We start from the raw sequence: 114314 nt of genomic DNA, 5'->3' as shown, positions 1-114314 counted from the left end.
GCCCGTTGAGCTTGAGAACGCGGTGGACGTTGGCGACCGGTGAGCTGGCAAGGCGTCCGTTGACCGACACCTGGTGGGAGCCGATGACCTCGGCGATGTCGGAGTAGCTCGTCCAGCGCCCGGCGGGAATCGAGGCGAGGATCTGCGTCACCAACGACCATCGCGGGCTCGGCGGCGGCGTGGGGGTGGAGTCATCCGGACCCGGCCAGATGCGAATCGCTCGCTCCGCGAGCGACCGGCCGCGTGCCCGGATCTCGTTACTGCTCCACCGGGAAGCTGCGGCGATCTCTCGGTTCATGCTGAGCCCGCTGTCGATGAGGATCTTCTGCTTGGCGCTGAACCCGTCGTTGGCCAGCTTGTTGTTGTAGGCGGTGAGGGTGAGGTTTCCCAGCGTGTGCACCAGGGTGCTGTGCAGCTCCTCCGGGGTCTGCCCGTCCTCGACGTCCGGTGTGAGCATCTCCCGCCATTCCTCGGTCGGGGACTGGGGGAGGACGTGTTCGATGGTCAGCTTGGATCGCGAGAAGTCCACCGGTTCGCCGTGCCGGTAGTCCTCTTCGAGACAACGCAGCACGTAGGTCCGCTGCGGCCCGCGTCCAGCCCAGTAGAAGTTGTTGGACAGCGCCGCCTCCCTGATGTGCTGGTCGGTCGGGAATCGCTTGCGCGGCCCGGACAACAGCTTGGTGATCTCCGCGGCGGATGGAACAGCACTGCCCAGATCCTTCACCAGCGACATCAGCGTGCGGTTCGTGCCGGTGCTGCTGATTCCCGCGATCATCCGGCGGACCAGGTAGCTCTCCACCACTCGCAGGGCACGTGCGGCATCGTGGGAGGTGAGCCGGTCTTCCTCGTGGGCGATCAGCACGTGCAGTGAGATCGGGTGTACCACGTGGGCACCCCACTGCTCCAGGCGTTGCAGAGCGCGCCGCAACGTCGGGTCGGGCTCTGCCTGCGGCTCCAAGATCTTGCGGAACAAGCGGGCCTTGCGGTGCAGCTCAGTGACCCACTGCTGGATCTCCTCTTCGCTGCTCAGCTTGTTGAGCTGATGCTGTTGCGCCTGGTAGACGGCTTCCTGAGTGGCGCGATCATCGCCGCGCAGCACCAGGTCCAGCCAGACCAGCGTCTCCAGCTGCTTGTTGTCGAGCAACTTCTGCAGCGGCAGCCACTGCTGCTCATAGACGTGATCAGCCCTGTTCGGCAGCCGCATGAACAGGTAATTCCGCAACAGGTCGGCTTGTGTGAGCGGCTGGCCGGTGTGGTTGAGCGATTCAAAGATGCGGTGCACGTTGTCGTCGGGGTGCGCAGCGATCTCGACGATGCTCAGCTGGCCCGCGATGGCCTGCTCGATGCGGGCGATGTCGTGGTCGTCCTCTGGATCGTCGACCGCGGCCAGCTCTTTGCGGAAGAAGTGGTAGGCATCGCCGATGCGATCTTCGCCGCCGGCGTCCGGAGCCTGCTCCAGCAACGCGACCCAGGACGCCCGGTCTGCTTGCGTGGGCAGCACGGTGTAGCGCTCGAAGCCGGACGCGTACTTGTTGAACAGATACAGGTCGTCGATCTTAGCGGCGAGGGTCTGATCCTCGTCGCGCACGTGATCCCGTATGGCGCACAACAGGATGCTCAGCGTCGTCAGCCGTTGCTGACCGTCCACGACGAGCCAGCTCTGGACCCCGGCAGGCGTGTTGGTCTGACTGGGAGCCAGCACGACCGAGCCGAGGAAGTGCGAGGCGCCGCCTCCAGTGTCGATGACGGTGAGTATGTCGCTCCAGAGCTGTTGCAGATCGCTGCGTTCCCAGCTGTACGGGCGCTGGTAGAGAGGAACAACGTACTGCCGCTCGCCTTGGAGGAGGTTTCGCAGGGTCGTTTCGTTGGCTTTCACCGGACTTCTCGCTCCGCTCTCTCATCGGGAGCCGCCCGACTTGGCTTGCGCGCAACACGATGGAGTCGACTCCGCGATCACGACGGCGTCGAGCGCTGCACAACCGCGGCCCCCAGCCTGCAGGTGTGGATCATAAGCCGTTGGTGACCATGCAGATACGGAGGGCTACCGATCGGCTCCTCCTCGTCTGAATCGGGTGATGGGAGCCGTGGTCGGTGGTCGCTAGCCGGGGGGAGATCAAGCTGTGGGTGAGAATGTCGAGAGGATTCCGACGGCTGCTCGGCGGTCTTGTTGGCCCTCCTTCTTTAGAACGACATCCAGATCAGGATGTCGACCGAGCTGTCTGACCCGATCCGCAGATTTTGACGAGGAACGCTCTAGCCTCGCTCCTGGTGCAACGGCGTGAACAGCTGTTCTCGCCAGGGTTTTGGTCCAGTCGCGGTGGGTCCTAGCTGTCAGATGTTGCGGAACTCGGCGGGGTCCAGCCGTGGGTGAGGAGGTCGAAGAGGGTCTCGACGGCGGCTCGGCGGTCTTCGCGGTCGCGGGCGAGAGCGGGGATTTCGAGCGCGAATCTGGCGAGGGCCGCGCAGGTGAGGTCGTCGTGGTCGACGCCGAGTTCGTCGGCGATCGCGGTGCTGAGGGTGTCGGTGTGCCGGGTCCACATGTGTTCGGCGTAGGCGCGCAGCGCCGGTGTGGAGTTCACCAGGTTCGTGAACTCGGTTCGCTGCGGGTGCGCCTCCACCGGCAGCCAGGTGGCGAGGACGTGCTGCCGGAGCGCTTCGGGGATGCTCTGGCCGGCCGGGCGCTGCCGCACCGCGGCGATCAGTGCCGAATCCCGTTCCTGCTCCTGGTCGAACACCAGCGCTTCCTTGCCGCTGAAGTGCTTGAACACCGTGGTGGGCGAGACGTCGGCCGCGTCGGCGATGTCGCGGATGCTCACCTGGTCGTAGCCGTGCGCCAGGAAGAGGCGCAGCGCTGCGTCGGCGATCGCTTGCCGGGTGGCCGCTTTCTTGCGCTCGCGGCGGCCGACTGGGGGCACGGTCATGGGTTGAGCGTAGCTGATAGTGGTATAGATAGCTAAGTTGACTCGTTTCACTTTTCTACCTAGTCTGCGTTCCATCACCCGAGCTGCACCGCAGCGGCCCGTCCGAGGCCGGCACCGGCCTGCTCACCCCGGATTCCCGCCATCGATGGAGGCACGGCCATGAACTCCCCGCGAACCACCCGCGCCAGGATCAGCGTCATCGGAGCCGGGCCCGGCGGGCTCACCTGCGCGCGCATCCTCCAGCAGCACGGCATGCCGGTCGCGGTCTACGACCGCGATCCAGGTCCCGAGGCGCGCAACCAGGGCGGATCCCTGGACTTGCACGCCGACAACGGGCAGATCGCGTTGAAAGCGGCCGGGCTGCTCGACGAGTTCTTCGAGCTGGCCCGCCCGGAAGGTCAGGAGATGCGTCAGCTGGATCCGGCCGGCCGGATCACCGCCCACCACGTCCCGGGGCCCGACGAGCTGTTCAAGCCGGAGATCGACCGAGGGCAGCTGCGCGACCTGCTGCTGGGCTCGCTGCAACCGGGAACCGTGCGCTGGGGCCGCGCTCTCGACGCGGTCGGCGGGCCCGCTGGCGGGCCGCGGCAGTTGCGCTTCGCCGACGGCACGACGGTCGAGGCGGACTTGGTCATCGGTGCCGACGGCGCCTTCTCCCGGGTGCGCCCGGCCGTGTCCGCCGCCGTTCCCGAGCACACCGGGATCAGCTTCCTGGAGGCGTGGTTCTCCGACGTCGAGAACCGGCATCCCGAGATCGCCGAGCTGGTCGGCCGAGGCGGCGCTCACGCCGCCGACGGCGAGCGCGGCCTGTTCGCCCAGCGCAACAGCGGCGACCACGTGCGCGTCTACCTCATCCGACGCGTCCCGGCCGACTGGATCAGTCGCAGCGGTCTGACCGTCGAGGACACCGGCGGCCTCCGGGCCCTGCTGCTGGACGAGTACGGCCACTGGTCGCCCCGGTTGCGCCGGATGATCACCGAGAACGACGGGCCCTACGTCGACCGCCCGATCTTCGCCCTCCCCGTTCCGCACACCTGGGAGCACGACCCGGCGGTGACCCTGCTCGGCGACGCCGCCCACCTCATGCCCCCGCTCGGCGTCGGCGTCAACCTCGCCATGCTCGACGCCGCCGAGCTCGCCCTCGCGCTGGCGGGCGCTGCGACCGTCGATGACGCGATCCGCGACTACGAGCGGGTCATGCTCCCGCGCGCCGTCGAGACGGCCGAGGCGCTCGAAGGCGGTGCCGCGGACCTGCTGTCCGTCGACGTCCCCGGCTTCGGGCACCACGACGCCCAGCAGTGAGCTCTTTCGGCGCATACGACACACCGGCGCTTCGCCTGTTCGAAGGAATTCGGGCGGAGGGGCGCACGTGCGGTTCCGGCATCGCCGCATGCCCGGGGCGTGCGGCGGTCGCGGCCGGGGCCGGCGGGGACGCTGCGTAACCGGACGATCATTGCGCGTGGTGATTGCTGGTCATACCTTCGATGAGCGGGTCGATCGGCTCGTGCCGGTTTCATCGGGCGAAGGGGTGCAGCGCAACCATGTCCAACATCGTTCGTGCGGCGCTGGTCCAGGCGAAGTGGACCGGGGACACCGCGTCGATGGTCGATCAGCACGAGGCGCACACCCGTGCCGCCGCCGCGCGGGGCGCGCAGATCATCGGGTTCCAGGAGGTCTTCAACGCGCCCTACTTCTGCCAGGTGCAGGAGGCCGAGCACCACCGGTGGGCCGAGCCGGTGCCGGACGGGCCGACCGTGCAGCGGATGTGCGCGCTGGCGCGGGAGACCGGCATGGTCCTGGTCGTCCCGGTCTACGAGTCCGACGGGCCCGGCTTCTACTACAACACCGCCGCGGTGATCGACGCCGACGGCAGCTATCTCGGCAAGTACCGCAAGCACCACCTGCCGCACCTGCCCGGGTTCTGGGAGAAGTACTACTTCCGGCCCGGCAACCTCGGCTGGCCGGTGTTCGACACCGCGGTCGGCCGGATCGGCGTCTACATCTGCTACGACCGGCACTTCCCGGAGGGCTGGCGGGCGCTCGGGCTGGCCGGCGCGCAGCTGGTCTACAACCCGTCGGCGACCAGCCGCGGGCTGTCGTCCTACCTGTGGCAGCTGGAGCAGCCCGCCGCGGCGGTGGCCAACGAGTACTTCATCGCGGCGATCAACCGGGTCGGCGTCGAGGAGTACGGCGACAACGACTTCTACGGCACCAGCTACTTCGTCGACCCCTACGGGCAGTTCGTCGGCGACCCGGCCAGCGGCACCGACGAGGAGCTGGTGGTCCGCGACCTGGACTTCGACCTGATCGACGAGGTCCGCCAGAAGTGGGCGTTCTACCGCGACCGGCGCCCCGACGCCTACCAGCCGCTGACCGAGCCGTGAGGAGCGATGATGACGCACGCTGAGCTGGTCAAGCGGCACCGCGCCGTGCTGCCCGAGTGGCTGGCGCTGTACTACGAGGAGCCGATCGACGTCGAGCGCGGCGAGGGGCGGCACGTCTGGGACGCCGAGGGGAACCGGTACCTGGACTTCTTCGGCGGCATCCTCACCACGATGACCGCGCACGCGCTGCCGGAGGTGACCGCAGCGGTCCGCGAGCAGGCGGGCAAGGTGCTGCACACCTCGACGCTCTACCTCAACCGCCCGATGGTCGAGCTGGCCGAACGCGTCGCGGAGCTCTCCGGCATCGACGACCCGCGGGTGTTCTTCACGACCAGCGGCACCGAGGCCAACGACACCGCGCTGCTGCTGGCCACCGGTTTCCGCGGCTCCAACCAGGTGCTTGCGCTGCGCAACAGCTACCACGGCCGGTCCTTCTCGGCGATGGCCGTGACCGGCAACCGCAGCTGGTCGCCGACGAGCCTGTCGCCGGTCCAGACCGCCTACGTGCACGGCAGCCGGCGGCGCGGCACACCGCTGGCCGACCTGTCCGACGAGGCGTTCACCGAGGCCTGCGTCGCCGATCTGGAGGACGTGCTCGGCCAGCTCAACGGCACCGTGGCGTGCCTGATCGCCGAGCCGATCCAGGGCGTCGGCGGTTTCGCGGCGCCGCCCGACGGGATGCTCGCGCGGTTCAAGGAGGTTCTCGACCGGCACGGCATCCTGTGGATCAGCGACGAGGTGCAGACCGGGTGGGGCCGCACCGGCGAGCACTTCTGGGGCTGGCAGGCGCACGACGCGGCCGGTGCGCCGGACGTCGTCACCTTCGCCAAGGGCATCGGCAACGGCCTGTCGATCGGCGGCGTGATCGCCCGCGCCGAGGTGATGAACAGCGTCCGCGCCAACTCGATCTCGACCTTCGGCGGCAGCCCGATCACCGCCGCCGGCGCGCTGGCCAACCTCGACCACCTGATCGCCAACGACCTGCAGGGCAACGCCGCGCGGACCGGAGCTGTCCTGCGCGAGCAGCTCGACGGTGCGGTGGGGCGGATTCCCGCGGTGGCCGACGTGCGCGGCAAGGGCCTGATGATCGGCGTCGAGCTCGTCCGCGACGACGGGACACCGGCTCCGGAACTGGCCACCGAGGTGCTGGAGCAGACGCGGCGCGACGGGCTGCTGATCGGCAAGGGCGGGCTCGAAGGCAACGTGCTGCGCATCGCACCGCCGCTGAGCCTCACCGAGCCGGAGGCGCGCGAAGGAGCTCGAATCCTGCTGGCAGCGCTGGAGAAAGCGGGGCAGCGATGAGCCGGAAGATCATCCGCGGTGGCCTGGTGATCACCGCGACCGAGGAGCTCCGCGCGGACGTGCTCGTCGAGGGCGAGCGGATCGCCGCGATCGCCGCGCCGGAGATCGCCGAGCAGTGGGTGCCCGCGGCCGACACCGTCATCGACGCCGGAGGTCACTACGTGATCCCGGGCGGCGTGGACGGGCACACCCACATGCAGATGCCCTTCGGCGGCACCTTCGCCTCGGACACCTTCGAGACCGGGACCAGGGCGGCGGCGTGGGGCGGCACGACGACGATCGTGGACTTCGCGATCCAGCCGGTGGGCGGCTCGCTGCGCGAGGGGCTGGACGCCTGGCACGCCAAGGCCGACGGGCGCTGCGCGATCGACTACGGCTTCCACATGATCCTCTCCGACGTCGGCGATGACGTGCTCAAGGAGATGGACGCGCTGGTGGCCGAGGGGATCACCAGCTTCAAGATGTTCATGGCCTACCCCGGTGTGTTCTACAGCGACGACGGGCAGATCCTGCGCGCCATGCAGCAGGCCGCCGACAACGGTGCGCTGGCGATGATGCACGCCGAGAACGGCATCGCGATCGACGTGCTGGTTCGGCAGGCGCTGGCCGCGGGCCGCACCGATCCCGCCCACCACGGGCAGGTGCGGCACCCGCTGCTGGAAGCCGAGGCGACGCACCGGGCGATCCAGCTGTCCCGGGTGGCCGGTGCCCCGCTCTACGTCGTGCACGTCTCGGCCGCCGAAGCGGTCGCCGAGCTCACCCGGGCCCGGGACGCGGGGCTCAACGTCTTCGGGGAGACCTGCCCGCAGTACCTGTTCCTCAGCCTCGACGACCTGGCCCGGCCGGAGTTCGAGGGCGCGAAGTACGTCTGCTCGACACCGCTGCGCCCCGCCGAGCACCAGGCCGACCTGTGGCGGGCGCTGCGCACCAACGACCTGTCGGTGGTCTCCACCGATCACTGCCCGTTCTGCTTCAAGGACCAGAAGGAGCTGGGCCGCGGCGACTTCTCCAAGATCCCCAACGGGATCCCGGGCGTGGAGAACCGGGTGGACCTGCTGCACCAGGCAGTGGTGGAAGGCCGCATCAGCCGCCGCCGGTGGGTCGAACTCGCCTGCACCACGCCAGCGCGGATGTTCGGCCTGCACCCGCGCAAGGGCACCATCGCACCGGGCGCCGACGCCGACGTCGTGATCTACGACCCGGACCGCGAGCAGGTCCTCTCGGCGCAGACCCACCACATGAACGTCGACTACAACGCCTACGAGGGCAGACCGGTCACCGGCGCGGTGCGCACCGTGCTCTCCCGAGGCCGCGTCATCGTCGACGACGGCCAGTACCTGGGCGAGGCCGGACACGGCCGCTTCCTCCGCCGCGACACCTGCCAGTACCTGATCTGAGCCGACCTCGTCGCGAAAGGAGTCCACGATGGACTTCGGGCTAGTGCTGCAGACCGACCCGCCCGCCTGGTCGGTGGTGGAGCGGATGCGCCGCGCCGAGGAGCTCGGCTTCAGCCACGGCTGGACCTTCGACTCCTGCGTGCTCTGGCAGGAACCGTTCGTCATCCACAGCCAGATCCTCGCCGCCACCGAGCGGCTGCGGGTCGGCACCATGGTGACCAACCCGATCACCCGGGACTGGACCGTCACCGCTTCGGCCTTCGCCACCCTCAACGACATGTTCGGGCCGCGCACGGTGTGCGGCATCGGGCGCGGTGACTCCGCGGTGCGGGTGACCGGCGGGCACCCGACCACGCTGGCCGCCCTGGAGCGCGCCATGCACGTGATCAAGGAGCTCGCCGAGGGGCGCGAGGTGCGGCTGGACGGCACGCCGGTGCGACTGCCGTGGGTGCGCGACGGGCACCTGCCGGTGTGGATGGGCGCCTACGGCCCCAAGGCGCTGGACCTGGTGGGCCGCCAGGCGGACGGGTTCATCCTGCAGCTGGCCGACCCGTACCTGACCGGCTGGATGGTCGACCACGTCCGGCAGGCCGCCCGGGACGCGGGGCGCGACCCGGCGGCGATCACGGTGTGCGTGGCGGCCCCGGCCTACGTCGGCGACGACCTCGCGCACGCCCGCGAGCAGTGCCGCTGGTTCGGCGGCATGGTCGGCAACCACGTGGCGGACCTGGTCGCCCGCTACGGCGACGCCGCGGCGGCGGTGCCCACCGCGCTGACCGACTACATCAGGGGCCGCGAGGGCTACGACTACTCCCACCACGGCCGGGCGGGCAACCGCAGCACCGATTTCGTGCCCGACGAGATCGTGGACCGGTTCTGCCTGCTCGGCCCGCCCGAGCAGCACATCGCCAAGCTGCGGGAACTCCGCGACGCGGGAGCCGACCAGTTCGCGATCTACGCCATGCACGACGCGATCGACGCCACCGTGGACACCTACGGCGAGCAGATCATCCCCGCCATGAGCTGAGACCGGCCTGAACCACGCACCACACCCCGGCACCGGACAGACCACGGGGGCCCGAGCCGCGACCTCTCGTGCTGACGCACGGGAACGACTGCGAACCGTCCGGTACCGCTGCTGTCGGCCACCGGTGATCGACTCCCGGTGACAACGCCGTTGCGGCGCCGGTCACACCGGGCGAGGTTTGTAGAGTTCCGCGCGACATCACTGGCCCGCGCGGCGGGTGGAGCAGGAAGGCACGCCATGCGGCAGGGACTCGGCGCCAAGCTCGGCATCGGCTGGCGGCTGCACGGAGACGGCAGCACGCCACGCCCCGGTGAGGCGGTGGCCCCGGACGAGCGGTTGTCCTGGGGGCGCACCGTCGGGCTCGGTGCCCAGCACGTGGTCGCGATGTTCGGCGCGACGTTCGTGTTCCCGGTGCTGATGGGCCTGGACCCGAACCTGGCCATCATGGTCTCCGGGGTGGCCACGATCCTGTTCCTGCTGATCGTGCAGGGCAAGATCCCCAGCTACCTGGGCAGCAGCGCCTCCTTCGTGGGCGTGGTGGCGGTGATCCGCGCCGGCGGCGGGGACAGCTCGGCGGTCACCGGCGCGCTGCTGGTGTGCGCCCTGGTGCTCTCGGTCGTCGGCCTGGTGATCCACTTCGTCGGCGCGCAGGTGGTGCACCGGCTGCTGCCGCCCGCCGTCTCCGGCGCCGTGGTGATGCTGATCGGCTTCAACCTCGCCCCGGTGGTCGCCTCCACCTACTGGCCGCAGGACCAGTGGATCGCGCTGATCACCATGCTGGTGGTGCTCGGGTGCAGCGCGCTGCTGCGCGGGTTCTGGTCGCGCATCGCGGTGTTCATCGGGCTGGTCGTCGGCTACGCCCTGTCCTGGCTGTTCGACCTGGGCTTCGGGCCGATCACCGCGCCCGACGCCAGCGGTGAGGTCGGCACGCACCCGCGCCTGGACCTCAGCGCCGTGGCCGACGCGCCCTGGTTCGGGCTGCCGACGCTGCACGCGCCGAGCTTCGACTTCGCGGCCGTCATCGTCGTGCTGCCCGTGGTGATCGCGCTGATCGCGGAGAACGCCGGGCACGTCAAGGCCGTCGAGGAGATGACCGGGGCGAAGCTGGACGGCAGCATGGGCCGGGCGATCTTCGCCGACGGCTTCGCCAGCACCCTGTCCACCGCCGTCGGCGGCCCGCCGACCACCACCTACGCGGAGAACATCGGTGTCATGGCGGCCACCCGCGTCTACTCCACCGCGGCCTACTGGGTGGCGGCGGTGGTGGCGATCCTGTTCGGGCTGTGCCCCAAGTTCGGCGCGGTGATCGCGGCGACCCCGGGTGGCGTGCTCGGCGGCATCACGGTCGTGCTCTACGGCATGATCGGGCTGCTGGGCGCGAAGATCTGGGTGGAGAACAAGGTGGACTTCGGCAACCCGGTCAACCTGCTGCCGCTGGCCGCCGGTCTGGTGATGGGCATCGGGGGAGTGTCGCTGGAGATCACCCCGCAGTTCAGCCTCAACGGCATCGCGCTGGGCACCCTGGTGACGCTGCTCGGCTACCACCTGCTGCGCCTGCTGGTGCCGGGCCAGCGCGATCACTCCGCGGTGTAGGGCCGCCCTATCGAGAGATCTTCACCGGACACCGGCCGTCCCGGCAGCGCGGTGCCGGGACGGGCTTGGAGCCCGTCGAGCACCAGGGTCAGGTAGCGCGCCGGGGCGTCGTGGCGGACGGCGGCGGGGGCGCTGCGCGAGCCGTGCAGCACCATCGACAGGAGCAGGGCGATGTCGCCGCTGCCGATGTCCGGGCGCAGCGCGCCGGTTTCCTGCGCCGCGCGCACCATCGAGTCGATGATGGTCAGCATCTCGCTGCGGATCCGGGCCAGCGCGGGGTCGGTCGCCAGCAGCTCCCTGGCGCGCTCCGAGTGCATCGTCAGCCGCAGCACGACGTGTATGTCCGTGGCGGTGAACAGGAATTCCGTCAGCGCACGCCACGGGTCTGCCTCCCGCTCGGCGATCGCGCGGGCTTCGTCGAGCACCCGGCTGAAGACGTCCTGGCCGACCGCCCGGATCAGCGAGTCGCGGTCCGGGAAGCGCCGGTAGAGCGTGCCGGTGCCGACGCCGGCCGCCCGGGCGATCTCCTCCATCGGCACCTCGGTGCCGTGCTCGGCGAACGTGGTGCGCGCGGCGCTGATGATGCGGTCGCGGTTGCGGCGTGCGTCGGCCCGCAGAGGCGGGGTGTTGTCGCTGCTCATGGTCCTCGCTCGTGCTTCCTGCCCAACGGGTGGGCGGATTGTCGCATGGTCAACCGAAGAAACTATCTGGACGATTTCCTTCCGCTTGGCTATAACTGGAGGAGAACCTTCCATTTGTTCGCTCGGTGATCAGGGGGTCACGATGGCCGAACCGGCTGCCAGCCCGACAACCGCTTTCCCGAAGCCCCGCACCTGCCCGCACTCCGTCGACCCGGAGTACGCCCGGCTGCGGGCGGAAGAACCCATCACGAAGGTCTCGATGCTGGGCGGCAACACCGCCTGGCTGGTCACGAGGCACGACCTGGTGCGCCAGGTGCTCGGCGACACGCGGCTGAGCTCCGACCGCCGCAACCCGGGATTCCCGCGCTTCACGGCCGACCAGGGCAACATCTTCCAGGACCTGCCGCCGTCGATGATCGGCATGGATCCGCCGCAGCACACCGAGGCCCGCCGCGCGGTGCTGGGCGAGTTCACGGTTCGGCGCATCGAGGCGCTGCGGCCGCGGATCCAGCAGATCGTGGACGACCGCATCGACGAGATGCTCGCCGGTCCGCGTCCTGCCGAGCTGGTGGCGGCGCTGTCGTTGCCGGTGCCGTCGCTGGTGATCTGCGAACTGCTCGGCGTGCCCTACGCCGACCACGACTTCTTCCAGCAGCGCAGTTCCCGGCTGGTGCACCGATCCACGCCGTTCGACGAGCGCCTCCGGGCGGCCCGGGAGCTGCGGTCCTACCTGGACGAGCTGGTGGCGGCCAAGGAGCGCGATCTGCCCGACGACCTGCTCGGCAGGCAGGCCCGCAAGCAGCGGGATGCGGGCGAGATCGACCACCTCGCCCTGGTCAGCGCGGCGTTCCTGCTGCTGATCGCCGGGCACGAGACGACCGCGAACATGATCTCGCTGAGCGTCCTCGCCCTGCTGGAGAACCCCGGGGCGCGGGCCGAGATCGTCGCGGATCCGGGCAAGACGCTGCCCGCCGTCGAAGAGCTGCTGCGCTACTTCAGCATCGTCGAAGGTGCGACCTCGCGGGTCGCGGTGGAGGACGTGGAGATCGGCGGCGTGCTGGTCCGGGCGGGGGAGGGCGTGATGGCACTGGCCTCGGCCGCCAACCGGGACCCGGCCGCCTTCGAACGGCCCGACGAGCTCGACATCGGCCGCAAGGCCCGCCACCACGTGGCGTTCGGGTTCGGCCCGCACCAGTGCCTCGGGCAGAACCTGGCGCGGATGGAGCTGCAGATCGTCTTCGACACGCTCTTCCGGCGGGTGCCGGAGCTGCGACTGGCCGTCCCGGCGGCGGAGGTGCCGGTGAAGTCCGAGGCGAACGTCTTCGGCCTCTACGAGCTGCCGGTGACCTGGTGAGGGGAGCGGACGTGCGGATCGAAGCGGATCTGGACCGCTGCGTCGGAGCCGGGCAGTGCGTGCTGACCGCGCCGGCGCGGTTCGACCAGAACGACGAGGACGGCAGGGTTCTGGTGCTCCAGGCCGAAGTGGACGAAGCCGGTGCGGCGGAGGTGCGCGAGGCGGTGACGGTGTGCCCGTCGCAGGCTCTCGCCCTGGTGGAGCAGTGAAGGGGCACGGGCGGTGATCGATTTAGAGTCTGTCGGCGGAGCCGTCCGCGCTTGTGCAAGCGGCGAAGCCGCTTTGAGTACGCACGCAGCTTGCACCGCCGCGGGTTCTGAGTGTTTTCCTGGCGAGGACGGCCCCTCCGCCGTGTATTGGTCATACATCAGGAGGGGCACCCGCAGTCCAGGGAAGCACTCAGGTTCCGCTACCCGCACCGCCACGCAGGCCAGCCACCGACAGGCTCCGAGGTCTTGCTATCCCGGCGTTCATCCGGTGTGGTGGAGGCAATCGCCACGAACGGAGGTGCGAAGTGGACACGCAGTCGTCGTGGGCGCAGGGCGTGGACATTCGTCAGCCCAGTTCCGCCCGTGTCTACGACGTGCACCTGGGCGGCTCGCACAACTTCCAGGTGGACCGGGAACTCGCCGAGCAGGCCGCGGCGATGATGCCGACGCTGCCCGCGGTGCTGCGGGCCAACCGCTCCTTCCTGCGCCGGGCGGTGCAGCACCTCGCCGAGCTCGGCGTGCGCCAGTTCCTCGACCTGGGCTCGGGAATCCCGACCGTCGGCAACGTGCACGAGATCGCGCAGCGGCTCGACCCGCGCTGCCGGGTCGTCTACGTGGACCGGGACCTGGTCGCGGTGGAGCACAGCCGGGCGATCCTGCGCGGCAACGGCGGCGCGGTGGCGATCCGCGCCGACTTCCGGGACGTCGAGGAGGTGCTCGCCGACGAGCAGGTCCGCTCGGTGCTGGACTTCGACCAGCCGGTCGCGGTGCTGTTCTTCGCCGTCCTGCACTTCGTGCCCGACTCCGACGACCCGGCGGGCATCGTGGCGCGCTACGCCGAGGCCTTGAGCTCCGGCAGCTACGTGGCGATCTCGCACGCGGGCAGCGACGGCGCGGATTCCCGCGCGCAGGCCTCCTCGCTGTACAACGACCGCATCGGCGGGTTCTTCCTGCGCTCGCACGCAGCGGTGTCGGCGATGTTCGGCGACCTGGAACTGGTCGAACCCGGCGTGGTGGACCTGCTCGAGTGGCGGCCCGATCCGGGGGAGAAGCGGGCGGGTGAACTGCTCGTCACCGGCCCCGGCGGAGTCGGCCGCAAGCCCTGACCCGTACGACAGAAGCGGCGCCACCTCCCCCTCTCCTGGAGATGGCGCCGCTTCGGCGTGGTTGAGTCGCCACTGCGCAGCCTGCTGGTCCGGGCCCGCGCTTCACAGGGGATTTGGTCCCTGGACAGGGTGGCTTAAGGAACTCTTGATCTCCGCTCGCACCGCGCTGGCCGCGGCCCGCCCCGCGCGGTTGGCGCCGATGGTGCTCGCCGACGGCCCGTACCCGACCAGGTGCAGCCGCGGTTCGGCGACCGCGCGGGTGCCGTCGAGCTGGATGCCGCCGCCCGGCGCGCGCAGGTTCAGCGGCGCGAGGTGCGCGATGGCCGGCCGGAACCCGGTGGCCCACAGGATCACGTCCGCGCGCTGCGCGGTGCCGTCGGCCCAGGCGACGCCGTCGGCGGTGATCCGCTGGAACATCGGCAGCCGGTCGAGCACACCGCGCTCCCGCGCCGCGATCACCGCGGGGCTGTTGGGCAGCCCGGTCGCGCTGACCACGCTCCCGGGCGGCAGGCCGGCCCGCACCCGGCGCTCGACCTCGGCGACGGCGGCCCGACCGTCCTCCGGGGTGAACGTCGCGTCGGTGAAGTGCGGCGGGCGCCGCGTCACCCACGTCGTCCCGGCGACCTCGGAGATCTCCAGCAGGTGCTCCACCGCGGAGATGCCGCCGCCGACCACGACGACGTGCTGCCCGCGGAACTCCTCCGGGCCGCGGTAGCCGGCGGTGTGCAGCTGGCGGCCGGTGAACTCCTGCTGACCGGGGTAGTGCGGCCAGAACGGGTTCTCCCAGGTGCCGGTCGCGTTGATCACCGCGCGCGCCGCCCAGGTTCCCGCCGAGCTCTCCACCAGCAGCCGCTCGCCGCCATCGCGCACCGCCGCGACCTTGACCGGCCGCAGCACGGGCAGCGCGAGCTCGCGCTCGTAGCGCCCGAAGTACTCCGCGACGACCTCGGCGGCCGGGCGCGCGCCGTCGGTCTCCGAGAGCTCGCTGCCCGGCAGGGAGTGGATGCCGTGCACGCCACCGAGGCGCAGCGACGGCCAGCGGTCGCGCCACGCGCCACCCGGCCCCGTCCCGCGATCCAACACGACGTGGTCGACCCCGGTCCGCTGCAGGTGGTAGGAGGCCGTCAGCCCGGCCTGCCCGGCTCCGATCACCACTGCGTCGATGAGCTGCACATCCAGCAGAACAGCCCGCAGGCCGGAATCTTCCCGCCTCCGGGAGTGGTCTGCGCCACCGCCTCGGCAATGCGAAACGCGGCTGCCCGATAGGCCGAGAGGGGGAGACGGAAGACACCCCGGGGTCCCTTTATTCCGGTGGAATGCAACCCCTACGATTGTTGGTGCAAGCACGGTTCCCCAAACCTTCTTCCGTTCGTCCTGCCCGCTGTTGCGGTCGGGCGCTCTTGCGCGCGCGTGCGGAAGTCGGGGAGGTTCGCAGAAGGGAGGCAAGAAGTGGCAACGGTGTGGGTGGCCCTGGTGGCTGAGGCGGTTGTTCTGCTGGCGGTGGCGGGAGCGATGGTCAAGTGGGTGAACAAGTCGCAGCCGGGCACCCCTGACCAGGCGATCGAGCCGGTCGGCCCGGTGGCCGAGCGCATCGCCTGAGCGGACGCGCGCGCGGGCTCGGCGGTCGGTTCCGCTCGGGCCCGTAACCCTTCTCCGCCCGCGGTCGGCGATTGCCCGCGCATCGTCGGCGGGCCGGTTTTCGTTACACAATTCCCGCGGATTTATCGCGCTATTCGACACGGCCCGATTCCGCGTTTCCCGGAGCGAGATCAATTCGTCCGGTAATGGTCCGGTCGCGGTCCGTTATCGCGGGCGGGATTCCATTGCCCGCACCGCTGCGCCCAACGCGGCCGGAAAGGTCCCGCGGTGATCGGCATGTGATGCCGCACATGGTCGTCGGCTTCACCCGGATGCCCGATAGGGTGGGCGAGCCAGGCCGCACCACCAACCGGGAAGGGCTTCCGTGACTCCAGCCGAACAGGTCCGAGGTCGGCAGCGGGGCGCTGCCGCACTGCCCGGCACCGGATCGACGTTGGCCAACTACCGCGCCTTCATCGAGCGCGCGGTGCGCAAGCCCAACCTGGTCGGCGCGGTCGCCCCCAGCTCGCCGAGCCTGGCCCGCGAGATGGCGTCGGTGGTGCCGTCCTCGGGCACGCCGGTGGTGGTGGAGCTCGGGCCGGGCACCGGAGCGCTCAGCGGCGCGATCGCCGACCGGCTGCCATCGGGCGGCCGCCAGGTGGCCATCGAGCTGGACGGCGGCATGGTCGAGTACCTGCGCACCGAGCTGCCGTGGCTGGAGGTCGTCCAGGGCGACGCGGCCCGGCTCGGCGAACTGCTCGCCGAGATCGGTGTCGACAAGGTGGACGCGGTGGTCAGCGGCCTGCCGTGGTCGATCTTCCCGGGTCAGCTGCAGCGCGACATCCTGCACCAGGTCGGTTCGGTGCTCGCGCCGGGCGGCGCCTTCACGACCTTCGCCTACGTGCACGCGCTGGGCATGTCCGGCGCCCGCCAGTTCCGCCGCCGCCTGGACCTGAGCTTCGACGAGGTCCTGACCTCCCGCACGGTGTGGCGCAACGTGCCCCCGGCCCGCATCTACGTCTGCCGCCGCCCGCGCCAGGACTGAGCTCAGCGGGCGAGGGCGGCCGAGGCCAGCTCGTGCCAGCTCGCCTGCGAGCCCACCCGCACGGCTTCGCCGAACCGCGCGTCGCCGAGGCTGCGCCGCGCGGCCTGCTCGATCCGGTCGGCATCCGGCAAGGAGAGGTCCGGCAGTCCGCGCACCGCTGAGCTGGCCGCGAGCAGCTGAGCCGCCTGTTCGTGCTGTTGGCTGCGCAGCGCCAGATCCGCGATCCCGACGAGCACCTGGGCGATCAAGGGCGCGTAGCCCGCTTCGGACGCCGCGTGCAACGCCGAGCCGCGGTGGCGGTGGGCCTCGTCGAGGTCCGCCGCGAGGTAGCCGAGCAGGTCGTGCACCTCCGCGCGGACGTTGGCCCGTTCCGCCCCATCGCCCAGCAACGCCGTCGCGACGTCGAGCTGCCTGCGCGCTTGCTCGTCGTCACCGCGCAAGCGCGCGAGCCCCGCCTCCGCCAACGCCAGCTCGGCCAGCACCGGAGGCCAGGCGGCTCGATCGGCGGCCCGGTGCGCATCGGCCATGGCGGCCGCGCTGGCATCCGCATCGCCCGACAGCCAGTGCAGCCGGGCCTGCTGCGACCGCATCCGCACCACGTCGTCGTCGGCCCCGAACTCGGTGACCACGCCGATCGCCTGCTCGTAGAACTCGCACGCGCTGGTGAACTCGCCGCGCACCGCGGTCCGGCTCGCCAGCTCGCTCAGCGCGAACGAGAGCCCCCACCGCTCGCCGACCGCGCGGAACTCGGTGAGCGCTTCCTCCAGGTGGACGTCGGCCTCCCAGCCGGGGTGGCCGAGCACGATCCGCGTCTTGCCGAGGTGCAGCCGGGCGAGGGCGCGGACCCACGGATCGTCGTCGACGAGCAGCGGCTCGAACGCGAGCATCGCCTCCTCCGGCGCCTGCAGCATGCGTTCCAGCGGGGCCACGAACCGCAGCGCGGGGTGGCCGCTGCGAACGCCCCGGCCCACCTCGTGGGCCTTGATGATCCACGACGCCGCCTGCTGCTGATCGCTCAGCGCCCCGGTGGACACGAAGTTGACGATGAACGCGTACACCACGGCCCTGATCTCGGCGGGCACGTCGCCGGGCACGGCGGCAGCGGCCAGGATCAGCTCGCTGCCTTCGGCCTTGTGCCCGCCGAGCCACCAGTACCAGCCCGCCGCGGCGGCGAGCCGCATCGCGCCCTCCGCATCGTCGGCCGCGAGCGCTCCGCGCATCGCGGCGGCGATGTTGGCGTGCTCGACGCCCAGCGCGGCGAGCCATTCGAGCTGCTCGGCGCGGCGGAGGTGCGGATCCGCGACTTCGGCGAGCTCGGTGAAGCACGTCAGATGCGCACGGCGCACGGAATCCGATTCCCCGGCCTCCGAGAGCCGCAGCGCGGCGTACTCCTGGATCGTGCCGAGCATCCGGTAGCGGTCGCCTTCGGCGAGCACCAGCGACTTCTCGGTCAGCGCGGTCAGCAGCTCGAGCACGTGATCCGGCTCGACCGCTCCGCCCGCGCAGACCTGCTCGGCCGCCTCCAGGCTCGCACCGCCGGAGAACGCCGAGAGCCTGCGCAGCACGATCCGTTCGGCGTCGGTGAGCAGTTCCCAGCTCCAGTCGATCACCGCGCGCAGCGTCCGGTGCCTCGGCAGCGCGGTGCGGCTGCCACCGGTCAGCAGGCGGAACCGGTCGTCGAGCCGGTCGGCGAGCTGGTCGAGCGACATGGTGCGCAACCTGGCCGCGGCGAGCTCGATCGCCAGCGGCATGCCGTCCAGCGCCCGGCAGATGCGCGCCATGGTCGCCAGCGCGTCGGCATCACCGGCGAGATCCTTGCGCACCGCGGCGGCCCGGTCCCGCAGCAGCCGGACGGCCGGGGAGGATTCGATCCGGCCGGGGTCGGCGTCGGCATCGGGCAGGGTCAGCGGCGCGACCGGCCACAACGCCTCACCGGTGATGCCGAGCGGTTCCCGGCTCGTCGCGAGGATCCGCAGCCGCGGGCACTCCCCGAGCACCCGGTGGGCGAAGTTCGCCGCCGAGTCGATCACGTGCTCGCAGTTGTCCAGCACGAGCAGCATCTCCCGCTCGCGCACCGCGGCGATGAGCCGGTCCGCCGGTTGCGCGTCCGGCGCCTCGCCGAGCAGCGCATCCCGCTGCCCGAGCACCGCGAGCGCCGAGTTCGCCACGTCGCCGTCGTCGCCCGCCAGCTCGACCAGCCAGGCCCCGTCCGGCAGGCCGCCGAGCAGCGTGCGAGCGGTTTCGGTGGCCAGCCGGGTCTTTCCGGAGCCGCCCGGTCCGATCAGCGTGGTCAGCCGGTGCCCGGTGACGAGCTCGCCCACCGCGGCGACATCCGCGTCCTTGCCGACGTAGCTGGTCAGCTCGGCGCGCAGGTTGGTCTTGCGGCCCGCCTCCCGCTCGCCCCGCAGCAGTGCGACGTGCAACGCCGACAGCTCCGGTGACGGGTCGGCGCCCAGCGCGTCGGCCAGGGCGTTGCGCGTGTTCTCGTAGACGAGCAGCGCTTCGGTGTCGCGGCCGGTCGCGACGAGAGCGCGCATCAACGCTGCGGCCAGCCGCTCCCGCAGCGGGTGCGCGGCCACCAGACCGGTCAGCTCCGCGACCAGATCAGCACCGCGCCCGAGGTCGATCTCCGCGTCGAACCGGTCTTCCAGGGCAGCCAGGCGCAGCGTCTCCAGCCGGGTGATCTCGGCGTCGAACGCCCCGCTGTCCGGCAGTTCGACGTCCTGCATGGCCGTCCCGCGCCACAGCGCCAGAGCCTCGCCCAGCAGTTGCGGATCACCGGCGTCGCGGGCCCGGCCGAGGAGCCGTTCGAAGCGCACGGCATCGACGGCGTCGGGTTCCACCGCCAGCCGGTAGCCGCTGGGGTGCCCTTCGACCGCCTCGGCGGGCAGCGACTTCCGGAGCCGGGAGATCAGGCGCTGCAAGGCGTTCGCGGCACCGGTGGGCGGCTGCTCGCCCCAGATCCAGTCGACGAGCGCCGTTTTCGGGACCACCTGCCCCGGCGCGAGCGCGAGCGCGACCAGCAGCCCGCGCAGCCGGGCGCCCGGCACGTCGATCGGGAAGTCGTCATCCGTGCGAACCTCGAACGGCCCGAGCATCCCGATCTTCACCCGGCTGATTTTGCCACGCCCGACCGGCGGGAGTCCGGCGGTCGGGCACACCCGCCGGAGGCGGTGTCAGCGCCGTGTCAGCCGCACGTCAGGCCGACCGGGGACGGTGGTCGCAGTTGCCGCCACGAGAGGAAGCACGATGACCGACACGGTTCCCGTCCCGCACGGCCTTTCCCCGGAGCGCGATGCGGGCCCCTTCGACCCGTCCAGCCAGGTCTCCCGGCTGCGCCAGGCCCGGCCGGTCAGCCCGCTGATCTTCCCGGACGGCCACGAGGGCTGGCTGATCACCGGCTACGACGAGGTCCGCCAGGCGATGGCCGACACCCGGCTCAGCTCCCGCCTGGACCTCGGCGTCGTCCACGCGCTCGACACGCCGCCGGACATGCCGGCCGCCACCGAACCGGCGCCGCAGATCCCGGGCATGTTCGTCGCGATGGACCCGCCGGACCACACCCGGCTGCGGCGCAGACTCACCGGTGCCTTCACCGTCAAGCGGATGAAGTCGCTCGAAGCGCACATCGCCGAGATCGTCGAGCGGCAGCTGGACCACCTGGCGGGCCTGCCCCAGCCCGCGGACCTCGTCGCGGAGTTCGCGCTGCCGGTGCCGTCGCTGGTGATCTGCGAGATGCTCGGCGTGCCCTACGCCGACCGGGACGTCTTCCAGTCCCACTACGCCCAGTTCATGGTCAAGGAGCAGCCGGTCGAGCAGAAGATGGGCGCCTACGTCGCGCTGAACACCTACCTCGCCGAACTGGTGACGAGCAAGCGCGCCGAGCCGGGGGAGGACATCCTGTCCGACCTGGCCCGCCACGAGGACCTCGCGGTGGAGGAGCTGACCGGGGTGGCGTTCCTGCTGCTGCTCGCCGGTCACGAGACCACCGCGAACATGCTGGGACTGGGCACCTTCGCGCTGCTGGAGAACCCCGCGCAGCTCGCCGAACTGCGCGCCGACCCGGAACTGCTGCCCGGTGCGGTCGAGGAACTCCTGCGCTACCTGTCCGTCGGCGACGTCTTCTACCGCTACGCCGCCGAGGACGTCGAGATCGGCGGCGTGACGATCAACGAGGGATCGACCGTCGTGCTGTCCCTGCTGGCCGCCAACCACGACCCGCGGCGCTTCGCCGAAGCCGACTCCCTGGACGTGCACCGCAACGCCCGCGGCCACCTGGCCTTCGGCCACGGCATCCACCAGTGCCTGGGCCAGCAGCTGGCCCGCATCGAGATGCGAGCAGCCTTCGGCGGCCTGCTCCGCCGCTTCCCGGACCTCGCCCTGGCCATCCCGGCAGCCGAGGTGAAGCTCCGCACCGACATGAACATCTACGGCGTCCACGAACTCCCGGTCACCTGGTAGCGAGCGGATCGCCAAGGCTGCCGGCCTGCGGTTGGGGGGTGGGTCCGTGAGTGGTTTGGGGTGCTATGACGCCCCAAACCGCTCACGGACCCACCCACCCGACCGCAGCGCCCAACGATTGGCGCGGGAGCGATCTGTACGCACCTTCGGGTGCTTTCGGACGTCAGGACGTTCGCGGGTGTATCTGGGCGGCCGGTTCTCGCCTCTACATTGCGTGCCCCTTGTTATCCGAGAGTCAGACCTGGCGGAGTGGGAGCTGCTCAACCGCAGCCAGCACGCCGTCTTCACCCGCAGGCAGCTGCGGAAGTTCGGGATCAGTCATGACGCGGTGCGCGCCAACGTCAGGGCGAACCGCTGGCAGCGGGTCCATCGTGGAGTGATCGCGTTGTTCAGCGGTCCGCTCCCGCGGCCGGCCCGGATCAGCGCCGCGCTGTTGTACGCCGATCCGCCTGCGGTGCTCAGCCACCAGACCGCCGCGCAGGAGTGGGGCTGGCTGCCGAAGGACGACGGGCCGATTCACGTCACGGTTCCCTACGGGACTTCCGCCATGGCGCAGGAAGGCGTGGTGATCCACCGCAGCCGTGCCTTCCAGCACATCGTCGTAGCGCACGATCCACCGCGGACATCGCGCGCGGACACGGTGATCGACATGGCTGTCGCCGAAGCGGACGAGAAAGCGGCCGAGCGGACGCTGCTGACCGTGGCCGCCGCGAACCGGGTGGCGGTCGACGACATCGGTGCCCGGCTGGTGGCGAGACCGGCCTACCGCTACCGGACTGCGCTCGACCGTGCGGTCCGGCTGCTCGGTGAGGGTCTCACGTCGATGCTGGAGGCTCGGTACTTCCTGGATGTCGAGCAGGCGCACGGCATTCCTCGGGCGCAGCGCCAGGTTCCCCGTTCGGCGTTCGGCCGGAAGCTCCTGGAGGACTGCAGCTATGAGGGCATCGGGGTTCGGCTGATCGTCCGGCTCGACGGCCGCGCCTACCACAGCGACGCCGAGACGGCGTTCCGCGACCGCAGGCGGGACAACGCCGCTGAGCTCAGCGGCATGGCGCGGTTGGTGTACGGCTGGCGGGACGTCGAGCGCAATCCGTGCTCGGTGGCCCGCGAAGTCGTTGCGGTGCTGCGCAGGGAGGGGTGGCGCGGGCCGACGAGGAGATGCCGGAGATGCGTGGGGCCGTGAGTGGTTTGGGGTGCTATGACGCCCCAAACCGCTCACGGACCCCCCTCCCAACCGCACCCTTCCCGCCCCGCCCGACCACGAGCAGAACGGGCCCGGTGCGCTTGTGGCGCACCGGGCCCGTTCAGTTGCTGCCCGCCGGGTCGGCTGGGATCAGGAGCGGATCATCTTGCGCAGGACGTACTGCAGGATGCCGCCGTTGCGGTAGTAGTCCGCCTCACCGGGGGTGTCGATGCGGACCTTCGCGTCGAACTCGACCTTGGAACCGTCGGTCTTGGTCGCGGTGACCTTGACCGTGGCCGGGGTCTCGCCCTCGTTGAGCTTGGTGATGCCCTCGAAGTCGAAGGTCTCGGTGCCGTCCAGGCCCAGCGACTTGGCCGACTCGCCCTCCGGGAACTGCAGCGGGATGACGCCCATGCCGATCAGGTTCGAGCGGTGGATGCGCTCGAAGGACTCGGTGATGACGGCGCGGACGCCGAGCAGCCGGGTGCCCTTGGCCGCCCAGTCGCGCGAGGAACCGGAGCCGTACTCCTTGCCGCCGAGCACCACCAGCGGGGTGTCCTGCGCGGCGTAGTTCTGCGCGGCGTCGTAGATGAACGCCTGCGGGGCGCCTTCCTGGGTGAAGTCCCGAGTGTAGCCGCCCTGCACGTCGTCCAGCAGCAGGTTGCGCAGCCGGATGTTGGCGAAGGTGCCCCGGATCATCACCTCGTGGTTGCCGCGGCGGGAACCGTAGGAGTTGAAGTCCTTGCGGTCGATGCCGTGCTCGGTGAGGTACTGGCCCGCGGGCGAGTCCGGCTTGATCGCACCGGCCGGCGAGATGTGGTCGGTGGTGACCGAGTCGCCGAGCAGCGCGAGCACGCGGGCACCGGAGATGTCGGTGACCGGCGCGGGCTCCATGGCCATGCCCTCGAAGTACGGGGGCTTGCGCACGTAGGTGGACTGCGCGTCCCAGTCGAAGGTCTGGCCCTCCGGGGTGGGCAGCGACCGCCAGCGCTCGTCACCCTTGAAGACGTCCTCGTAGGACTTGGTGAACATCTCGTTGGTGATCGCCGAGTCGATGGTGTCCTGGACCTCCTGCGGCGACGGCCAGATGTCGCGCAGGTAGACCGGCTTGCCCTCGGTGTCGGTGCCCAGCGGGTCGTTCTCGAAGTCGAAGTCCATCGAGCCCGCGAGCGCGTAGGCGATGACCAGCGGCGGCGAGGCCAGGTAGTTCATCTTGACGTCGGGGTTGATCCGGCCCTCGAAGTTCCGGTTGCCCGACAGCACCGAGACGACCGACAGGTCGTTGTCCTGCACCGCGGCGGAGATCTCCTCCGGCAGCGGGCCGGAGTTGCCGATGCAGGTGGTGCAGCCGTAGCCGACCAGGTGGAAGCCCAGCTTCTCCAGGTACGGCCAGAGCCCGGCCTTCTCGTAGTAGTCGGTGACGACCTGCGAGCCGGGGGCCATCGAGGTCTTCACCCACGGCTTGCGGGTCAGGCCCTTGTCCACCGCGTTGCGGGCCAGCAGGGCCGCGCCCAGCATCACCGACGGGTTGGAGGTGTTGGTGCAGGAGGTGATCGAGGCGATCACCACGGCGCCGTGGTCGAGCTCGAACTCGCCGAGCTCCTCGGAGGACACCGTGACCGGCTTGGAGATCCGGCCGCCCGAGCCGTTGGCCGCCGAGACGACCTGCGGCGCGGACTCGTGGTGGGTCACCGCCGGGGCGTCGCTGGCCGGGAAGGACTCCTTGCCCGCCTCGTCGATGGCGCTGTCGTCGGCGGTCTCGACCTTGGCGTAGTCGGTCAGCGTCTTGCGGAACGACTGCTTGGCCTCGGAGACCACGATCCGGTCCTGCGGGCGCTTCGGGCCTGCGATGGACGGGACCACGGTGGACAGGTCGAGTTCGAGGTACTCGGAGTACTCGGGCTCGTGGCTCGGGTCGTGCCAGAGGCCCTGCTCCTTGGCGTAGGACTCGACCAGCGCGACCTGCTCGGCCGGGCGACCGGTGAGCTTGAGGTAGCGGACGGTCTCCTCGTCGATCGGGAAGATCGCCGCGGTGGAGCCGAACTCCGGGCTCATGTTGCCGATGGTGGCGCGGTTGGCCAGCGGCACCGAGGCCACGCCGGAGCCGTAGAACTCGACGAACTTGCCGACGACGCCGTGCTTGCGCAGCATCTCGGTGATCGTCAGCACCACGTCGGTGGCGGTGGCGCCCGCCGGGATCTCGCCGGTCAGCTTGAAGCCGACCACGCGCGGGATCAGCATCGACACCGGCTGGCCGAGCATCGCGGCCTCGGCCTCGATGCCGCCGACGCCCCAGCCCAGCACGCCCAGGCCGTTGACCATGGTGGTGTGCGAGTCGGTGCCGACGCAGCTGTCCGGGTAGGCCTGGCCGTTGCGGGACATCACGGTGCGGGCCAGGTGCTCGATGTTGACCTGGTGCACGATGCCGGTGCCCGGCGGGACGACCTTGAACTCGTCGAAGGCGCCCTGGCCCCAGCGCAGGAACTGGTAGCGCTCCTTGTTGCGGCCGTACTCGAATTCGACGTTGCGCTCGAAGGCGTCCGGCTTGCCGAACACGTCGATGATCACCGAGTGGTCGATGACCAGTTCTGCCGGGGCCAGCGGGTTGACCTTGGAGGTGTCGCCGCCCAGGTCGGCGACGGCCTCGCGCATGGTGGCGAGGTCGACCACGCACGGCACACCGGTGAAGTCCTGCATGATCACCCGGGCCGGGGTGAACTGGATCTCGGTGGACGGCTCGGCCTTGGCGTCCCAGCTGGCCAGCGCGCGCACGTGGTCGGCGGTGATGTTCGCGCCGTCCTCGGTTCGCAGCAGGTTTTCCAGGAGGATCTTGAGGCTGTAGGGCAGCCGCTGGGCCCCGTCGACGGCGCTGAGCCGGAACACCTCGTAAGAGGCGTCACCGACGTTCAGCGTGCCGCGGGCGCCGAAGCTGTCCTTGCTCGCAGGTGCAGTCACGTTCAACTCCATCTCGCGACGGGCGCAAGTTCGGGAACGATTGCGAGTCTCGCGCACGTCGGCCGAGCATGCGCGAGGACCCGCTCTCTTCGATGTAAACAGTACGCTTGTCCTGTAAGGGCCCTCAACTAAGGGTTGGCAAACTCTCGATCACATGTACCACTCCGTGCAAAACCGCCGTTTTTCCGGGGGTTCCCAAGCATTGGGACGGCGGTACCGGAATCGGGTTCCAGGTGGTCGGGGGCGCGTGCTTCGATGGGCGCGTGCGCAACCTGTCCAGCAGTGCCAAGTCCGCCGGGGTGGCGATCGCGATCGCCTCCGCGTTCTGCTTCGGCGGATCGGGGCCGTTCGCCAAACCGCTGATCACCGCCGGGTTCAGCCCGCTGCAGGTGGCGTGGCTGCGATTGGCCGGTGGCGCGCTGCTGATGCTGCCCTTCGCCCTCCGGCACGCCGCGGCCGTGCGGCGGGTGCCCAAGCTGCTCATCGGCTACGGGCTGTTCGCCATCGCCGGGGTGCAGGTCTTCTACTTCGCCTCGATCGCCAGCGTGCCGGTCGGGGTGGCGCTGCTGATCGAGTTCCTCGGGCCGGTGCTGGTGCTGGGCTGGATCCGGTTCGTGCGGCGGAGCCCGGTGAGCCGGTCGGCGGCGATCGGGGTGGCGATCGCGATGGTCGGCCTGGCCTGCGTGGTGGAGCTGTGGGCCGGGCTGAGCTTCGACCCGGTCGGCCTGCTGCTGGCGCTGGGCGCCGCGGGCTGCCAGGCCGCCTACTTCCTGCTGTCCGACAGCGGGCCCGAGGTCGACCCGTTCGCCCTCGCCGGGTTCGGGCTGCTGCTCGGCGCGGTGGTGGTGACCCTGATCGCGCAGCCGTGGGACATGGACTGGGCGCTGCTGCTCGGCGACGTCCAGCTGGCCGGTCAGCAGTTCCCGGCGCTGGTGGCGGTGGCCTGGATCGTCGTGTTCAGCACGGTGCTGGCGTACTTGACCGGCATCGTCGCGGTTCGCCGGTTGTCGCCGCAGGTGGCGGGCGCGGTCGCGTTCCTGGAGCCGGTGGTGGCCACCGTGCTCGCCTGGGCGCTGCTGTCGGAGGCGCTGGGCCCGGTCCAGCTGCTCGGTGGCGCGCTGATCCTCGCCGGTGCCTACGTCGCCCAGCGCTCGGCTCCGGCGAAGACGCAGGCCTCGGAGCTGGCCGGGGTGTAGGTCAGGTCGCGACCGGCGTGATGTGGCTGTGCACGCAGCGCCAGCGGCCGTCCCGCCAGGCGAAGACGTCCGTCGTCCACTCGTCGGCGTCGAAGCGCTGACCCCGGTAGTGCGCGGTGTTGGTCACCCGCGCCACGTAGATCGCCACGTCGCCGCAGATCGTGATCCGCGGCTCGCCGACGCGCTGCATCGCCGAGTGGGTCAGCTCGCCGGAGGCGATGAGCGAGAGGAACCGCTCCTTCGCCGAGATCCCCGATTCGGAGACGATCGTCCACTCGTCGGCCATGTGCTCGGCGATCCGGGCGAGGTCGTTGGTGGCGATCGCCCTCGCCCACTGGTCGGCGACCGAGACGAGCTGGGCTGCGGTTCCGGCCGGTTCGCTCATCCCCGGATGGTAGGCCGGGATCAGGCCGCGCGGAGGGTCTTGCGGACGAGGTGGATCACCAGGGTCTCCACCAGGGCGACGGCAGCGGCGGTCAGGATCGAGGTCAGGAACTGCATCGGGCTCTCCGGGTGCTCTGCGACGGTACGGCCCGACTGTGCGCCGACCGGGTTAGCCGGGGTGCAGCCGGAGGTGTCGGATCGGTGAACCGACTGGAAACAGTGCAGGTCAGGTGCTGTTTCGCGGCCACTTCTGCCACATCAGCACCGCCAGTGCCGCGGCGATCGACGTGCCTGCCGCGATGGCCCACTGGTGCGGGAGCAGCGGGCTGCTGCCGAAGAACCGGCTGATGCCGGGCAGCTGCACGACGGCGACGAGCAGCACCAGCGAACCCGCTCCCGCGGCGAGGACCAGCGGCGTGCGACCCCGCACCGCCAGGGTCTGCGCCAGCTGCGCGGAGACCAGCGCGACCAGGCCGGTGGTGCGCGCTTGCGCGGCCGTGGACATCGGCCGGGCGAGCAGCCACGCGAGCCCGGCCGCACCGGCCGTGGCCGCGGCGCGGGCGTAGACGTCGTGCGCCAACGCCGAGCCGAGCGAGGCCTCGGGGCCTTCGGCCAGCAGCTTCTCCGGGGTGGCGTGCGGCGGCGGGCGGACCGCGATCGCGATGGCGGGCAGGACGTCGGTGAGCAGGTTGACCACCAGCAGCTGGCGGGCGTTGAGCCCGGCCGCGGGGCTGAGCAGCCCGGTGCCCAGCGCGTAGCCGATCTCGCCGAGGTTGCCGCCCAGCAGGATCGCCAGCGCGTCGCGCACCGACGTCCACATCCCGCGGCCCTCCACGATGCCGTCGGTCAGCGTCTCGATGCGGTCCTCGGCGACGACCAGGTCGGCGGCCTCGCGCGCGGCCGGGGTGGCCCGGGATCCGAACGCGATGCCCACCTGCGCCAGGTTGATCGCCGGGACGTCGTTGGCGCCGTCGCCGGTCATCGCCACCACCCGGCCGCCGGCCCGCAACCGGCTCACGATGCGGGCCTTCTGCGCCGGGCTGACCCTGGCGAACACCGCGATCCCCGGCAGCTCGCCGGTCAGCTGCTCGTCGTCGAGCCGGTCCAGCTCGGCGCCGGTGAGCACCCGCTTGCCGCCGAGCACGCCGAGTTCGGCGGCGATGGCCTCGGCGGTGCTGGGGTGATCGCCGGTGATCATGATCACGTCCACGCCCGCGCTGCTCAGCTGCGCGACCGCTTCGGCGGCGGCCGGGTGCACCGGGTCGGCCAGCCCCAGCAGGCCGATGAACTCCAGGTCGTCCACATCGGACTCGGTGAGCCCGGTGGCGGCGGTGGCGGCCCGCTCGGCGACCGCGAGCAGCCGGTAGCCGGCCGTGGCCAGCCGCTCGATCTCGCGCTCGACCGCTGCCCGGGCTGCGGCGTCGAACGCCTCGCTGTGCCGCCAGCGGGTGCACCGGTCGAGCACGACTTCCGGGGCGCCCTTGACCGAGAGCAGGCCGTCGACGCGCACCGCGTGGAAGCCTCGCGACGGCTCGAAAGGCAGCTCCGCCAGCACGGTCTCCTCCGCCGTGACACCTGCGGCGCGGGCGCCGTCGAGCACGGCCCGGTCGGTCAGGTGGGGGAGCGGGTGCTCGTCGCTCTGCCGGGGCGTGGCCCGCACGCCCGCGGCCACGACCTCCCGGTGCCGCTCGTCGAGGTGCGAGGTGGGCTGAGCGGTGCGGCCGTCGGAGACCTGGCCGAGCGCGATCCGGCCCTGGGTGAGGGTGCCGGTCTTGTCGAAGCACAGCGCATCGACCCGGCCCAGCGCCTCGATCGTGGCGGGGCTGCGCACGAGCACACCGCGCCCGGCCAGGCGGCGGGCGGCGGCGAGCTCGGCGAGCGTGGCGACGAACGGAACGCCTTCGGGGACGGCGGCCACGGCCAGCCCCACGGAACGCGCGACGGTGCGGCCCAGCGGCACGCCGCGCAGCAGATCTGCGGCGAACAGCACGCCGCCCGCGCCGATGGAGACCGGCAGGAGCTTCTTGGTGAGCTCGCCCAGCCGTGCTTCGACGCCGTTGCCGGTCTCCGGCGCGCTGGTCCGCGCGGTGCGCCCGAGCTCGGTGCTCGTGCCGACCGCCACGACCACGGCGGTGCCGGTCCCGCTCGCGACGGCGGTGCCCCGGTAGACCATGCAGGTGCGGTCGGCGACCTCGGCCGCGGTGGTGGCCGCGACGTCCTTGGCGACCAGCTGGGACTCGCCGGTCATGCTGGACTCGTCGATCTCCAGGCCGTCGGCGGACAGCAGCCGGCAGTCGGCGGGCACCCCGTCGCCGGCGCGCAGCTCGACGACGTCGCCGGGCACCAGCTGATCGGCCGGGACCAGCTCGACGGTGCCTTCGCGCCTGCGCCGCGCGGGCACCTGCCCGGCGTCGAGCAGCCGGGTCAGCTCCCGGTCGGTGGCCACCCGCTGGACGCCGTCGACCAGCGCGCTGGCCAGCAGCACGCCGACGATCAGCGCCGCGTCGACCACCGAGCCCAATCCGGCGGAGACGACCGCACCGGCACCGAGCACCGGCGTGATCGGGGTGATCAGGCCCGCCGCGGTCGACCGGGCGATGCCGGGCCGGGCCCGGCCGCGATCGCGGTGCTGGCGCCGGGAAGCCGCGATGGACTCGGTCAGCCCCCGCTCCGAACTGGCCAGTGTGGACAGTGCTGCGTCCGGCGGCATGGCGTGCCAAGGCGTGCGCTCCTGCGGGACCGGGGGAGCGCGGTCGGCCGCGCGCACCCCGGCCCAGGTGCCGGTGAACAGCGCGGTCAGAGTCGCCGCCTGCATCGGCATCGACGCGCGCGCCGGAGCCCCGAGAGCTGGGCCGAACGTGGCGAAGAGCGTTCCCAGGCAGGAACCGCCGACCGAGAGCAGCACCGCGTTGCGGCTGGCGGTGCGCGCGTTCTCCGCCGCGGACAGCAGCACGTGGACGACATCGGCCCGCGGGCACAGGACATCGGCACCCCACGGCGTCCGGTCCGGTGTGGACAGTCCGATGCCGACGTCCGCGGCGGCCAGCGCGGCGTCCGCGCGGGCGGAGACCACGGCGACCACCGCGCCCTCGGCCTGCAGGCGCCGCACCGAGCGAGCCAGCCGGTTCCCGCCCGGCACCACCCGGTCCAGCGGGAGCCTGCGGTCCAGCCCGTCGCCGGCCACCACCGCCGCACCGTTCGCGCGGGCCGCCTCGACCAGCGCTTCGGCCAGCGGATCGAGCTCGTCGACGACGTCGACCCGCGCGACGACGTCGCCGCGGTGCCGCAACACCCCGCCCGGCCCGGTCGACCAGTCGCCGAGGACCTTCTCCGCCGCCGGGTCCCGCGGATCGACGAGCCGGCTGGCCAGGACGAACAGCTCCGCGGCGTCGGCCTGCGGATCCACCGGCACCACGGAGTCCACCGCGCGGCGGCCGGTCAGCAGCACCGGGGCGTCGAACACGACGGTGTCGACGCGGTCGAGCCTGCGCAGCGCATCGGGTTCCAGGACGAGCCCGCCGCGCGCCGAGACCGCGGTGGTGAGCTGCGCGGCGAAGGCTTCGCGCCCGGCTTTGGCCGGTCGCGGCGTTCCGGCCACCAGCATGGCCAGCGCGCGCTGCGGGTTGCGCGAGGCGGCGAGCACGGTGCCGCAAGCGGCCAGCGCCGCCGTGCCGGAGACACCGGCGACCCGCTCGACCGGGCCGTCCGGAACCGGTTGCGGTCGCGGCTCGACGGCCACCGGATCGCAGCGGTGCACCGAACTCCGCTCCCACTCGGCCCAGGCCTGCTGCCGGGCGAGCATCTCGCGCGAGGCGCAGAACCGGCCGCACAGGTGCGTGAACACGCCGAGCGGACTCCGCGACAACCCGTGCGAGACCGCGCCACCGAGCACGAGCAGGCTGTCCGCCGGTGCGCGGCCGAGCTTGCGCTCCAGCTCGCGGCGCATCCACGGCACGGAATCGACCAGCGACACCACGGCGGGCAGCAGCGGCGGCACCACCCGCACCGGCAGCAGCGCGGCCGCGGTGGCGTAGCCGAGCCCGGCCAGGCTGATGACCAGCGCCGCCGCATCGCGGAGCACCGGTTCGGCGTTGGCCGGGTGGGCGCTGCTGCGCGGGGGCATCGCCGCGTCGTCCAGGCCGTGCTCGCCCTCGGCGTCGGAGATCACCCGGGACAGCGCCGCGATGTCCACGCCCGGATCGTGCTCGACGACCACGCGCCCGAGCACGCCGTTGATCTCGGCGCGGTGCACGCCGTCGACGGCCGCGACCCGGGCTTCGACTGCGCGCGCGGTGGCCTCGGAGCCGGGTTCGTGCAGGCCGCGGACCTCCAGGTGGCTGCGGCGGCGACCGGCCCACACCCGGCGACCGGCGGGAGCGGCCGCTCTGGTGCGGGCCGCGTGCAGCACGGGTGCGGCGACCTCGGCTGCTTTGGCGAGCAACCGGCCCAGTGGCATCTGGTGCTCAGTCCTCGCCGGCCTCCTTGTGCACGCTGCGCTGGACGAGCGCGTTGCCGATGCCGATCGCCGCCGCGACCGGCCATTCGATGACGCTGAACGCCGCCGCCGCGGTCAGCCCGCCGTAGAACAGCAGCTGGTCGCGGGAGGGCAGCTGGTGGCGCACGGTGTCGACGGCGGAAGCGACGTTCTCGCCACCGGGCAGCGGGATCCGGGCGGTGTGCAGCTCCGCCGTCACGTAGGGCACCGGGATCCCCGGAGCTTGGTGGCGGCTCTTGCTCGCGGGTTGCCGACGGGTGCGGTGCGCGGTGCTGGAACTCGTCGTGCTGGACATCTGGACAACCCCCTCGACCGGACGTGATGTCGTAGCAGTCGGAGTACCCCACCGGCCGGGTTTTCAGGCAGCGGGCACCGCGCGCCGGGCCTGCCGGTAGCGGCGCGCGACGAGCTCCACCACGGCCGGGTGATCGCCGATCGGTTCGGCGACACCGGCCACCGGCAGCTCCGCCAGCCGCCGGTGGAACAGCCCCGGGGCCAGCAGGTACGGCGCGATGAAGTCACCGGGACCGCAGACCTCGGCGGTGGCCGGGGCGGCGGTGGTGACGAAGCTCGGGGTCAACCACTGCCCGCAGCGGCGGCCCAGCAGCCGCGCCGCCGCGCGCACGTCGTCCAGCGCCCTCGCGTCGGAGGACCCGGCGGCGGAGAACGCGATCCGCCTGCCGGGCCGCCACCCGGCCGCGACCAACCGCTCCCGCATCACCTCGGCGAGTTCCGGGGACGGCCCCAGCGCCGTGCCGACGGCCACGTCCGCTCGCCCGCTGGCGGCGATCTGCTCCGGCAGATCGGTGCGCACGTGGTAGCCGGCGGCCAGGAACGCGGGCAGCGCGACCACCGGGCCGGTGATGCCGTCGAGCGCCTCGACCACGGTCGGTCCGATGACGTCGACGTACCCGACGTGCACCGGTACGTCCAGGTGCTCGGCCGCTGCGGCGGCCAGGCGCTCGATCACCCGGGGCCCGCCCGGATCGCGGGTGCCGTGCGCGACCAGCAGCAGCGGAGGGTTCACGGTCGGTCCCCCATCGGTTCCAGCGGGAGCCGGTACCCCCGCTTGATCACGGTCTGCACCAGCTCGGAAGATCCCAGCGCCGCCCGCAGGCGGGCCACTGCTTGCTCCACGGCGTGCTCGTCGGCCGAGCCCCCGTCACCGCGCAGCGCCTCGGCGAGCTCCCGCCGCGACACCACCCGCCCCGGCCGCTCGGCCAGCAAGCCCAGCAGCGCCCGACCCTGCGGGGACAGCGGTCTGACCACCCCGTCCACCACCGCGGCGTGCCCCCGCACCTGCAGCTCCCGGCCGCCCACGGGCAGCGTCGGTGCCCGGTCCGGCAGCGCATCGCACAGCGAACGCACCAGCGCGCCGAGGCGGAACCGCTGGGGGATCACCGCGGGCACGTCGTGGTCGGCCAGCGGCGCGTGCGCCACCGGACCGACGCAGGCGACCAGCACCGGACCGCGCAAGGCCGCGAGCAGGTCGTCCCGGCAGCGGCGCTCGGCGGCCAGCGAGAGCAGGCCGGCCGCGGCGGGCGCGCTGGTGAAGGTCACCGCGTCGACCTCCAGCGCGCACACCGATCGCAGCAGGTTCTCCACGGCGCCGATGTCGGCGGGCGCGGTCCAGCGGTAGACCGGGATCTCGACGACCTCAGCCCCGGCGCAGCGCAGCGCGTCCACGAAGTCCGGCAGCGGCTGCCCGTGCAGCTGCACCGCGATCCGGACCCCGGCCAGGTCCTGCTCGAGCAGGTGCGCCAGCAGTTCGGCGGAGGACTCCGAGACCGGCGACCACGGATCGGGCAGCCCGGCGGCGTGCACCGCCCCGCGCGCTTTCGGACCGCGTGCCAGCAGCTGCGCCGGGCGCAGCGCCGAGAGCAGCTCCGCGCCGATGCCCCACCCGTCGGCCGCCTCGATCCAGCCGCGGAAGCCGATGCCGGTGGTGGCCACCACCACGTCGGGCGGCGCGTCCAGGCAGCTCCGGCTGACCCGCCGCAGCTCGGTGTCGTCGGCCAGCGGGAGGAACCGCAGCGCCGGGCCGTGCAGGACCCGCGCGCCGCGGCTGGCCAGCAGCGACCCGAGCTCGTCGGCCCGTCGCGCCGCGGTCACCGCGACGGTGTAGCCAGCGAGTTCGTCGGTCAAGGAAGCGCGACCTCCACCACGTCGGCCCGGCGCCGGACCGGGTAGACCGGCAGCCGCGCCGCCGGGTCGTCCAGGCACTGCCCGGTGCGCAGCGAGAACACCTGCTTGAGCATCGGCGAGGCGACCGTGGGCTCACCGCCGCGATCACCGACGATGCCGCGGCTGATCACCCCGGCCCCGCAGAACGGGTCGACGTTGCCGACCGCGAACAGCTCGTCGTCGCGCGTGCGGAACACCGCCACCGACCGGTCGTGGACCAGCGCGGGCACCCCGCACTCGGGCGGCAGCAGGTCGAGTTCGCAGATCCGTTGCCAGTTCATCCGGACACCTCCTGGGTTGCGACGGCGGGCATCGGCAGCGCCACCGGACCGGGCCGGATCTGACCGCGCTCCCGCACGAAGCGGATGGTCGGGTCCGGCGCCTCCGGGGCGTTGACGAAGGAGACGAAGCGGGCCAGCTTGGCCGGATCGGCCAGCACCCCGGCCCACTCGTCGGAGTAGTTGTCGACGTGCTGGTGCATGGCCGCCTCCAGCTCCGCGGCGATGCCCAGCGAGTCCTCGACGACGACCTCGCGCAGGTGCTCCAGCCCGCCCTCCAGCGACTCCAGCCAGGCCGAGGTGCGCTGCAGCCGGTCGGCGGTGCGCACGTAGAACATCAGGAACCGGTCGACGAGCCGGATCAGCTGGTCGTCGTCGAGGTCGGCGGCCAGCAGTTCGGCGTGCCGCGGGGTGAAGCCGCCGTTGCCGCCGACGTAGAGGTTCCAGCCCTTGTCGGTGGCGATCACGCCGAAGTCCTTGCCGCGCGCCTCGGCGCACTCGCGGGCGCACCCGGACACCCCGGCCTTGATCTTGTGCGGCGCCCGCAGGCCCCGGTAGCGCAGCTCCAGCCGGATGGCCATGCTCACCGAGTCCTGCACGCCGTAGCGGCACCAGTCGTTGCCGACGCAGGACTTCACGGTGCGCAGCGCCTTGCCGTAGGCGTGCCCGGATTCGAACCCGGCGTCGACCAGCCGCCGCCAGATCAGCGGCAGCTGCTCCACCCGCGCGCCGAACAGGTCGATGCGCTGCCCGCCGGTGATCTTGGTGTACAGCCCGAACTCGCGGGCCACCTCGCCCAGCACGATCAGCTTGTCCGGGGTGATCTCCCCGCCGGGCACCCGGGGCACCACCGAGTAGGTGCCGTTGCGCTGCAGGTTGGCCAGGAACCGGTCGTTGGTGTCCTGCAGCCCGGCCTGCTCGCCGTCGAGGATGTGCCCGTGGCCGAGGCTGGCCAGGATGGAGGCGACGGCGGGCTTGCAGATGTCGCACCCGCGCCCGCTGCCGTGCCTGCCGATCAGCTCGGAGAACGAGCCGATCCCGGTGGCCCGGACGATCTCGAACAGCTCGCTGCGCGACTGCGGGAAGTGCTCGCACAGCGCCTTGGAGGTGACCACCCCGCACTCGCCGAGCAGGTTCTTCAGCATCGGCACGCACGAACCGCAGCTGGTGCCCGCCTTCGTGCAGGCCTTGATCCCCGGCACGTCGGTGAGCCCCTGCTCGGCGATGGCCGAGGTGATGTCCTGCTTGGTCACGTTGTTGCAGGAGCACACCGTGGCGTCGGCGGGCAGCGCGCCCGCGTCCACACCGGACCCGGCGGGCAGCAGCAACTGCTCGGGCGGCGCGGGCAGCTCGCGGTCCACCAGCGGTCGCAGCACCGTGTACGCGCTGGCATCGCCGACGAGAACTCCGCCGAGCAGCACCCGCGCGTCGTCGCTGAGCACCAGCTTGGCGTAGGTGCCCGCCGCGTTGTTGGCGTAGACGACCTCCAGCGCGCCCTCGGTCCGGCCGTGCGCGTCGCCGAAGCTGGCGACGTCGACGCCGAGCAGCTTGAGCTTGGTGGACAGGTCCGCGCCGGGGAAGGCACCGCCGCCCCGCTCGAGCAGCTGCTCGGCGACCCCTTCGGCCATGCCGTAGCCGGGTGCGACCAGCCCGTAGCAGCGGCCCTGCACCGCGGCGCACTCGCCGATGGCCCAGATGTTGTCGTCGCTGGTGCGGCAGAACTCGTCGACCAGGATCCCACCGCGCTCGGCGCGGTCCAGCCCGGCGACCTCGGCCAGCTCGTCGCGCGGCCGGACTCCGGCGGAGAACACCACGAGCCCGGTGTCGATCACCGTGCCGTCGGCCAGCGAGACACCGCGGACCCGGCCGTCGCCGTCGACGGACTTGGTCGCGGCCCCGCAGTGCACCGCCAGCCCGAGGTCGCCGACCAGGCGGCCGAGGACCTGGCCACCGCCCTCGTCGACCTGCAGCGGCATCAACCGCGGCGCCATCTCCACGACGTGCGGGCGCATCCCCAGCAGCCGCAGCGCGTTGGCCGCCTCCAGCCCGAGCAGGCCACCGCCGATCACCACGCCGTTCTCGCCCTCCACCGCGGCGGCGCGGATGGCGTCGAGGTCTTCGATGGTGCGGTAGACGAAGCAGCCGTCGAGGTCGTGACCGGGCACCGGCGGCACGAACGGCCGCGAGCCGGTGGCCAGCACCAGCGCGTCGTAACCCAGCACCGATCCGTCCGATGTGGACACCGTGCGGGCGGCCCGGTCGACGCCGGTCACCGCGGTGCTCAGCCGCAGGTCGACCAGCGGGTCCTCCAGCAGCTCGTGGCTGGTCAGGCTCAGGTCCTCGGCGCTCTTGCCGTCCAGGTAGGACGACAGCGCCACCCGGTCGTAGGCCGGTCGGGGCTCCTCGCCGAGCACGATGATCCGCCAGGCACCGGCGGTGTCGCGCTCCCGGAGCGTCTCCACGAGCCGGTGGCCGACCATCCCGTGGCCAACGATGATGAGTGTGCGGATCACGGCAGTCCCGCCTCTCCGCGATTTTCAGTGGTGGTTGCGTTTGGTGTTGTTCTCGCGTTTGGCGGCTTCTTGTGGCTGGGTTGCATCACGGTCCCCTGAGGTGCGGTTGAGCGGGACTCCGGTTGCACAAGGTGTGTCATGCGACGCCCTTCTGGTGTTCAGCGCGTTGGGCCAGGGCTGTGCAGAGGCGTGCGACGTCGTCGACGCAGCCGCCGCAGCCGGTGGTCGCCCGCGTTGCCCTGGCCAGCTCGGGCACCGAGCGGGCACCGCCCTGCCAGGCGGTGGTCAGGGACTTCTTGGTGACGTTGTTGCAGCGGCAGATCACCGCGTCGTCGGACAGCTCGACGGGGCCGCCGGGCACGGCGGCGGGGTTGCCCAGCAGCAGCGCGAGGCGGTCGGCGGGCACCGGCAGGTCGCGGTCGTGCAGCTGGGTGACCGATGCGATCGCCTCCGGGAAGCCGAGCAGCACCGCACCGGTGATCCGCTCCTCCCGCAGCGCCAACTTCGCGTACCGGCCCCTGGCCGGGTCGGAGAGCGTGACGATCTCGGCCTCGGCGCTGTCGAGCACGTCGACCGAGCCGATCGAGGCGAGGTCGATGCCCCGCGCCTTGAGCCGGGTGACGGCGCGGGTGCCGCGGTAGCGGGCGTTATCTCCGGTGAGCAGTGCCGCGAGCGCGTCGGCCTGCTCCCACGCGGAGGCGATCAGACCGGGGGTGCGGCCCTCGTGCTCGGCGCAGTCGCCGATGGCGTGGATGCGCGGATCGCTGGTGCGCAGCCGGTCGTCCACGACGATGCCGCGCTGCACCGCCAGCCCGGTCCGCACCGCGAGCGCGGTTTCCGGCACCACGCCGGTGCAGGCGACCACCAGCCTGGCCGGGACCACTTCGCTGTTGTCCAGGATCAGCCGGCCCGGCCGGTAGGCGACCGCCTTGCGTCCCAGGCGGAGCCCGGCGCCGAGCTTGCCGAGCCGGTCGGCCAGCAACCGGCCACCGGCCTCGTCGACCTGCCGGTCCATCAGGTGGGGGCGCGGGTGCACCAGCGTGACCGCGTGGCCGCGGGCCAGCAGGACCCGCGCCGCCTCGACCCCGAGAACCCCACCGCCCAGCACGGCGAACGGGCCCGCGGCACCGTCGATCCGCGCGCAGTCGTCCAGCGTGCGCAGCGGTTGCAGGTGCTCGTCGCGCAGTCCGGTGATCTCGGGCAGCCGCGGCCGGGATCCCGTGGCCAGCACCAGGACGTCGTAGCGGAGTCGCTCGCCGGTGTCGGTGTGCACGACGCGCTGGCCGCGGTCGATGCCGGTGACGGTGACCCGCAACCGGACTTCGGCGTCCACCGCGGGCAGTCGCACCGCCTCGGCGGAGAGCGTGCGGTCCAGCACCGCGCCCAGCAGCACCCGGTTGTAGGCGGGATGCTGCTCGGCACCGAGCACCGTGATCGGGCCCGTGTGCTCGTGCGCGCGCAACCGCTCGACGAGCCGGTGCGCGGCAGGGCCGTTGCCGACGATGACGATCCTGGTCATCCGGCCACCACCTCCCGGACCGGTTCGACGCGCACCGCGCTGACCTTGAACTCCGGCATCCGGCTGCGCGGGTCGAGCGCGTCACCGGTGAGCAGGTTCGCCCGGCCGTCCCCTGGGAAGTGGAAGGGCAGGAACACCGTGTCGGTGCGCATGGTGGCCACCACTCGCACCCGCGCGAGCGCACTGCCGCGCGGGGAGGTCACCCGCGCCAGCGCACCGTCGGCGAGACCGGCGCGGTCGGCGGTGTCCGGGTGGATCTCCACGAACGCCTCCGGTGCCGCCTCGTTGAGCTCGGCGACCCGCCTGGTCTGCGCCCCGGACTGGTACTGCGCGAGCACCCGCCCGGTGGTGGCGGTCAGCGGGAACGCCTCGTGCGGGCTCTCCGCGGGATCGCGGTGCTCGACGGCTTGGAAGCGGGCCAATCCGTCGGAGTGCGCGAAGGAGTCCAGGAACAGCCGGGGCGTGCCGGGGTGCTCGACGTCCGGGCACGGCCAGTGCAAGGCCTCGCCGGCGTCGAGCCGTTCGTAGCTGATCCCGGCGTAGTCGGCCTTGCCACCGGCCGAGGCGCGGCGCAGCTCGTCGAAGACCTCGCGCGGACCGGTGGGGTAGCGGTGGCCCGGTTCGCCCAGCCGCACCGCCAGGCCGTGCAGGACCTCCAGGTCGCTGCGCGCGTGCCCGGGCGGCACCTGCAACCGGCGCCGCCGCAGGATCCGGCCTTCCAGGTTGGTCATGGTGCCCTCTTCTTCGGCCCACTGCGTGACCGGCAGCACCACGTCGGCCATCTGCGCGGTCTCCGACGGCACGAAGTCGGCCACCACCAGCAGGTCCAACGTGGACAGCCGGTCGCCGATGTGCGCGGCGTTGGGTGCCGAGACCACCGGGTTGGAGCCGAACACCAGCAGCGCGCGAGGCCCGCCAGCGGTGCCCAGAGCGTCCAGCAGCTCGTAGGCGCTGCGCCCCGGGCCCGGCAGCACCTCGGGCGGCACGCCCCAGACCCCGGCCACGTGCTCCCGCGCGGCCGGGTCGTCGATCATCCGGTAGCCGGGCAGCTGGTCGGCCTTCTGGCCGTGCTCGCGACCGCCCTGCCCGTTGCCCTGGCCGGTCAGGCAGCCGTAGCCGCGCCCGGGACGCCCCGGCAGGCCGAGCGCGAGTGCCAGGTTGATGAACCCCGCGACGGTGTCCGCACCCTTGCTGTGCTGCTCGGCGCCGCGGCCGGTGAGCACGTAAGCGCTCCCGGCCTCGGCGAGCATCCGCACCGCCTGCCGCTGCGCGGTCACCGGAACTCCCGTGGTGCGCTCGACGCGCTCCGGCCACCAGGTCATCGCGCGCTGCCAGGCCGCGTCGAAGCCGGTGGTGCGGGTGCGGACGTAGTCCCGGTCCACCCAGCCGTCGGCCACCGCGATGTGCAGCAGGCCCAGCACCAGCGCCAGATCGGTGCCGGGAGCGGGCTGCAGGTGCAGCGCGGCGCGTTCGGCGGTGGCGGTGCGGCGGGGGTCGATCACCACCAGCTGCGCGGACCGCAGGTGCTGCATCAGCGGGGGCATGGTCTCGGCCGGGTTGGCCCCGGCCAGCAGGACCACGTCGGCTCCGGCGAGGTCGGTGACCGGGAACGGCAGCCCCCGGTCCACCCCGAACGCGGCGTTGCCCGCCGCCGCGGCCGAGGACATGCAGAACCGGCCGTTGTAGTCGATCTGGCTGGTGCCCAGCGCGAGCCGGGCGAACTTGCCCAGCAGGTAGGCCTTCTCGTTGGTCAGCCCGCCACCGCCGAACACCCCGACGGCGTCCGCGCCGTGCTCGTCGCGCAGGCGCCGCACGCCGTCGGCGACCACGCCCAGCGCGGTGTCCCAGTCGACCGGGGTGAGCACACCACCTCGGCGCACCAGCGGGTGCCGCAGCCGGTCCGCCGCGTCCAGCAGGGCCGGTGCGGTCCAGCCCTTCTGGCACAGCCCGCCCCGGTTGACCGGGAAGTCCGTCGGCCGCACCGACACCCCGCGCCGCTCGCGGGTCAGCCGGGTGCCGCACTGCAGGGCGCAGTAGGGGCAGTGAGTGGCGACGGTCCGCAGCTCAGACACGGGTGGCCTCCGCCTCCGACGGCGAGGGCTGCGGCGCCGGGGTGCTCTTGAGCGCCCCTCGCAGGTAGACCGCCCAGGTGATGAGCACGCAGAGCACGTAGTAGCCGAGGAACACCGTCAACGCCGCGTCGCCGTTGGCCGCCTCGCTGCCGTAGGAGGCGCGGAAGGCCATGTTGATGCCCACACCGCCGAGCGCCCCGATCGCCCCGGCGATGCCGATGACCGCGCCGGACAACCGGCGAGCCCGGGCGAAGGCCACCACGGCCTCGCCGCCGCCGGTCACCTCGACCTCGGCCTCCCCGGCGAAGATCGCCGGGATCATCTTGTAGGTCGAGCCGTTGCCGATCCCGGTCAGCACGAACAGCACGATGAACGCCGCGACGTAGCCCGCGAAGGAACCCCGCGACGAGGCCAGCAGCAGCGCCGCCGTTCCCGCGGTCATGCCGGTGAACGCCCACAGCGTCACCCGGCCACCGCCCAGCCGGTCGGACATCCAGCCGCCGATCGGGCGGGAGACCGAGCCCAGCAGCGGACCCAGGAACGTCCAGCTGGCGGCCTGCAGCGGGGTGAAGCCGAACTCGGTCTGCAGCACCAGGCCGAAGGCGAAGCTGTACCCGATGAACGAGCCGAACGTGCCGATGTAGAGCAGCGAGATCCACCAGGTGTGCTTGTTCGCGGCGGCCTCGCGCAGTGCGCCGGGCCGGGCCCGCACCGCGTCCACGTTGTCCATGAACAGCGCCGCGCACACGGCGGCCACCACGATCAGCGGCAGGTAGATCGCGGCGACGTAGGCCGGGCTGGTGCTGCCCGCGACGGCGATCACCAGCAGGCCCACGACCTGCACCGCGGCCACGCCGAGGTTGCCGCCGCCCGCGTTGAGCCCCAGCGCCCAGCCCTGGTGGCGCTGCGGGAAGAAGATCGTGATGTTGGTCATCGACGAGGAGAAGTTCCCGCCGCCGACCCCGGCGGTGGCGCCGATGAGCAGGAAGACCCACAGCGGCGTGCCCGGCTGCTGCACGAAGTAGCAGGCCAGCGCGGCGGGCACCAGCAGCACCGCCGAGCTGAAGACCGTCCAGTTGCGGCCGCCGAAGCGGGTCACCGCCGCGGCGTAGGGCAGCCGCAGCACCGCGCCCACCAGGTTCGGGGTGACCACCAGCAGGAACTTCTCGGCCGCGGTGAAGGGCAGTCCGATCTCCGGCGACATGAACAGCACCAGCACCGACCAGATGCTCCAGACGGAGAAGCCGATGTGCTCCGAGACGATCGAGAAGATCAGGTTGCGCCGCGCCACGCGCCTGCCGGTGGACGCCCAGAACCGCTCGTCCTCGGGGTTCCAGCCCTCGATCCAGCGGCCGCTGCGGGCAGGTGCTCTCGCGGTCAACTCGGCTCCTTCCGTCGGTTGGACCGAACGTAGGAACCTGGTGTTTCACCCGGGCTCGCCCGGCGTTACCGGGGTGCAAACCAGCCTTCACAAGGCCAGGTCCGGGCGGTGTGAGCAGGCAGACGGTGGGCGATGGCACAGGTGGCCGGATGTTCGTGGGACCGTGTAGGCGTGATGCAACGAGGCACGGGCGATTGGCAGCGGGCGCGTGAGCTGTTCGGCGGAGCGCGCCGGATCACCGCCCTGACCGGCGCCGGGGTGTCGACCTCCGCCGGCATTCCCGACTTCCGCGGCCCCAACGGGGTGTGGACCAAGAACCCCGCGGCCCAGCGCCTCACCGACATCGACAGCTACGTCGCCGACCCGCAGGTGCGCGAGCAGGCGTGGCGCAACCGCGCCGAGCACCCGGCCTGGCACGCCGAGCCCAGCGCCGCGCACCGCGCGTTCGTCGACCTCGACCGCTCCGGGCGGCTCCGCGCGCTGCTGACCCAGAACATCGACGAGCTGCACCAGCGCGCGGGCCTGGACCGGGACAAGGTGCTGGAGCTGCACGGCACGATCTTCCAGGTGGTGTGCCTGGACTGCGGTGCCCTCGGCCCGATGGCCGCGACGCTGGAGCGAGTGGCCGCCGGGGAGCCCGATCCGCCCTGCCGGTCCTGCGGCGGCATCCTCAAGTCCGCCACCGTCTCCTTCGGGCAGTCGCTGGACCCCGACGTGATCCGGGCCGCGCAGCGCGCCGCCCTGGACTGCGACCTGTTCCTCGCGGCGGGCACCTCGCTGACCGTCCACCCGGCGGCCGGTCTCGTCGAGCTCGCCGTCAAGGCCGGTGCCGAGCTGATCATCTGCAACGCCGAGCCGACGCCCTACGACGAGCTGGCCGCGGCGGTCCTGCGCGATCCGCTGGACGAGGTGCTGCCCGGTCTGGTCGACGCCCCGCTGGTCGAACCGACCCGCCCGCTGCATACCTGGGGCGACCCGAGCACCTGGGCCTGAGCCCTCGGCGATCACCGCGCGTCATCATCCCAATGGCTGGGAGCAGTTGTGACCCGTGTGGCTGATGTTGCGCGTGTCGTGATCGGTCCCAGTGGTGCGATAGGGACGAAAGTGGCAAAGTCTGAGGCCGTCGTGTGACTCCATTCAGCCCAACGAATGACCGCTGAATGGGCGTACCAGCGGAGGTGACGGTCGTGCCGGGAAGTCGAAGCGTGCGTAGAACCGCCGCCATCGCGCTGCTCATCGCCATCGGGGTGGCGACACCGGGCGTCGGTGCGGCGGTGCCGCCACCGCCGCCGAACCCCAGCGACGCCGAGCTCCAGGCGGGCCGCGCGCGGTCGCAGCAGGTGGCCGGGCAGGTCGGCGAGCTGGCGAACCGGCTGGCCGAGGCGGAATCCCGGCTCCTCGACCTGCAGGCGCAGGTCGAGGTCAAGATGGAGGACGCGAACAAGGCGCGGGTCGACCTGGGCCGGGCCGAGGACGCCTACGACGACGCTCGCCGCGCCGCGGAATCGGCCGCCGTCGAGGCAGGCGTGGCCGCTCAGCACATCGAGCAGCAGCGCCAGCGCGTGGACCGGTTCGTGGCGGGCAGCTACCGGCAGGGCAGCCAGGTCGGCTCGGCGACCGCGTTCGTCGGTTCCCGGACTCCGCAGGACGTGCTCGACCGGGCGCTGTTCCTGGACGTGATCAGCAAGTCCGAGCTCGACGTGCAGGACGACCTCGAACGCGCTCGCGTGGAGAAGGTCAACAAGGACTCGCTCGCCCGGGCCGCGCTGGAGGAGGCCGAGGCCAAGCGGCAGGAAGCCGACGACGCCCGCCGCGCGGCGGAGGCGGCCGAGCAGGCGGCGGTCACCGCCCAGACCGCCCAGGCCGACCAGGCGCGGCAGCTGGAGACCGACAAGTCCGGGGTCGAGGCGCAGCTGGCCGAGGCCCGCTCGCACGTGTCCGGCCTGGAGCAGCAGCGCGGTCAGTACCAGGACTGGCTGGCCGACAAGGAGCGCGAGGAAGCGGCCGCCGCGCAGGCCGCGACACAGGCGACCGGCTCCCGCGTCCCGGCGCGGCCGGTGGCCCCGGCCAGCGGCCGGTCGGTCGAGGTCGTGATCAGCCGGGCGATGTCCCAGCTCGGCGTGCAGTACGCCTGGGGTGGCGGCAACTCGCGCGGACCGACCCGCGGCATCCGCGACGGGGGAGTGGCCGACTCCTACGGCGACTACGCCAAGACCGGCTTCGACTGCTCCGGGCTGATGATCTACGCGTTCGCCGGTGCGGGCGTCTCGCTCGACCACTACAGCGGCTACCAGTACCAGTCCGGGCGCCGGGTGCCGCTGTCGCAGATGCGCCGCGGCGACATGCTGTTCTGGCAGACCCGCGGCCGGATCCACCACGTCGCCCTCTACCTGGGCAACGGCAAGATGGTGGAAGCGCCCTACTCGGGTTCCCGGGTCCGCGTGACCTCGGTCCGCTACGGCGGCATCGCCCCGTACGCGGTCCGCATGCTCTGACCGGAGCCCGGAGGGCAGGCCGCGCGGCCTGCCCTCCGGTGCTTCACACCGCCTTCGTGTAGCTGACGTTCGGGAACGGCGTGAAGCCGAGCGATTCGTACAGCGCCCGGGCCGGGGCGTGGAAGTCGTCGCCGCCGGTACCGATCGAGATCACCTCCACGCCTGCGGCGCGCAGGTGCGCCATGGCGTGTTCGGCCAGCGCGGCGCCGATGCCGAGCCGGCGGTGCGCCGGGGAGACGGCAAGGATGTCGATCTCGCCGTGCCGTTCGGTCGCCTGGAGGACCCAGCCGACGAACCCGGCCACCTGCCCGTCCGCCCGGGCGACGGCGGCGAACTTCCCGCCGTCCGGGTCGTGCAGGCCTGCGAGGTGCCGCCGGTAGTCCTCCCGCCAGTCGCCGTGGCGGTTGGCGAAGACTGTCTCGCCGACGTGCGGGCGGAACGAGTCCTCGAAGAACGGCCCGAAGGCGGTCACGGCGAGGTCGAGCAGGGCGGGGGGATCAGCGGGATCGAGTGGACGGATGTCCATGGTGGAAATGCCTTTCGCTGAGAGCACGGGTGGGAAGCCGCTGTCCGGACCGGACAGCGGCGAGCTGGCCCGTTGGGCCTCTCTCAGCCGCGAATGCGGGTAGCCGCGTAGCACTCCACGGCGCGAACCGTACCAGCACCGGCGTGCGGGCCGGGTGGTGTCGTGGTGGTGGCGGCTGGAAGCATTGCGGTGTGGCGGAATTCGCGGCGGTGGTGCTGGCGGGTGGCCGGGCGCGTCGGCTCGGCGGGGTGGACAAGCTCATGCTGCCGATCGGCGGCCGGACGCTGCTCGATCGCACGCTGGACGCGGTCGCCGCCGCCGACCCGCTGGTCGTGGTCGGCCCGCCGCGCACCACGGCCCGGCCGGTGCGCTGGACGGCGGAGGACCCGCCGGGCGGCGGCCCGCTGGCCGGCCTCCAGGCCGGATTGGCGCAGCTCCCGGTGGAAGCGCGCGTGGTCGCGGTCCTGGCCGGAGACCACCCGCACCTGACACCGGCCACGATCACCAGGCTGCTCGACGCGCTGCGCGCGGCCCCGGAAGCCGCCGGAGCAGTCCTCACCGATTCCGCCCAGCGCCTGCAATGGCTGGTGGGGACGTGGCGCGCAGACGCACTGCGCGAGGCGATGCCCGCCGACGTCCGCGACCGCCCGCTCCGCGCAGTCCTCGCTCCCCTCACTCCGCTACCGGTCCCAGCAATCGCTTCCGAAGCATCCGATGTGGACACCCCAGACGACCTCCGCAGCGCACACCCCACGAACGAGTGAGCGGTGAAGGGCACCTTTCGCCAAGTAAGTCGGTGAAAGGTGCCCTTCGTCTGGTCAGTCTGGTTGATGGGTTCAGTGTTGAGTGAAATTATTGGGTGGGGTGGGCGCTTTACCGGGGTCATACCGGCTGTGGGGTTGGGTGGGGTCGGCGCAGTGCCCCCGCGCGGTCGCGCGGCGGGGACGTGCCAGGATCTTGATCGGCCGGGAACGGCCGGACCGACGACAGGAGGCTGGGAGAAGTGACCGAGGCCGGCAACGGTGAGAGCGGGGGCGCCGGAGCCGCGGCGGCGCGTCCGGCGGACCAGGTGAGCACTCCGGCGCGCGATGCGCAGCTGCTCGAACGCACCGTGTTCGAGGTCAAGCGGGTGATCGTCGGGCAGGACCGGCTCGTGGAGCGGGTGCTGACCGGATTGCTGGCCAAGGGCCACATCCTGCTGGAAGGTGTTCCCGGCGTGGCCAAGACGCTCGCGGTCGAGACCTTCGCGCGGGTCGTCGGCGGCAGCTTCTCGCGCCTGCAGTTCACCCCCGACCTCGTGCCCGCCGACATCCTCGGCACCCGCATCTACCGGCAGGGCAGCGAGCGCTTCGACGTCGAGCTCGGCCCGGTGCTGGCCAACTTCGTGCTGGCCGACGAGATCAACCGCGCCCCGGCGAAGGTGCAGTCGGCGCTGCTGGAGGTGATGGCCGAGCGGCACGTCTCCATCGGTGGCCAGAGCTACCCGATGCCGTCGCCGTTCCTGGTGCTGGCCACCCAGAACCCGATCGAGAACGAGGGCGTCTACCCGCTGCCGGAGGCGCAGCGCGACCGCTTCCTGTTCAAGCTCCCGGTGGAGTACCCCACCGCGGAGGAGGAGCGGGAGATCATCTACCGGATGGGCGTGGCGGCCCCGGAGCCGAACCCGGTGCTCAACCCGGACGAGCTGATCCGGCTGCAGAAGGTCGCCGCCTCGGTGTTCGTGCACCACGCGCTGGTCGACTACGTGGTGCGCCTGGTGGTGGCCACCCGGCTGCCCAACGAGCACGGCCTCTCCGACATCGCGAGCTGGGTCTCCTACGGCGCCTCGCCGCGCGCCAGCCTGGGCATCATCGCCGCCGCTCGTGCCCTGGCGCTGGTGCGCGGGCGCGACTACGTGCTCCCGCAGGACGTGGTGGACGTGGTGCCGGACGTGCTGCGGCACCGGTTGGTGCTCTCCTACGACGCGCTGGCCGACGGCATCCCGGTGGAGCACATCGTCAACCGGGTGCTGCAGACCGTGCCGCTGCCGCAGGTCTCGGCCCGCCCGCAGACCGGTCCGCCCGCGCCCGCCCCGGTCGGCGGGCCCGGTTACGGCCAGCCGCAGCACGCGCCCAACCCGCACCAGTGAGGAGCCAGGGCGTGCCTGCAGCCGCTCAGCCGACGAGTGGGGACCGCCCGAGCTGGGCGCCTCCGTCGCTGGACACCGGGCGGATGGAAGCGGCGCTGAAGTCGCTGGAGCTGAGCGTGCGCGGCCGGCTGGACGGCCTGCTGCAGGGCAACCACCTCGGGCTGGTGCCCGGGCCGGGCACCGAGCCGGGGGAGGCGCGGGTCTACCAGCCCGGCGACGACGTGCGGCGGATGGACTGGGCGGTCACCGCCCGCACCGCCGAACCGCACATCCGGCAGACGGTCGCCGACCGGGAGCTGGAGACCTGGGTCGGGATGGACCTCTCGCCGAGCCTGGACTTCGGTTCGGCGGCCTGCGACAAGCGCGAGCTGGCCGTCGCGGCGCTGGCCGCGGTGGTGTTCCTGACCAGCGGCGGCGGCAACCGGATCGGCGCGGTGCTGGACAACGGCACCGGCCCGGTGCGGCTGCCCGCGCGCGGCGGCGTGGCGCATTCGCGAGCGCTGCTGCGGAAGGCGGCCGGAACGCCGCGGGCTGAGGAAGGCACGCGCGGCGACCTCACCCGGCTGCTGGAGTCGCTGCGGCGCCCGCCGCGGCGGCGCGGTCTGGCCGTGGTGATCTCGGACTTCCTGGGCCCGACGGACTGGCAGCGCGCGCTGCGCGGCCTGGGCTCCCGGCACTCGCTGCTGGCCGTGGAGGTGCTGGACCCGCGAGATCTGGAGTTGCCCGACGTGGGCACGGTGCTGCTGTCGGATCCGGAGACCGGCAAGCAGCGGGAGGTGCACACCACCCCGGTGCTGCGCAAGGAGTTCGCCGCGGCTGCCGCGGCGCACCGCGAGGAGGTGGCGGCGGTGCTGCGCCGCGCCGGTTGCGCGCACCTGGTGTTGCGGACGGATTCGGACTGGATCGCCGACGTGGTGCGGTTCGTGGTGGCCCGCAAGCGCGGTTGGTCCGGAGGAGCTTCTTGATGCTGAGTTTGTCGGGATTCACCGCTGGCTGGTGGTTCCTGCTGCTGTTCGTGGTCGCGGCGCTGGTCGCCGGTTACGTGTGGGCGATGCGCCGCCGTCGCCGGGACACGGTGCGGTTCAGCAACCTGGAGGTGCTCGACCGGGTCGCCGCCCGGCGGCAGGGCTGGTGGAAGCACGTGCCGCCCGCCATGCTCGCGGTGGCGCTGATCATGCTCACGGTGGCGCTGATGGGCCCCACCGCCGAGCAGCGCATCCCGCGCAACCGGGCCACGGTGATGCTGACCATCGACGTGTCGCTGTCGATGAAGGCCACCGACGTCGAGCCCAACAGGCTGGAGGCGGCGAAGGTCGCGGCCAAGGAGTTCGCCGACAAGCTGACGCCGGGCATCAACCTCGGGCTGGTGTCCTTCGCGGGGACCGCGACCGTGCTGGTGATGCCCACGACCGACCGGGCGGGCGTCAAGCAGGCCATCGACAGCCTCAAGCTGGCCGAGGCCACCGCCACCGGCGACGGGATCAACGCCTCGATGCAGGCGATCGACTCCTTCGGCAAGATGGTCGGCGGCCCGGCCGGGGCCCCGCCCGCGCGGATCGTGCTGATGGCCGACGGCGGTCAGACGATCCCGCGCGACATGGACGCCCCGCGCGGTGCTTACACCAAGGCCCGGGAGGCGCGGAAGATCGGCGTGCCGATCTCCACGATCTCCTTCGGCACCAGGCACGGCAGCATCGAGATCCAGGGCCAGCAGGAGCTGGTCGAGGTCGACGACGAGGCCATGCAGGAGATCGCGAAGCTCTCCGGCGGCGAGTTCCACAAGGCGGCCAGCGCCGAGCAGCTCCGCGAGGTCTACGACACGCTCGGCGAGCAGATCGGCTACGAGACCAAGCACACCGACGCCAGCAAGCCGTGGCTGGTGCTGGGCACGCTCACCGCGATCATCGCCGCCGGGGTCTCCATGTTCACCGGTCGGCGGTTGCCGTGAGCAAGTGTTGGCGCCGAGTTGCGCCGGTGGTCACCTGACGGAATCCCGGGCGCCGACCGGCTCCGCGATGCTCGGGCTCGCGGGGTCGGGCGGCGATCGGAGTGGCGCAGGTGGGAACGGCAGCGGGTTTTCTGTGGGAGTTCGTCAAGTCACCGACCACGACCGCCGCGGTCGGGCCCAGCTCGCGGGCGCTCGCCGAGCAGATGGTGGCGCCGATCCCGCACCGCGGTGATCCGGTCGTGGTCGAGCTCGGGCCGGGAACCGGTGCGTTCACCGAGGTGATCCAGCGCAGGCTCGGCGGGCGCGGGCACCACCTGGCCCTGGAGCTCAACTCGCGGTGGGCGGCGCAGCTGGGGGAGCGGTTCCCGGGTGTGGAGTCGGTGTGCGCGAACGCCCGGGAGCTCCCGGCGCTGCTGCGCGAGCGGGAGTTGCGGGCCGATGTCGTGGTGAGCGGTCTGCCCTGGGTGGCGCACGCGCCGGTCGACGGGGTGCCGCTGATCCGGCTGGTCGCCGATGCGCTGGCGCCTGGCGGGGCGTTCACGCAGTTCGCCTACACCTGGACGCGGTGGGCTCCACCGGCCCGCCGCCAGCTGGCCGACCTGCGCGGGGAGTTCGAGGAGACGGTGATCAGCCGCACGGTGTGGCGCAACCTGCCGCCCGCGGTGGTCTACCTGGCGCGGCGGCCGCGCCGATCGTGACCTGACAGGCGCGGTGCTACGTTCCAGGGGTGTCGTCGGATGCCGTGGTGGCCGGCCTCGGTGAGATCCCGCTGCTGGTCGAGCTGGGAACGGCGCTGCTGTTCTCCAGCGTGATCGGGCTGGAGCGGGAGATCCGGGCCAAGAGCGCCGGGATGCGCACGCACGCCCTGGTCGGGGTCGGTGCGGCGCTGTTCATGCTGGTGTCCAAGTACGGCTTCGGCGATCTGCTGGTCTTCGACCGGGTGTCGTTCGACCCGTCGCGGGTGGCCGCGCAGATCGTCTCCGGCATCGGGTTCATCGGTGGCGGGCTGATCTTCGTGCGCCGCGACGCGGTGCGCGGCCTGACCACGGCGGCGACGGTGTGGGTGGTGGCCGCGGTGGGGATGGCCTGCGGCAGCGGGCTGGTGGTGCTGGCGGCGGCCACCACGGCGGTGCACTTCCTGGTGGTGCTGGGCTATCCGTGGCTGTTGCGCCTGCTGCGCAGGTCGCTGCGCGAACCGCAGGTGCTGCGGATCGGCTACCTCGACGGCCACGGTGTGCTGCGCAGCGTCCTGACCCTGTGCACCAGCAGCGGCTGGACGGTGATGGACCTGGAGGTCGAGCGCGAGGACACCGACGACGAGCAGCAGCGCACCGCGGTGGTCGCGCTGCGGCTGCGCGGCAAGACTCCGGTGACGGAGCTGGTCGAGCAGATCAGCGGCCTGCCCGGCGTGGTGCACGCCGCCGTCGGCGAATCGGTCGACCCGGGCTTCTGAACCGCCCGCACCGGGCCACGATTTCCATTGAAATCAGGCGTTCGACTTCAATGGAAATCGCGGGGAAGCCTGCTCAGCTGGCGTTCTGCTTGACCTCGTCCATGTCCAGGTCGCGGGCCTGGCCGATGAGGTCGTCGAAGACGTTCTCGGGCAGCGCGCCCGGCTGCTGGAAGACCAGGACGTTGTCGCGGATCACGGCCAGCGTCGGGATGGACTGGACGTTGAACGCACCGGCCAGCTCGGGCTGGGCCTCGGTGTCGACCTTGGCGAAGGTGATGTCCTCGTGCTTGTCCGACGCGCGGTCGAAGACCGGGGCGAACTGCCGGCAGGGGCCGCACCAGGACGCCCAGAAGTCGATGATGACGAAGCCGTTGTCGGAGACGACCTCGTCGAAGTTGTCCTTGGTGAGCTCGACCGTTGCCATGTGAATTCCCTTCAGACGGTGGTTACCCGGACAACACGGTGCTCCGGTGCGGCATTCCCCGGCGTGCTGTCGGTTCTGTCACCGCTGGAGGGCGCGGGCGACGAGGGTGGCCAGGTGGACGGGTTCGACACCGGCCGTCTGGCGCAGCTGGGTGCGGCAGCTGAACCCGTCGGCGACGACGTCGGTTCCCGGTGCGGCGGCGCGGACGGCCGGGAGCAGGCCTTGTTCGGCGCAGGCGATGGAGACGTCGTGGTGGCCGCGTTCGAAGCCGAAGTTGCCCGCGAGCCCGCAGCATCCCGCGTCGAGCACGTGCGCGCGGGTTCCGGTGGCGTCCAATGTGGCCTGATCGGCGGTGAACCCGAGTTCGGCGTGCTGGTGGCAGTGCACCTGCACCAGCGCTTCCCGGTCCTGCTCGGGGAGCTGCCACCGGTCGCGGGTCGGTTCGACCCATTCGGCGAAGGTGCGGGTCGCCGCGGCGAGGGCGGCCACGTCGAGGTCGCCGGGGGCGAGTTCCAGCGCGTCGTTGCGCAGGAACGCGGTGCAGCTGGGTTCCAGGCCGACCACCGGGAGCCCGCGCTCCAGCAGCGGGCGCAGCGCGCGGGCGGTGCGGCGGACCGCGCGGCGGGCGGTGCCGAGCTGGCCGGTGGAGTGCCAGGTCAGTCCGCAGCAGACCGGTTGGCGGGGGATTTCCACGGTGTGGCCGAGGGCTTCGAGCGCGGTGACCGCGTCGCGCCCGATGTGCGGGTCGAAGTGGTTGGTGAAGGTGTCCGGGAAGAGCACCACGCGCGGGGTGGTTCCGCTCCGCCGCTCGGACCACCACGCCTGTAGTGTTCGTGGCGCCATTTGCGGCACTTCGCGGCGGGCGTCGATCCCGCCGAGCCTTTTGAGCAGCGGTGCCAGCGGTCCGGAGAGCGTCCGGTTGACCAGCTGCGGGGCGTGCTGCCCGAGCTTGAGCCACAGCGGGAGGAAGCCCATCGAGTAGTGCGCGGCCGGGCGCAACCGGCGCCGGTAGTGCTGGTGCAGGAACTCGGCCTTGTAGGTGGCCATGTCGACGTCGACCGGGCAGTCGGACTTGCAGCCCTTGCAGGACAGGCACAGGTCGAGCGCTTCGCGGACCTCGGGCGAGCGCCAGCCGCCCTTGATGACCTGCCCGGCCAGCATCTCGAACAGCAGGTGGGCGCGGCCGCGGGTGGAGTGCTGCTCCTCGCGGGTCGCCCGGTAGCTCGGGCACATCACCCCACCTGTGGTGTTCAGGCACTTGCCCATGCCGACGCAGCGGCGCGTCGCGGCGGCGAGGTCGCCGGAGTCGGCGTGCAGCGCCAGCGCGGTGCGCGTCGGGAGCCGGGCCGGGGCCACCAGCGGGCGCACGTCGGCGTCGACCGGCCGCGGGTGCACGATCTGCCCGGGGTTGAGCAGCCCGGCCGGGTCGAAGGCCGCTTTGAACCGCTCGAAGGCCCTGATCACCTCGGGCGGGTACATCCTGGACAGCAGCGCGGAGCGGGCCTGACCGTCGCCGTGCTCGCCGGAGACCGAACCGCCGTGCGCCACCACGAGGTCGGCGGCGGCTTCCAGGAACGAGCGGTACTGCGCGGTGCCGGGGCCGGAGAGCAGGTCGAAGTCGATGCGGACGTGGATGCAGCCGTCGCCGTAGTGGCCGTAGGTCACGCCGCGGCGGCCGAACCGCGCCAGCAGCGCGTCGAACTCCCGCAGGTAGGAGCCCAGCCGCTCGGGCGGGACGGCCGCGTCCTCCCAGCCCGACGAGCGCTCCGACCCGGCCATCCTGGTCGAGTACCCGGAGCCCTCCTCGCGGATCTTCCACAGCGCCGCGATCCGCGCCGGATCGGTGTGCACGACGCTCTCGGCGCGCTCGCCCATCGCGCGGATGATCTCGTCGGCCGCGGCTTCGGCCTCGCCGAGGTCCGCGCCGCCGCTCTCCACCAGCAGCCAGCTGCGCCCGCCGGGCAGCAGCGGCAGCGCGGGCGAGGCGGGGTTGCGCTGCCGCACCACGTCGACCAGCTCCGCGCTGAGCCCTTCGATGGCCAGCGCGCCCAGCCCGCGCAGCCGGGGAACCTCGTCGGCCGCGGCGTAGGTGTCGGAGAACCCGAGCACGGTCAGGGCCCGCACCGCGGGCGCGGTCACCAGCTGCACGGTCGCGCCCAGCACGATCGCGCAGCTTCCCTCGGTGCCGACCAGGGCGCGGGCCAGGTGGAAGTCGTTCTCCGGCAGCAGCTGGTCGAGGTTGTAGCCCGACACCCGGCGGGCCAGATCGGGGAACGAACTGCGGACCGAGTCGGCGATCTCGTCCCGCAGCGCCCGCAGGTCCTGGTGCAGGCGGCCGACGCGGTCACCTCGCGCGCACAGCTCGGCCAGCTGCTCGGGCGAGGTCGCGCCGACTTCGAGGCGGGTCCCGTCGGAGAGCAGCACGTCCAGCGCGTGCACGTTGTCGACGGTCTTGCCCCAGGCCACCGAGTGGGTCCCGCAGGAGTTGTTGCCGATCATCCCGCCGAGCGTGCAGCGGCTGTGCGTGGAGGGATCGGGGCCGAAGGTCAGCCCGTTCCCGGCCACGGCGGCTTGCAGCGAGTCCAGCACCACGCCCGGTTGCACGCGGGCCAGCCGCCGGTCGGCGTCGATCTCCACGATCCGGTCGAGGTGCCGGGAGAGGTCGAGCACCAGCCCGGTGCCGATGGCGTTGCCCGCGATGCTGGTGCCCGCCCCGCGCGCGGTGATCGGCACACCGCGGTCGCGCGCGATGGCCACGGCGGCGACCACGTCGTCCTCGTCGCGCGGGAAGACCACCCCGGTCGGCACCTGGCGGTAGTTGGAGGCGTCGGTCGCGTAGAGCGCGCGGGTGCCGGGGTCGAAGCGGGTCGGGCCGGTCAGCGCGGCGCGCAGCTCGGTGACGAGGTCGGCGGGCGGGGTGGCCATCGGGCGCCTCCCGGGTCGGTGATCGGCGGCATAGCGCAGTGTGCCTGCCGCCGCGGGTGTAGGCGCACCACGACACGGTGACCCTTTTTCTGTATGGAGGCGACGAGCGGTGATCGTCCCCGAACGGATAATGTCGCGGCTGAACCGAATCTTGCGGCATCGTTTCGAGGGGAGATCCACAGTGGCACGGTCCGTACTGGTGACCGGCGGTAACCGCGGCATCGGCTTGGCCATCGCGAAGGCGTTCCAGGCCGCCGGGGACAAGGTCGCGGTCACGCACCGCGGGTCGGGTGCACCGGAGGGGCTGTTCGGGGTGCAGTGCGACGTCACCGACCCGGAGCAGGTCGCGGCGGCCTTCGACGAGGTCGAGGCCGCGCACGGCCGGGTCGAGGTGCTGGTGGCCAACGCCGGCATCACCGACGACACCCTGCTGCTGCGGATGAGCGAGGAGCAGTTCGGCCGGGTCATCGACGCGAACCTGGCCGGTTCCTACCGGGTGGCCAAGCGCGCGGCCAGCAGCATGCTGCGCCTGCGCAAGGGCCGGATGATCTTCATCTCCTCGGTGGTCGGGCTCTCCGGCGGCGCCGGGCAGGTCAACTACGCGGCGAGCAAGGCCGGGCTGGTCGGCATGGCCCGCTCGATCGCCCGCGAACTGGGCTCGCGCAGCATCACGGCGAACGTGGTGGCCCCCGGCTTCGTCACCACGGACATGACCGACGCGCTGTCCGAGGAGCGCAAGAAGGAGATCTTCGCCCAGATCCCGCTGGCCCGCTTCGCGGCCGTGGAGGAGGTCGCGGGCACGGTGGAGTGGCTGGCCTCCGACGCGGCCGCCTACATCACCGGCGCGGTGATCCCGGTCGACGGCGGCCTCGGCATGGGCCACTGATCAGAGTCTCATCCGCGCGCCCGCGCGCGGCGTAATCCCGGGTGCCCGCGCACCTGGTGGAAGAAAGCACAGCGGAGGATTTTCGTGAGCGGTTTGCTCGAAGGCAAGCGGATTCTGATCACCGGCGTGATCACCGACGCGTCGATCGCGTTCCACGCGGCCAAGGTCGCCCAGGAGCAGGGTGCCGAGGTGGTGCTCACCGGGTTCGGCCGGATGAGCCTGGTGCAGCGCATCGCGACCCGGCTGCCCAAGCCCGCGCCGGTGATCGAGCTGGACGTGACCAGCACCGAGCACCTGGACGGCCTGGCCGAGCGGGTCCGCGAGCACGTCGACGGCCTCGACGGCGTGCTGCACTCCATCGGCTTCGCCCCGGCGTCGTGCCTGGGCGGCGACTTCCTGGCCGCGCCGTGGGAGGACGTCTCCACCGCGCTGGAGGTCTCGGCGTACTCGCTGAAGTCGCTGTCCACCGCCACCCTCCCGCTGATGAGCGACGGGGGCTCGATCGTCGGCATGGACTTCGACGCGCGCGTGGCCTGGCCTGCCTACGACTGGATGGGCGTGGCCAAGGCGGCGCTGGAGTCGACCTCCCGCTACCTGGCCCGCGAGCTGGGCCCGAAGGGCATCCGGGTCAACCTCGTCTCGGCGGGCCCGGTGCGCACCATGGCGGCCAAGTCGATCCCCGGCTTCGCCGACCTCGAAGCGGGCTGGGGCGACCGCGCGCCGCTCGGCTGGGACGTCAACGACCCGACCCCGGTGGCCAAGTCGGTCTGCGCGGTCCTGTCGGACTGGCTGCCCAAGACCACCGGTTCGATGATCATGGTCGACGGCGGTGTGCACGCCCTCGGCATCTGAGGGCACTGTCGGCGGAGCCGTCCGCGCTTGTGCAAGCGGCGTCAGCCGCTTTGAGTACGCACGCAGCTTGCACCGCTGCGGGTACGGTGGCCCGCCACTGGGTGGCTCCCTGGGCGAGGACGGCCCCTCCGCCGTGTATTCGTTCATACATCAGGAGGGGCACCCGCAGTCCGGGGAAGCACTCAGGTTCCGCCAAGCGACCCCTGAGCAAAACAACCACAAACAGGTATTGAGTGTGGTCTCGCGCGCAGCCGGTGCCCCCGGCTGCGCGCGGCCGAGCCGTCGACGCCATCATGGTCGGGTGAGCTTTGACGCGTTGCTGTTCCTGTCGTTCGGAGGACCGGAGGGCCCGGACGAGGTCCGGCCGTTCCTGGAGAACGTGACCAGAGGCAGGGGAGTTCCGCCGGAACGCCTCGACGAGGTCGCCGAGCACTACCACCACTTCGGCGGGGTGTCGCCGATCAACCGGCTCAATCACGAGATCATCGCCGCGCTGGAGGCCGAGCTGGCCGCGCAGGGCCGCGAGCTGCCGGTCTACTTCGGCAACCGCAACTGGCACCCGATGGTGGAGGACACCGTCGCGAAGATGGCCGACGACGGCGTGCGCCGCGCGCTGGTGTTCGCGACCTCGGCGTGGGGCGGGTACTCGGGCTGCAAGCAGTACCACGAGGACATCGCCCGGGCGCGGGAAGCGGTCGGCGAGCGGGCACCGGAACTGGTGAAGCTGCGCCAGTTCTTCGACCACCCGCTGTTCGTCGAGGCCAACGCCGACGCGGTGCGCCGGGCGTTCGAGGAGCTCGACCCGGCCCAGCGCGAGCAGGCCCGGCTGGTGTTCACCGCCCACTCGATCCCGCTGCGCGCCGACGACCAGGAAGGCCCGGACGGCCAGCCCCGCTGGTACTCCCGCCAGGTCGCCGAAGCAGCCCGGCTGGTGGCCGAAGCGGTCGGCGTCGACGCCTACGACGTGGTCTGGCAGTCCCGCTCCGGCCCGCCGCAGGTGCCGTGGCTGGAACCGGACATCTGCGACCACCTGGAAGACCTGCACGCCAAGGGCGTCCAGGCGGTGGTGGTCAGCCCGGTCGGCTTCATCTCCGACCACCTCGAGGTCATCTGGGACCTGGACAACGAGGCCAAGGACAAGGCCGCGGACCTGGGCATGGGCTTCGCCCGCGCCGGAACGGCGGGCCCGGACCCGCGCTTCGCGAAGCTGATCACCGAGCTGATCGCCGAGCACACCGACGGCGCGGAGGTCCGCAAGCTCTCCGAACTCCCGGCGGCGGGCTCCACGACCAACGGCGAGCCCTGCGCTCCGGGCTGCTGACAGCCGAGGACAGAGCCCTCGTCCGTCCGATCAGGACCGACGAGGGCTTTGCCTTGTGTCCGTGGGTATCTGACCAGGCAGGAGGCGTCTGGCGATCAGCGGTGAGAGTCGGGCGGGACCTGGCGACCGGCGGTGATAGCGCGGCCGGGTTGGTGTGGTGACGGAGCCGGTCGGGTGCGGGGCTGGGTTGGGTGCACTGCGGTAGGTGGTTGCGTCGTGCGCGGGGCGATTTTGCCTGAAACTGGCCACGTTCTCGACGCAGGATGCGGCCGGACAGGGACGCCAGTTTCAGGCAAAATCGCCGGAGGTCACCACCACACGAACAGTGGTGGTACAGGTCCCGGCCCTGGTCAGCGCCGCCGTGGGAGCGGGTGAGCGATCGTACGGCGGAACCCGCGTGGTGACACGGGCAGTTTTGCCGGAAATTGCCTCCCGTCGCCGCCGCAGGTTCTGTCGAGAACGCGGGCAATTTCCGGCAAAACTGCCCCACCCCCAAGGCGACCACCCACCGCTTTGAACCCAAGCCCAGCCCGGTATCACCACCCGCAGATGCGACGCAGGAGCCGGATTTATGCGGCGTAGGCGATCGCGTCGAACTCGCGCTTCGCGACACCGTCCCGGAACGCCGCGACCTCGGCTTCGGTGAAGACCAGCTCGACGCCAGCCCGCCCACGCTGCCGGAAGACGAACAGCCCGTCCTCGTCGCGGCGCGTGATCTCTAAGCACAGGCCGCTGGTCCGCCTGTCGCGCTCGCCGGTCAGGTAGGCGTCGAACTCCTCGGCGGTGAACACGAGCCGGTGGTCTTCGGGTGAGCCGAAAGGCACCTTGTCGTCACGCATCTCGACCCACCCGCCACGACGGGCGACGCGGACGCAGCTCTTGGTGGGTTCGCTTCGCGTCGCCTTGCGGAAGTCATGCTCGGTGAACTCGGGTCGCGGCGTTGTGATCATGCAATCTCCCTAGGAACTGGAGTTTTTCGTCTCTTCGAGAAGCTCGCGTGAGATCGTTCTGAGGAACGCGCGGGTCTCATCGAACCGCAATGCGGTGCTGGTGAGGCGAGCCCAGGCCGGCTCGTGGGCGGTGAGCGCCTTCTTGTCGTCCAGGTAGCGGATCTCGCCCGCGCCTTCCATGTAAGCGAGTTCCAGCGGTCCAGCTGCTCCCGGCGACGGAACGCGGATCAGGACAAAACGAGTGCCGACCGACGGCCTGGAGAAGTCTTGAACGGTATCACCTGGATCAGCATGTTCGGCAGGTTGGAGAGCTTGATCAGGTGCTCGATCTCTGCTCGCCGACCCGGCACACCTGCCGAAGTGGTTGCGGGGCTCGGTGCTGCACGAGCCGGGTTCGGGCCGTTCACGTCCTGACTCCAGAGAACCATGAGCTGCACGAGCTGCTCGCCCAGCAACCCACCAACTTCGTCGCCTTCCGGCCCCGCCCTGTCGAGGAGAACCGACGACGGGCTCACGAACTTGTCGGAGGTCTGCGGCGGAGCGGTGGCTGATGCCAGGATCACGGGGTGTGACATGAGGTCTGACTACGGCTACGATCCGACAACGGGGTGCTTCTATGGTGCGTGAGCCGCGACTCGACTTGCAGTGGCTGTTAGACGCCAACGACCGGAGCGGGGACTCTCCAGCCCTGCTGGATCGATTGGAGCGCGCCACTCCCGAAGAAGCCGAGCGAGCCCTGGCGGTGTTGGCCGCGAGGGCTGCGGATGGCTCCGCTGCTGCTTTGCATCTGCACGCGACCGGGCTGGTTGCGGTCGGACGGGTCGACGAGGCCATCCCGGTGCTGCGCGAGGCCATCTCGAGAGCGCCGGAGCGAACGGAGTTCCGCTTGAATCTCGCGGTCGCCTACGTCCGAGTCGGTGCGGTCGATCTCGCCGCAGCGACGCTGGACGCGGCGATCGCAGCAGCCGAGGCCGGGCAGCTGCGTCTCGCCGATATCGACCGCCATCAGATACGTGTGGCCGTTCAGCGCAGGCGAGATGAGCTCACCGCCTGGATAGCCTGGCGTGATGAGGATTATCGGATGCTGCGGCTGCGTGCCGACATGCTCAGGGAACGGATCGCGCTCGGCGAGGCGACGACCGCCGACCGGGTGCAGCTGGCGAACGCGTTGCTGGCACTGCGCAAAGCCGCCGACATCGAGGACACGATGGCCGAGGCCACCAGCGTTCTGGAAGCCGCCTACGCGATCGAGCCCGGGAACGTGGGCGTTCTGGAAAGGCTCCTCTACGCGTACGGGGTGACGCACGACGAGCGTTTCGATGAAGTGCTGCGGCAGTTGGAGCAGGCCGACCCCAACTCGCTAGTGCTGCGCGAGTTCACGAGGAGCGGCCGGGACGCAGACCATGCAGAACTGGCCGCCACGTTGCGGGCGAGGATCATCGAACTCTTCGAGATCGCTGTGGACCTGGAGCAAAGGCCGGAGGCGGACGCCGCGATCGTCGGGCTGCGGGAGATGCTGAAGTCGTTCCCGGCCAATCGTGAGTATCTCGGCATGCTGATGTTCGCCGAGCACATTCATGGCGAGTCCGCGCAGGCGTCGGCGATTGCCGAAAAGTTGGAGGCGAGCGTTGACCTGACTCACTCCGAGCATTTCAACATGGCCCAGGTCTTCTGGTCTCATGACCAGCCACGCGGAGAGCGACACCTGTTGGCCGCCTACGACAAGGCCGCCAACGACGACGAGCGTCGTGACGTCGATGACCTCCGTGCACTTCTGGCGCAGTGGGGGCGGTGACGTGGCCGAGTCACGGGAGGCTGCGCTGCTCCGCGTTCTGCTGTCGGCGCGCAGCCTCGACGAACTGGAGCCGTTGATCCGCACGGCGATGCCGTTCGACGCGCGCGGCCTGCTTCAGGACCTCTCCGCACGCGAGCAGGCTGCACTCATCGCCGGGCGCACAGCGGAGGCAGCCTATGTGGCTTACCTGCGGCTGTTGATCGAAGAGGTGCTGAGCGACTACCGGCTGATTTCTTCTGATGACGTGTCGATCGACGGGTTTGAACCTTGGCTCGATCACGCTCTGGCGCTGCCCTCGCTGTTCAGCATGTTCCTCGCGGCCAGGCGATACCGGACCGCGCTCGGCGACGATGCGTTCGGTCGGGCACGAGCAGCGATCCTCGGAAGCGGCTGGCAACCGGCGACGGACCAGCATGTTGCCGCTCTGGTGGCAGTCGCCTTTGCGGCGGGCGGTTCCTGGGAACGCGTGATCGCGAGACTGCTCTGGGCGATCCGGTGCGGCAGAACGGGCCGACCTGACCACGCATGGCGTCACGTCAGCAGGGCACGCGCTGAACTGGAGTCAGCAGTCGACGACCTTGGCGACGATGAACGACAGTTCTCCTACTTCCTGCTCGGGGGCTCTGCGCAAGCCTGCGGCCAGTTGGACCTGGCGATCGACGCCTACCAGACGGCCCTGGCCATCGAACCGGAGAAGCCCAATACGGCCGCCCGGACAGCGCTGGCGACCTGCCTCGCAGACACCGGACGCGGCGAGGAGGCCACGGCCGTGTTGAGCGAGATTGTTCTCGCTTCTTCAGCTCCAGAGCCCGAGGTGGGTCTCCATATGCGTGCAGTGAATCTGCGCGCTGAGCTGCATGAGGAGAGCGAAGAGGACGATCTGGCGCTGAGCGATCACGAGACCGTGGTTGCGATGGCCCGGTATCTCGGCGACCGGCGTAGCGAGTTCCGCGCCCGCGCATCGGTCGCGCGTCTGCTGAGCCAGGCGGGACGCCATCGCGACGCGGTTCACGCGGCGAGCGACAACCTGGTCCAGGCCAGAACCTGGTCCGATCATCTGTCGCTGGCGTCCGCCCACAACAACCTCGGCGCCGCCCTTCTCGCCAAGGGGGACAAAGCCGCGGCTCGCGAACAGTACCGGGCGGCTCTCGCATGCCGCACCGGCTCGGACGGTCCGACTTTCAGCGAGGCGGTCACCCACTTCGGGCTCGGGGACACTGAACTGGACGATGAAGAAAGGGCGAACCTGTTCCACCGCGTCGGCTTCATGCACGCGGAACACGCGACCGACACGCTCACCGCCCTCACCCACTACCTCCCCAGGGTGCGGCGGCCGGACAACACGCTCCCGGAGGACGTCTGTCGAGGCTTGCTGCAGCCCGCGTTAGGACGCGCCATCAGAGAGAGGAACTGGCCTGCGTACACCCTGCTGACGGACCTACTCGCCGACCATCTCGCTGCGACTGGTCAGCGTGACGTCGCGATCGGCGTCCGGCGTGAGGTGCTGGGGAACTGGGAGTCGAGGGGGTCGCGGCGGGGCGGCGTGATCGAGTCCCGGACCAAGCTCGCCGAGCTGCTGGTTGCTGCGCCGGAGAGCCGTCAGGAGGCTTTCGACCTGTTGTGGAAAGCCAGGACCCTGATTCTCGAGAAGGTCGAACAAGCGCTCGTCGAGCAGCGGCACAGCGAGATCCTGGGAACGCACATCCGGGTCTACGACTTGCTCATTCAGCTCTTGGTGCACACCGACACACGGCTGGAGCTGCCTGATGCTCGATGTCGTGACGAGCTCGCGTTCGACCTCCATGAAGAGGCCAAGTCCCGGAGCTTCCTCATCGGGATGTCACGACGTCCCGCCCACACAGGCGAGCCGCTTCCGATCGATCTTCTGGAGCGCGAGGCGGAGCTGATCCTTGCCGAGCGTCGGCTTCAACGGTCGCAGTGGACGGCCGGAGCGCGCAGCCGTGGCGAGCGTCTCGCCCGGCTGGCCGAAGTGCGCGCCGAACTGTCGGCGATCTGGGAACGGCTGCGGCCACTGGCCCCTGAGTACGTGCGGGTGAGGCAGGCGTTCCCGGCCGATCTGCACCAGGTCAGAGGGATGCTGGGCCAACATGCGCCGGACGTTGGCATGGCCCTGGTCTCGTACTTCGTCGGCCGGGACGAAACCACCTGCTTCATCTTGCGGTCTGACGACGAAGAACTGCGGGTCTGCCGCGTTTCGCTGACGGAGGCGGAGTTGGGCGCCGTGGTAGAGCGGTTGCGTGTGACCTTCAACGGTGACCCTGAGTCCTTTCCGCCGGTTGCGCCCCTGCGCGGTAGACATCCGCATCGTCGCAGCATCGCGTTTCTGGACGACATCGGGCCGGAGCTGCTGTCGTTCACAGCGCACACCGCGGGCCTGCCCCTCGTCTGTTTCGCGCCCCACGGCCCTGTTCACCTGCTACCGCTCCACGCGCTGCCCGTTACCGACCAGACGCGCCTGGTCGAGGTCGCGGCCACCGTCTACTGCCCCAGCCTGAGTTCACTGCCTGCTGTCCTGGCCCGGCGCCAGAGCGACGACGCGCAGCAAGGCGAAGCCTTCGTCGCCGGCGTCGCCGCGCGCGAGGATCTCATCCCGGAGAACTTCGAACGCGACCAGGACCTCCTGACCGTCGACGGTCGACCGCCGCACTCGGTTGTCGGCATCGATGCCACGCCCAGCGCGGTGCTTGCCGGAATCGCCGACGCCCGGATTGCGCATCTGACCTGCCACGGCTCCATCAATCGCTCGGAGCCGCTGGAATCCGGTCTGCTCCTCGCTCATGGCGGCGCCCGGCCGAGTATTGATCCCCGCCGATCCGGGCCTGAACAGCGACGTGGCCATGTCCTGTCCGTGGGCGAGTTGGCGGACATCGAGACGTCGCTGCGCTTGCTGGTGCTGCGTGCGTGCTCGGCGGGCAGCCTCGCCCGCGAGAACGGCGGCGACGAGTTCAGCGGCCTGGTGCGCACCTTCCTCCAAAGCGGCGTATCGGCAGTCATCGCACCTGCCTGGAACGTCGACCAGGAGAGCTCTCGGCGGTTCCTCGCAGAGCTCTACGACGGGTGGCGCGTGCATCCCACGATGCCACTGTGGTTACTGTTTCACCGGACGCAGCTGCGGATGCTTCGCGGTGAGGCCGAACCTTGGACGGCTCACCCTTATCACTGGGCTCCCTTTGTACTGGTAGGAGATTGGCGATGACAGCTACCCCTGTCGGCGAGCTCGATGACCGGGCTGTTCTGCTCTCGATCCAGTACCTTGCGGAGGATCTCCGTTCCGAGTTCCCGGAGGTGGTCCGGACTCCGGCTGAGGCCCGACTGGTCTTGTCCTCGCTGCTGGCGCAGTCTGGAATCGCTGACGTGGAACCGGAGCAAGTGCTCTCGAACGAGGACAACGCGCTGACTGCCGCGCGGCGGGCGCTTGAAGGGGCGAATGCGGATCCGGACACCCGCAACCGTGTCGAGCAGCTCTTGGCCGACCCTCCGCAGGACGAGCAGATGGGTGTCGAGTCGGCGCTGGGGGCCGTGGCCGTTCTTGCCTTCTTGATCTCTTGGTTGCAAACGAAGATCGAGTTCCGGATCCACCGCAAGGACGGCAAGACGGAGGTCGAGTTCACGATCAGCCGTGAGCCCGCGGACAACCGAGTCCTTCGCGACTTCGCCGATGTCTTTCGCAGAATCCTTGGCATCTCGACCTCGTCGATCCCGATCGATGCGGGGCAGACCGACGATGAACAGGATGCGAACGCTGGTCGTGTGGAGGAGTGAGGGGGACGACTCGAGGAACGCGCTGCGTCAGTCCTCAGAACCGCTGATCCGGCTCCGCTGAAGGACTCTGCCGGGATCTTGGCGAAGGCCAATGAATGATCATGCTGGTACGTCAGTCTCAGGGTTGAGCGATTCGATCGTGCAACCAGAGGAGTTTGGCGTGCAGTGGCTCGAATCGCGGAAGGTGTAGGTCCCGGCGAACGCGACGTCTGAAATCCGCCAGCGTGGTCGCGGCCGGTCGGCTGAGAATCCGCTCATGGACGCTGTAGTGCAGGGAATCCGCATCCGGCACCGCGGGCGTGAACCGCGGGTCCATCCCACCGCCTACATCGCGCCGACGGCCACGCTCGTCGGTGATGTCCGCGTGGGGCCGAGGGCGCGGGTGATGTACGGCGCGGTGCTCGATGCCGAGGGAGCTCGGATCGAGGTCGGGGAGGCGGCGGTGATCTGCGAGAACGCGGTGTTGCGCGGGTCCGCGGTCGCCGGCGATCAGCCGGTGCTCGTCGGCGACCACGTCTTCGTGGGGCCGCAGGCCACGCTGCTGGGCTGCGAGGTCGGCAGGTGCGTCTACGTGGCGACCGCGGCGACGGTCCTGCAGCGCGCGCGGTTGGGGGCAGGCTCGGTCGTCGCTGTCGGTGCGCTCGTCCATGCGCGCACCGTCGTTCCGGACGAGTACTTCGTGCCTCCGCACACCGTGGCGCTCGACGCGCCGCTGCGGCTGCTGGCGCCAGGCGATCCGGGCCTGGCCGAGGCCGTCGGGCGGGTGGGCTTCGCGCAGGCGGCGTTCGGCGTCGACGCGGAGTGGACCGACCGCATCAACCGGTACGAGCGCATCGCGGAGGTGCGCGTCGCCGAGTTCGGCGCGCACGCCGACGACGAGGTTCTGAATCCCGGCTAATGCTCCAGCCGTAGGGTGATGTCTCGTTCTGAGAGGATCCTGACGTGTTCAACTTCGGGATCGAAGGCTACCGGCCTCATTGGCTGAACGGTCGCTCCGCCGTCGTGGCGGCCCACGGCCGGCACCTGCGTGCGCTCATCGGCCGCCCGCTGACCGATGCCTGGCTGGTCTGGGACGTTCAGGACAACGAGTGGTTCTCCGACTGCCCGGTCTTGCTCGACTTCACCGGAGAACAGGTTGAGATCAACCACCAGAAGTTCGACGACCTCTCGATCACCTGGAACACGATCGATCCCCACCAGCCGGTCCGGTGGCCCGACTTCGATCTCCAGTGGCGCCACGACATGCACGTTGAGCTGCACGCCCTCTACGGCCAGGTCCTTCAGGACGTCGAGCTCCTCGAATGGACCGGGCGCGACATGGCCCGGGGAACAGTCGCTGTCAGCTTCCACTTCCCCCACAGCCAACTGACCATCGCCAACGCCCTCGACACGAACGAACTGACCTTCGGGCCACCCGAATCGCGCTAACCAGCGTCACTCACTTCGCTAAAGCACTCGCCCTGAACCGAATCCTCAAGCGCCCTGACCGAGAACCTAGGACTAGCCACAATCGGCAGATCACGATCTACGGCTGGAGCAGCTGTGCTCGGCTAGGAGTGTGAACCCGTGACGGTCGACCGATGCGGCGGTGGCCGAGAGGATGGCGACGCCGGTGCGGGCGCTGCGGTCGAGTCCGAGCCAGGACCGGAAGCCGCCGGTGCCGCCGTTGTGCCAGGTGATGGGCCGGCCCTTCACCTGGATCGTGATCCATGCGGCGCCGATGTGGGCGCCGGCGCCGAACGGGGCGATCGGATCGAGTGCGGCGATGCCGGGGGCACTGCCGTCGAGTACCGCCGCTGTGAAGCGGGCCATGCTGGTGATGGAGGCCCGGATGCCGCCTGCCGGCCCGAGTCCCTCACCGGTCCAGGGCTGCCGCGGTCGTCCTCGGCGGCTTCTGCCGTTGAGCGCCCCGGGGCGAAGGTCGTCGGCTGTCCCCGGGACGTAGAAGCAGTCAAGTTCCAGCGGGGTGGCGATGCGCTGGTGGACGAGTTCTGGGTAGGTCGTCGTGGCGGCGCGGGCGAGGGCGTGTCCGAGAAGTTCGAATCCGAGGTTGGAGTAGCGGGGCCGTGGCGTGCCCAGCGGAACATCCCGGGTCTGGTCGAGGAACTGTTCGAGGTCCTCGCCGTAGGGGTTGGTTCCGTGTCGCCACAGGGCGATGGTGCGCCGCAATGGTCCTGCGGATTTGGGTACCCGGGGCAGGCCGGATCGGTGCGTGCTCAGCGATCGCAGTGTCACTCGTGCGGCGGGGACGTCGCCCAGGGGCAGCAGTTCGCCGAGGCTCGTGTCGGGGGCGATCTCGCCTCGGGTGAGGGCGTCGGCATACAGCAGCCCGGTGACGGCCTTCGCGATCGAGCCGATTTCGAAGTCGGCGTCCAGGTCGGTTCCGCGGCTCGCCACGTGCATGCCCTCGGGCGTGACCACGGCCGCCGCGACGACCGGGTGGCGGGGGCCCAACAGTTCGCCGAGTCTGGTAGCGAGCTGCTGGTCGCCGTGTATCCCGGCGGTCATGACCGGCCGCCGAACAGGCCGCGACCGGCGTACTTCTTGTGGACTGCCTGTTTCGAGACACCCAGGGCGGCGGCGATTTGCGGCCACGTGGCGCCGTTGTTGCGGGCGCGGCGCACCAGCACCGCTTCGATGCGTTCCGTCTCGGCGCGGAGTCGCGCCACGGAGCCCAACCCCACCAACGGGTCGTGGTCCGCCGTCGATGCCGCGAGTTCGGTCAGCTGTTCCACATCCACGCGTCAACCGTAGTTGACCGCCAGCTGGATCGTCAACCAAAGTTGACGCCGCTGGCTGAAGAACTCCTCCCGCACCGCATCGGCGACTCTCGTGCCGACCGCGAGGAGGCACCCCCGACCGGAGCCCGGTCGGGGGTGCCTGTTCGCAGTGCCACGTTCGAGCTCAGCGCGACTGGCGAGTGCGGGCAGTCCGCTGCCGGGGTGGCGATCCCGGTCCGTCCTCGGTCATGGCAGGTTGAGGACGAAGTCGAACGTGGCGTTGGAGCCTTGGACGTCCATCAGCAGCGCCGGGTCGAAGATCGCGTCCCAGTCGTTGCCGGGCTCACCGGGGAAGTACAGCTGGGTGGTGAGGATCGGCTGGTTCGGGGCCTGGACCTTGACGTGGACGTGCCGGGTGCGGCCCGGGTAGAGGCCGGGCACGATCGTGTCGAGCTGGAAGCGGCCGTCGGTGGAGGTGAACTGGTGGCCGCGGCCGCGGTAGCCGACGTTGTCGTAGTTGCCGCCGTTGTCGGCCTGCCAGAAGTCCAGCAGCACCCGGTCCAGCGGGGCGCACGACCGGCTGTAGACGACGCCGGTGATGGTCAGTGCCGTGCCGGGCATGTCGCCGCGCAGGTCGCTGCGCTCGGGGGAGTTGGGCTTGAAGTACGGGCCTTCCATCTGCGGGGGCGTCAGGTCGTCCCCGTCATCGCACATCGGGGTGGGAGTCAGCTCTCCGGCGGCGGCGCGGGGTGCGCGCGCCATCTCACCGGCGACCACGGGGAGGGTGACCGCGGTGGCCAGGCCGGCCTTGAGGAACGTGGACCGACGGATTCGCCGTTCGTCCTCGGTCATAGCGAGCCGCCTTTCGGGGGTGTCAGCACGAGAAAATGGTGTGAACCATTTCACGTCGCGACGGTTCCCCCGGCGACAGCGGAAAGTTGGTACAGGTGTAGACGAAAAGTGCTAAAAAGCAGACGAATGCGCCATTCGGCCTAGTGTTCCGCGCTCCGCTCGGGCATGTCCACTGTGGATCGCATCGCCGGTAGGCGGATGGTGAACGTCGTACCGGCGCCGACGGTGCTGCGCACCTCGATGCTACCCCCGTGCGCCTCCACCAGGTGGTGCGTTATCGCCAGGCCCAGACCGCTGCCGCCGCCGTGGCGGCCGCGGGACTTCTCCGCGCGCCAGAAGCGGTCGAAGACGTGCGGCAGCGACTCGGCCGGGATGCCGACTCCGGTGTCGCCGACCTCGATGATCACCTCGGCGGCCACCCGTTGCGCGCGCAGCTCGACGAGCCCGCCCGCGGGCGTGTGCCGCAGCGCGTTGGACACCAGGTTGCCCAGCGCCTGGCGCAGCCGGGTCGGGTCGGCGGCCAGGTCCGGATCGCCGGCGGCGCTCGCGCGCAGCTCGACACCACCGGCCTCGGCCCGGCCGCGGTGCGCGGCGGCGACCTGCTCCAGGATCGCGCCGAGGTGCACGGGTTCGAGGTGGGCGCGCAGCTTCCCGGCATCGGCGAGGGCGAGGTCCTGCAGGTCGTCGATGAGGTGCTGGAGCAGCAGCGTCTCCTCCAGCAGCGAGGTCACCAGCGGCTGGTCCAGCGTGGCCACGCCGTCCTGCGCCGCCTCCAGCCAGCCGCGCACGTTCACCAGCGGAGTGCGCAGCTCGTGCGCGATGTCGCTGACCATCGTCTTGCGCTGCTGCTCGGTGCGCTCGACCTGCTCGGACATCGCGTTGAACGCCGCCGCCAGCTCGCCGATCTCGCCGCGCGCGCTGGTGCGCACCCGCGCCGAGCGGTCGCCGCCGCCCATCCGCCGGGCCGCCGCGGTGATGGCGTCGATCGGGCGGACCAGGCGGCTGGCGGCCAGCGCGGTCAGGCCGACGGTGAGCACCAGCACCACCAGCGCCGTCCACGCGATCCGCGAGATGCCCACAGTGGACAGATCGGTGGCCGCCTGGTCGGTGCCCGGCTTGGTGATGAACAGCTGCGCCGCGGGGGAGACGTAGGCGCCGAGCTGCTCCCGGCGCGCGGCGTCCACGCAGCGCTGGTCCTCCGGTGCGGCGCGCAGCCCGTTCGGCCAGGTGGTCTCCGCCGCCTCAGCGGGCAGCGGGTCCGCGCCCTGCCTGGTCAAGCAGGCGTTGGCCAGCTCCAGCAGCCCGGCGTTGGCGGTGCGCTCGGTTTCGGTGGTCGCCGTCGGCGCACCGCAGGAATCCAGCGGCGGTTTCACGGCGACCGACGTCTCCGGTGCCCCTTCCTCGGCGGGCACCGCTTGCGGCGGATCGTCCGGCACGTTCACCGGTCGCGACCGCTTCTGCTCCGGTTCGGCAGGGACGACCTCGAGCGTCGAGCGCCCGTTGGGCAGCTCGACGATCCGGCCGTCCGAGCCGCTCCGCCGCACGCAGCCGAGCTGGCGCTGCGCTTCGGCGGCCAGCTTCGCGCGCTCGGCGGCGGTCAGCCGGTAGGGGCCGACGGCCCGCGGATCGATCGTGGCGCCGGGCTTGAGCACCGGGTCCACGGCGAGCGGGTCGACCACCGCCGACGGCGTCCGCGGCAGCGGGGTGTCCTGCGGATCCCCGGAATCGGCGATCGGGGCCCGGTTCTGGGTGGTCAGCGTGATCCGGCGCCCGGTGCGCTCGGAGAGCTCGGTCACCACGCCCTGCACCCCGGACCACTGCGGGTGCCCGGCCGCGTAGCCCAGCAGTTCGTCGTAGATCTGGGCGTCGGTGGCCAGGCTCTCGCCGATCTCCTGGTTGATCGCCCCGCTGGTGCTCTGCGCGGCCAGCCACGCGGTCGCCCCGATCGAGCACCCGGCCACCACCACGGACATGGCCAGCAGCCGGGCCAGCAGGCTATGCCGCCGCGCCATCGGGGCAGTCCTGCAGCTTGTAGCCCACGCCGTAGACGGTGAGCAGCCGGACCGGCCGGCGAGGATCGGGTTCGAGCTTGCGGCGCAGGTTCATCACGTGCACGTCCACCGTGCGCTCGGTGATGAACTTGTCCATCCCGAACGCCTGGCTGAGCAGCTGCCCGCGGGTGAAGGCCCGGCCGGGTTCGGCGGCCAGCACCGCCAGCATCCGGAACTCCGCCGGTGTGCAGTCGAGCTCGGCACCGGCCAGCAGCACCTCGTGCCGCTGCTGGTCCACCACCAGGTCGCCGACGCGCAGCGGCTGGTGGCCGCGGTCCTGAACCCGGCGCACGCGCCGCAGGATCGCGCGCACGCGGGCGGCGAGCTGGCGCGGGCTGTAGGGCTTGGTGATGTAGTCGTCGGCACCGAGGTCGAGGCCGAGCAGCACGTCGTCCTCCGTGGTCCGCGCCGTCAGCAGCACGATCGGCACGTCGGACTCGGCGCGCAGGACGCGGCACACGTCCAGGCCGTCCACCTTGGGCATCATCACGTCGAGCACGACCAGGTCGGGCAGGCGCCGCCGCGCCTCGTCGATCGCCGCCCGGCCGTCACCGACGACGACCACCTGGTGGCCGTCGCGCTCGAGGTAGCGCCGGATGAGTTCGGCCTGCTTCGGGTCGTCCTCGGCGACCAGCACGTGTGCGCTCACGCGGCGCATTATCGCCTCCGCCGCCGCACCGCGGTGCGGCGGACACCGCATCTGAACAGGTTCTTCACAACTCGCGCCGCGCAGCGGAATCCGAACAGGTTCTTCACATCGGGCAGACGGGATCTTGAAAAGCGCGCACCAAGCTGGTCCTCGTCCGGAACTCCCGGACGATCGAACGAGAGGACGCGAGATGAAGCTTGGTCGTACCGTCGCCGCCGCGGCGCTGCTCGGAGCCACGGCGCTGCCGCTGACCGCCGCGGTCGGCTGGGCCGACGAGCCGAAGACCGCCCCGGTGGCCGAGGAGCAGAAGCCCGTCGCCCCGGCTCCGGTGGACGAGAAGACCCCGGCGCCGGAGCAGAGCCGCCCGGTCGAGCCGCCGAAGGAAGGGGCGACCCCCGAGGCGGTGCGGGAGAAGACGGCCCAGGTCTCCGAGCGCCCGGTCGGCGCGCCGGAAACCGGTGGCGGCCCGGTGGAATCCGGCTTCGGCCCGGCGGCGCTCGGTGGCGCGGCAGCGCTGGCCGTCGCCGGTGGCGGCGCCGCGGTCGTGCTGCGCCGTCGGCGTGCGGGCGCGAACTGAGGCGTCCGCGGATGAACGTGCCTCCCCGTGCACGGGGGAACCGGGGCGGTCGTGCTGTCGCGACCGCCCCGGTCCTCGTGGCCGCCGCGCTCTCGCTGGCGCTGTCGGGATGTTCGGCGGCCGACCGGCCCCTGGACCTCGGCGCCACCACGCCGCAGCAGGTGCACGCCGCCACCGCGCTGGCGCAGTCGCCGCCGACCTGGATCGAGATCCCCCGGATCGGGGCGCGCTCCTCGCTGCTCGCGCTGGGGCTCAACCCCGACCGCACGGTCGAACTGCCGTCGGTGCACGAGCCGATGCAGGCCGGTTGGTACGAGCACAGCCCGACTCCCGGCGAGATCGGCCCGGCCGTGGTGCTGGGGCACGTCAACGGTGACGGCAAGGACGGGATCTTCGCGCGGTTGCGGGAGCTGCGGCCCGGCGACGAGGTCCTGGTCGGCCGCCAGGACGGGCAGGTCGCCCGGTTCGTCGTGCACCGCATGGCGCAGGAGCCCAAGCACGGATTCCCAGCCGACGAGGTCTACGGCGACACCGCCGATCCGCAGCTCCGGTTGATCACCTGCGGCGGGTCGTTCGACAGCACCGCGCGCAGCTACCGGGACAACATCATCGCCTTCGCCACCTTCACCGGAACCGTCCGGAGTGGATAGTGCTCAGCCCGGTGGGATCCCGCTGCCCAGCAGGGCGGCGACGTCGAGCAGCGCGACCAGGATGACGGCGCGGAAAGCGGCGCGAGATCCGGGACGGCGGCCCAGCACCAGCCCGGTGCTCAGCAACACCACCGCCAGCACGAGCAGCAGCAGACCGGCGGACGGCCCGACCGGGCCGAGCACGAGAAGCACTGCGGTGGCGAGCACCAGAAGTGCCGCCACCGCAGTGCTTCTCACCGCACCGAGCCGGTGCGGCAGGCCGCGCACGCCGGTGGCAGCATCGTCGGCGAGATCGGGCAGCACGTTCACGAAGTGCGCTGCCGCGCCCAGCAGGGCCGCGGCCAGCACCAGCCACGACGCCGGTGCCGTGTCGCTGCCCAGCGTCACGAAGACGGGCAGCAGTCCGAAGGAGACGGCGTAGGGCAGCACCGAGAACGCGGTGGCCTTCAGCCCGAGGTCGTAGGCCCACGCCGATCCCAGCGCCACCAGGTGCACCGCGGTCGCCGGGATGCCGAACGGCAGCGACAGCACCACTGCCGCCAGCGCCGAGATGACGGCTGCGACCAGCACCACCCGCCGCGAGACCTCGCCACGCGCCACCGGCTTGCCGGACCGCCCGACCCGGGCATCGCGATCGGCGTCGACGAGATCGTTGAGCCAGCCGACGGACAACTGCCCGGGCAGCACCGCGGCGGCCACCCCGAGCGCTCCACCGCCCACCGCGGCGGCCAGCCCGGCGGCGATCGCGGTGACCGCCAGCGCGGGCAGCGGGTGCGAGGAGCGGGCCAGCGCGAAATGCCGCACCCGGCCGAGTGTGCCAGCCTGGAGCGCATGGCACGCGGCGGCGCGCTGCGCAACGATCCGCAGCTCTACGAGACCTGTGCGGATCAGTGGTGGCAGCCGCGAGGCGCATTCGCGATGCTGCACTGGCTCGCCGCCGCTCGCGCAGCGCTCGTGCCCGCGGCACCGCGGCCGGACGCGGTCCTGGTCGACCTGGGCTGCGGCGCGGGCCTGCTCGCACCGCACGTGGCCGACAAGGGCTACCGGCACATCGGCGTCGACCTCTCGCCGAGCGCGTTGCGGCAGGCCGCCGAGCACGGTGTGCGGCCGCTGGCCGGTGACGTGCAGGCGGTGCCGCTGCCAGCGGGTTTCGCGGATTGCGTGGTGGCGGGCCAGATCCTGGAGCACGTGGTCGACCTGCGCGCCGCCGTCGCCGAAGCGTGCCGGATCCTCCGGCCCGGCGGACTGCTGGTGCTGGATACGCTGGCTGCCACCGCGCTATGCCGGGTGGTGGCCATCGGTCTGGCCGAACGGCTGCCGGGCATCGCGCCGCGCGGTGTGCACGATCCCGCGCTGCTGGTCGACCGCGACGTGCTGGCGGCCGAAGCCGCCCGGCACGGCGTCGAACTGGCGTTGCGGGGACTGCGCCCGTCGCTGCGGGACCTGGTGGCGTGGTCGGCCCTGCGGCGGAGCACCGTCCGCATGGTTCCGGTGCGCACCACCGCCGTGCTGTTCCAGGCCATCGGGTGGAAGAAGGGGTGAACGCCGGTGCCGTTGCCAGCCGCGTCCGCGCAGGAGGTGGTGCGGGACCTGGTTCCGCGCATCGCCGCGCGCGCCGAGCACTACGACACCGCGGGCGCCTTCCCCGCCGAGGACTTCGCGGATCTGCGCGACCGGGGCCTGCTCGGCCTGATGGTTCCCGAAGAGCTGGGCGGCTCCGGCGCGTCGTTCGCCGACTACGCCGCCGTGGCCGCCGAACTGGCCACCGGAGCCGGTGCCACGGCGCTGATCTTCAACATGCACGCCTCGGTCACCGGTGCGCTCGCGCACGCACCCGAGGAACTGCTCCAGCAGCTGGGTGCGCCCGAGAGCTGCTTCGACGCGCGCGACCGGCTGCTGTCCGACGCCGCCGACGGCGCGCTGTACGCGGTGGCGATGAGCGAGCGCGGCGGCGGATCGCGGCTGTCGCGCACCACCACCGGCTACCAGCGCGACGACCGCGGGTTCCGCATCACCGGCCGGAAGGCGTTCGTCTCCGGCGCCGGGCACGCCGATGCCTACCTGGTCACCGCCAAGGACGTCGAGGGCGGCGAACCGAAGGTGTCCTACTTCCTGGTTCCGGCCGGTGACGGCGTCCAGGTCGAACCGACCTGGGATTCGCTGGGCATGCGCGCCACCGGCAGCCACGACGTGCACTTCGACGTCGCCGTCGGCCCGGACGCGCTGCTCGGCGGGATCGAAGGTCTGACGCTGCTGATCGCGCAGGTGATGCCGCAATGGCTGGTGGCCTCCTACGCCGCGGTCTACGTCGGAGTGGCCCGCTCGGCGCTGTGCGCGGGCAGTGAGCACCTGCGCGAGCGCGGACTGCACGGCCTGCCCGCGGTGCGCAACCGGATGGGCCGCGCCGATGCCGCGGTGGCGGCGGCCGAAGCCGTCGTGCAGGAGGCCGCCCGGCGCGTGGCGCAGCAGGCCGGTGAACCGGAGACGAACCGCTGGGTGTGGCGGGCGAAGCTGGTCGCCGGGGACACCGCGGCGCAGGTGGCCTCCTCGGTGCTGGAAGCGGCGGGCACCGCGGCCACCCGTCGCGGCCACCCGCTGGAGCGCATCTACCGCGACGCCCGGTGCGGCGCGCTGCAACCGGCGACCTCCGACGTCTGCGCCGACTGGCTCGGCGTCGCCGCGCTCGGCGGCGATCCCGACCACGACACCGAAGCACCGCGCTGGTGACGCCGGCGATCGTCGGCTTCGGCTCGGCGCTGCCGGACTCCGCCGGGCAGGACGAGCTGTGGGACGGCTTCTTCGCGGCGCACTTCGGCGGCAGCGCCCTGGCCCGGCGGCTGTTCTCGGCGGTCGGCGTGCACCGCAGGCACACCGTGGCCAACCCGCTGGAAGAAGACCTCTCCGGATGGACCACCGCGGCCCGCATGCGCCGCTTCGACGAACAAGCACCGCCGCTGGGACACCGCGCGGTGCTCGCCGCACTGGCCGACGCGGACCTCGCGCCGGAGGAGATCGGCCTGCTCACCGTCGCCTCCTGCACCGGCTACGGCACCCCGGGCCTGGACATCAAGCTCGCCGGATCGCTGGGCATGCGCCCGGATCTGCGACGGCTGTTCGTCGGGCACATGGGCTGCTACGCGGCCCTGCCCGCGCTCGGCGGCGTCGTGGACTTCGCCGCCGCGCGCGACCGGCCCGCCGTCCTGCTGTGCCTGGAGCTGACCTCGCTGCACATCCAGCCGCCCACGGCCGATCCGCAGCAGATCGTCTCGCACGCGCTGTTCGGCGACGCCGCGGTGGCGGTGGTGGTGCACCCGCGCGCGACCGGACTGGCGGTGCTCGACCTGGTGGCCTTCACCGACACCAGCGGCCTGGACCAGATGACCTGGGACATCACCGATCTCGGCTTCCGGATGGGCCTGTCGCCGCAGGTCCCCGACGTGCTGGCCCGCCACCTCGGCGCGGTGGTCGGCGACCTGCTCGACCGCAACGGGCTGGGCCTGGACGACGTCGCGGGCTGGGCCGTGCACCCGGGCGGGCCGCGTATCCTCGACACGGTGGAGGAAACCCTGGGTTTGCCCGCTGCCGCGCTGCGGTCGTCGCGGAAGGTCCTGGCCGAGCACGGGAACTGCTCGTCGGCGACGCTGCTGCTGGTGCTTCGGAAGCTGATCGCCGGTGAGCTCAACGGCGGAAGCCACGTGGTGGCAATGGCTTTCGGACCCGGACTGACCCTCTACGCGGCGCTGCTGCGGGTGACCGGATGAGCGAGGCGCTGACGCTCGCCGCCCCGGAACGCGTCCGCTGGTCGCTGACCGACCAGATCTGGCGCGACGTCGTGTTCGCCCACTGGCCGTGCGATCCCGCGCTGCTCCAGCCGATGCTGCCGCGCGGCACCCGGCCCGACCTGCTCGCCGGATCCGCCTGGATCGGCCTGATCGGCCTGCGGATGACCGTGAGCTCGGTGCTGGGCGTGCCGACACCGCGCGGTCTGCGCGACTTCAACGAGGTCAACGTGCGGACCTACGCCGTCGACGGGCGCGGCCGCCGCGGGCTGGTGTTCCTGAGCATGGAGGCCTCGAACCGGACTTTCGTGCGGACCGCCCGCGCCGTGGCCGGTCTGCCCTACCGCTACGGGCGGGTGGAGTTCGAACGCCGCGGGAGCGAAACCGGCTACCGGGTGCGGCGCGGTGCGGTGGGGCTGGAGCTGCGGGTCCGGCGCGGTCCGCGCACCGCGGCGGGGGAGGCCGACCGGTTCGCCACGGCGCGCTGGCGGATGTTCTCCACCTGGCACGGGCATTGCCTGCACACCCCGGCCGACCACGAACCGTGGGCCCTGCACCGCGCGGAACCGCTGTCCTGCGCGGACTTCGGCCTGCTCGGCGAACTCGGCCTGCCCGCCCCGGACCGGCCGGTGGCGCTCATCGCGTCCAGAGTGGACGCCCGGTTCGGCGCGCCCAGCAGGTGCTGACGAACGGCGGGCCCGCCTCCCGGAATGGGAGTGCGGGCCCGCCTTCACCGGAAATGGCATCAGGAGTTCTTTGAGGATGCGGCGGAGCCGCATGCGGTGTGGGATTCAGCTTGCACCGCTGCGGGTTCTCAGACGGTGCCCGCCCCGAACTGGGCTCTTGGCGAGGCCAGTCCCCAGCGTGGTGTATTGGTCATACATGAGTCGGGGATCCCGGAGTGAGAAGGCGTCTGAGGTTCCGCTACTCGCACCGCCACGCAAACTATCCTGCGAACTCTCTCACTTGCCGCCGACGTTGAGGTCGACGCAGTTGTAGAAGGCGTTGGCGGTGTCGGCCACGTTCCACACGGCGAGGAGCTTCTGCTTGCCGCTGACGCCACCGAGGTTGACGTTGTGCGAGAACTTCGCCGGCGGCTGCGCGCCGCCGTCGTCGAAGACCGCGACGCGGTTGCCGCCGATGAAGTACTCCCAGGTGCTGGTGGAGTGGCGGGCGGTGATCGTCCAGTTGAAGGTCACCGAGTTGCCGACCGGGGTCGCCGTCCAGCCCTTGTTGTCGTCGTCCAGCTCGCCGAACGCCTGGTTGCCGCCGCTGCAGCTGGTCAGGCCCTTCGGGCCCTCGACGCTCTGCGGCTCGTACTTGATCGGCCCGCACGGCACGGTGCCCTGGGCGCACTGCGCCTGGCGGCTCGGCGGGGAGTCGATGTAGCCGTGCGCGCTGGCGGTGCTGGTCGGGATCGCCACCAGGAACGGCGCGATCGCCGCACCGACGATGGCGGCGGCGAGCTTCGGCTTCTTGTTCATCTCAGCTCCTTGTGGGGAGACCGCGTTCGAGGACATCGGACGTCCTGGCAGCGGCGCTGTTGGAACCTGGCCGAGGAAGGGGAGAGGGGCACTCCGACGACCGCGGTTCACCGGCGCTTAACCGGCGAGCCGTGGTCTGGACCATAAGTCGGTGTTTTGGTTGGGGTCAAGGATTGACCGTTACAAGACTCGGAATGCGTTTTTCCCAAGGAGCTTGCCGTTTTTCCCGCACGCGCGAAGGGCGCGGCCCCGTCCCGGAGCCGCGCCCTTGGCGTTCGGTCAGCGGATCGCGATGGCGATCACCTGCGTCTGCTGGTGCGTCGAGAAGTTGTTGTCGCTGACCACGAGCAGCACCCGCTCGCCGGTGGGCAGCCGCGGTCCCCAGCTGAGGCCCTCGACGTTGTCGGTGTACGGCAACCCGATCTCGTCCAGGTCGGCGACCAGTTCCTTGCGCACCGGCTGGAAACCGCCGCCCGCCAGCGAATCCCTGTTCAGCACGTCATCGGCCCCGGCGGTGCTGAACTCGTAGATGCGGCCCTTGGTGCCCACTCCGCTGGCGTAGCCGCGCTCCAGCGCCAGGAACCGGTCCGGAGCGTCACCGGCCAGCAGCGAGGAGATTCCGTTGGTGTTCCAGTCGTTCGGCGGTTGCGGTTCGGCGAACAGCGGCTCCACCGGGTAGGCGTACTGGGCGATGGGCAGCCCGGCGCGGTCGTGGACCGTGATGCGGCTGAAAGCGCCGTGATCGGCGTTGGCCGACGGCCCGTCCTGCTCCAGCGGACCCTCCAGCGCGGAGACCAACCGGCTGCCGTCGCGGGTGTAGGCCAGGCCCTCGAAGGTCTCGTTGACCCGCGGCCCGGTCCCTCCCGTGGTCATCTTCTCGTTGGGCGCCGTCGGCAGGTCGCGGACGTAGCCGCCGTCGCGGGTGGAGATCCGCAGCGCCGGGTCGAGCAGCACCGTGCCGCGGGCCGAACCGTCCTCCGGGACGTTGCGCTGGCCCTCGTTGGTCCAGGCGACAGCGCCGGTGAGCGGGTCGACGCGCAGTTCCTCGGGGTCCACCGTGCCGAGCACGTTGCGCGCCACCCGGGGCACTCGGTGCTGCTCCTCGCGCCAGGTGTCGATCGTCGGGTAGGTGCGTCCGTCCGGGCGGCGGAACTGGTGCACCTCGGTGAAGTCCACGTCGTCGATGCCGCTCCCGGTCACCGAGATCTCCGCGCGGTAGTACCGGGCGGGTGCGTAGTCGGACCAGTCGTCGCTGACGAGGACGAAGTCACCGTTGCGGCGGTCGTAGTCGATCGACGACAGTCCGCCGACCGGGGTGCCGCCCACCTGGAGGTCGTGCGGCACGACGTAGCTGCCGAGCAGCCGGGCGTCGCTCTGCTGGGCGGCAGCGGGAAACGCGGCGGGCACCAGCAGCAGTGCGGCGGCGGCGCCGAGCAGCGCCGTGCGGGTTCGGATTCGCATGATCATCAGCCAACCGGCCGGTGATCCGCACCGCCAGCTTGATCACACGTCCGAGTGATGCCCGTCGGGTTGCTTTCCGGGCGTGTGCCCGAAGGTCCGGCGGAACACGTCGATGAACGCGCTGGCCGAGGACCAGCCGGTCCGGTGCGCCACCGCGGTGACGGCTTCGCCCTCGGCGAGCAGGCGCAGCGCGTGGCAGAGCCGCAGCTGGGTGCGCCACTGCGGGAACGTCATCCGCATCTCGGCCCGGAACAGGCGGCTCAGCGTGCGCTCGCTCGCCCCGACCTGCGCGCCCAGCGAGGTCAGGGTCCGCTGGTCGGCCGGGTCCTCGTCGAGCAGCCCGCAGACCGCGACCAGCCGCGGGTCCCGCGGGCTGGGCAGGCTGATCGGCTGCTGCGAAGTGCGCCGCAGCCGGTCGAGCAGCACGGCGCGCAGGCGCAGCCGCTCGGCGTCGTCGGCGAACTCGTCGCGGGTGCAGGCCAGGATCAGCTCGCGCAGCAGCGGGCCGACGGCCAGCACGGCGGGGGAGTCCAGGCGCAGCGGGTTCTCGCTGGTGGGAACGCCGACGGTGTGCAGATCGGTTTCGCCGTACGCCCGGTGCTGGTGCACGATCCCGGCCGGAACCCACAGCGCCCGGGTGCCCGGCGTGATCCAGGTGCCCGCGCTGGTGGTCACCGACAGCACGCCGCGCCCGGCGTAGACGATCTGGTGGTCGTCGTGCCGGTGCGCGTCGACGCCGGAACCGGCGGGCAGGTGGCGCAGCGCGGTGGGCGCTCGTGGGGTGTGGCGGATTTTCAACATGAGATGGCAGTTTATCGAAAGCGGGACAGCCCGCTCGCGTTCGACGATGGCCCGGTGATGCAGAAATCGAACCGGCCGGTGGGGCTGCTCGCCGTCGGCCACGCCGGTGTGGACGTCTACCAGGGCGCGGTCCCCGCGGTGATCCCGTTCCTGGTGCTCGAACGGCACTACGACTACGTCGCGGTGTCCGGGATCGTGCTCGCCGCCACCCTGCTCTCGTCGATCGTGCAGCCGCTGTTCGGCGCGCTCACCGACCGGGTGCGGATGCCGTGGCTGCTCCCGGTGAGCATGACGACGGCCGGTCTCGGCGTGGCGCTGTGCGGGGTGGGCGATTCCTACGTGCTGAGCTGGCTGGCCGTCGCGCTCTCCGGCCTCGGGGTGGCGGCCTACCACCCGGAGGCGGCCCGGCTGGCGCGCGCGGCTTCCGGTGGCAGCCACCTGGCGATGAGCTGGTTCTCCCTCGGCGGCAACGTCGGTTTCGCGCTGGCCCCGATCGTCGTCGCGCCGATCCTGTCCGCGGGCGGGCTGGCGGCCACCCCGTGGCTGATCGTCCCCGCGCTGCTGGGCGCGCTGCTCACGGTGGTCGCGCTGCGCTCGATCACCGCGGCGACCGGCTCCGGCCCGGCGGCGGCGACCCGGCGGGGAATCGACGACTGGCCGGTGTTCCTGCGCCTGACCGCGGTCATCATCCTCCGCTCCATCGTCTACATCGGACTGAGCGCGTTCGTCGCGCTGTGGGCCCAGCAGCGGGCGGGCGGCGGCGAATTCACCGGCGCGGTGGCCTTGTTCGTGCTCTTCGCCGGTGGCGCGGTCGGCACCCTGCTGGGCGGCAGGCTCGCCGCGACCTGGGGCCGCATCCGGACGATGCGGGTCTCCTACGCCGCCACGATCCCGGCGATGGCCGGGGTGGTCTACGCGCCGGGAATCCTGGTGCACGTCTTCGTCGGGCTCGTCGCGGTGCTGATCTACGTGCCGTTCTCGCTGCACGTCACCCTCGGGCAGGACTACCTGCCCAACCGCATCGGCACCGCCAGCGGCGTCACGCTCGGCCTGGCGGTCAGCGTCGGCGGGATCGCGACACCGATGATCGGCCTGCTCGCCGAGCGCACGGGTCTGCAGACCGCGCTGGCGGTGCTGCTGGTGTTCCCGGTGCTGGCCTGGCTGCTCGCCCGCACGCTGCCCGAGCCCGCCGCGCTGGAAGCGGTCGCGACCGGCTGATCCTCAGACCGGAGGGAGCTGCTGCTGGACGTCGAGCAGCGGGGCGAACGGGTCGCCGACCGCCGCCAGCCGGTCCAGCACGGTGCGGATGGTCCAGCGGTCCGGGGTCAGCTCCGGGTCGTCGAGCTCGTCCCACTCCAGCGGGACCGACACCGGGGCGCCCGGGCGCGGGCGCGCGCTGTACGGGGCGACCAGCGTCTTGTTGATGACGTTCTGCGTGTAGTCCAGGCGGGCCCGGCCGCGGCGCTCGGCCTTCGTCCACGCCCAGCTGACCAGGTCGGGCACCGCGTTGCCGACGGCCCGCGACACCTGCTCCACCCACGCGCGGGTCTCGGCGTAGGTGTAGCGCGGCTCCACCGGCACCCAGATCTGGATGCCGCGCTGCCCGGTCACCTTCGGCCGCGCCACCACGCCGAGGTGCTCCATCGCGGTGCGGTGCAACCGGGCCAGCACCAGCACCTCCTCGAAGGTGGTCCGGCTGCCCGGGTCGATGTCGAACAGCGCCCACGTCGGGTGCTGCACGTCGGCGGCGCGCGAGGTCCAGGCGTGCAGCTCCAGCGCCGCGTAGTTGGCCAGCCAGGCCAGCGCGGCGACGCTGTCCGGGACCAGGTACCACTGGGTGTCGCCGGGATCGGCACCGGGATAGCGCCAGCGCTGCAACCAGTCCGGGGCGTGGCCGGGCACTTCCTTGTGCCAGAAGCCGGGTTTCTCGACGCCGTCGGGGAAGCGGTGCGAGTTCAGCGGCCGGCCGTCCAGGTAGGGCAGCATGACCGGTGCGATGAGCGCGTGGTAGCGGATCAGGTCCCGCTTGGTCACCGGCGCTTCGCCGTCGCGGCCGGGGAACAGGACCTTGTCCAGATTGGTCAGCGCCAGGTCGCGGCCGTCGACCCGCCAGCGGCCCTTGGCGCCGAGCTCGTCCAGCGCGGCGATCTCGGCCTCGCTGGGCGGTTTCCAGTGGCGCAGGCGGATCTCGGCGCGGTCGGGCGGGAGATCGCTGCGCCACACCGCTTCCGGATCCGCGGCGACCTCCTCGTTGGTGCGCCCGCTCTTCACCGACCGCGGGTGGTCCTCGGGATCCCAGCCCGGCTGGGCGTGCTCGTCCTTCTTGTGCAGCAGCAGCCACTGCGTCTCACCGCGCCGCACCAGCACGAACCGGCCCACCAGCTTCTCGCCGCGCAGCTCGAAGTGCAGGGTTCCGGCCTCGATCGCGGCCAGCGGGTCGTCCTCCCCGGGCGTCCAGGTGCCGCGGTCCCAGACGATGACGTCACCGCCGCCGTACTCGCCGGCCGGGATCGTGCCCTCGAAGTCGGCGTACTCCAGCGGGTGGTCCTCGACGTGCACGGCCATCCGGCGCACCGACGGATCCAGCGTCGGGCCCTTGGGCACCGCCCAGCTGACCAGCACCCCGTCCAGCTCCAGCCGCAGGTCGTAGTGGCGCCGCCGCGCCCGGTGCCGCTGCACCACGAACTGGTCGCCGGAGCCCGCGGGCTCCCCGGCGCCGCGCGGCTCGGCGGTGCGGGTGAAGTCCCGCATCTCCCGGTACTTCGCCAGCCGCTCCTCGGCCACCGCTCCCACCCCGGCTCGACAGGTGACGTGCGACACATGTTGTCACAAATCGTGGGCTCGGCCCGGTCAACCACCGACAACGCACTCAGTGGAGAGGACGGGGCGATGACTCGACGGATCGTGGTCGTCGGAGCGGGCTACACCGGGCTGGCCGCGGCCAAGCTGGCAGCGCGGTGGACCGGTGCCCGGGTGACGCTGATCAACGCGACGGACCGGTTCGTGGAACGGGTCCGCCTGCACGAGCTGGTGGCGGGCCGGAGGCTGCGCGACCTCCCGTTGTCCGACCTGCTCAAGGGCACCGGCGTGGAACTCGTCGTCGACCGGGTCACCGACATCGACGCCCAGGCCCGGACCCTGCAGCTGGCGAACTCCGCCCGGGAGGTGGGCTACGACCACCTGATCTACGCGGTGGGCAGCGTGGCGGCCGTGACCTCGGTGCCCGGCGCGGCCGAGCACGCCTTCAGCCTCGCGAGCAACGACGACGCCCTGCGCCTGCGGCAGCGCTTGGCCGAAAGCGAGGTCGTCGCCGTCGTCGGAGGCGGGCTGACCGGAATCGAGGCCGCGGCGGAGCTGGCCGAGGCGAACCCGGCGCTGAAGGTGCGCCTGATCGACAAGGGCGAACTCGGCGCCGGACTGTCCCAGCGGGGCAAGAAGCACCTGCGCCGCACCTTCGCCCGCCTGGGCGTCGAACTCCGCGAGAACGCCGGAGTTTCCGAGGTGCGCCCGGACGGCCTGGTGCTGGCCGACGGCGCGCACGTCGCAGCCGACACCGTGGTGTGGACGGTCGGCTTCCGGGTGCCGGACCTGGCCGAGCGAGCGGGTTTCGCGGTCGACGGCAGCGGCCGGGTGATCGTGGACGAGGAGTTCCGCTCGATCTCGCACCCGGAGGTGACGGCGATCGGCGATGCGGCGGCGGGCCGCATGCGCACCGGCCAGGAGCTCCGCATGGCCTGCGCGACCGGCCTGCCCTCGTCCCAGCACGCGGTCCGCGCACTCGCCGACCGCCTGACCGGCCGCCAACCGCGCCCGCTGCGCTTCCGCTACCTGAACCAGTGCATCAGCCTCGGCCGGAAGGACGCGCTGGTCCAGTTCGTCCACCGCGACGACACCCCGCGAGAAGCGGTCCTCACCGGCCGGAAAGCGGCGCTGTACAAGGAAGCGATCGTCCGCGGCACGATCATCTTCGAACGCCACCCGACCATCCCGACCTCGCTGTGAACCCTGACCGGCCCCGAGACCTGCGCGCTCCGGGCCGGTCACTTCATCACGGCCCGAACCGCCCGTCCTTCACCGCACGGATGAACACGGCGATCTCAACCTGGAGCCAGGGTCCGTTCGGATCCTTGGAATCGCGGACCAGTCCGCGTGGACGGGACAGCTCGACGCAGTTCCCGTTCGGGCCGGTGTAACTGGACTTCTGCCAGGCGTACCTGCTCACCGCTCACCTCTCCCATTCGCCTTTCGCCTCGACGATGAACTCGACGGACGTTTCCTCGTCCATGGCCAGGGCCTCGATCTGCTGTATCGCACTGCGGTACTCGTCGACGTCGTGCTCGGCGGGGATGAACGCGCCGGAGCTGTAGTGCTCGAAGTGGACCACCGGAGTGATGTCGTCGAACTCGTACAGGACGAAAGGGCCCAGAAGGCCCGGGTGCCAACCGGAGCGCAGCGGCACGATCCGCACTGCCACGTTGTCCCGCGCCGCGAACTCCACGAGCTGATCGAGCTGTTCGATCATCACGTCAGCTGATCCGATGGGTTCGAACAGCGCTGCCGCACCGATGAATGCGTTGAAGCTGACCGGTTCCACCCTGCGCACGATGACCTCGCGTCTGCTCGCGCTCAACATCACCCGGAGCTCGGTGTCGGCTTCGGACAACCCGCTGGCCTTTTTCATGGACCGGTTGTAGTCCAGCGTTTGCAGCAGCCCTGGCACCAGCATCGGTGCCCATTCCGCTATCGCGGAAGCAGCCCGTTCGCATTCGACCGCCCCGGCGAGCTGTTGCGGAATGTCGTTCAGTCCGACCGTGAGCCAGTTGGGCTCGTGCACGTTGCGGGCGAGGTCGAGGATTCGGTCTCGCTCCGCCGCCGTCACGCGTAGCGTCGCGAGGATGGCCGCGACCGTCTCGATCTTCGGGACCCGCTTGCCGGTCTCCCAGTTCGAGATCTCCACATGGGTGTATTCGAGCATTCGGCCCAGCTCGCGAACCCCGATTCCGGAGGCGAGCCGCGCTTCCCGCAACGCGGCCGACAATGTCCGGGCGCGTGGCGTACCTGCTGTGACAGCCATGAAGCACATCCCATCGGTAGCTGGTGGTCAGTCGATCACCCGATTCGAGGAGTGGTGGAGCTGTCGCGCTACCAGACACGCTAGCTCCTGTCTGAGGTCTGGTAGCACTACCAACATAGGGGAGAGGTCACGATGTGCAAGGAAAATGCGGGAGGAACACCCGGCCGGGATGTGCCTGGTGGGCAGGCCCGGTACTTCCAGTACCGGATCGGGGTCGTTCCTGAATGGTGCAGGTTCGCCCACATCCGTCATAGCGGTACGGGACTGCGGTTCCAATCGTGGTGCGACCAGATGTTCCGGGCCGTGGAGGTCGAGGACTGCGCCGCGCCGAACGGGGTCGTGGCGGGATTGCCTGACGCCGTAGCCGAGTGCACTGACTGCTTTGTCCGCTTCGCGTTTCGCCAGTCGCCGGGTAGCACGTCCGGCGAGGAGCAGGGCCTCATCCCAGCGCGGATCGACACACCTGGGCAGATGACGTCGGCGATGCAGATCTTGCAGCGGGAGTTGAGGGATGAAGTCGGCCGACTTCCACATGGGGAGATCGATCCGGGGCGACTCGGAAAGCTGGCAGCGGAGGCTGAGCAGTTCAGCCGAGCACTGCGGCGCTTCGGTTGGCTGGCGTCCTGTGGGCGATGATTCCTACCGCCGTGGCAGAAGGCCGCTACCGGGGCGAAGGAGGCCCTGCCGGTCAGGTGGTGACGGGGAGTTCGGTGGCGTTGGTGATCCGGCGGAGTTCTGCTGCCGTGGTGGGGAAGACCGTTCGGGGCGTGCCTGCCGCTGCCCAGATCTGCGGGTAGTCCGACAGGGCTGAGTCCACCACCGTCGGCAGCGGGCTCGGGTGGCCGAGCGGTGCCACTCCGCCGATGACCTGGCCGGTGGCTTCGCGGACCTGCTCCGGGGTGGCTCGGCGGAGTTCGCCGCGGCCCCAGCGCTCGGCGAGGGCCTTGGTGTCCACGCGGTGGCGGCCGCTGGTGAGGACGAGGACCGGTTCGCCGTCGGAGACGAAGATCAGGCTGTTGGCGATCGCGCCGATGTCGCAGCCGAGCGCGGCTGCCGCTTCGGCCGCGGTGCGGGTCGAGTCCGCCAGTTCGCGGACGTCGCCCCGGACTCCGGCCGCCGCCAGCGCGCGGGCGACCTGCTGGCTGCGGGCGGGGAGGGAGCTGGTCGTCATCTGCTTCCTAACGTTTCCGTTCTGTATACGGAACGATAAGGGGGAGCCGGTTCCGCGGTCAACGCGGGGCCGGCGGGCCGGGTTCGGGGTGCGCGGAGCGCTGTGCGCAGCAGTTTAGGATCGGGCCGTGGAGCTTTATCGCGGTGCGCTCGGGGTGGATTCGGACCAGGCCTTGGAGGTCGCGGTCGCGCACGCGATGCTGCGCCGGGTCAGCGATGGCGAGACCGGCGCCGGTGTGCGGATCTACCGGCCGAGCGCGCGCGTCGTGGCGTTCGGGCGCCGGGACACCCTGCTGCCCGGTTTCCCGGATGCCGTCCGGGTCGTGCGCGAGGCCGGGTTCACCCCGGTCGTGCGCGCACCCGGTGGCCGGGCGGTGGCCTACACCGAGCGCTCGCTGGTGGTCGACCACGTCGGCCCGGATCCCGGCTACCTGTCCGGGATGGAGGACCGGTTCACCGGCTACGCCGAGCTGTGGTCCGACGTCCTGCGCAAGCACGGCGTCGAAGCGCAGATCGGCGCCGTGCCGGGCGAGTACTGCCCGGGCGCGCACAGCGTGAACGCGCGGGGGAGGGTGAAGCTGGTCGGCACCGCTCAGCGGCTGGTGCGCGGGGCGTGGCTGTTCAGCGCCGTGGTGATCTTCGACGACACCGAGGTGCTGCGCCCGCTGCTCACCGAGGTCTACCGGCTGCTCGACCTGCCCTTCGACGACGACTCCGTCGGATCGGTGGTCGACGAATCACCCGGCCTGGAGCTGGCGGACCTGGAAGCCGAAGTGATCACCGCCTACGACGACCGCTACGGCCTGGAACCCGCGCAACTGCCGGAAACCCTGCTCGCCCGCGCCGGAGATCTGGCTCCCGACCACCGGGTCGGCACCGGGCGCTGAGGCCGGCGCGCCGGGTTTCCACGTCATGGGACGCGTTGACACCCGGTTGCGCTGGTTCGAGTATCGGTGTCGTGCGGATCGCGCTCGTCCGAGCCGCGGATCACCGCTGACCGCAACGGATCCGCATCCGTCCTCAATGGACTTCACCGACACGGGAACGCGGCCGGGCGGTCGCGGAGGAGGTGCGCGGTCGTGCAGTTGGGCGTCCTCAGCCTGGGCAGCACGCAGCCGGATCCGGTCACCGGCGCGGCGGCGTCGGCCACGCGGCACTTCGACGACGTCGTGCGGCTGGCGGAGCTGGCCGAAGAGGCGGGCCTGGACTACTTCGGCTTCGGCGAGCACCACGCGGGCCGCACCGTGGCCACCGCGCCGCCGGTGGTGCTGGCGGCGATCGCCGCCCGCACCAGCCGCATCCGGCTGATCACCACCGTCACGCTGCTGAGCACGCTCGATCCGCTGCGGGTCGCCGAGGACTACGCCACGCTGGACCACCTCTCGCACGGCAGGCTGGAGCTGATCGTCGGCAAGGGCAATTCCGCCGATCCCTACGCGATGTTCGGCTACGACCGCGCTCAGCAGTGGGAGTTGCAGGCCGAGCACTACGAGATCCTGCGCCGGTTGTGGCGGGAGGAGGACGTCACCTTCCGCGGCCGGTTCCGCTCCCTGGACGGCGTGACCAGCCTGCCGCGCCCGCTGCAGGAACCACCGCCGGTGTGGCACGGGGTGGCCACCAGCCTGGCCTCCCCGGAACTCGCGGCGCGCAACGGCGACCCGATCTTCGTGGCCAACGCGATCCAGCCGATGGAGAACTACGGCAGGCTGGTCGACCACTACCGGCAGCAGTGGGAGCTGCACGGGCGCGATCCGGCATCGGCGAGGGTCGGGTCGGGCGGCATGCTGTTCGCGGCCAAGACCTCGCAGCAGGCGCGCGACGTGCTGCGGCCCTACTACGAGGCGCAGTGGGCCGATCGCGATCCGACCCGCGACCGCGGCGGTGTCGGGGACGAACCCGCGGGGGCGACGCTGGAGCGCAACATCGCCGCGGGAGGGCTGTTCGCCGGGAGCCCGCAGGAGATCGTCGACAAGGTCGGCACCTACCGCGAGCGCTACGGCCACGACCTGATGATCTTCGGCCCGCAGATCGGCGGCATGCCCCACCAGCTGGTCGCCGAATCGCTCGACCTGTTCGCCGCGGAGGTCGCACCGCAGCTGGCGGTGCTCTGACCCTCAGCGCCCGGTGGTGCCGTCGAGGAGTTCGCGCAGGATGTCCGCGTGACCCGCGTGGCGGCCGGTCTCCTCGATCATGTGGGTCAGCGCCCAGCGGACGCTGGGAGCGGAGCGGTCCGGCCGGGGGACCGGCGCGCCCAGATCGGTGCAGCCGTCGAGGACCTCGTTCGCCAGCCGGACCGCTTCCCGGTAGCGGGCGAGGACCTCGGCCGCGCTCTCCCCGGCCGCGGCCCGGAAGGTCTCCTGCCAGTCGGGGACGCGGTCGCCGAGGAACATCGCGCGTTCGACGGCGGTCAGGTGGTTGAGCAGGCCGAGCAGGTTGGTGCCCGAGGGCACCCCGGCGGTGCGCACCTGCGGTTCGGGCACGCCGTCGACCTTCGCGGCGATCGAATCCCGGAGGTAGTCGAGGAATCCGCGCAGGACTTCGGCTTCGCCGCTGCCGGTCCGGGGCGGCGGGGTGTCGCGGCGCGTGGTGCTGGGCAACGTGGTGCTCCTTGTTCGTCCGAGGGGCGCGCAATTTCGTGCGAAATCGACCGTCACCCGGGTGAACGTCAATTTCGTGCGAAATTGACACCGCTCCGGGTGCGGCCGGTCAGGCGGTGCGGCGGATGAGCAGGACGTGGTCGACGACCTCGGCGGTGCGCCCGCCCGGTCCGGTCGCGATCCGGCGCGGTGCGTCGGCCCGGTCGACCACCCACGTCGTCAGGTCCAGGCCGATGCCCGCGGCGACCTCCCGCGCGCTCGGGTAGTGGGCGTCGGGATCCTGGTTCCAGGACCACGGGGCGGTCGAACCGTGGTCGACGACCAGCAGCCGCCCGCCCGGGCGCAGCGCGTGCGCGGCCGCGCGCAGGACGGCTGCCCGGTCCAGCTCTGCCGGGGTTTGCAGGTAGTGGGCGCAGATCAGGTCGAAGCGGCCTCGCGGGAAGGACTCCTGCAAGTCGTGGCGCTCGGCGGTGATGCGCTCGGCCAGGCCGGACGAGCGGGCGAGACCGGCCAGCCGCCCGACGGCGACGGACGAGATGTCGGCGGCGGTGACGCGCCATCCCCGCCTGGCCAGCCACAGCGCATCGCCGCCGTCGCCGCACCCGAGGTCCAGCGCGTCGCCGGCGGGCAGGTCGCCGACGGCTTCGGTGAGCCGGACGTTCGGTCGCGGGTCGGTGGCCGGTGTGCGGGCCGCGTGGACGTCGTCCCAGAACGCGACCGCGTCAGTGGTGTTCATGCCCCGGAGTCTTGCCGGGCCCGTGGTCGCTGGGCACGAGATCTTGCCGTTCCGGCAAGATGTTCGCGTGGACCCGATGACCGAGGACGTGCTCGACGCGGTGGGACCGAGGCTGCGCGCGCTGCGCCGCGACCGGGGGATCACCCTCGCCGAACTCGCGGTGCGGACCGGCATATCGGAGAGCACGCTGTCCCGGCTGGAGAGCGGGCAGCGCAAGGCGACCCTGGAGCTGCTGCTGCCGCTGGCCCGCACCTACGACGTGCCGCTGGACGACCTCGTCGGCGCCCCGCGCACCGGTGACCCGCGCATCCACCTCAAGCCGATCCACCGGTTCGGGTTGACGTTCATCCCGCTGTCCCGGCGACCGGGTGGCGTGCAGGCGTTCAAGATGATCATCCCGGCCCGCGGTGAACCCCTCGAACCGACGCCGCAGACCCACGACGGCTTCGAATGGCTGTACGTGCTCAACGGGCGGTTGCGGCTCGTGGTCGGCGAGCGCGACCTGACGTTGCCGCCGGGCGAGGCGGCCGAGTTCGACACCTCCTCGCCGCACTGGCTGGGCAGCGCCGACGGCGGCGTGGTCGAACTCCTCATCCTGTTCGGCGCGCACGGGATGCGCGCGCACGTCAGCGGTGACCGCGTGTGATCAATGGGAATGTCCGGTTCGGCCGCCGCATTCACAGTTCTCCACCAGTTGCGGTGCGGCGCTGGGCTTCCCGCTGACGGCACAAGTACCGGCACCGGCCTTTCCCGTTGTTTCCATTTGGTGGTCGGGCCGGGACCGCGCGTGACGGCTCGAATCCGGGTGTTTTCCCAGTTGGCACGGCATTCGGCGGAATCGGCGCAATCCGCCGTTCGCCCGCGTGATCACTGTCCGACACCGAGCTCCCCCAATTGGTTCACCCAATGGTGATCGTCGGTGTGGCACGCTTCCCCCCGGTTGCACACGGGGAGAGGACCACACGATGAAAACCACCCGATGGAAGCCGTTATCCCTGTTACTCGGTATCGCCCTGGTGGCGATCCCGTTCCCGGCGGCGGGCGCGTCCACCGCCGAGGACTACTACCAGGACGCGCAGGGCAAGACCGGCGAGGAGCTCAAGACCGCGCTGAACGGGATCATCAGCACCGGCGCCACCACCCTGTCCTACGACCAGGTGTGGGACGCGCTGAAGGTCACCGACGAGGACCCGAACAACACCAGCAACGTCGTCCTGCTCTACACCGGCCGGTCGCAGAGCAAGGACAGCAACGGCGGTGACCCCGACCAGTGGAACCGCGAGCACGTCTGGGCCAAGTCGCACGGCGACTTCGGCACCGCGCCCGGCCCGGGCACCGACGTGCACCACCTGCGTCCGACCGACGTCTCGGTGAACTCCGAGCGCGGCAGCAAGGACTTCGACATGGGCGGTGACGAGGTCGGCGAGGCGCCCGGCAACTTCACCGACGCCGACTCCTGGGAGCCCCGCGACGAGGTCAAGGGCGACGTCGCCCGCATGATCTTCTACATGGCGGTGCGCTACGAGGGCACCGACGGCGCCCCCGACCTGGAGGTCAACGACGAGGTCGAGAACGGCAAGCAGCCGTTCATGGGCCGCGTGTCGGTGCTCAAGCAGTGGCACGAGCAGGACCCGGTGGACGCCGGCGAGGAGCGCCGCAACCAGGTGATCTTCGACCAGTTCCAGCACAACCGGAACCCGTTCATCGACCACCCGGAGTGGGTCGCCGAGATCTGGTGACAGCGCTCGAGCGACAGCGCCCGCGATGCGATCGCGGGCGCTTTTCGCTCATCCGGCCAGGAAGTCGGCGAGCAGGGTGTTGAGGCGGTCGGCGTGGTGGCCGGGAATCGCGTGGTGGCCGACGTCCGCGAGGACCTCGGTCCGGACGTCGGGGACCGTGCGGCGCGCCTCGGCGATCAGGCGGCCGACATCGTGCGCCTTCGACGCCGCCGCGCCCACGACGAGCGTCGGCACCGCCAGGCGGGCGGGATCGGGTTTCGGGCCGGTGATCACCTTCGCGCGCTGGAACGTCGCCGCGCGGGCCAGCAGCTCCAGCTGGGTGGTGTCGAGCTCGGCGCCCGCGGTCTCCCAGCGCAGGAAGTCGCGCGTCCGGCGGGGATTCGGGCGCAGCAGCATCGGCAGGGCGCGCAGCAGGTAGCGCGGGTTCCACTTGGTGAAGCAGGCCGTCGGGTCCAGCAGCGCGAGGCGGCGCACGCGCGTCGAGCGGACGGCGTGGTGCAGCGCGATCCAGGCACCGTAGGAATGCCCGCACAGGTCAGCGGATTCCAGGCCGAGCTGGTCGAACAGGTCCTCCAGCCAGGACATCAGGTCGTCGAGATCGCGCACCGGCTCGCCGTCGGCGACGCTGCGACCGGCTTCGCCGAGCAGGTCGACGGCGTGGATGCGGTGCGTCTCGCCGAGCGCTTCGACGTTGGCCGCCCAGATCGCCGAGGTCGCACCACCACCGGGAAGCAGCACCAGCGGCGTTCCGCCGGGATTCCCGCAGAGGTGCACGCGCGTGGCTCCCCAGGACGAGCGCAGGTCGCGCGCTTCGAGCGGAATCGGCCAGCGCGCGAACGCGGCGTCGTAGGTGGTGAAGAAGCCTTCGGCGTCCGCCGGATTCCGGAACCCCATGCCCACCTCGCTCGTCCAGCCGATGATCGAGAGGCTAGCGCGGTGCGGGTCAGCTCTCGTCCTCCAGCGCGCCGATCACTTCCTCGCACCAGTCCACCATCGACTGCTCGGTGCGGATTCCGCCGCGCAGCACCAGGAACTGGTGCCGGGAGCGGCCGGACAACCGGTCGGGTTCCGGGAAGTCGCGCCGCTGGATCGCCTGGTAGACCGCCAGCCGCTCGGCGTGCAGCCGGTGGTGGCGGCGGACCTCGTCGAGGACCTGGCCCACGTCGCCGCAGGACGCGCCGCGGATCTTCACCGACAGCTCGTTGCGCACCGTCGGCGGAGCGGCCGGTTCGGCCAGCCACCGGGCCAGCTCGGCGGCGCCTTCGTCGCTGACCCGGTAGACCTTCTTGTCCGGCCGCTTCTCCTGCGCGACCGCGTCGCCCGCCACCCAGCCGAGCTCCACCATCCGCTTCAGGCTCCGGTAGATCTGCTGGTGGCTGGCGCTCCAGAAGAAGCCGATCGACTTGTCGAACCGCCTGGCCAGCTCGTACCCGGACCCGGCGCGCTCCTGCAACGACACCAGGATCGCGTACTCCAACGACACCGGGGCTCCTCAGTTCGGGCGGGCACTGCCGATTCCGACGATAGTCCGCAGCGCGTCCGCTCCGGGGCCCGGATCACGCGGTCGCGCTGAGCAGGGTGCCGAGCCGGCCGCGGATGAGCTCGGTGGCTTCGCGCACGATGCGCCGCACCAGCTCGTCGACCGCGGGGACGTCGTCGATCAGGCCCTGGACCATGCCGACGCTCCAGATGCCCAGTTCGGTGTCGCCCTGCTCGTAGACCTGCCTGCCCCGGGCGCCCGCGACCAGCTCGCGCACGTCCTCGAAGGCACCGCCGTCGTCCAGCCGGGCGACGACCTCGCGGCTGACGGAGTTGCTGGCCACCCGGGCGGTGTTGCGCAGCGGCCGGAAGATCAGCTCGGTGTCCAGCTCGCTGGCCGCGGCGATGCGCTTCTTGACCTCGTCGTGGATCGGCGACTCGGTGGTGCACATGAACCGGGTGCCCATGTTGATGCCGTCGGCGCCCAGCGCGAGCGCGGCGACCAGGCCGCGCGCGTCGGCGAAGCCGCCGGAGGCGATGATCGGGATGCTCAGCTCGTCGGCCGCGCGGGGGATGAGCACCAGCCCGGGGACGTCGTCCTCGCCCGGGTGCCCGGCGCACTCGAAGCCGTCGATGCTCACCGCGTCGACGCCGAGCTGCTGCGCCTTGAGCGCGTGGCGGACGCTGGTGCACTTGTGCAGCACCTTCACCCCGGCGGGCTTGAAGGCGGCGACCTGCTCGGCGGGGTTGGCCCCGGCGGTCTCCACGATCTTCACGCCCGACTCGATGATGGCCTGCCGGTACTCCGCGTAGGGCGGCGGCGTGATGGTCGGCAGGATCGTGACGTTGACGCCGAAGGGCTTGTCGGTCAGCTCGCGGCAGCGCGCGATCTCCTCGGCCAGGTCTTCCGGCGTGGGCTGGGTGAGCGCGGTGATCATCCCGAGCGCTCCGGACTCGGCGACGGCGGCGGCGAGCTCGGCCCGCCCGACCCACTGCATCCCGCCTTGCACGATGGGGTGCTCGACCCCGAACTCCTCGGTGAACCTGGTCCGGAAAACGCTCATCACTGGCCTCCTGCCGCTGCTCACCGGCAACCTACTATGCACAAAGTTGCAATGCAACTAGTTGCATAACGAGCTGTGGCGCTGCCCCGGAGGTGCGGCCAGCCGCGAACCGGCAGGGGCGGTACCCGAATTCTGTTCGCTCCATCCGAAGTGGACTGACGAGTTGCCCGGGCGGCATCGCCGGCGGCGGCGATGTCGCGCAGGGCCACGCCCCGGTGGCTCCGGTCCTGGGTGCGGGCTCGCTACTCCGGTGGCGGGGGCACGACGGGCAGGAGGATGCCGTGACCGGCGGTGCCGACGGTTTCGCCGAGGGCTGCCTCGTGGCTGTCGTAGGCCAGCGGGTTGATGCTCGTCTTGTCGTGCCACAGGCCCCGGGCCGTGGCCCAGGCGGCTTTGCGGGCGGTGGCGATGGAGAAGCCGCTCATCGCGTGCTTGAGGAGCTCGGCGTCGCGGGTGGCGACCTTGACGATCTGGACCTCGAAATCGGCGCGGATCTCCGCCTCGACGCTGGCGAGCAGGTCGTTGACCTTCTCGTAGTCCTGGTGGACGGGCGGGGTGTCGGGGGTGGTGCGGCGTTCGGCGCAGGTGTCGACGACGGCGATGGCCAGGTCGTGGTTGATGTGGGCGTTCATCCCGGCCAGCGCGAACTGGACGGGCCAGATCACCTGGTTGTCGCGGGCCTGGAACAGCGGTGCCCAGGAGGCTTCGACACCGCGACCGGCCTTCGCGGCGTCGACGTTGCGCAGGTACAGGCCGGCGAAGATGACGTCCATGCGCTCCAGGAACGCGTTGTCCTGGAACGTGCCGTCCGTGATGTTCTCCTTCACCAGCTCGGTGACCTTCAGGTACACGCGGTTGAAGCAGGCGACGCCGTCACCCTGGGGGAGCTCGGCGTCGATCTGCTCCATCCTGGTGATGACTCCGTCGATGGTGGTGGGCAGGTCCACGGCTGTCATGGGCGGTCTCCCGTCGAGATGGCTGAGCGGGGCGCACTGCGCGATGCGCTGTGCTTCCAGCCATGCTGAGGGCGTCCGCGACCCACCGCCGGGTCGAATCACCTGAACCGGGCGGGTTTTCGTCACTCCTGGACGGTGAGGCGGCCCGCCGCGTGGTCGGCGCGCAGCCGCGTCTTGAGGACCTTGCCGCTGGGGTTGCGCGGGAGCTCGTCGACGACGGCGAGCCGGCGCGGGCGCTTGTACCCGGCCAGGCGGTCCTGGCACCAGTCCGCGATGTCGCCGGGCGACGGCGGGTCGGCGGCATCGCGCGGGCCGACGACCGCCAGCGGCGTCTCGCCCCAGCGCTCGTCCGGCACACCGATCAGGGCGACCTCGGCGATCTTGGGGTGCGCCGCCAGCACGTCCTCGATCTCGGCGCAGTAGATGTTCTCGCCACCGGAGATGATCATGTCCTTCTTGCGGTCCACCACGTAGAGGTAGCCGTCCTCGTCCTGGCGCACCAGATCGCCGGAGTGGAACCAGCCGCCGCGGAACGCCTCGGCGGTCTCGGCGGGTTTGCCCCAGTACTCGCGCATCACGGTCGGGCCGCGGTAGACGATCTCGCCGACCTCGCCCTGCGGCACGTCGTGCATGTCCTCGTCGACGATGCGCACCTCGACGTTGAGCATCGGCGTGCCCACCGAACCGATCTTGCGCAGCGCGTCCTCGCCGCGCAGGACCGTGGTCACCGGGCTGCACTCGGTCTGCCCGAACGCGGTGGTGATGTCGGTGTCCGGGAACTTCTCGAACATCGCGCGCAGCAACGTGGTCGAGGCCGGTGCGGCACCCCAGGTGATCCGCCGCAGCGCGGAGAGGTCGTGGGCGGCGAGGTCGGGCAGGTCGCAGATCGCCTGCCACTGCGCGGGCACCAGGAAGCAGGCGGTGATCCGCTCGCCGGCCAGCAGCTCCGCGGTCTCGGCCGGGTCGAACCGGCCCGATGCGGCGATCACGATCCGGCCGCCCTGCAGCAGGTAGGGCAGCATCCCCGACACCCCGGCGATGTGGAACAGCGGCACCCCGACCAGCCACGCCTTGTCCTCGCCGGTGATGCCGTGGTGCACCGCCGAGCTGAACGTGTGCATCAGCAGGTTGTGGTGGCTGAGCACCGCGCCCTTGGGGCGGCCGGTGGTGCCCGAGGTGTACATGATGAACGCGGGGGACTGCTCGTCCACGGCGATCTCGGCGTGCACGGGTGAGGCCGCGGCCAGCGCCGCTTCGTAGTCGCCCGAATCCCCGACGACCAGCTGGACGTCCACATCGGACGCCTTGGCGAGCGTTCCGGTGAACAGCTCGTCGACGATCACGGCGCGGGCGCCGCTGTCGGCCAGCACGTAGGCCACCTCGTCGGCCACCAGCCGGAAGTTGACCGGCACGCAGATCGCGCCCAGCCGCGCCGCGGCGAAGTAGGACTCGACGATCTCCGGCCCGTTGCGGCCGAGCACCGCGATCCGGTCGCCCGCGGCCACGCCTCGGTCGGCCAGCGCGTTGGCGAGCCTGGAGACGCGCTCGTCCAGCTCGCGGTAGCTGCGGCCGGTGCCCGCGAAGCGCAGTGCGATCTCGTCGGGGATCTTGCGGGCGTGGCGGGCGAGCTGGTCGCTGGTGGTCATGCCTCGGCCGGACTGCGCAGGTGCTGGCATCGCTACCTCGTCGGTGAGAGCGGCGTGACGTGCCCATAGTGCGTCGGCCCGGCGCGAGCGGTCAACCGCGGCCCTCGGCCGACGAGCGGTCGCCGGGTCCGCGCCGGAGCGTTGATCGTTCCAGGTCAGCAGTGCACCCGGGAGTTGCAGGTCCACAGTGGATTCCGCCGGATGGCGATGTTCGGAGCGTGTCCGATCGGTTACAGTCGGCGTTGGCCGATCGCCGTGCCACCGGGTGGAGGGAGCGCACATGGAGCTCGACAGGTTCCGCGCCGGAGCGCGGGAGTTCCTGGCCCGCAACGCGCCTGGGCCGCTCGGCGAGCTCGACCCCGCCGAGCAGCTGCGGGCCGCGAAGCGGTTCCAGGCCGCTGCCTACGACGCGGGACTGATCGGCATCACCTGGCCCGCCGAGTACGGCGGTCGCGGGCTCACCGCCGCCGAGCAGCAGGCCTACGACGAAGAAGCGGCGCACCACGACCTGCCCGGCTCGCCGTTCATGGTCGGCATGGGCATGTGCGGGCCGACGATGCTGGACCTGGGCAGCCACGAGCAGAAGTCCCGCTACGTGCCACCGCTGCTGCGCGGCGAGGAGATCTGGTGCCAGCTGTTCTCCGAACCGGGCGCCGGTTCGGACGTGGCGAGCCTGCAGACCCGCGCGGTGCGCGACGGCGACTCCTGGGTGATCAACGGCCAGAAGGTGTGGACCTCGGGAGCGCAGTTCGCCGACTTCGGCGCGCTGCTGGCCCGCACCGATCCCGACGTGCCGAAGCACCGCGGCATCAGCATGTTCATCGTGGACATGCGCAGCCCCGGGGTGACGGTGCGCCCGCTGCGGGACATGACCGGGCGCGCCCCGTTCAACGAGGTCTACTTCGACGACGTGCGCATCCCGGCCGACGCGGTGATCGGCGAGGTCGGCGGCGGCTGGCTGGCCGCGGTCACCATGCTCGGCCACGAGCGGGTCTCCATCGGCGGCTCGGTCCGGCGCGGCGGCGACCCGCTGGCCTGCGACAACCTGGTCGAACTGGCCCGCAGGCACGACCGCGCAGGCGATCCGGTGGTGCGCGACCGGCTGGCCGGGATCTACGCGCAGGAACGGGCTTTGGCGCTGTTCAACACCAAGCTGCGGCAGGAGGCGGAAGCCGGTTCGCCACCGGGGGCCCGCGGCTCGGTCGCCAAGCTGGCCGGCGCCGAGCTGCTGTGGCGGGCGGTGGACACCGCCGGGCTGATCGCCGGACCGGCGCTGACCTGCTGGGAGGACGGCGACGTGGCGGCCGAGGAGATGGCGATCGCGATCAGCGCCACCCCGGCGTCGAGCATCGCAGGCGGCTCGAACCAGGTGCAGCGCAACATCATCGGCGAACGGATCCTCGGGCTGCCCAAGGAACCCCAGGTGGACCGCGACGTCCCGTTCCGCGAGCTGAGGACCGGCACCCAGCAGAAGCCGTGACACCGGGACCGGAGAACAGGAGAGCGTGCGATGCGGCTGGTGCTGGACCAGGAGCAGCAGGAACTGCGGTCGGCGGTGCGGAAGTTCCTCGCCGAGCACGCCCCGCCGCAGCGGGTGCGGGAACTGGCCGACGGCGACGGCCACGACGCCGGGCTGTGGCGGCGGCTGTCGACCGAGCTGGGCCTGACCGGCCTCGTGGTGCCCGAAGAACTCGGCGGTTCCGGCGCGGGCCACGTGGAACGCGCGGTGGTGCTGGAAGAACTGGGCCGGGCGCTGGCGCCGGTGCCCTTCCTGGCCACCGCGGTGCTGGCCACCGATGTGCTGCTCGAACTCGACGACGCCCCGGCCCGGGCGGACCTGCTGCCCGCGATGGTTTCCGGTGAGCTGATCGCGGCGGTCGCCTGGGACCGGGAATCGGTACCGGACGCGACGAAGCGCGACGGCGGGTGGGTGCTGGACGGGCGCGCGCAGCGCGTGGTCTCCGGTGACATCGCCGACGTCGTGCTGGTGCAGGCCAGGACCGGACAGGGCACCGGGTGGTTCCGGGTGCGCGGCGAGCACGCCGCGAGGACTCCGCTGCGCGCGCTCGACCCGACCCGCCGCCTGGCGCACCTGGACTTCGCGGCGGCCCCGGCCGAGCTGCTGTCCTCGCCGGATCCGGACGCGGTGCGCTCCCGGGTCCGCGATCTCGCGGCCGTGGCGCTGTCGGCCGAACAGCTGGGCGGATTGGCGAAAGTGCTGGAGATGACCGCCGAATACGCCAAGGTCCGGGTGCAGTTCGGCCGTGCCATCGGCTCCTACCAGGGCGTCAAGCACCGGCTGGCGGACATGCACAGCGCGCTGGAGCAAGCCGGTGCCGCGGTGCGCTTCGCGGCCTGGGCGGCCGACGCCGATCCGCAGGAGCTCCCGCTCGCGGCGGCGCTCGTGCAGGTCCTGGTCGCGCCCGCCCACTTCCAGGCCGCGGCGGACGCGGTGCAGCTGCACGGCGGGATCGGCTACACCTGGGAGCACGACGCGCACCTGTACTACAAGCGCGCCAAGACCTCGGAGCTCCTGCTCGGCACCCCGGACCGGAACCGCGCCCGCCTCGCCGACCTGCTCCAGCTCTGATCCGCCCGCCTTCCCCGAGGTGGCCGCACCCCTGGTAGCGTGCAGTAGTCAAATTTGGCTACTCGAACGGGAGGTGCCTCCAGTGGCCGGTGAGACGACGGTGCCCCTGCTGCCTTGCGAGTCGATCGACGTCATCGCGGAGTTCTACGGCGTGCTCGGTTTCCAGCAGACCTACGTGCAGAAGCGCCCCAACCCGTACGTGGCCCTCAAGCGCGACGACATCGAGCTCCACTTCTTCGGCATGCCCGGGTTCAGGCCCGAGGACTCCTACGGAACCTGCCTGGTCGCGGTTCCCGACACCGGCGAGCTGTTTCGCGCCTTCGCCGAGGGGATGCGCGGCGCGTACGGCAAGATCCTGGTCTCGGGAATTCCGCGAATGACGCGTCCGCGAGTTCGGAAGAACTCCGGGAACACGTCGGGGTTCACGGTGATCGACCCCGGTGGCAACTGGATCAGGATCATGGCCAAGACGGCCGGGCCAGCTGATGAAGCACCGGTGGTGGGCCGGCTCTCCGCCTCCCTGCGCAGCGCGGTCGTCATGGGCGACTCCCACGGAAAAGCCGATCAGGCAGCGCGGATCCTCGATGCAGCACTCGAGCGCAACCGCGATACCGCGGGACCGCTCGAGCTGCTCGAAGCGCTGGCGTATCGCGCTGAGCTGGCTGTCCGCTGCGAGAACCAGGACGCGGCTCGCGAGTACTTGGCAAGAGCGTTCGACATCGAGCTCACCGATGCCCAGCGGCGAGCAGGCGCGGACGCGCTCGCCGGCCTCGAAGACGTCGAGGCAGCACTGTGAGCTCCGTGATCCGGCTCCTCGTTCTCGGAGCAGTCCGGCGGCGCGAGCGCGCTCACGGATATCTGGTCCGAACCGACCTCGAGTCCTGGGGAGCTCACGAGTGGTCGACGGCCACCTCCGGCTCCATCTACCACGCGCTCAACTCGTTGACCGCTCGTGGCCTGCTCCGCGCACGCGATTCGACGACCAGCGATGCCGGCGGGCCACCGCGCACCGAGTACGAGATCACTGATGCGGGGGAAGCGGAGTTCTTCGACCTCCTGCGGAGAGCGCTCTCGCGCCACGACCCGCGCCTCGACACCCTGTCGGCGGCTGTCGGCTTCCTCGAAGACCTCCCCAGGGCAGAGGCGATTTCCCTGCTGCGCCAGCGGGAGGCCGCGATGCAGCGCTGGCGGGAATCCATCGCCTCGTCCATCCCGGCCGACGAAGACGTGCGGGCGTGGGGAGCCGTCGGAGCCGTCGTCGAGCTCTGGCTCCACACCGCGGACAGCCGGTCGGATTGGACTCGGCACCTTCTCCGTCGTGTGGAAGCGGGCGAGTTCCGCATGGCGGATGAGCGCTGACGCGCGCGGGCGCGTCCTGATTCGGTGACGGATCTCTCGCCGGGAGGGCGGGTTCGGTCTGGCAAGCTGAGCTGGCCCGGCTCCCGGGCGTGCTCTGCGAGGAGTGGTGCGGCAAGTGCAGGTGGACGATCGGCCCTTCGAACTCCGGACGGTCGCGCTCGCGGCATTCGGGCCGACCCTGCTGTTCGCCACCGGCGAGGGCGCCATCATCCCGATGATCCCGCTCATCGCCGCTGATCAGGGCGCGAACCTCGGCGTGCTCGGGCTGATCGCCGCGATGCTCATGGTCGGCGAGCTGATCGGCGACGTGCCCAGCGGAGTGCTCGTGCACCGGCTCGGCGAGCGCACCGCGATGATCGGCGCCGCGGTCGTCTCGGTGCTGGGCCTGCTCGGCTGCTACCTCTCGACGAGTCCGTGGATGCTCGGTGCGAGCGTGTTCGTGGTCGGCCTGGCCACGGCGGTCTTCGCGCTGGCCCGGCACGCGTTCATCACCACCACCGTGCCGCTGCGCTACCGGGCCAGGGCGTTGAGCGTGCTCGGCGGGCTGTTCCGCGCGGGCTACTTCATCGGCCCGTTCCTCTCCGCGCTCGTGCTGCTGCTGACCCCGGACAAGCGCGCGGTCTTCCTGCTGCACATCGCCTTCGCCGCGGCCACCGTCGTCCTGCTGCTGTGCACCGAGGACCTGGGCACAGCCGAGGCCGACAACACCGAGCACGCCCACCAGGGACTGGTCGGCACGCTGGTCCGGCACCGGGGTGTGCTGCTGCGGATGGGCACCTGCGCGGCGCTCATCGGCGGCCTGCGCGCGTCGCGGATGGTCGTGCTGCCGCTGGTCGCCGTCGCCGCCGGGCTCCCGCCGTCGACGACGGCCGTCATCATCGGCATCGCGGGTGGTGTCGACTTCGCGCTGTCCTACACCTCCGGCCAGATCATGGACCGGTTCGGGCGGATCTGGGCCGCGGTGCCCTCCATGGCCGGCCTGGCAGCCGGGCACTTCCTGCTGTTCGCGGTGACCGACGTGCCCACCTTCGCGGCCGTCGCGGTGCTTTTGGCGCTGGCGAACGGCACCAGCAGCGGAATCCTGATGACGCTCGGCGCGGACCTGGCACCGCAACCCGGTCCGGCGCCGTTCCTCGGTGCCTGGCGCTTCACCGCCGACTTCGGCCAGGCGGTCGGCCCGCTGACCATCTCCGGGCTGACGGCGGTGCTCGGCGTCGGCCTGGCCGGCGCGGGCATGGGAGTCCTCGGCCTGCTCGGCGCCGGGCTCCTGCTGCGCTACGTCCCCCGCTACACAGCCATCGAACCGCGACCACCGCTGTGAATCGCGGAGAGGCGGGCAGCACCGCCCGTGTGCCAGGCCACAATGCCCGGCTGGCGGAGTGAACCCGCACCGCACCGGATGATCGAATGTCCGCGGAGAAGTCATCGAGCCGGGAGAAGACCTTTGAGCGGCGCCGTTGCTAAAAAGTCGGTGTGGATGTCGGTTGTGGCGGCTGCGCTGCTGGCGCTGATGTGGGTGGTGTTCGAGTCCGGTCTGCTGGACGACGCCCGCGGCAGCCAGCCCACCGGTGCCGCCGCCGACCAGCTCGAACAACTCCGGGTGGCGCCGTCGGGCACGATGGACGGCTACTCGCGCGAGCGCTTCAAGCACTGGACCTCGCAGCCGGAGGCCGGGAAGAACTGCAACACCCGGGAAGCGGTGCTCGCCCGCGACGGGCAGAACGTCAAGACCAACAACGCCTGCGAATCGCTGTCGGGCACCTGGGTCTCGGAGTACACCGGCCAGCAGCTGACCGATGCCTCGGCCATCGACATCGACCACATGGTTCCGCTGGCCAACGCCTGGCGCAGCGGTGCGAAGAGCTGGGACGACGCCCGCCGCGAGCAGTTCGCCAACGACATGGACCTGCCGCAGCTGGTCGCGGTCGACGCCAGCTCCAACCGCAGCAAGGGCGACCAGGACCCGTCGCAGTGGAAGCCGGAGCAGGCGGCCTGGTGCGACTACGCGGCCAAGTGGATCGAGGTCAAGCGCGGCTACGACCTGACGGTGACCCAGGAGGAGAAGGGCGCGCTGCGCGAAATGCTCGCCACCTGCTCCTGATCCGGCGGCGCGATCCCGAATTTCGGGGCGCGATAACAGTTTTCGCCGACGTCGGCGTTTAGACCGTTCAGAGGCGTGCGCCGATCGCGTTCACCGCTACTCTCAGCGCAGTTTCACTGCAGTGCAACCTTGTCCGTTCGCTTCTCACGAAGGGCGTTCGTCATGTTCGCTGCTCTATCGACTGCTGCTCTGACGGCGTTGGCCGCGTTCTCCGCACCGGTCGACGACGTTCCGCCACCGACCGGTGAGATCACCATCGACGTCGCGACGGTGAACGGTTCGGGATGCCGGGCGGGAACCGCCGCGGTCGCGGTGTCGCCGGACAACACCTCGTTCACCGTGACCTACAGCGACTACCTGGCCAAGGTGGGGCCGGACGCCGATCCCACCGATTTCCGGAAGAACTGCCAGCTCAACCTGATCGTCAACATTCCGCAGGGGTTCACCTACGGGATCGCCAGCGCCGACTACCGCGGTTTCGCCCACCTCGAACCGGGTGCGAGCGGGCTGGAGAAGGCGAGCTACTACTTCCAGGGAATGCCGGAGACGAGCTACTTCCAGACGCCGTTCTCCGGTCCGATGAGCGACAACTGGCAGGTCACCGACACCACCGAGGTCGGCGCGATCGTCTACAAGCCGTGCGGTGAGCAGCGCAACTTCAACATCAACACCGAACTGCGGGTGGACGCGGGCACTTCGGATCCGTCGAAGACGAGCTTCATGTCGATGGACTCCACCGACGGCAACATCGAAACCACCTACCACTTCGAGTGGAAGGAGTGCCCGAAGCCGTAGCGGGTTCGGCGGCCGGACCCGGGGAACCGGGCCCGGCGGTCGCTGGGGGATGTGCACCGCCGGGCCCGGAGTCCGGTCAGGCGCTGTAGCCCTTCGGCGGGATGAGCGAGGCCAGCTGGTCGAAGGTCAGCCAGTAGATCTGGTTGCCGCCGAAGGACGCCGGGTCGGCGATCAGCACGGTGCGGTCGACGTCGTTGTAGCCGATCACCGTGAAGTAGTGGTAGATCGTCTGGTCCGGCGGGTAGCCGGGCGGCTGGTTGCCGGGCGGGGCGACGATGTTGGCGACGATCGGGTAGCCGTTGTCGATGTCCACCACGATGTCGTTCCAGAGCAGGTCCTTCTGCGCCTGCGTCGGCGGATCGTCCGGCATCTCCTTGGTCTCGTACCAGCCCGCGTACCCGCCGAGCACCCTGGTGACCTGCCCGATCCAGTCGGTGCCGCCGGTGTGCGTGCCCAGTTCGGCGGCCAGCTCGGCCTGGCTGCGGTAGATGCCGCGCGCCGACAGCGCGATCCGCGTCGCCGCGGGCCCGCACCAGTACCCGGTCTCCTGGACCTGGTAGTCCACCTCGAGCACGTGCTCTCCGGAGGACCGGACGACCGGCGCGGCCGGAGTCGGTGATGATGCGGGGGACAGCGCCGCGGCCGGTGCGGCCGCGCCGGTGACCAGCAGCGCGAGGGCTGCCGTCGACGCCGCGAGCTTCGATGAGAACATCCTGCCTCCTGGACGACGAGCCCCCCGGCGGTTACCGATGAGTCGGTGAATCAGCAACTCGTTGCGCGCACTTGATGTTGGGATTCGACGCGAATCCTGCCGGGATCGAACAGCCGAGCGCCATAGCCGCGCGCTGGCTCACCTGGGCCATCGCGCATCTGCGCCATCCCGCCGATTCGTTGACCCCGTTCGACCAGGCGTTCTACGCTGCCGTGCGAAGATCGTCCCGCTCCGCCGGAAGGTCCACGTGCTCGACGTCCTCGCTGCCGACAGCGACCAGGGGCGCGTGTACCGCGCGCTCACCACGCGAGGACGCCTGCCCCGGGAACTGCTGGTGCGCGACACCGGGCTGCCGGCCGCGGTGGTGACCAGGGCGCTGGCGGAGCTGGCCGAACTGGACCTGGTCGTCGAGCACGCCGACCTCTGGGAGGCCGCCCCGCCGGAACGGGCGGTGTCGGCCGCGCTGCGCGCGGAGGAGGCCAGGCGCCGCGAGCTGTGGCGGGCGGGCGCGGAGCTCGACCGCCTCTACCACCAGGCGCAGCGCGGCGCGGGCTGGTCCCGGCACGTCGAACCGGTCGAGCACCCGGCCCGGCTGATCATGCTCACCACCCGGCTGCAGGAGCGGGCCGCCGAGCAGATCCGCTGGCTGGACCGCCCGCCGTACAGCAGCACCCCGCAGAACTTCCGGGCGCAGGAGGAGATCCAGGCCCGCCGGATGGCTGCGGGCGTGCGCTACCGGACGGTGTACAGCCAGAACGTCTACGACGACCCGGGCCTGTTCGCCGCGATGACCCGGATGGCCGAGCTCGGCGAGCACGTCCGCCTGCTCGCCGAGCTGCCGGTGAAGCTGACCATCGGCGACGACGAGATCGCCCTGCTGGTCCCCGAACCCGACCGGACCGGTCTGGAAGGCGCGCTGGTGGTGCACTCCTCGGGCCTGCTCAACGCGCTGTGCGGGCTGTTCGAGACGCTGTGGACGCTGGCGCTGCCGGTCGCCGCCGAGCGCCAGCAGGACCAGCTCTCCGACCGCGACCGCAGCATCATCACCCTGATGGCCGCGGGGGCGACCGACGAGGCGATCGCCCGCCGCCTCGACCTCTCCCGCCGGACGGTGGTGCGCCGCATCGCGGCCCTGCTCGACCAGCTCGGCGCCACGACCCGCTTCCAGGCGGGCGTCCAGGCCGCCAAGCGCGGCCTGCTCTGACGCGCGCCGTCCCGCGGTCGGGTCCGGCGATGAGGATCTAAGCTCTGACCATGGCGAAGTACTTCGACGTGCACCCGGACAACCCGCAACGGCGCGCCATCGGGCAGGTGGTGGACATCCTCCGGGAGGACGGGTTGATCGCCTACCCGACGGACTCCTGCTTCGCCCTCGGCGCGCAGCTGGGCAACAAGGACGGCATGGAGCGCATCCGCTCCATCCGGCACCTCGACGACCGGCACCACTTCACCCTGGTGTGCCAGAACTTCGCCCAGCTCGGCCAGTTCGTGATCATCAACAACGCGGTCTTCCGGGCCATCAAGGCCTCGACACCGGGCAGCTACACCTTCATCCTGCCCGCCACCAAGGAGGTGCCGCGCCGGCTGCTGCACCCGAAGAAGAAGACGGTGGGCGTGCGCATCCCGGACCACGTGGTGGTGCAGTCGCTGCTGGCCGAGCTCGGCGAGCCGATGCTCTCCAGCACCCTGCTGCTGCCGGGCGAGGAGGAGCCGATGACCCAGGGCTGGCAGATCAAGGACGAGCTGGACAACGTCCTGGACGCGGTGATCGACTCCGGCGACTGCGGCACCGAGCCGACCACGGTGGTCGACTTCTCCGGGCCCGAACCCGAGGTCGTCCGGTACGGCGCGGGCGACCCTTCCCGCTTCGAGTGAAAGTTTCCCGCTCGCGCCTGCGGCCATCCGGGGGACGTTCGTTTCGCCGAGAGCTGAAGGCGGGCTCGGCGTCGTCCGCGCGGAAGATCCGCGGCGAAGTCGATCTACGCCGGTGCGCTGTGAAAACCCGAGGTCGGGGGCGTGCCGACGGCGCGTTGTTGGCTGCGACACGCTCCCGGATCGGCAGCAGCGCGATCTTGGCGAAGCGTGTAGTGTCTACCTCGGTCGTATTTTTCTGGGGTCGTGTTTCGCGCACACTCGCAGGATGGTGATGCGGGCGTGCTGCTATCTGGTTGAAGCTGGAGAAGTCGCCGTTCGAGATCCGCGACCCAGGCAGTTACGCAGTGTGACTGCCTGATGTAGTACCGGCTCCCAGAAGGAGAGAAGAGCATGGCACAGGGAACCGTGAAGTGGTTCAACTCGGAGAAGGGCTTCGGCTTCATCGCTCCGGACGACGGTGGCCCGGACGTGTTCGTCCACTACTCGGCCATCGACTCCCGCGGCTTCCGCACCCTCGAAGAGGACCAGAAGGTCACCTACGAGGTCAGCCAGGGCCCGAAGGGTCCGCAGGCCGCGGGCGTCCGCACCGTCTGAGTTCGGTGAACCGACCCGTTCCGCAACCGCGTCACGGGTAGCCGACGACGAAGGCCTCGCACTCCGGTGCGGGGCCTTCGCGCGTTTCCAGGCTCGTTTCGCGCGGCGGAACCTCAGACGCCGCCTGGCCGCGGGATCCCGTGCCGGTGCACGGTGAACGGGTTGTCCTCGCGGGGCGGCGTAGTCTCGCGGGGTGCACGCGCATCGACGCTTTCAGAACCCTCCCGCGCTGTCTCACGAGGTCGTGGCCGAGACGCTGGAACGGGCCCTGGGCGACCGCTCGCACGAGACCGAGGCGGCGAGCGTCCTGGTCGGGAGCGCGTTGAACGACGACGACCGGGAGTTCGTCGAGCACTGGTGCGTGGAGGTCGGGACGCGCGCTGCGCCGGGTAGTCCGCTGCTCGGGCTGGCCGGTCTGTGCCTGGGCCACACCGCTCGTCGCTTCGGTCGGCTCAGCGATGAGGCCCTCGCCCTGGCGGTGTCGCTGGCGGCGCGGGCCGAGGCGGATCCGTCGGACGTCGACGGCCGGGCCCAGGACGGCTATGACGACGTGCGGAGCTTCCTGCACCTGCGGTGACGTCGCCTGCTGCGGGTGCAGGTCGCCCGCCTCCTCGGCTTGGGCTCCCGGTCGGCTTCCGCCGCGTTCGGCACTAACTGGTGCGGTGCAGGCGTGCTGTTGCGTGCGGTGTCATGGGCACGCCGACCATCGCGCGGTGCTCGGCGTAGTCGAGCACGTCGTCCTCGTCCAGGGCGTAGCTGCGTTGCGCGGCTCGGACGTCCTTGGCCGTCGCGGTCCGGACCACCGAATCCGTGGCCAGGTCCCAGCGCTGATCCGCCGCTCGGCCGTAGAACAGCTCCTGGATCCCGGTGATGTGGGACAGCAGCAGTTCCAGGGTTCCGTCGGGCTGCGGGCGCCACCAGCCCGTCTCCCACGCGGCCGGGCGGAGCACCGCTCCGTCGGCGTCGAGCAGCCAGGCGCGCGCTTCGTGGCGCAGGAACGGCCGCCCGTCGTGCGAGATCGTGAGCTGCTGGCCGAACCGGTACGGCCCGTCGATCGTCGGGTAGTCCACCTCGCCGCGGCCGCGCCACACACCGACCAGGGCGCGCAGCGGCAGGCAGGCGTCGTGCAGCGGTGGCCCGCTGGTCAGGTCCGCGGTGGGGGCGGGGATCGGCGGTGGCGCGAAGTCGTCGGGGGAACCCATGCTTGGCAGCCTAGGCGGTCCCCGCACCGATCCGTTGATCTTCCCCGCGGCGGGTGGTGGGATCGGGGGCAGAACCTTAGGGAGGTGCCGATGACGAACGTCGAACCGCGGCTGGACCACCTCGTGTACGGGGTGCCGGACCTGCTCGCCGGAGTGCGGGCGGTCGCGGAGCTGCTCGGCGTCGATCCGGTGCCGGGCGGGCGCCACCCGGACAACGGCACCCGGAACTACCTGCTCGGGCTCGGTGGCCGGGCCTACCTGGAGATCATCGGCCCGGACCCGGAGGCGACGCGCCCGCCGAACGCCTTCGGGCTGGCCACCTTGACCGTTCCGCGCCTGGTCACCTGGGCGATCAGCACCACCGGCCTGGACCGCGCGGTGGCCGACGCCCGCGCCGCCGGGCACGACCCCGGCGATGCCCGGCCGATGTCGCGCCGCACCCCGGACGGGCGGCTGCTGGAGTGGCGGCTGGCCAAGCGCGAACCCAATCCCCGGCACGGGCTCGTCCCGTTCCTCATCGACTGGGGCAGCGCCCCGCACCCGGTGGATTCGGGCCTGCCGCAGGCCCGGCTGCTCTCGCTGCGCGCCGAGCACCCGGACCCCGAGACCGTCCGGGCGGAACTGCGGGCCGTCGGCGCGCACCTGGACCTCACCCGCTCGGACGCCCCGGCGCTGCGGGCCGAGATCGAGGGCGCTACCGGCCCGGTCGAGCTCCGCTGACCGTCCGCCGCACGTGGGCTTCCAGCCCGTCGAGGCTGCGGGTGAGGGCGTGCTCGAAGGTGCCGTCGAGGTCGCCGGCGGGATCGGCCTCCAGCCGGGCCAGCAGCGGGAAGCGCCCGGTGGCGAACAGGCTGTCGACCTCGCCCTGCCGCGACGCCCACCACTGATCCGCACCCACGCCGGTGCTGCCTTCCGCTTCGGCCTCGAACTCCCGGGAGAGCGCTAGGCCGCGCACCATCGCCGGGAGGGCCAGAGCCTCCCTGGCGGTCTCCACCCGGGTCAACCCGAGGCCGTCCAGCGCGCGCAACGTCCACTCGGTGTGCGCCATGGCCTCGGGGATGGGCATCGGTCTGGTCAGCGACAGCGCGCCGGCCAGCCACGGGTGGTCCCGGAAGAGCTCCCACTGCAGGCGGCAGACGAGCTCCAGCTGCGCCCGCCACCCCCGCGGCGGGGACTCCGGGAGCGGCCGTTCCCGGAACACCGCCCGGATCATCGCGCGCAGCAGCTCGTCCTTGTTCGCGACGTGCCGGTACAGCGACATCGGCGAGACGCCGAGCTCGGCCGCGATGCGCCGCATCGACACCGCACCGGAACCTTCGGCATCGGCGATCTCGACCCCGGTCGCGGCGATGCGCTCGGGGGTCGGGGCGGATACCGGGGTGCGCGGGCGGCGCGCCGGGGTGCGCACGATCGTGCCCGAGCCCGGGCGGGTTTCGACGAGTTCGGCGTTGCGCAGCTCCGCGAGCGCTTTCGCCGCGGTGGCCATGGCCACGCCCCATTCGCGGGTGATCTCCCGGGTGGAGGGCACCTGGTCGCCGGGGCGCAGCTCGCCGCTGGCGATGCGCTGCTGGATCGCCGCGGCTATCCGGCGGTACGGCGGTTCGTCATCCAGCGGCATACCCGGAATCGTACTAGTGCACTAGGAGATCGATCTAGTGCACTAGTGGTCTGATCCGAGATGAATCGGCTGATTAACTCGGAAAATAAAAGAAACTCTCCATCGGTTCGTGCAGTGCGGTACTGTCCCGGCTTGAATGAGTACGCCGTACATGGGAGTGTCAGAATGAGCATCACCCGGCAGATCGTCGCCGGCGGCGAAGGTGACTTCACCACCGTCCGCAAGATCACCGTCTCGGGTCCGGAGCGGGAGGTGGGAGCCGAGCTCGCCGCCGAAGCGGCCGCGACCTACGGCTGGGCGCCGGTGCCCGCCGATCCGGCCCGCGTCCGCGCCCGGCTGGCCTGGTTCGAGCGGTACTGGCCGCAGCACCACGAGCGGATGCTCGGCGCGGCCGAGTCGCTCGGTCTGGCTGCCGGGCGGTTCCACTTCGACGCGCTCTCCGGGGTGCCGACCGGATCCGGCTGTTCGGCGACCTTCCTGCGTCCGTCGGTGACGAAGGAGGGGCGCGGGTTGTTCGGCCGCAACTACGACTTCTTCACCACGAGCGCCACCGAGCTCTTCGCGTTCATCTCCGGTGCGGACTCCGGCGGACCGGCTCCGCGCGAGCTGCCGATGGCCTCGCGGCCCTACGTGCTCAGCTCCGTCCCCGACGACGGACCGGCGTCGACGGTGCTGACCATGAACGAGCTCGACGGCTGCACGGAGGGCATCAACGAGCACGGGCTCGCGGTCGCGCTGCTGATCGCGAATGCCGAAACCCTGGGCGCGCCAGTGCAGGTCGGTCCGCAGGTCGGGTTGTCCCCGATCCAGCTGCCGCGCTTCGTGCTGGACACCTGCGCCACCGCTGAGGAGGCGCGGCGGGCGCTGCTGGCGGCCAAGCACTACGACCTGGGTGTGCCGCTGCACTACCTGATCGCCGATGCCTCGGGTGACGCGTTCGTCTGGGAGCGCGGGGCAGGCGGTGCGGAGCACATCTTCGGCATCGACGGCGATGCCCTGTGCCTGACGAATCACTACCTGCACCAGCAAGGAGCGCGTGATACCGGCAACACCATGTTGAGCCACCGCCGTTACCGCACGTTGCGGGAACGCGCAGCGGAAACCGGTTTGTCCGGCGAGCGGCTGCGGGAGGTGCTCGACGAGGTCGGGTTCGGCAGCGGCGCGGAGACGGACGGCGTTCCGCTGCGGACGCTGTGGAGCACCGTCTTCGACCTCGGCGAACGGACCATGTCGACGTGGTTCTACCTCGGTGATTCGGCCACCGGCGAGGCTCGCCGGAGTCCGGAGCTGACCTTCGGGCCGGGACTGCTCGCGGGCTGAACCCGGCCTCACCCGGTCGTGCGGTAGTCCTCAGTGGACTGTCACGCGGTGTGGTCGAGCTGGCGCGGGGCGGTGTGGTCGGGCGTTTCACCGGGCGTTATCGTCGGGGCAACGGCGCTGCCATCCGGCGGGTTCAGCATCGAGGCGAACCTGGTGGGCCGGGATCAGGGGATCCGGCGTCGCGGAGAAGGGGAACTCCCATGGTGCGTGCTGTTGGAGCGCTGGCCGTCGTCGGCGCGGGCGTGGTCGGTTTCTGGGTCGGCTACCTGCTGGACGTCCGGCGCCACTCGGCCGACGTCGCGCCGAGCCGGGTCGCCGCCTGAACCGGAGTCTCAAGTGGACGGTTCCGGCTCGCGTCGCAGGGCGTTCCGGATGAGCTCGCGCAGCCAGTCGGTGCCGGGCGCGGGAAGCGCCCGCCGGTAGGTGTAGAGCGCCACCTCCACCGTCGGGATCTCGAACGGCAACCGGAAGGTCGCCACGTCCGACGAGCGGGTGAACAACCCGGCCACGCCGCTGGGCACCGCCGAGAGGTAGTGGGTCCGGGCCAGCAGCTCGGGCAGCGTGGTGAAGTGCGGTACCCGGGCGGCGACCTCGCGGCGGTGCCCGAGCCGGGTGAGCTCCATGTCGGCGTCGACGTGCCCGGCCGCCGGATCGACCACGATGTGCCGTTCCCGCAGGTACTGCGCCAGCGTCGGGTGGTCGCCGATTCGCGGGTGCGCGCGGGCCCGGAGGCCGAAGTAGCGCTCCTGGAACAGGGCGTCGCGCCGCAGGTCCGGGGCCTCGATGCGAGGTGTGCAGATCACCGCGTCGGCCCGGCCCTGGCGCAGGTGCTGAGCGGCGGCGGCCATGTCCAGCGGCAGGACATCGACCGCGCAGTTCGGCGCGTCCCGCTCCAGCCGGGCCAGGATCGCCGGGAGCAGGCTGATCTCGCCGAGGTCGGTGGCGCAGATCCGGAACGTCCGCTGCGAGGTGGCCGGGTCGAACCGGCCCGCGCCCGACACCGTCTCCTCGATCACCTCCAGCGCCTGCTGCAGGCGCGGGTACATGCGCTCGGCGATCTCGGTCGGGGCGAGGCCGTCGGGGGAGCGGACGAACAGCTCGTCGTTGAACTGGCGGCGCAGCCGCCGCAGCGCGTGGCTCACCGACGGCTGCGTGATGAACAGCGCCTCGGCCGTCCTGGTGGCGCTGCGCGTCTCGTAGAGCAGCACGAAGGTCTTCATCAGGTTCAGGTCCACGTCGGCCACGCAGCGAGAATAAATACCGTGCATGTCGGGATCAACAGCATTCATTAGGGCTATGAGCACTGCGCTCCCTATGGTGGCGGGCATCACCGACAGGGGAGCGAACATCCATGGCCGACGTGCGCGACGTGACCTACGACCTTCTGCGATCGCACGACCTGACGACGATCTTCGGCAACCCGGGCTCCAACGAGCTGCCCTTCCTGGCCGGGATGCCGGAGGACTTCCGCTACGTGCTGGGCCTGCACGAGGGCGCGGTGCTGGCGATGGCCGACGGCTACGCGCAGGCCCGCGGCGGCTCGGCGCTGGTCAACCTGCACGCCGCGGCCGGGACCGGCAACGCGCTCGGCCCGCTGACCAACTCCGTGTACTCGCACAGCCCGCTGATCATCACCGCCGGGCAGCAGGTGCGCTCGACCATCGGCCAGGAGGTCATGCTGGCCAACGTCGACGCGCCCGCGCTGCCGAAACCGCTGGTGAAGTGGAGCAGTGAGCCCGCCTGCGCGCAGGACGTGCCGCGCTCGATCAGCCACGCCATCCACATCGCGAACCTGCCCGCCAAGGGGCCGGTGTACGTCTCGGTGCCCTACGACGACTGGGCGCAGGAGGCGCCGGCCGAGGCGCAGCACCTGCTCGCCCGCAAGACCGGCAGCGCCGGATCGCTGAGCGACTCGCAGCTGGCCGAGCTGACCGCGGCGCTCGACGGCGCTGAGCGCCCGGTGCTGGTGCTGGGCCCGGAAGTCGACGCCGAGCGCGCCAACGACGACGCGGTGCGCCTGGCGGACCGGTTGGGCGCGCCGGTGTGGATCGCGCCCTCGGCGTCGCGCTGCCCGTTCCCCACCCGGCACCGCAGCTTCCGCGGAGTGCTGCCCGCCTCGGTGCAGGGCATCACCGACGCGCTGGGCGGGCACGACCTGATCCTGGTCGCCGGTGCCCCGGTGTTCCGCTACCACCAGTTCGTGCCCGGCGAGTACCTGCCCGCGGGCGCCCGGTTGGTGCACCTGACCAGCGATCCCGGCGAGGCCGCGCGCGCACCGATGGGGGAGGCGCTGGTCGGCGACGTCAAGGACGCCCTGTCGCGGCTGGCCGACGCCGTCGAGCCCGGCCTCCGGCCCGAACTGCCCCCGCTGCCGGAGCACCCGGTCGCGAGGTCGGCGGGGGAGCGGCTGAACCCGGCGGAGCTGTTCGCGCTGCTGCGCGAGCACGCGCCGGACGACGCCGTGTACGTCAAGGAATCCACCGCGACGACCGGCGACTTCTGGGCGCAGATGGACCTCTCGGAGCCGGGCAGCTACTTCTTCCCGGCCTCCGGCGGACTCGGGTTCGGGCTGCCCGCCGCGGTCGGCGCCCAGCTGGCCCACGACCGGCGCCAGGTGATCGGGCTCATCGGCGACGGGTCGGCGAACTACGGCATCACCGCGCTGTGGACCGCCGCGCGGTACCGGATCCCGGTGATCGTCGTCATCCTGAAGAACGGCACCTACGGCGCGTTGCGCTGGTTCTCCAAGGTCCTCGACGCCGGCGAGGTGCCCGGCATGGACGTGCCCGGCATCGACTTCGTGCAGATCGCCCGCGGATACGGCGTCGACGCGACCTCGGTGCGCACCGGCGCGGAGTTCACCGAAGCTCTCACCAGCGCACTGGGCGCGGGCAAGCCGGTGCTGATCGAAGCGGAGACCGAGCTCACCGAACCCTGAGCGCCGCGCGGAAGTTCGAGCACCAGACCGAGAACGGCGCAGACCGGCTCTCCCCGACGCAGTGGAGGAACCAGCTTGTCCCAGCACACCGCGGGGGCCGTGGTCGGCGATGCCCGGCTCAACGGCTTCCACTTCAAAGTCCTCGCCCTGTGCTCGTTGCTGATGATCGTCGACGGCTACGACATGGTCAGCTACGGCACCGTCATCTCCCACCTGATGGACGAGTGGGACATGGACCCGGTCACCGCCGGGACGCTCGGCTCGGTCGCGCTGGTCGGCATGCTCGTCGGCGGCCTGTTCATCTCCCCGCTGGCCGACCGCTACGGGCGGCGGCCGCTGATGATCACCTGCGTGACCATCGCCAGCATCGCCTCCTTCGGCTGCGCGTTCGCCACCGGGCCCGAGGTGCTGGGCGCGCTGCGGTTCGTCGTCGGCGTGTCGCTGGGCGCGCTGGTGCCCAACTTCAACGCGATGGCCGGTGAGATCGCGCCGCGCCGGGCCAAGGCGCTGTTCGTCACGCTGGTGTCGTCGTTCTACTCGGTCGGCGGCATCGGAGCGGCCATCTTCGCCATCTACATCGAGCCGGTGTGGACCTGGCGCGGCGTGTTCTACGTGGCGGGCCTGCCGCTGCTGCTGGTGCCGCTGCTGCTGCGCCACCTGCCGGAATCGCCCGACTACCTGGCCGCCCGCGGCGACCGCGAGCGGCTGCTGGTGGTGCTGCGCCGGATCGCCCCGGAGCGCGACGACCTCGACGAGGTGGTGCTGGAGAGCCGACCGGAGCAGTCCAAGGCGCGGCTGCGGCAGCTGTTCACCGGCGGCAACGCGCTCAACAACGTGCTGATCTGGGTGTTCTTCGCGATGTGCATGCTGCTCAGCTACGGGCTCAACACCTGGCTGCCGAAGCTGATGCAGACCGCGGGCTACCCGCTGGGCTCGGCGCTGTGGAACCTGGTGGTGCTGAACCTGGGCGGCATGGTGGGCGCGATCGTCGGCGGCTGGCTGGCCGACCGGTGGACCTACCGCAACACCCTGGTGCTGTACTTCATGCTCGCCTCGCTGTCGCTGATCGGGCTGTCGTTCAACCCGAACTCGTTGGTGCTCAACGCATTGCTGTTCGTCGCGGGCGCGGCGACGGTCGGCGTGCTGGCGATCATCCACGCCTTCGCGGTGGAGTACTACCCGGCCGAGGTGCGCTCCACCGGCGTCGGCTGGGCGGCGGGCATCGGCCGCATCGGCGCGATCGGCGGCCCCACGCTCGGCGGCGCGCTGCTGGCCATGGAGCTGCCGTTCCAGCAGAACTTCATCGCCGTCGCGGTGCCGGGGGTGATCGGCGCGGTCGCGGTGGCGATCGTGGCCAAGAAGAAGTTCCGGGTGCCGGAACCCGCTGCTGTGAACTAGGGGCGAGGGCCCGCCTGAGTCGCGAGGTGGTGCGGGCGGTGGAAGCCTCGCGGCCGGGCGGGCCTCGTCCGCATCTGTGAAACCCTTGCTGGAGAAAGGCCGACGCATGACGATCCTGGACACCGAACGCTGGGCCAAGCAGGTCTTCACCGGGCGCTGGCAACCGGCCGGCGGCACCCCGGCCGAAGTGGTCGAGCCCGCGACCGGGCAGCTGCTCGGCCACGTCGGCCGCGCGACCCCGGCGGACATCGACACCGCCTGCGCGAAGGCGGCCGCGGCGCAGCGGGCCTGGGAGGACACCCCGTTCGAGGAGCGGGCGGCCGTGCTGCGGCGCGCGGGGCAGCTGTTCACCGACCACGCCGAGGAAGTCGTCGGCTGGCTGGTCCGCGAGGCAGGGTCGATCCGCCCGAAGGCCGAGATCGAGGCCCGCACCGCGGCCAACGAGTGCTTCGAGGCGGCCGGGCTGCCCTCGCACCCGGCCGGTTCGCTGCTGCCCGCGGCGGACGGGCGGCTCAGCTTCAGCAGGCGGGTCGCCGCCGGGGTGGTCGGCGTGATCGCGCCGTTCAACTTCCCGCTGATCCTGTCGATCCGCGCGGTCGCGCCCGCGCTGGCGCTGGGCAACTCGGTGGTGCTCAAGCCCGACACCCGCACCGCGGTCTGCGGCGGGCTCGTGCTGGCCGCGATCTTCGAAGCGGCCGGGGTGCCCGAAGGCGTCTTCCAGGTGCTGCCCGGCGATGCCGACGCGGGAGCCGCGCTGGTCGCCAACGAGCACACCCGCGTCATCGCCTTCACCGGCTCCACCGCGGCGGGCCGGAAGGTCGGCGAGGCCGCCGCCGCGCACCTCAAGCGCGCGCACCTGGAACTGGGCGGCAACAACGCGATCATCGTGCTGCCGGACGCCGACATCGCCGCCGCCGCGTCGGCGGGCGCGTGGGGATCCTTCCTGCACCAGGGGCAGATCTGCATGGCCGCGGGCAGGCACCTGGTGCACGAGTCCATCGCCGACGACTACGTCGCGGCACTGGCCGAGAAGGCCCGCACCCTGCCGGTCGGCGACCCGAACACCGCGGAGGTGGCGCTGGGCCCGATCATCGACGCCAAGCAGCGCGACGGGATCCACCGGCTGGTGACCGAGAGCGTGGCCGCCGGCGCGGAACTGGTCGCGGGCGGCGAGTACGACGGGCTGTTCTACCGGCCGACGGTGCTCGACCGGGTCCGGCCGGACACGCCCGCGTTCCGCCAGGAGATCTTCGGCCCGGTCGCGCCGGTGCTGCGGTTCAGCACGGTGGACGAGGCGGTCGAGATCGCCCGCGACACCGAGTACGGCCTGTCGCTGAGCGTGCTCAGCGCCGATGCGATGCAGGCCTGGGAGGTGGCCAAGCGGATTCCGAGCGGCCTGGTGCACGTCAACGACCAGACCGTCGGCGACCACGCGCACATCCCGTTCGGCGGCGTGAAGGCCTCCGGCAACGGCGGTCGCGTCGGGGGCGCGGAGGCGAACCTCGAAGCCTTCACCGAAACCCAGTGGGTCACCATCCAGGGACCCATCCAGCAGTACCCGTTCTGAGCTCCGCCGGTCGTGGTGCGCGATCCGTCGCAGCCGGCCACCAGCGCGCAGTCCAGCTCCTGCTCGGCGCCGTCCTGGGTGAACCGGATCTTCGGG

105 protein-coding genes (1 of these 105 running past the window's edge) are annotated in these 114314 nt (G+C 71.3%); 59 read left to right on the top strand and 46 right to left on the bottom strand.

The window, feature by feature from the left end:
- Together OU416_RS13615 and OU416_RS13610 are read right to left on the bottom strand one after the other, a co-directional pair.
- Positions 1-1876, bottom strand: partial view of a GmrSD restriction endonuclease domain-containing protein gene (locus OU416_RS13615; protein ID WP_270927280.1) — the 5' portion only. Its footprint begins 578 nt before the window's first position; the window shows 1876 of its 2454 coding nt (coding positions 1-1876); it begins with the start codon at positions 1874-1876; its stop codon lies off the left edge, out of view.
- Between the two features lie 448 nt (positions 1877-2324).
- On the bottom strand, positions 2325-2921 hold the full coding sequence (locus OU416_RS13610; protein ID WP_270927279.1) for a TetR/AcrR family transcriptional regulator: 597 nt from the start codon (positions 2919-2921) through the stop codon (positions 2325-2327).
- Positions 2922-3080: 159 nt separating this feature from the next.
- Between OU416_RS13610 and OU416_RS13605 the strand changes: the two genes are divergently transcribed.
- The 6 genes from OU416_RS13605 to OU416_RS13580 all read left to right on the top strand — a co-directional run bounded on the left by OU416_RS13605 (position 3081) and on the right by OU416_RS13580 (position 10624).
- Entirely contained in the window at positions 3081-4223 is a 1143-nt protein-coding gene (locus OU416_RS13605) for an FAD-dependent oxidoreductase (RefSeq protein ID WP_270927278.1), read from the top strand.
- 239 nt (positions 4224-4462) lie between these two features.
- Positions 4463-5305, top strand: coding sequence for a nitrilase-related carbon-nitrogen hydrolase (locus OU416_RS13600; protein WP_093145760.1), 843 nt, complete (start codon positions 4463-4465; stop codon positions 5303-5305).
- Positions 5306-5314: 9 nt separating this feature from the next.
- Positions 5315-6607 carry an aspartate aminotransferase family protein gene (locus tag OU416_RS13595; RefSeq protein WP_270927277.1) on the top strand — a complete coding sequence of 431 codons (1293 nt, stop codon included), beginning with the start codon at positions 5315-5317 and terminating at the stop codon, positions 6605-6607.
- Positions 6604-8004 (top strand): dihydropyrimidinase, encoded by a 1401-nt coding sequence (hydA, locus tag OU416_RS13590; protein ID WP_270927276.1) that lies wholly within the window; start codon positions 6604-6606, stop codon positions 8002-8004. The genes OU416_RS13595 and hydA overlap by 4 nt, the downstream gene beginning before the upstream one ends.
- A gap of 28 nt (positions 8005-8032) precedes the next feature.
- Entirely contained in the window at positions 8033-9031 is a 999-nt protein-coding gene (locus tag OU416_RS13585; RefSeq protein ID WP_270927275.1) for a TIGR03842 family LLM class F420-dependent oxidoreductase, read from the top strand.
- Positions 9032-9268: 237 nt separating this feature from the next.
- Entirely contained in the window at positions 9269-10624 is a 1356-nt protein-coding gene (locus tag OU416_RS13580; protein ID WP_270927274.1) for a uracil-xanthine permease family protein, read from the top strand.
- Here the strand turns inward: OU416_RS13580 and OU416_RS13575 are convergent.
- Positions 10609-11265, bottom strand: coding sequence for a TetR/AcrR family transcriptional regulator (locus OU416_RS13575; protein ID WP_270927273.1), 657 nt, complete (start codon positions 11263-11265; stop codon positions 10609-10611). The genes OU416_RS13580 and OU416_RS13575 overlap by 16 nt on opposite strands.
- 142 nt (positions 11266-11407) lie before the next feature.
- On the opposite strand from OU416_RS13575, the gene OU416_RS13570 reads away from it, so the two are divergent.
- From OU416_RS13570 to OU416_RS13560, 3 genes are all read left to right on the top strand, one after another.
- Positions 11408-12619 carry a cytochrome P450 gene (locus tag OU416_RS13570; RefSeq protein ID WP_270927272.1) on the top strand — a complete coding sequence of 404 codons (1212 nt, stop codon included), beginning with the start codon at positions 11408-11410 and terminating at the stop codon, positions 12617-12619.
- An 11-nt stretch (positions 12620-12630) separates the two neighbouring features.
- Positions 12631-12828 carry a ferredoxin gene (locus OU416_RS13565; protein ID WP_270927271.1) on the top strand — a complete coding sequence of 66 codons (198 nt, stop codon included), beginning with the start codon at positions 12631-12633 and terminating at the stop codon, positions 12826-12828.
- Between the two features lie 305 nt (positions 12829-13133).
- Positions 13134-13934: an SAM-dependent methyltransferase gene (locus OU416_RS13560; protein ID WP_270927270.1), complete on the top strand. Its 801-nt coding sequence runs from the start codon at positions 13134-13136 to the stop codon at positions 13932-13934.
- Positions 13935-14036: 102 nt separating this feature from the next.
- On the opposite strand, the gene OU416_RS13555 is transcribed toward OU416_RS13560, so the two are convergent.
- Positions 14037-15107 (bottom strand): NAD(P)-binding domain-containing protein, encoded by a 1071-nt coding sequence (locus OU416_RS13555; protein WP_270927269.1) that lies wholly within the window; start codon positions 15105-15107, stop codon positions 14037-14039.
- Between the two features lie 300 nt (positions 15108-15407).
- On the opposite strand from OU416_RS13555, the gene OU416_RS13550 reads away from it, so the two are divergent.
- Complete coding sequence (locus OU416_RS13550) at positions 15408-15533, top strand: hypothetical protein (RefSeq protein ID WP_270927268.1); 126 nt, start codon at positions 15408-15410, stop codon at positions 15531-15533.
- A gap of 466 nt (positions 15534-15999) precedes the next feature.
- Entirely contained in the window at positions 16000-16557 is a 558-nt protein-coding gene (locus OU416_RS13545; RefSeq protein WP_270927571.1) for a class I SAM-dependent methyltransferase, read from the top strand.
- A gap of 2 nt (positions 16558-16559) precedes the next feature.
- Here the strand turns inward: OU416_RS13545 and OU416_RS13540 are convergent, their stop codons facing one another.
- Positions 16560-19667 (bottom strand): BTAD domain-containing putative transcriptional regulator, encoded by a 3108-nt coding sequence (locus OU416_RS13540; protein WP_270927267.1) that lies wholly within the window; start codon positions 19665-19667, stop codon positions 16560-16562.
- 139 nt (positions 19668-19806) lie between these two features.
- Between OU416_RS13540 and OU416_RS13535 the strand changes: the two genes are divergently transcribed.
- Complete coding sequence (locus tag OU416_RS13535) at positions 19807-21018, top strand: cytochrome P450 (protein ID WP_270927266.1); 1212 nt, start codon at positions 19807-19809, stop codon at positions 21016-21018.
- Positions 21019-21232: 214 nt separating this feature from the next.
- The gene (locus OU416_RS13530; RefSeq protein ID WP_270927265.1) at positions 21233-22201 is read left to right on the top strand and encodes a type IV toxin-antitoxin system AbiEi family antitoxin domain-containing protein; all 969 of its coding nucleotides are present in this window, start codon (positions 21233-21235) and stop codon (positions 22199-22201) included.
- 150 nt (positions 22202-22351) lie between these two features.
- Here the strand turns inward: OU416_RS13530 and acnA are convergent, their stop codons facing one another.
- Entirely contained in the window at positions 22352-25168 is a 2817-nt protein-coding gene (gene acnA / locus OU416_RS13525) for an aconitate hydratase AcnA (RefSeq protein WP_270927264.1), read from the bottom strand.
- Between the two features lie 251 nt (positions 25169-25419).
- Between acnA and OU416_RS13520 the strand changes: the two genes are divergently transcribed.
- Positions 25420-26352: an EamA family transporter gene (locus OU416_RS13520; RefSeq protein ID WP_270927263.1), complete on the top strand. Its 933-nt coding sequence runs from the start codon at positions 25420-25422 to the stop codon at positions 26350-26352.
- A gap of 1 nt (position 26353) precedes the next feature.
- Here the strand turns inward: OU416_RS13520 and OU416_RS13515 are convergent, their stop codons facing one another.
- The 10 genes from OU416_RS13515 to OU416_RS13470 all read right to left on the bottom strand — a co-directional run bounded on the left by OU416_RS13515 (position 26354) and on the right by OU416_RS13470 (position 41178).
- Positions 26354-26737 carry a nuclear transport factor 2 family protein gene (locus tag OU416_RS13515; RefSeq protein WP_270927262.1) on the bottom strand — a complete coding sequence of 128 codons (384 nt, stop codon included), beginning with the start codon at positions 26735-26737 and terminating at the stop codon, positions 26354-26356.
- 225 nt (positions 26738-26962) lie between these two features.
- Positions 26963-31192: a cation-translocating P-type ATPase gene (locus tag OU416_RS13510; protein ID WP_270927261.1), complete on the bottom strand. Its 4230-nt coding sequence runs from the start codon at positions 31190-31192 to the stop codon at positions 26963-26965.
- Positions 31193-31199: 7 nt separating this feature from the next.
- The gene (locus tag OU416_RS13505; protein ID WP_270927260.1) at positions 31200-31526 is read right to left on the bottom strand and encodes a hypothetical protein; all 327 of its coding nucleotides are present in this window, start codon (positions 31524-31526) and stop codon (positions 31200-31202) included.
- Between the two features lie 63 nt (positions 31527-31589).
- On the bottom strand, positions 31590-32258 hold the full coding sequence (locus tag OU416_RS13500) for a sirohydrochlorin chelatase (protein WP_270927259.1): 669 nt from the start codon (positions 32256-32258) through the stop codon (positions 31590-31592).
- On the bottom strand, positions 32255-33376 hold the full coding sequence (locus tag OU416_RS13495) for a uroporphyrinogen-III synthase (RefSeq protein ID WP_270927258.1): 1122 nt from the start codon (positions 33374-33376) through the stop codon (positions 32255-32257). The genes OU416_RS13500 and OU416_RS13495 overlap by 4 nt, the downstream gene beginning before the upstream one ends.
- The gene (gene nirD, locus OU416_RS13490; RefSeq protein WP_270927257.1) at positions 33373-33696 is read right to left on the bottom strand and encodes a nitrite reductase small subunit NirD; all 324 of its coding nucleotides are present in this window, start codon (positions 33694-33696) and stop codon (positions 33373-33375) included. The genes OU416_RS13495 and nirD overlap by 4 nt, the downstream gene beginning before the upstream one ends.
- Positions 33693-36206: a nitrite reductase large subunit NirB gene (gene nirB / locus OU416_RS13485; RefSeq protein ID WP_270927256.1), complete on the bottom strand. Its 2514-nt coding sequence runs from the start codon at positions 36204-36206 to the stop codon at positions 33693-33695. The genes nirD and nirB overlap by 4 nt, the downstream gene beginning before the upstream one ends.
- A 136-nt stretch (positions 36207-36342) precedes the next feature.
- On the bottom strand, positions 36343-37725 hold the full coding sequence (locus OU416_RS13480) for an FAD-dependent oxidoreductase (protein WP_270927255.1): 1383 nt from the start codon (positions 37723-37725) through the stop codon (positions 36343-36345).
- Positions 37722-39797 carry a molybdopterin oxidoreductase family protein gene (locus OU416_RS13475; protein ID WP_270927254.1) on the bottom strand — a complete coding sequence of 692 codons (2076 nt, stop codon included), beginning with the start codon at positions 39795-39797 and terminating at the stop codon, positions 37722-37724. The genes OU416_RS13480 and OU416_RS13475 overlap by 4 nt, the downstream gene beginning before the upstream one ends.
- Positions 39790-41178, bottom strand: a complete 1389-nt coding sequence (locus OU416_RS13470; RefSeq protein ID WP_270927253.1) for a nitrate/nitrite transporter — start codon at positions 41176-41178, stop codon at positions 39790-39792. The genes OU416_RS13475 and OU416_RS13470 overlap by 8 nt, the downstream gene beginning before the upstream one ends.
- Before the next feature lie 174 nt (positions 41179-41352).
- Here OU416_RS13470 and OU416_RS13465 point away from each other — a divergent pair, with 174 nt between their 5' ends.
- On the top strand, positions 41353-42171 hold the full coding sequence (locus OU416_RS13465) for an SIR2 family NAD-dependent protein deacylase (RefSeq protein ID WP_270927570.1): 819 nt from the start codon (positions 41353-41355) through the stop codon (positions 42169-42171).
- Between the two features lie 212 nt (positions 42172-42383).
- Positions 42384-43673, top strand: coding sequence for an NlpC/P60 family protein (locus OU416_RS13460; RefSeq protein ID WP_270927252.1), 1290 nt, complete (start codon positions 42384-42386; stop codon positions 43671-43673).
- Positions 43674-43716: 43 nt separating this feature from the next.
- Here OU416_RS13460 and OU416_RS13455 read toward each other — a convergent pair whose 3' ends face one another.
- Complete coding sequence (locus OU416_RS13455) at positions 43717-44199, bottom strand: GNAT family N-acetyltransferase (protein ID WP_270927251.1); 483 nt, start codon at positions 44197-44199, stop codon at positions 43717-43719.
- 191 nt (positions 44200-44390) lie between these two features.
- Between OU416_RS13455 and mobA the strand changes: the two genes are divergently transcribed.
- The 6 genes from mobA to OU416_RS13425 all read left to right on the top strand — a co-directional run bounded on the left by mobA (position 44391) and on the right by OU416_RS13425 (position 49728).
- Positions 44391-44963 carry a molybdenum cofactor guanylyltransferase gene (gene mobA / locus OU416_RS13450; RefSeq protein WP_270927250.1) on the top strand — a complete coding sequence of 191 codons (573 nt, stop codon included), beginning with the start codon at positions 44391-44393 and terminating at the stop codon, positions 44961-44963.
- Positions 44964-45202: 239 nt separating this feature from the next.
- A complete protein-coding gene (locus OU416_RS13445) occupies positions 45203-46327 on the top strand; it encodes an AAA family ATPase (RefSeq protein WP_372907238.1) in 1125 nt (374 codons plus the stop codon).
- A gap of 83 nt (positions 46328-46410) precedes the next feature.
- Complete coding sequence (locus OU416_RS13440) at positions 46411-47292, top strand: DUF58 domain-containing protein (RefSeq protein WP_270927568.1); 882 nt, start codon at positions 46411-46413, stop codon at positions 47290-47292.
- Between the two features lie 2 nt (positions 47293-47294).
- On the top strand, positions 47295-48275 hold the full coding sequence (locus OU416_RS13435; protein ID WP_270927567.1) for a VWA domain-containing protein: 981 nt from the start codon (positions 47295-47297) through the stop codon (positions 48273-48275).
- A 110-nt stretch (positions 48276-48385) separates the two neighbouring features.
- A complete protein-coding gene (locus tag OU416_RS13430; protein ID WP_270927249.1) occupies positions 48386-48973 on the top strand; it encodes a class I SAM-dependent methyltransferase in 588 nt (195 codons plus the stop codon).
- Positions 48974-49002: 29 nt separating this feature from the next.
- Positions 49003-49728: an MgtC/SapB family protein gene (locus OU416_RS13425; protein WP_270927248.1), complete on the top strand. Its 726-nt coding sequence runs from the start codon at positions 49003-49005 to the stop codon at positions 49726-49728.
- 73 nt (positions 49729-49801) lie between these two features.
- On the opposite strand, the gene trxA is transcribed toward OU416_RS13425, so the two are convergent.
- Both trxA and OU416_RS13415 read right to left on the bottom strand, forming a co-directional pair.
- Entirely contained in the window at positions 49802-50152 is a 351-nt protein-coding gene (gene trxA / locus OU416_RS13420) for a thioredoxin (protein WP_270927247.1), read from the bottom strand.
- Between the two features lie 78 nt (positions 50153-50230).
- On the bottom strand, positions 50231-53077 hold the full coding sequence (locus tag OU416_RS13415) for an FAD-binding and (Fe-S)-binding domain-containing protein (RefSeq protein WP_270927246.1): 2847 nt from the start codon (positions 53075-53077) through the stop codon (positions 50231-50233).
- 181 nt (positions 53078-53258) lie between these two features.
- Between OU416_RS13415 and fabG the strand changes: the two genes are divergently transcribed.
- The 3 genes from fabG to OU416_RS13400 all read left to right on the top strand — a co-directional run bounded on the left by fabG (position 53259) and on the right by OU416_RS13400 (position 56136).
- The gene (fabG, locus tag OU416_RS13410; protein ID WP_270927245.1) at positions 53259-53963 is read left to right on the top strand and encodes a 3-oxoacyl-ACP reductase FabG; all 705 of its coding nucleotides are present in this window, start codon (positions 53259-53261) and stop codon (positions 53961-53963) included.
- 84 nt (positions 53964-54047) lie between these two features.
- The gene (gene fabI / locus OU416_RS13405; protein ID WP_270927244.1) at positions 54048-54815 is read left to right on the top strand and encodes an enoyl-ACP reductase FabI; all 768 of its coding nucleotides are present in this window, start codon (positions 54048-54050) and stop codon (positions 54813-54815) included.
- A 301-nt stretch (positions 54816-55116) separates the two neighbouring features.
- On the top strand, positions 55117-56136 hold the full coding sequence (locus OU416_RS13400) for a ferrochelatase (RefSeq protein WP_270927243.1): 1020 nt from the start codon (positions 55117-55119) through the stop codon (positions 56134-56136).
- Positions 56137-56705: 569 nt separating this feature from the next.
- On the opposite strand, the gene OU416_RS13395 is transcribed toward OU416_RS13400, so the two are convergent.
- The 3 genes from OU416_RS13395 to OU416_RS13385 are packed head-to-tail and all read right to left on the bottom strand — an operon-like array spanning position 56706 to position 57661.
- Entirely contained in the window at positions 56706-57086 is a 381-nt protein-coding gene (locus OU416_RS13395; protein ID WP_270927242.1) for a DUF397 domain-containing protein, read from the bottom strand.
- A gap of 9 nt (positions 57087-57095) precedes the next feature.
- A complete protein-coding gene (locus OU416_RS13390) occupies positions 57096-57281 on the bottom strand; it encodes a Scr1 family TA system antitoxin-like transcriptional regulator (protein ID WP_270927566.1) in 186 nt (61 codons plus the stop codon).
- A gap of 32 nt (positions 57282-57313) precedes the next feature.
- On the bottom strand, positions 57314-57661 hold the full coding sequence (locus OU416_RS13385) for a hypothetical protein (protein WP_270927583.1): 348 nt from the start codon (positions 57659-57661) through the stop codon (positions 57314-57316).
- 41 nt (positions 57662-57702) lie between these two features.
- Here OU416_RS13385 and OU416_RS13380 point away from each other — a divergent pair, with 41 nt between their 5' ends.
- The 5 genes from OU416_RS13380 to OU416_RS13360 all read left to right on the top strand — a co-directional run bounded on the left by OU416_RS13380 (position 57703) and on the right by OU416_RS13360 (position 64092).
- Entirely contained in the window at positions 57703-58881 is a 1179-nt protein-coding gene (locus OU416_RS13380) for a tetratricopeptide repeat protein (protein WP_270927241.1), read from the top strand.
- On the top strand, positions 58844-62098 hold the full coding sequence (locus OU416_RS13375) for a CHAT domain-containing protein (RefSeq protein ID WP_270927565.1): 3255 nt from the start codon (positions 58844-58846) through the stop codon (positions 62096-62098). Before OU416_RS13380 ends, OU416_RS13375 begins: the two co-directional genes overlap by 38 nt.
- A complete protein-coding gene (locus tag OU416_RS13370) occupies positions 62095-62664 on the top strand; it encodes an effector-associated constant component EACC1 (RefSeq protein WP_270927240.1) in 570 nt (189 codons plus the stop codon). Before OU416_RS13375 ends, OU416_RS13370 begins: the two co-directional genes overlap by 4 nt.
- Positions 62665-62920: 256 nt before the next feature.
- Positions 62921-63562, top strand: a complete 642-nt coding sequence (locus OU416_RS13365; protein ID WP_270927239.1) for a gamma carbonic anhydrase family protein — start codon at positions 62921-62923, stop codon at positions 63560-63562.
- A 44-nt stretch (positions 63563-63606) separates the two neighbouring features.
- The gene (locus OU416_RS13360; RefSeq protein ID WP_270927238.1) at positions 63607-64092 is read left to right on the top strand and encodes a hypothetical protein; all 486 of its coding nucleotides are present in this window, start codon (positions 63607-63609) and stop codon (positions 64090-64092) included.
- Positions 64093-64182: 90 nt separating this feature from the next.
- Here the strand turns inward: OU416_RS13360 and OU416_RS13355 are convergent, their stop codons facing one another.
- The 5 genes from OU416_RS13355 to OU416_RS13335 all read right to left on the bottom strand — a co-directional run bounded on the left by OU416_RS13355 (position 64183) and on the right by OU416_RS13335 (position 68936).
- Positions 64183-65172: a serine hydrolase domain-containing protein gene (locus tag OU416_RS13355; RefSeq protein ID WP_270927237.1), complete on the bottom strand. Its 990-nt coding sequence runs from the start codon at positions 65170-65172 to the stop codon at positions 64183-64185.
- Complete coding sequence (locus OU416_RS13350) at positions 65169-65399, bottom strand: helix-turn-helix domain-containing protein (RefSeq protein WP_270927564.1); 231 nt, start codon at positions 65397-65399, stop codon at positions 65169-65171. Before OU416_RS13350 ends, OU416_RS13355 begins: the two co-directional genes overlap by 4 nt.
- Positions 65400-65630: 231 nt before the next feature.
- Positions 65631-66236 (bottom strand): dioxygenase family protein, encoded by a 606-nt coding sequence (locus tag OU416_RS13345; RefSeq protein WP_270927236.1) that lies wholly within the window; start codon positions 66234-66236, stop codon positions 65631-65633.
- 140 nt (positions 66237-66376) lie between these two features.
- A complete protein-coding gene (locus OU416_RS13340; RefSeq protein ID WP_270927235.1) occupies positions 66377-68248 on the bottom strand; it encodes a sensor histidine kinase in 1872 nt (623 codons plus the stop codon).
- A complete protein-coding gene (locus tag OU416_RS13335) occupies positions 68232-68936 on the bottom strand; it encodes a response regulator transcription factor (RefSeq protein WP_270927234.1) in 705 nt (234 codons plus the stop codon). Before OU416_RS13335 ends, OU416_RS13340 begins: the two co-directional genes overlap by 17 nt.
- 190 nt (positions 68937-69126) lie before the next feature.
- Between OU416_RS13335 and OU416_RS13330 the strand changes: the two genes are divergently transcribed.
- Together OU416_RS13330 and OU416_RS13325 are read left to right on the top strand one after the other, a co-directional pair.
- Positions 69127-69513, top strand: coding sequence for a hypothetical protein (locus tag OU416_RS13330; RefSeq protein ID WP_270927233.1), 387 nt, complete (start codon positions 69127-69129; stop codon positions 69511-69513).
- A gap of 11 nt (positions 69514-69524) precedes the next feature.
- Entirely contained in the window at positions 69525-70163 is a 639-nt protein-coding gene (locus OU416_RS13325; RefSeq protein WP_270927232.1) for a class F sortase, read from the top strand.
- A gap of 3 nt (positions 70164-70166) precedes the next feature.
- Here OU416_RS13325 and OU416_RS13320 read toward each other — a convergent pair whose 3' ends face one another.
- Positions 70167-70967: a UbiA family prenyltransferase gene (locus OU416_RS13320; protein WP_270927231.1), complete on the bottom strand. Its 801-nt coding sequence runs from the start codon at positions 70965-70967 to the stop codon at positions 70167-70169.
- Between the two features lie 27 nt (positions 70968-70994).
- Here OU416_RS13320 and OU416_RS13315 point away from each other — a divergent pair, with 27 nt between their 5' ends.
- The 4 genes from OU416_RS13315 to OU416_RS13300 are packed head-to-tail and all read left to right on the top strand — an operon-like array spanning position 70995 to position 74628.
- Positions 70995-71705, top strand: a complete 711-nt coding sequence (locus tag OU416_RS13315) for a class I SAM-dependent methyltransferase (RefSeq protein WP_270927230.1) — start codon at positions 70995-70997, stop codon at positions 71703-71705.
- 6 nt (positions 71706-71711) lie between these two features.
- On the top strand, positions 71712-72890 hold the full coding sequence (locus OU416_RS13310) for an acyl-CoA dehydrogenase family protein (RefSeq protein WP_270927229.1): 1179 nt from the start codon (positions 71712-71714) through the stop codon (positions 72888-72890).
- Positions 72884-73924 (top strand): type III polyketide synthase, encoded by a 1041-nt coding sequence (locus tag OU416_RS13305; protein WP_270927563.1) that lies wholly within the window; start codon positions 72884-72886, stop codon positions 73922-73924. Before OU416_RS13310 ends, OU416_RS13305 begins: the two co-directional genes overlap by 7 nt.
- Entirely contained in the window at positions 73921-74628 is a 708-nt protein-coding gene (locus tag OU416_RS13300; RefSeq protein WP_270927228.1) for a YqjF family protein, read from the top strand. Before OU416_RS13305 ends, OU416_RS13300 begins: the two co-directional genes overlap by 4 nt.
- A 276-nt stretch (positions 74629-74904) precedes the next feature.
- On the opposite strand, the gene OU416_RS13295 is transcribed toward OU416_RS13300, so the two are convergent.
- The 3 genes from OU416_RS13295 to OU416_RS13285 form a co-directional block, all read right to left on the bottom strand.
- Positions 74905-75426 (bottom strand): lytic polysaccharide monooxygenase auxiliary activity family 9 protein, encoded by a 522-nt coding sequence (locus OU416_RS13295; protein ID WP_270927227.1) that lies wholly within the window; start codon positions 75424-75426, stop codon positions 74905-74907.
- Between the two features lie 279 nt (positions 75427-75705).
- Entirely contained in the window at positions 75706-76887 is a 1182-nt protein-coding gene (locus tag OU416_RS13290; protein WP_270927226.1) for an esterase-like activity of phytase family protein, read from the bottom strand.
- 42 nt (positions 76888-76929) lie between these two features.
- Positions 76930-77688, bottom strand: a complete 759-nt coding sequence (locus OU416_RS13285; protein ID WP_270927225.1) for an AraC family transcriptional regulator — start codon at positions 77686-77688, stop codon at positions 76930-76932.
- A 57-nt stretch (positions 77689-77745) separates the two neighbouring features.
- On the opposite strand from OU416_RS13285, the gene OU416_RS13280 reads away from it, so the two are divergent.
- Positions 77746-78906 (top strand): MFS transporter, encoded by a 1161-nt coding sequence (locus tag OU416_RS13280; protein WP_270927562.1) that lies wholly within the window; start codon positions 77746-77748, stop codon positions 78904-78906.
- A gap of 3 nt (positions 78907-78909) precedes the next feature.
- On the opposite strand, the gene ligD is transcribed toward OU416_RS13280, so the two are convergent.
- Positions 78910-80472, bottom strand: coding sequence for a non-homologous end-joining DNA ligase (gene ligD, locus OU416_RS13275; RefSeq protein WP_270927224.1), 1563 nt, complete (start codon positions 80470-80472; stop codon positions 78910-78912).
- Positions 80473-80508: 36 nt separating this feature from the next.
- Here ligD and OU416_RS13270 point away from each other — a divergent pair, with 36 nt between their 5' ends.
- On the top strand, positions 80509-81690 hold the full coding sequence (locus tag OU416_RS13270) for an NAD(P)/FAD-dependent oxidoreductase (RefSeq protein WP_270927223.1): 1182 nt from the start codon (positions 80509-80511) through the stop codon (positions 81688-81690).
- Positions 81691-81736: 46 nt separating this feature from the next.
- Here OU416_RS13270 and OU416_RS13265 read toward each other — a convergent pair whose 3' ends face one another.
- The 3 genes from OU416_RS13265 to OU416_RS13255 form a co-directional block, all read right to left on the bottom strand.
- Positions 81737-81910 (bottom strand): DUF397 domain-containing protein, encoded by a 174-nt coding sequence (locus OU416_RS13265; RefSeq protein WP_270927222.1) that lies wholly within the window; start codon positions 81908-81910, stop codon positions 81737-81739.
- Between the two features lie 3 nt (positions 81911-81913).
- A complete protein-coding gene (locus OU416_RS13260) occupies positions 81914-82762 on the bottom strand; it encodes a helix-turn-helix domain-containing protein (RefSeq protein WP_270927221.1) in 849 nt (282 codons plus the stop codon).
- A gap of 688 nt (positions 82763-83450) precedes the next feature.
- On the bottom strand, positions 83451-83933 hold the full coding sequence (locus OU416_RS13255; protein WP_270927220.1) for a YbaK/EbsC family protein: 483 nt from the start codon (positions 83931-83933) through the stop codon (positions 83451-83453).
- Positions 83934-84060: 127 nt separating this feature from the next.
- Between OU416_RS13255 and OU416_RS13250 the strand changes: the two genes are divergently transcribed.
- Both OU416_RS13250 and OU416_RS13245 read left to right on the top strand, forming a co-directional pair.
- Complete coding sequence (locus tag OU416_RS13250) at positions 84061-84819, top strand: lipoate--protein ligase family protein (protein WP_270927219.1); 759 nt, start codon at positions 84061-84063, stop codon at positions 84817-84819.
- A 192-nt stretch (positions 84820-85011) separates the two neighbouring features.
- On the top strand, positions 85012-86043 hold the full coding sequence (locus OU416_RS13245; protein ID WP_270927218.1) for an LLM class flavin-dependent oxidoreductase: 1032 nt from the start codon (positions 85012-85014) through the stop codon (positions 86041-86043).
- A gap of 3 nt (positions 86044-86046) precedes the next feature.
- Here OU416_RS13245 and OU416_RS13240 read toward each other — a convergent pair whose 3' ends face one another.
- Both OU416_RS13240 and OU416_RS13235 read right to left on the bottom strand, forming a co-directional pair.
- Positions 86047-86529, bottom strand: coding sequence for a DinB family protein (locus OU416_RS13240; RefSeq protein ID WP_270927217.1), 483 nt, complete (start codon positions 86527-86529; stop codon positions 86047-86049).
- A 109-nt stretch (positions 86530-86638) separates the two neighbouring features.
- Positions 86639-87265 (bottom strand): class I SAM-dependent methyltransferase, encoded by a 627-nt coding sequence (locus OU416_RS13235; protein ID WP_270927216.1) that lies wholly within the window; start codon positions 87263-87265, stop codon positions 86639-86641.
- 76 nt (positions 87266-87341) lie between these two features.
- On the opposite strand from OU416_RS13235, the gene OU416_RS13230 reads away from it, so the two are divergent.
- Positions 87342-87911, top strand: coding sequence for a helix-turn-helix domain-containing protein (locus OU416_RS13230; RefSeq protein WP_372907239.1), 570 nt, complete (start codon positions 87342-87344; stop codon positions 87909-87911).
- A gap of 319 nt (positions 87912-88230) precedes the next feature.
- Positions 88231-89004 (top strand): endonuclease I family protein, encoded by a 774-nt coding sequence (locus OU416_RS13225; protein ID WP_270927214.1) that lies wholly within the window; start codon positions 88231-88233, stop codon positions 89002-89004.
- Between the two features lie 48 nt (positions 89005-89052).
- On the opposite strand, the gene OU416_RS13220 is transcribed toward OU416_RS13225, so the two are convergent.
- From OU416_RS13220 to OU416_RS13200, 5 genes are all read right to left on the bottom strand, one after another.
- On the bottom strand, positions 89053-89898 hold the full coding sequence (locus OU416_RS13220; protein WP_270927213.1) for an alpha/beta fold hydrolase: 846 nt from the start codon (positions 89896-89898) through the stop codon (positions 89053-89055).
- A gap of 49 nt (positions 89899-89947) precedes the next feature.
- Positions 89948-90487 (bottom strand): PadR family transcriptional regulator, encoded by a 540-nt coding sequence (locus OU416_RS13215; protein ID WP_270927212.1) that lies wholly within the window; start codon positions 90485-90487, stop codon positions 89948-89950.
- Between the two features lie 73 nt (positions 90488-90560).
- Positions 90561-91550: an NAD(P)H-dependent flavin oxidoreductase gene (locus OU416_RS13210; RefSeq protein WP_372907240.1), complete on the bottom strand. Its 990-nt coding sequence runs from the start codon at positions 91548-91550 to the stop codon at positions 90561-90563.
- 239 nt (positions 91551-91789) lie between these two features.
- On the bottom strand, positions 91790-92503 hold the full coding sequence (locus OU416_RS13205) for a DUF5995 family protein (protein ID WP_270927210.1): 714 nt from the start codon (positions 92501-92503) through the stop codon (positions 91790-91792).
- Positions 92504-92625: 122 nt separating this feature from the next.
- Complete coding sequence (locus OU416_RS13200) at positions 92626-94179, bottom strand: long-chain-fatty-acid--CoA ligase (RefSeq protein WP_270927209.1); 1554 nt, start codon at positions 94177-94179, stop codon at positions 92626-92628.
- 250 nt (positions 94180-94429) lie between these two features.
- Here OU416_RS13200 and OU416_RS13195 point away from each other — a divergent pair, with 250 nt between their 5' ends.
- The 7 genes from OU416_RS13195 (at position 94430) to OU416_RS13165 (ending at position 100994) form a co-directional block, all read left to right on the top strand.
- The gene (locus OU416_RS13195; protein ID WP_270927208.1) at positions 94430-95629 is read left to right on the top strand and encodes an acyl-CoA dehydrogenase family protein; all 1200 of its coding nucleotides are present in this window, start codon (positions 94430-94432) and stop codon (positions 95627-95629) included.
- A 30-nt stretch (positions 95630-95659) separates the two neighbouring features.
- Complete coding sequence (locus tag OU416_RS13190; protein WP_270927207.1) at positions 95660-96739, top strand: acyl-CoA dehydrogenase family protein; 1080 nt, start codon at positions 95660-95662, stop codon at positions 96737-96739.
- Positions 96740-96758: 19 nt separating this feature from the next.
- Complete coding sequence (locus OU416_RS13185; protein WP_270927206.1) at positions 96759-97535, top strand: VOC family protein; 777 nt, start codon at positions 96759-96761, stop codon at positions 97533-97535.
- Positions 97536-97540: 5 nt separating this feature from the next.
- On the top strand, positions 97541-98098 hold the full coding sequence (locus OU416_RS13180) for a PadR family transcriptional regulator (protein WP_270927205.1): 558 nt from the start codon (positions 97541-97543) through the stop codon (positions 98096-98098).
- Positions 98099-98213: 115 nt separating this feature from the next.
- Positions 98214-99419: an MFS transporter gene (locus OU416_RS13175; protein ID WP_270927204.1), complete on the top strand. Its 1206-nt coding sequence runs from the start codon at positions 98214-98216 to the stop codon at positions 99417-99419.
- Positions 99420-99575: 156 nt separating this feature from the next.
- The gene (locus OU416_RS13170; RefSeq protein ID WP_270927203.1) at positions 99576-100199 is read left to right on the top strand and encodes an HNH endonuclease family protein; all 624 of its coding nucleotides are present in this window, start codon (positions 99576-99578) and stop codon (positions 100197-100199) included.
- A 162-nt stretch (positions 100200-100361) separates the two neighbouring features.
- On the top strand, positions 100362-100994 hold the full coding sequence (locus OU416_RS13165; RefSeq protein ID WP_270927202.1) for a DUF4360 domain-containing protein: 633 nt from the start codon (positions 100362-100364) through the stop codon (positions 100992-100994).
- Positions 100995-101070: 76 nt separating this feature from the next.
- Here OU416_RS13165 and OU416_RS13160 read toward each other — a convergent pair whose 3' ends face one another.
- Positions 101071-101706: a C39 family peptidase gene (locus OU416_RS13160; RefSeq protein ID WP_270927201.1), complete on the bottom strand. Its 636-nt coding sequence runs from the start codon at positions 101704-101706 to the stop codon at positions 101071-101073.
- A gap of 247 nt (positions 101707-101953) precedes the next feature.
- On the opposite strand from OU416_RS13160, the gene OU416_RS13155 reads away from it, so the two are divergent.
- From OU416_RS13155 to OU416_RS13140, 4 genes are all read left to right on the top strand, one after another.
- Positions 101954-102910, top strand: a complete 957-nt coding sequence (locus OU416_RS13155) for a helix-turn-helix transcriptional regulator (RefSeq protein WP_270927200.1) — start codon at positions 101954-101956, stop codon at positions 102908-102910.
- Positions 102911-102960: 50 nt separating this feature from the next.
- A complete protein-coding gene (locus OU416_RS13150) occupies positions 102961-103581 on the top strand; it encodes an L-threonylcarbamoyladenylate synthase (protein ID WP_270927199.1) in 621 nt (206 codons plus the stop codon).
- 390 nt (positions 103582-103971) lie between these two features.
- The gene (locus OU416_RS13145) at positions 103972-104175 is read left to right on the top strand and encodes a cold-shock protein (protein WP_093145828.1); all 204 of its coding nucleotides are present in this window, start codon (positions 103972-103974) and stop codon (positions 104173-104175) included.
- 244 nt (positions 104176-104419) lie between these two features.
- A complete protein-coding gene (locus OU416_RS13140; RefSeq protein WP_270927198.1) occupies positions 104420-104752 on the top strand; it encodes a hypothetical protein in 333 nt (110 codons plus the stop codon).
- Between the two features lie 73 nt (positions 104753-104825).
- Here the strand turns inward: OU416_RS13140 and OU416_RS13135 are convergent, their stop codons facing one another.
- Positions 104826-105377, bottom strand: coding sequence for an FABP family protein (locus OU416_RS13135; protein ID WP_270927197.1), 552 nt, complete (start codon positions 105375-105377; stop codon positions 104826-104828).
- A 90-nt stretch (positions 105378-105467) separates the two neighbouring features.
- On the opposite strand from OU416_RS13135, the gene OU416_RS13130 reads away from it, so the two are divergent.
- On the top strand, positions 105468-106097 hold the full coding sequence (locus OU416_RS13130) for a VOC family protein (RefSeq protein ID WP_270927196.1): 630 nt from the start codon (positions 105468-105470) through the stop codon (positions 106095-106097).
- Here the strand turns inward: OU416_RS13130 and OU416_RS13125 are convergent.
- The gene (locus tag OU416_RS13125; protein ID WP_270927195.1) at positions 106072-106995 is read right to left on the bottom strand and encodes a GntR family transcriptional regulator; all 924 of its coding nucleotides are present in this window, start codon (positions 106993-106995) and stop codon (positions 106072-106074) included. The genes OU416_RS13130 and OU416_RS13125 overlap by 26 nt on opposite strands.
- Positions 106996-107160: 165 nt before the next feature.
- Here OU416_RS13125 and OU416_RS13120 point away from each other — a divergent pair, with 165 nt between their 5' ends.
- Positions 107161-108315, top strand: coding sequence for a C45 family peptidase (locus OU416_RS13120; RefSeq protein WP_270927194.1), 1155 nt, complete (start codon positions 107161-107163; stop codon positions 108313-108315).
- A 200-nt stretch (positions 108316-108515) separates the two neighbouring features.
- Positions 108516-108638 carry a hypothetical protein gene (locus tag OU416_RS13115; protein WP_270927193.1) on the top strand — a complete coding sequence of 41 codons (123 nt, stop codon included), beginning with the start codon at positions 108516-108518 and terminating at the stop codon, positions 108636-108638.
- 9 nt (positions 108639-108647) lie between these two features.
- Here the strand turns inward: OU416_RS13115 and OU416_RS13110 are convergent, their stop codons facing one another.
- Positions 108648-109559, bottom strand: coding sequence for a LysR family transcriptional regulator (locus OU416_RS13110; RefSeq protein ID WP_270927192.1), 912 nt, complete (start codon positions 109557-109559; stop codon positions 108648-108650).
- Between the two features lie 107 nt (positions 109560-109666).
- Between OU416_RS13110 and mdlC the strand changes: the two genes are divergently transcribed.
- The 3 genes from mdlC (at position 109667) to OU416_RS13095 (ending at position 114218) form a co-directional block, all read left to right on the top strand.
- Complete coding sequence (gene mdlC / locus OU416_RS13105; protein WP_270927191.1) at positions 109667-111253, top strand: benzoylformate decarboxylase; 1587 nt, start codon at positions 109667-109669, stop codon at positions 111251-111253.
- A 75-nt stretch (positions 111254-111328) separates the two neighbouring features.
- Positions 111329-112651 (top strand): MFS transporter, encoded by a 1323-nt coding sequence (locus OU416_RS13100; RefSeq protein ID WP_270927190.1) that lies wholly within the window; start codon positions 111329-111331, stop codon positions 112649-112651.
- A gap of 106 nt (positions 112652-112757) precedes the next feature.
- Positions 112758-114218, top strand: a complete 1461-nt coding sequence (locus tag OU416_RS13095; RefSeq protein ID WP_270927189.1) for a benzaldehyde dehydrogenase — start codon at positions 112758-112760, stop codon at positions 114216-114218.
- Positions 114219-114314: the final 96 nt, after the last annotated feature.

It is taken from the genome of Saccharopolyspora indica (assembly GCF_027853965.1).
In the GTDB taxonomy this organism is placed as follows: Bacteria; Actinomycetota; Actinomycetes; order Mycobacteriales; family Pseudonocardiaceae; genus Saccharopolyspora; species Saccharopolyspora indica.
Note: the sequence above shows the minus strand (reverse complement) of the source record. Positions and strands in the feature narration are given on the sequence as shown.

What these genes read in the sequence shown, in the direction of transcription:
- OU416_RS13610 (WP_270927279.1), bottom strand. Translation starts at nt 2,921, where the DNA reads ATGACCGTGCCCCCAGTCGGCCGCCGCGAGCGCAAGAAAGCGGCCACC.
- OU416_RS13605 (WP_270927278.1), top strand. Translation starts at nt 3,081, where the DNA reads ATGAACTCCCCGCGAACCACCCGCGCCAGGATCAGCGTCATCGGAGCC.
- OU416_RS13600 (WP_093145760.1), top strand. Translation starts at nt 4,463, where the DNA reads ATGTCCAACATCGTTCGTGCGGCGCTGGTCCAGGCGAAGTGGACCGGG.
- OU416_RS13595 (WP_270927277.1), top strand. Translation starts at nt 5,315, where the DNA reads ATGACGCACGCTGAGCTGGTCAAGCGGCACCGCGCCGTGCTGCCCGAG.
- hydA (WP_270927276.1), top strand. Translation starts at nt 6,604, where the DNA reads ATGAGCCGGAAGATCATCCGCGGTGGCCTGGTGATCACCGCGACCGAG.
- OU416_RS13585 (WP_270927275.1), top strand. Translation starts at nt 8,033, where the DNA reads ATGGACTTCGGGCTAGTGCTGCAGACCGACCCGCCCGCCTGGTCGGTG.
- OU416_RS13580 (WP_270927274.1), top strand. Translation starts at nt 9,269, where the DNA reads ATGCGGCAGGGACTCGGCGCCAAGCTCGGCATCGGCTGGCGGCTGCAC.
- OU416_RS13575 (WP_270927273.1), bottom strand. Translation starts at nt 11,265, where the DNA reads ATGAGCAGCGACAACACCCCGCCTCTGCGGGCCGACGCACGCCGCAAC.
- OU416_RS13570 (WP_270927272.1), top strand. Translation starts at nt 11,408, where the DNA reads ATGGCCGAACCGGCTGCCAGCCCGACAACCGCTTTCCCGAAGCCCCGC.
- OU416_RS13535 (WP_270927266.1), top strand. Translation starts at nt 19,807, where the DNA reads ATGACCGACACGGTTCCCGTCCCGCACGGCCTTTCCCCGGAGCGCGAT.
- acnA (WP_270927264.1), bottom strand. Translation starts at nt 25,168, where the DNA reads ATGGAGTTGAACGTGACTGCACCTGCGAGCAAGGACAGCTTCGGCGCC.
- OU416_RS13515 (WP_270927262.1), bottom strand. Translation starts at nt 26,737, where the DNA reads ATGAGCGAACCGGCCGGAACCGCAGCCCAGCTCGTCTCGGTCGCCGAC.
- OU416_RS13510 (WP_270927261.1), bottom strand. Translation starts at nt 31,192, where the DNA reads ATGCCACTGGGCCGGTTGCTCGCCAAAGCAGCCGAGGTCGCCGCACCC.
- OU416_RS13505 (WP_270927260.1), bottom strand. Translation starts at nt 31,526, where the DNA reads ATGTCCAGCACGACGAGTTCCAGCACCGCGCACCGCACCCGTCGGCAA.
- nirD (WP_270927257.1), bottom strand. Translation starts at nt 33,696, where the DNA reads ATGAACTGGCAACGGATCTGCGAACTCGACCTGCTGCCGCCCGAGTGC.
- OU416_RS13480 (WP_270927255.1), bottom strand. Translation starts at nt 37,725, where the DNA reads ATGACCAGGATCGTCATCGTCGGCAACGGCCCTGCCGCGCACCGGCTC.
- OU416_RS13465 (WP_270927570.1), top strand. Translation starts at nt 41,353, where the DNA reads ATGCAACGAGGCACGGGCGATTGGCAGCGGGCGCGTGAGCTGTTCGGC.
- OU416_RS13455 (WP_270927251.1), bottom strand. Translation starts at nt 44,199, where the DNA reads ATGGACATCCGTCCACTCGATCCCGCTGATCCCCCCGCCCTGCTCGAC.
- OU416_RS13440 (WP_270927568.1), top strand. Translation starts at nt 46,411, where the DNA reads ATGGAAGCGGCGCTGAAGTCGCTGGAGCTGAGCGTGCGCGGCCGGCTG.
- trxA (WP_270927247.1), bottom strand. Translation starts at nt 50,152, where the DNA reads ATGGCAACGGTCGAGCTCACCAAGGACAACTTCGACGAGGTCGTCTCC.
- OU416_RS13415 (WP_270927246.1), bottom strand. Translation starts at nt 53,077, where the DNA reads ATGGCCACCCCGCCCGCCGACCTCGTCACCGAGCTGCGCGCCGCGCTG.
- OU416_RS13395 (WP_270927242.1), bottom strand. Translation starts at nt 57,086, where the DNA reads ATGATCACAACGCCGCGACCCGAGTTCACCGAGCATGACTTCCGCAAG.
- OU416_RS13385 (WP_270927583.1), bottom strand. Translation starts at nt 57,661, where the DNA reads ATGTCACACCCCGTGATCCTGGCATCAGCCACCGCTCCGCCGCAGACC.
- OU416_RS13380 (WP_270927241.1), top strand. Translation starts at nt 57,703, where the DNA reads ATGGTGCGTGAGCCGCGACTCGACTTGCAGTGGCTGTTAGACGCCAAC.
- OU416_RS13375 (WP_270927565.1), top strand. Translation starts at nt 58,844, where the DNA reads ATGACCTCCGTGCACTTCTGGCGCAGTGGGGGCGGTGACGTGGCCGAG.
- OU416_RS13370 (WP_270927240.1), top strand. Translation starts at nt 62,095, where the DNA reads ATGACAGCTACCCCTGTCGGCGAGCTCGATGACCGGGCTGTTCTGCTC.
- OU416_RS13365 (WP_270927239.1), top strand. Translation starts at nt 62,921, where the DNA reads ATGGACGCTGTAGTGCAGGGAATCCGCATCCGGCACCGCGGGCGTGAA.
- OU416_RS13355 (WP_270927237.1), bottom strand. Translation starts at nt 65,172, where the DNA reads ATGACCGCCGGGATACACGGCGACCAGCAGCTCGCTACCAGACTCGGC.
- OU416_RS13345 (WP_270927236.1), bottom strand. Translation starts at nt 66,236, where the DNA reads ATGACCGAGGACGAACGGCGAATCCGTCGGTCCACGTTCCTCAAGGCC.
- OU416_RS13340 (WP_270927235.1), bottom strand. Translation starts at nt 68,248, where the DNA reads ATGGCGCGGCGGCATAGCCTGCTGGCCCGGCTGCTGGCCATGTCCGTG.
- OU416_RS13330 (WP_270927233.1), top strand. Translation starts at nt 69,127, where the DNA reads ATGAAGCTTGGTCGTACCGTCGCCGCCGCGGCGCTGCTCGGAGCCACG.
- OU416_RS13325 (WP_270927232.1), top strand. Translation starts at nt 69,525, where the DNA reads ATGAACGTGCCTCCCCGTGCACGGGGGAACCGGGGCGGTCGTGCTGTC.
- OU416_RS13315 (WP_270927230.1), top strand. Translation starts at nt 70,995, where the DNA reads ATGGCACGCGGCGGCGCGCTGCGCAACGATCCGCAGCTCTACGAGACC.
- OU416_RS13300 (WP_270927228.1), top strand. Translation starts at nt 73,921, where the DNA reads ATGAGCGAGGCGCTGACGCTCGCCGCCCCGGAACGCGTCCGCTGGTCG.
- OU416_RS13295 (WP_270927227.1), bottom strand. Translation starts at nt 75,426, where the DNA reads ATGAACAAGAAGCCGAAGCTCGCCGCCGCCATCGTCGGTGCGGCGATC.
- OU416_RS13290 (WP_270927226.1), bottom strand. Translation starts at nt 76,887, where the DNA reads ATGCGAATCCGAACCCGCACGGCGCTGCTCGGCGCCGCCGCCGCACTG.
- OU416_RS13285 (WP_270927225.1), bottom strand. Translation starts at nt 77,688, where the DNA reads ATGTTGAAAATCCGCCACACCCCACGAGCGCCCACCGCGCTGCGCCAC.
- OU416_RS13280 (WP_270927562.1), top strand. Translation starts at nt 77,746, where the DNA reads ATGCAGAAATCGAACCGGCCGGTGGGGCTGCTCGCCGTCGGCCACGCC.
- OU416_RS13270 (WP_270927223.1), top strand. Translation starts at nt 80,509, where the DNA reads ATGTTGTCACAAATCGTGGGCTCGGCCCGGTCAACCACCGACAACGCA.
- OU416_RS13260 (WP_270927221.1), bottom strand. Translation starts at nt 82,762, where the DNA reads ATGGCTGTCACAGCAGGTACGCCACGCGCCCGGACATTGTCGGCCGCG.
- OU416_RS13255 (WP_270927220.1), bottom strand. Translation starts at nt 83,933, where the DNA reads ATGACGACCAGCTCCCTCCCCGCCCGCAGCCAGCAGGTCGCCCGCGCG.
- OU416_RS13235 (WP_270927216.1), bottom strand. Translation starts at nt 87,265, where the DNA reads ATGAACACCACTGACGCGGTCGCGTTCTGGGACGACGTCCACGCGGCC.
- OU416_RS13230 (WP_372907239.1), top strand. Translation starts at nt 87,342, where the DNA reads ATGACCGAGGACGTGCTCGACGCGGTGGGACCGAGGCTGCGCGCGCTG.
- OU416_RS13225 (WP_270927214.1), top strand. Translation starts at nt 88,231, where the DNA reads ATGAAAACCACCCGATGGAAGCCGTTATCCCTGTTACTCGGTATCGCC.
- OU416_RS13220 (WP_270927213.1), bottom strand. Translation starts at nt 89,898, where the DNA reads ATGGGGTTCCGGAATCCGGCGGACGCCGAAGGCTTCTTCACCACCTAC.
- OU416_RS13205 (WP_270927210.1), bottom strand. Translation starts at nt 92,503, where the DNA reads ATGACAGCCGTGGACCTGCCCACCACCATCGACGGAGTCATCACCAGG.
- OU416_RS13200 (WP_270927209.1), bottom strand. Translation starts at nt 94,179, where the DNA reads ATGCCAGCACCTGCGCAGTCCGGCCGAGGCATGACCACCAGCGACCAG.
- OU416_RS13195 (WP_270927208.1), top strand. Translation starts at nt 94,430, where the DNA reads ATGGAGCTCGACAGGTTCCGCGCCGGAGCGCGGGAGTTCCTGGCCCGC.
- OU416_RS13190 (WP_270927207.1), top strand. Translation starts at nt 95,660, where the DNA reads ATGCGGCTGGTGCTGGACCAGGAGCAGCAGGAACTGCGGTCGGCGGTG.
- OU416_RS13170 (WP_270927203.1), top strand. Translation starts at nt 99,576, where the DNA reads ATGTCGGTTGTGGCGGCTGCGCTGCTGGCGCTGATGTGGGTGGTGTTC.
- OU416_RS13165 (WP_270927202.1), top strand. Translation starts at nt 100,362, where the DNA reads ATGTTCGCTGCTCTATCGACTGCTGCTCTGACGGCGTTGGCCGCGTTC.
- OU416_RS13160 (WP_270927201.1), bottom strand. Translation starts at nt 101,706, where the DNA reads ATGTTCTCATCGAAGCTCGCGGCGTCGACGGCAGCCCTCGCGCTGCTG.
- OU416_RS13150 (WP_270927199.1), top strand. Translation starts at nt 102,961, where the DNA reads ATGGCGAAGTACTTCGACGTGCACCCGGACAACCCGCAACGGCGCGCC.
- OU416_RS13145 (WP_093145828.1), top strand. Translation starts at nt 103,972, where the DNA reads ATGGCACAGGGAACCGTGAAGTGGTTCAACTCGGAGAAGGGCTTCGGC.
- OU416_RS13135 (WP_270927197.1), bottom strand. Translation starts at nt 105,377, where the DNA reads ATGGGTTCCCCCGACGACTTCGCGCCACCGCCGATCCCCGCCCCCACC.
- OU416_RS13130 (WP_270927196.1), top strand. Translation starts at nt 105,468, where the DNA reads ATGACGAACGTCGAACCGCGGCTGGACCACCTCGTGTACGGGGTGCCG.
- OU416_RS13125 (WP_270927195.1), bottom strand. Translation starts at nt 106,995, where the DNA reads ATGCCGCTGGATGACGAACCGCCGTACCGCCGGATAGCCGCGGCGATC.
- OU416_RS13120 (WP_270927194.1), top strand. Translation starts at nt 107,161, where the DNA reads ATGAGCATCACCCGGCAGATCGTCGCCGGCGGCGAAGGTGACTTCACC.
- OU416_RS13115 (WP_270927193.1), top strand. Translation starts at nt 108,516, where the DNA reads ATGGTGCGTGCTGTTGGAGCGCTGGCCGTCGTCGGCGCGGGCGTGGTC.
- mdlC (WP_270927191.1), top strand. Translation starts at nt 109,667, where the DNA reads ATGGCCGACGTGCGCGACGTGACCTACGACCTTCTGCGATCGCACGAC.
- OU416_RS13095 (WP_270927189.1), top strand. Translation starts at nt 112,758, where the DNA reads ATGACGATCCTGGACACCGAACGCTGGGCCAAGCAGGTCTTCACCGGG.